The following is a 115,343-nucleotide window of genomic DNA, read 5'->3' as shown; positions in this document are numbered from 1 at the left end:
GGCATACTTCATGGCTACTTTGCCGCCCATCGAGTGACCCATGATAGCAGGCGTTGGGATGTTCAGTTCATCCACCAGGCGCAGGACATCGTCAGCCATGGCGTCGTAGTTGTGCTCCTCGTTATGCGGAGAGCGGCCATGGTTGCGCAGGTCTACTAAGAATACGTTGTAATGCTCTGCCAATCGCTTGGCCAGCGTTGCCCAGTTATCTAATGTGCCGAACAATCCGTGCAGAATCAGCAGCGGCTGGCCATGGCCCATTTCCTTATAGTGTAGTTTCATATTTATCAGGGATCAATTATCAGTTATTTGCTTACGGAAGTATATTAGGTGATGGTTTATGTATAAGCCTTAATGTTCTGTTAAGGCTTACTGCTGTAAGTATTGCCAGTAAAAGAAGAGAAGGCCAGAGCTTAGTTATAGTTGGCAAATATTTTACTGTAGTATCTTTTATGAAGTCAATCAAATTAAATGGTTCGGGATCACCAATGGTAGAAGTTCCGCAAATCAAGTATGGCCCATCATAAGGTGGTCTATAAAACATCCAAATCCCACTCTCAGTAAAACCGGCTACTATTCCATTGTCATAGCTATTGTAATTTAAGACTTCTACTAGAGAAGCATATTTAGCTTTGGAGTCAAAAAGTATATGTAAACCATTTAACGTGTCATTGCTGGCGATATACCCCCTAGTTTTGCTCTTGATGTACTTAGATGTATTGCTATCGTGTGTGCTGTCTCCAGTGAATGCTAGTTCTGTGTATGCACGCTCGGGAATAGGCCAGCCCAATTCTTCCCTTATGGCCTCGTTAGTTACATTAAGGTATAGTACGTTTTTATTGAACCTGTCTAATACCTCTTCGCCAATATAAACCAACAGCAGAGGCAACAGGACCAAACTAATTAGCCCCGGAACATAGTATAGCTTCTTATGTTTGCTTCTGCTCATCTGCTGCAGCTTATATCACTCTTATCAGCTTCTTGTTTCCGTTCTGCTCCTTCAACATACCCAGCGGCTCCAGTTGCAAACCATACTTCTCAAAAATCGCAAGTACTTCCTCGCGGCCAGCGGGGTCTACGGCAACTAGCAGGCCGCCGCTGGTTTGCGGGTCGCAGAGCAGGTGCTTTTGGTCTGGGGTTAGCTCACCGAGTTTGTGGCCGTAGCTGTCGAAGTTGCGGTGCGTGCCGCCCGGGATGGCTTTTTGCGCCAGGTACTCCAGTGCCTCCGGTATAACTGGCACTTTGTCGAAGTATACTTCTGCTGTTAGGTTGCTGCCTTCGCACATCTCCGAAAGGTGGCCCATCAAACCGAAACCAGTAACGTCGGTCATGGCTTTTACCTGCGGCAGTTGGCCCAAATCCGCACCTATTTTGTTTAGCTGCATCATTTGCTGCGGGGCCAGCTGCGCGTGCTCTGGTTTAAGTATGGCTTTTTTCTGAGACGTGGAAAGTATGCCTACGCCCAGCGGTTTGGTTAAGTATAGCTCGCAGCCGGCGGTAGCAGTGTCGTTTTGCTTCAGGTTTTTGATGTCTACCATACCGGTTACGGCCAACCCGAAGATCGGCTCCGGGCTGTCGATGCTGTGGCCACCAGCCAACGGAATACCGGCCTCGTGGCAAATGCTGCGGCTGCCTTCTATCACGCGTTTGGCTACTTCGGGGGCCAATTTGTCTATAGGCCAGCCCAGCACAGCAATCGCCATCATCGGGGTGCCGCCCATGGCATACACATCCGAAATGGCGTTGGCCGAAGCAATTCTGCCGAAATCGTAGGCATCATCCACAATAGGCATAAAAAAATCGGTGGTGCTGATCACGGCGCGGCCCTGGCCGATATCATACACGGCGGCATCGTCGCGGGAGCTGTTACCTACCAGCAGGTTTTTCTCCTCCGGGTAATGCACCTCAGAGTGCAGGATGGCATCGAGCACCTTCGGCGATATTTTGCAGCCGCAGCCGGCGCCGTGGCTGTATTGAGTCAGTTTTATACTTTCGGTGGATATGGTTTCCATGTTAAAGCAGCTTATGTTGTTTGGCAAAATGAACAATCTGCCCGGCATTTTCCTCGGGGTTTATACTTTGGAGGGAGAGGGGCAGCATGCGCTGTTTTTTTGCCAGCTCGTAAGTATAGGCCTTATCGTAATAGGCAAGCGCTATCTCCACCATCTTCTCCATATCGCCATCAGAAATAGCGGCCAGGGCCTCTTTGGTGGCAAGCCCGCCCAGGCGTTTCTTTATTTTAAGGATGGCCGCGGCAAGTATGGCTTCGTTGGTGCGGCAGTACTCCTGGGCCAGCTTTTGTACGCGCAGCTTATGTGGTAGTTCCAGCACGATGGTCGGGGCGGCCTGCATCTGCTCGAAGAACGGTTTGGGCATGTGCACGCGGCCAATGCTTATACTTTCGTCTTCCAGCCAAAGCGGTTGCTGGCTGTTGCTCTCCATAAGGGCGGTGCCCAGCAGGTTCTCGAAATGCTCTGTGCTTGGCTGCGGTGGCAAACCTATACTTCCGAAGGCTGAGCCCTTATGATTGGCAAGGCCTTCCAGATCTATGCTTTGCTGGCCGAGCTGCTGCAAGTATGGCAGAATATCGGTTTTGCCGCTGCCCGTAAGGCCACCAAGTATGATCAGGCTGCGTGGTTTCTCGATCTCGGCGTGCACCCGTTGCCGGTAGGCTTTGTAGCCGCCCTGCAGCAGGTGCACCTTAAAGCCCGCGAAATTCAGGAGCCAAGCCATAGCCCCGCTGCGCATGCCGCCGCGCCAGCAATGCACCAGCAGCTCTTTGTTTTTGGCCAGTTTGCCTGCCTCCTTCACAAAGCGCGACATGCGCGGGCCGAACAGATCCAGGCCGATGAGCACGGCCGGGTCGTGGCCCTGCTGCTTGTAGGCGGTGCCTACTACGGCGCGCTGCTCATCATCAAAGATAGGGAAGGAGTGCGCCGCCGGTATGTGGCCTGTTTCATACTCTTTGGGTGCGCGCACATCCAGCACGGGCAGCTTTTTGGCCTTCTCTAGAAACTCCTGTATGTTAACGCTGTTTACCATCTATTTAAGCTGGCGCAGGTACAGCTGTATGGTGTTCTCCAAGCCAAAGTATAGCGCGTCGCAGATCAGGGCGTGGCCAATGCTCACCTCCATCAGGTTTGGCAGCATGTCGTGCAGGTACTTCAGGTTGTCCAGGTCCAGGTCGTGGCCGGCGTTCAGGCCCAGGTTAAACTCCTGCGCTTTCAGGGCGGCCTGCAAGTATGGCGCAAGGGCCTGCTCGCGGTTTTGGTGGTAGTGGCTGGCGTAGCTTTCGGTGTAAAGCTCTATGCGGTCCGTGCCTACGGCGGCGGCTCCCTCTACCATAGCCTCGTCTGGGTCCACGAAAATGCTGGTGCGGATGCCCCGTTCTTTTAGCTCCCCGATTACATCAACCAAAAAATCTTTATGCTTTATAGTATCCCAGCCGGCGTTGGAGGTAATGGCATCCGGGGCGTCGGGCACGAGCGTGGCCTGCTCCGGGCGCACCTCTTTTACCAACTTCAGGAAGTCGGGCGTTGGGTTGCCTTCTATGTTAAACTCGGTGGTTACCACAGGTTTCAGGTCGTACACGTCCTGGTAGCGGATGTGGCGCTCGTCGGGGCGTGGGTGCACGGTGATGCCCTGGGCTCCGAAGCGCTCGCAGTCTTTGGCTGTTTGCACCACATTTGGCCTGTCGCCGCCGCGGGCGTTCCGAAGCGTGGCTATTTTGTTTATATTTACACTCAGTTTTGTCATGGCTGTATGTTTAGGCCGTTTCCAGGTTATTCTGGCGTTTTTTTGAAATGACTAAATTAGTGGAATTTTGCTTAAGATGATAACCTATAGCTTTGGCCATGGCAGCGTATAAAGGAGCCAGTGCCGCAATATCTGCAGCACATCAACTCAAAAAAGGGAAATAAAACTCAAAAAACTATGACATTAAAACAACGCGTAGACGCCGATATTAAACAGGCAATGTTGGCCAAGGATAAAGCCCGTTTGCAGGCTCTGAGAAGTATAAAATCGCTTATTCTTTTAGCTGAAACCGAGAAAGGGGGCACAGAAGGCGTATCCGAGGATACAGAGATGAAGCTCCTGACCAAAGCCGCGAAGCAGCGCCGCGAGTCTGCGGAACTGTACGCTAAGCAGGGCCGTGCCGACCTGGAGGAGGTAGAGCTGGCAGAGCTGGCCGTGATTGAGCAATACCTGCCAAAGCAGCTGGACGAAGGCGACCTGCGCGCGCGCCTGCTGGAAATTATCCAGCGTGTGGGAGCTACAGGCCCTTCTGACATGGGTAAAGTTATGGGGGTAGCCTCTAAAGAATTGGCTGGCCAAGCCGATGGCCGTGCGGTTTCGCAGGCAGTAGGCGCATTGCTTAACAACACCGATTTTTAAAGTATAAAGTATGGCTTTGGAGCTTCTTGGTTTTAGAGAAGCTCCAAAGCCCCTTTTTAAGATTCAGCAGTAGCACTGGAATTCCATAGTCCGGCGTCTTAAGTCTAGTACCTTACACCTAAAGCAAATGAGTACGTTTGATTTCTTCCTGGCCATACCTATTGCGTACGGAGCCTTTATGGGCTTTCGCAAGGGTTTGCTGTTAGAACTGGTGTCTTTAGTGGCGCTGGTGCTGGCCATACTTGGCGGGCTAAAGTTTCTGGATGCGGCCCTACCAGTAATGGCAGATTTTATCGGCGATGCGCATGGCCTGCTGCCTTACGTTACGTTTCTGGTAGTGTTTGTAGGTATTATCTTACTCATTCATGTGGGTGGCCTGCTCCTGAAAAAGGTAGTCGATTTTACCCCGTTCGGGCTGTTCGATAATGTGCTGGGCGGTATACTTGGTGCCCTGAAATGGTGCGTGGCGCTCAGTCTACTGCTGTATGTATCTGAGATGGCCGGCATTAGCGTTTCCCCCGAAACCGCCGCCGCCTCCGTAGTATACCCTGTCGTGCTCAAAACCACACCCTATGCGCTGGACATCCTGAGCTACGTACTTCCATTCATCAAAGCCCTCATCTCATCACTCCGGCAACACTTTTAGGAGGTAGAGGGTTTAGGAGTTTGAGTGTTTGAGAGGTGATGTTTGGTGATAGGTGGTGTTGGTGAATTTACTGCAATGCACATTAATAGTTTTTGTGTGACAGATGATTTGACACACAGAAGTATCTAACTTTATACCCTCTTAAACCCCATAACACCCAAACTTACCTCATGCTTTTGCTGCTCGATAACTTTGACTCCTTTACGTATAATCTGGTCGACTATTTTGGCCGTTTGGGGGTAGAGGTGCAGGTGGTTCGCAACGATGTGCCGCTGGAGCAGCTAAAGCAGTTACCGGTAACCGGCATTGTCTTGTCGCCGGGGCCGGGCACGCCAAAAGCGGCCGGAAATATGATGGAGGTGATACACTATTACCACACACAGATTCCGATGTTAGGTATTTGCCTGGGGCACCAAGCCTTGGGCGAGTTTTTTGAGGCAAAGTTAGAGAAAGGCATAAAGCCAATGCATGGCAAAATCTCGGAGATCAGCTGTGCGCCTGACCCGCTTTTTGAGAACCTACCAGCCACTATGCCTGTTGTTCGGTATCACTCGCTGGTATTGCACCACCTGCCGGATTGCCTTGTGCCGTTAGCGCACACGCAGGAAGGCGAGCTGATGGCTTTCAGGCACAGAGAGCTGCCGTTGTATGCGTTGCAGTTCCATCCGGAAGCGCAGCTGACGACTTATGGTTTGCACATGCTTCAAAATTGGGTTAGTATTGTTAATATTGCGCACCAGTTCGACCGTTAACGTCAGAAAAACGTTTCTTTCAATAAGTTTTTTCGATTCATGGATTTACAAATCAAACAAGAAGGGAAATTTCAGTTTATAGATGAAGGAGAAGGCGAAGTGCTTTTACTGTTGCACGGGCTGTTTGGCGCCCTGAGTAACTGGAACGGCGTTGTAGACCATTTCTCGAAAAACTACCGTGTTGTTATTCCGCTAATGCCTATTTACGAAATGCCGCTGCACAAAGCGGGCGTGCCAGGGTTAGTGAATTTTGTGGAAGATTTCGTTAACTTGAAGAAACTGAAAGACCTGACCTTGCTGGGTAACTCGCTTGGCGGCCACGTGGGCCTGGTTTATACGCTGGATAACCCAAGTATGGTGAAGCGCCTAGTGCTTACCGGAAGCTCTGGTCTGTTCGAGGATTCCATGGGCGGCTCTTTCCCGAAGCGCGGCAACTACGAGTATGTGGAGGAGCGCGTAGGCTATACGTTCTACGACCCGAAAACGGCAACCAAAGAACTGGTGGATGAGGTTTTCTCGATCACGAACAGCAACTCTAAGTGCCTGCGCATTATCGCTATCGCTAAATCGGCTCAGCGGCATAATATGGCCAAGGATATCACAAACATTGAGGTTCCTACGTTGTTAATATGGGGCCTGAACGATACGATTACGCCGCCTTTGGTAGCCTATGAGTTTAACAGGCTCATGAATAACTCCGAGTTATACTTTATAGACAAGTGCGGGCATGCCCCCATGATGGAACATCCGGAGAAGTTTAACAGTATCTTAGATAGATTTTTAGCAAAAACACCTCTAACAAAAGCATCCGCATGATCGCAGAAGAACTCATCAACCAAATGATACCGCCGCTCAAGCTCTACGACACCGTAGACAAAGCGCTGCGTTGGATGGATGAGTTCCGCGTAAACGAGTTGCCGGTGGTTAGCAACCGTAAATACATGGGCCTCGCCACCGAGCTTGCCCTGATTGAGCTACCTGACCGGGAGCGGCAGCTAAAGGATATAGAACTGGACCATAAGGACGTAAATGTGCAGGCACATCAGCACTTTTATGATGTAATGGAGGCCGCCATTAAAAACAAGATTCAGGTGGTGCCCGTGCTGGATGAGGAGCTGGATTACCTTGGCATCATTACGGTAAACGATACGCTGGCCGCCTTTGGCCAAATGTCTGCGCTGCAGGGCCAGGGAAGTATACTTGTGCTTTCTATGCCTGAGCGCGATTACTCGCTGGCCCAAATCAGCCGCCTGATAGAGGAGGAAAATACGAAAATTCTGAGCGCCTACGTGTCGCCGGATGAGATGGACCCCTACAAAATCAAGCTGACGCTAAAGCTGAACACCAACGACCTGACCCGCATTATTGCCACGCTGGAGCGCTTTGAGTACCGCATTACGGCACAGTTCAACGAAAACACGGAGTATGATGTAGGCCGCGACCGCCTGGATATGCTCTTCAAATACCTTGATATTTAATGCTTGCGGAGTAATGTGGCTGCGGGCTTGCCTTTTTATACTTCTACTCTTACCCGGAGCCGCAGCTTTGGCACAGCCTTGCGCAGCGCCAATGTTGGTTGTCAGTGATATTACAATATCCGGCAACGAGATAACCAAAGAGCAGGTTATGCTGCGCGAACTTACCTTTGCCCAGGGCGATACCGTGGCGACAGAGTTGTTGGAGCCACTACTACAGGAAAACCAGAAGCGGCTGTCTAACCTGCGGCTCTTCCATGAAGTAAGCTATACGTATACTTGTGAAGAGGGCCGGTTACAGGTGGCCTACCAGGTGCAAGAACGCTTTTACCTGTACCCCATACCTATTTTTGATTTTGCCGACCGCAATTTTAACGCCTGGCTCGAAAAGAAGGACTGGAGCCGCATTGATTACGGCGTCAGCCTGCTCTGTAGAAACTTTAGGGGCCGAAACGAGGAAGTACGGTTGCGGGTGCAGCGTGGCTTTAACAAGCGCCTGGAGCTAGGCTACCGCATTCCGTACCTATGGCGCAAGCATAATTTGGGGGCTGATTTTAGCGTGTCAGATTACCGTAGCCGCACCATCAGTTATGCCAACCATAATAATAAACAGCGCTTTTTTGAGCAGGAGGAAGGTATACCGATAAAGCGCACAGCTTTCTCTGCGGCTGTAATCTATAGGCAGGATGTGCAGGAGCAAAACGGGCTCCGGCTAACCTATGCCACCGAGGAAATATCAGACTCTGTTGCATTCTTAAACCCGGAGTATTACAGAAAGGCAGGGCAGGAGCGGCAATACGTGCGCCTGGAGCTTTTCAGGGTGCTTAACCAACGCAATAACTTTATTTATCCCACGGCTGGCAGCTATTTTGAGGCAGGCGTTTCGCAGACCTTCTTTTTGCAACACTCGGGCTCTCCGTTTACCACAGCACGCGCAAAGTATGTACAATATGTGCCCTTAACAGCAAAGCTTTCTTATATGGCCGGTGCCGAAGGGCAGCTGCGGCTGGCAGGCAAGTATGCCTTTGCAGATAATGTGGCCATGGGCTACCGATCTTATGTGCGGGGCTATGAGCTATACGTAGTCGGGGGGCAGCACTTCGGGCTTTTTAAACAAGGCTTAACGCAGCAGTTGCTGGATATTAAAAGTATAAGGCTTAAATTTACAGATAACCCAAAGTTCAATAGCATACCGTTGCAACTGTACCTTAACGGTTTCACTGATGCCGGCTATGTGACCGATAAGGCGTTTGATGCCGGTAACCCGCTTACGAACCGCTTGCTGGTTGGCGGTGGTCTGGGCCTGCACGCAGTTACTTTTTACGATGTCGTCCTGCGCTTGGAGTATACGCTAAACCGCGAAGGCGACAGAGGATTTTATTTTAGCGGTCGGTTTCCGTTTTAACTGGATTAAAATGAAAATAGCAATACTAGGCAAGCCTTTTAACGATACCATTGCCCCCTATATACAAACGCTTTTTGATGAGCTGCAGCGGCGCAAAGCAGAGCTGTGCTTAGTTGAGCACTTTGAGCTTTTCCTTAAAAATACTATTAACCTACCTACAGGCATCGAAACCTTCCGACGTGGCGATAAGTTGAAGGATGTGGATGTGGTGCTAAGTATAGGCGGCGATGGCACCTTGCTGGATACCGTAACTTATGTAGGTGCGCAGCAAATTCCGATACTTGGTATAAACACCGGCCGGTTGGGTTTTTTGGCCACTATCCCCTACGATAGTATAAACATGGCTTTGGATGCACTGTACAAAGGGCATTATACCTTGGATGACCGGGCCCTTATACGGGTGGACTCAGACCAAGAAGTATTTGATGGCATTAACTTTGGCCTGAACGAGTTCAGTATATTAAAGCGCGATACCTCGTCCATGATAGTGGTGCACACGTATATTGATGGTGAATACTTGAACTCTTACTGGGCAGACGGTCTAGTGGTAGCCACTCCAACAGGCTCTACAGGTTATTCGCTGAGCTGCGGTGGTCCGCTGGTTTTGCCTCAAACTAACAATTTTGTGATTTCGCCCGTATGCCCGCATAACCTAAACGTGCGGCCAATGATTGTGTCGGATAAAAGCGTGATCTCCTTCGAGGTGGAAGGGCGCAGCAGTAGCTATTTGGCTGCCCTGGATTCTAGGTCAACGGCAGTAGACATGAACCTGCAACTGGCCGTGAGAAGAGAGGCGTTTGTTGCCAGGTTAGTGCGGCTCAACCATGTAAATTTCCTGTCTACGTTGCGCAGCAAGCTAAATTGGGGCTTCGATAAGCGAAATAGTCAGATAAAGTAATATTAAATATACGGAATATCATTTTTTAGTTTAGCTTTTATGCCTATTTTTGTCTTTATCTAACTTGGGCTTATTGTAAACTAGCTGATACGCCATCTTTAAGATATATTTTCGTTATGAATAAACTGTGTACCCTCTTCTTAGTGCTTGTTTTTGCCGTTTTGTGCATCGCCCCAGATGCCGAAGCACAGCGTTTTACCCAGCGTAAGCGGTATGGATCAGTTGGTGTATCTTTTGGCGCCACGAATTATTTCGGGGATATCGTTCCTTCCCCCGATTTTACCAGCTTTAGATTTAAGTCGACACGCCCAAGTGCAGGCATAAGCTATACCTATCGTTTTGCACCCCGATACTCGTACAGAGTAGGATTTACTTGGGGCCGCATTACTGGCGATGATGCGTTGAGTGCTTCTAATGATGAGCAGGAAAACCTTGGTAGATATCGCAGAAACCTGTCTTTCAGGAATGACATTAAAGAAGTAAGCGCCGTAGCCATCGTAGACCTATTTGAGAACCGTAATACGTTTCAGCGCCGCCCAGACTTTGTTCCATACGCATTTGCAGGGGTAGGTATTATGCACCATAACCCAAAAGCTTACTATGAAAATGGCTCAAGAAACCTGTCTTCTAGCAACGATATTCCAACAGGTTGGTATGAATTGCAACCTTTAGGTACCGAAGGACAGTATGCTGAGGGTGGTAATTATCCAGACCCGTACAAACGTGTTCAGATTGTGCTGCCATTTGGCTTTGGCGTGCGTTACAAAATAGACAGGTACTGGGACCTTAGCCTGGAGGTAGGCTGGAGAAAAACGTTTACCGATTACCTGGATGATGTAAGCACAAGCTATGCTTCTAAGGCAAACCTGCTGGCCGGTGGCGGCGACAACCCTACTGCCTCAGCAATTCTATCGGATAGAAGCGGGGAAACGGACTTTACAAAGCTACCAGACCCAAGCGGCACACCTTACGTTATCGTAAAAGGCTACGGCAGAGATGGGCAGCAACGCGGCGAAAGCTCTGATGATGACTGGTACATTACCACCAACTTTACCCTTAATTATATTTTATCACCGCGCATCAGAAGTCCGAAGTTTAGATAATAGATCGGACAACGCTGCGTTGTTCAACTAAACTTTGCTTACAATACATGACCTTGAATACTTTTAAACAGGCACTCCTTATTTGTTTGATGTTGCAAATAGGGAGTGTTTTTTTTAGCACCGAAGCGTCAGCGCAGATTGTTGCGCCAGTTACTACCTCAGAATTAGGCGTAGGGATCGGGGGAGCCAACTACAAAGGAGAGCTATCGCCTAATTACCGCTTTCTAAACAACCAGCCAGCCATTACGGTATTTTACCGTCGAGACATGTCGAACGCTATTACCCTGCGTGGCGGTATTATGGGCAGCCATAGAATTATTGACGATAATACTTTCAGCGATGAGGCTTATGCAGAAGAACTGCCTTACCATGCTTACCGTGATGCAGAGTTGCGGCTAAGCCTGCTGGAGCTTTCAGCAGTAATGGAGTATAACTTCCTTGATTACTATGACCGCAGCCAGCGGCCCCGTTTCTCGCCATACCTGTTTGCAGGAGTGGCAGGGTTGCTATACAATAAAAAGCTAACCTCAGAAAAGACCCCACAATTAAACGAACCTTACGAAACTGATGTAGCGGTATCGGTGCCTTTCGGGGTAGGGGTAAAGTATGCCATGAGTAAGCACTGGAATCTGGGCCTTGAGTTCGGCGCACGAAAACTATTTACAGACCAGCTGGACTATCTCTCAGAAGATAGAGAAAGCCACCTAGCAAACCCGCACGACAAAGACTGGTACTTCTACAACGGTATCAGCATCTCCTATACTTTTTATCGTAATAATTGCCCTCCTGTCTATAAGAACAAGCCTGGGTTACTAGATTAAGTAGCAATCTTTCACAAGTTTGTGTTGCTTTTTGTAACTTGCAAGGAAATTGTGTTTTAATGAATCTAAAGGAGAAAGTAGACTTAGGCAATTTACCAAGGCATATAGCCGTTATCATGGACGGTAACGGACGTTGGGCTAAGCGAAAGGGCGGGTTGCGTATTTTTGGGCACCAGAATGCCATTAAGGCTGTACGCGAGACCGTTGAGGCCGCTGCAGAACTTGGTGTCGGCTATCTGACGCTGTACGCCTTCTCTACCGAAAACTGGTCCAGGCCTGCAGAGGAAGTATCCGCATTGATGACCTTGTTAGTTTCTACCATTCGAAAAGAAACAGCAACGCTCAACAAAAACAACATACGCCTGCAGACAATTGGTAATACGGCCAGTTTGCCTAAAGCATGCCAGCGCGAGCTCAAAGAGGCAATAGAGATGACGCAGCACAATACCCGCATGACGCTAGTGCTGGCCCTGAGCTATAGTGGCCGCTGGGACCTGACCCAGGCTACGCAGCGCATGGCCGAAGCAATAGCAAAAGGAAGTTTAGCAGCTGCAGATATCAACCAAAACACGTTGGAAGGCTTTTTATCTACAGCAGGCATACCTGATCCGGAACTGCTTATCCGCACCAGTGGCGAAATGCGCATCAGTAATTTCATGCTCTGGCAATTAGCTTATACTGAGTTATACATTACAGAGTTGCTTTGGCCTGATTTTAGAAAAGAGCACCTCTACGAGGCAATTATAGCTTATCAGGGCCGGGAGCGCCGCTTTGGTAAGACAAGTGAACAAATAGTTAAGTGATAAATACACTAATGACAAGATGCATCTGGGTGCTAGTGTTTCTGCTTATGGCAGGCACGGCCTCTTCTCAAGTACTGGACAAATCTCGCCAGTCGTCGCCTATTGATTATCAGCAGCCGCGCCAGTACCGCATTGGCGGGATTAACGTGAGCGGGTATAAGTTTCTGGATCCTATAGCGCTCACTTCGCTTACAGGCCTAAAGGAAGGTGACATGGTTACCGTACCCGGAGAGGATATCAGCCGCGCCATCCAAAACCTTTGGGATCAGGGTATCCTAGGTGATGTGGATGTGACTGCACGCACAGAAGGTGAAGTGATCTACCTGACCTTTAACCTTACGGAGCGCCCACGCTTGTCGAATTTCCGCTTCTCCGGAATCAACAAAACCCAATCGGATGCCCTGAAAGACAAGGTGCCTTTACAGAAAGGCCGCATCGTGACGGATGCTGTGCTAAATAGCACACGTAATGCCGTTCGGGAATATTATATCGATAAAAGTTACCTGAACGCGAAAGTGAATATCACGCAGCGCCCGGACTCTATACTTCCAAACAGTGTGGTGCTGAACATCCATGTAGATAAAGGGAACAAAGTGAAAGTTGGCGACATCGAGATAGTTGGCAACGAGGCTTTCTCCGATAAAAAACTGCAGCGCAAGCTTAAGAGCACGAAAGAAAAACGTTTCTATAAAATCTTTACGTCATCTAAATTCAACCGCACAAAGTTTGAGGAAGATAAAGAAGCCCTGATCACTTTTTACAACAGCCAGGGATACAGAGATGCGATCATCGTATCAGACTCCGTGTACCGCATCAGCGACGACAGGTTAGGCGTTCAGATTACAGTAGACGAAGGCCAGCGTTACTATTACCGAAATATTACCTGGACTGGCAACTACCTGTACGAAGACAACTACCTAGCGCGTGTGCTGGGTATCGAGAAAGGCGATGTGTATGACCAGCAAGAACTGGAAAAACGCCTGACCTACAACCCCGCCGGTGTGGACGTATCCGCTCTTTATCAGAACGATGGTTACTTGTTTTCAAGCATTGAGCCAGTAGAGGTGCGTGTAGAGGGAGACTCGATTGACCTGGAAATGCGCGTTACCGAAGGCCCGCAGGCAACCATCGACAAGATCATCATTACAGGTAATGATAAAACCAGTGACCATGTAATTCTGCGCGAGATCCGTACGTTACCAGGCCAGAAGTATAGCCGCGACGACTTAATCAGAACAAGAAATGAACTGGCAGCTCTGGGATACTTCGATCCGGAAACGATTGGACTAAACCCAATACCAAACCCGGCTGAAGGAACAGTGGATATTGCCTATAGCGTAGTTGAGCGCCCGAACGACCAGATCAGTTTATCAGGTGGTTGGGGTGGCCCAATTGGTGCTGTAGGTACTGTAGGCTTAACGCTGAATAACTTCTCTACGCGCAAGATGCTTGACTTGTCGGAGTGGAGACCAATCCCAACCGGCGATGGCCAGCGCCTGTCGCTCAACATCCAGGCTAACGGTAAATACTATCAGTCATACTCGCTGTCGTTTACCGAGCCATGGTTAGGAGGCCGCAAGGCTAACTCTCTTACCGTAAGCTTGTTTAAAACTGTGTACAGAAGACCACAGGGTGGAGATGATTTTAGCAAACTGGATGTGAATGGTGGAGCAATCAGCCTGGGCCGACGCCTCAACTGGCCGGACAATTACTTCTACATGAATCACTCCATTTCTTATAACCGCTATACGTTGGATGATTATGTGCTTTTCCAGAATGTGGGAGATGGTGAAAACTTTAGCAATGGCATATCTAACAGTATCTCGGTTGTAAATACTATCGGCCGTTCTAGCATCGATAACCCAACATTCCCGAGACGTGGTTCTTCCCTGACTTTAAGTCTGAACCTAACACCGCCATATTCGCTTCTGTCGGATAGAAAAGATGATTTCGAATACATAGAATTCAACAAATGGATGTTTGATGCCTCTTATTTCATAAATGTGGCAGGGAATTTGGTATTCAATACCCGAGCGCATTTTGGTTTCTTGGGCACGTATAGCTCAGAAGCTGAGATTGGCCCATTCGAGAGATTTAAACTTGGTGGAGCCGGCTTAGGTGGCGGTAACGTGTTTGTAGGCACAGAGTACATCGGCCTTCGTGGATATGATGATGAAAGTGTAGTTAACGCAAACGAGACGACGCTATTGAATGCCGGTGGTATTGCTTACAATAAATTCGTGTTCGAGGCTCGCCAACTGATCTCTCCTAACCCAGCCGCTACAATTTATGGTCTGGCGTTTATTGAGGCAGGTAATAACTTTGGTAGCTATAAAAACTATAACCCGTTTAAGCTTTATCGCTCAGTGGGTGTAGGTGCCAGAATCTTTATGTCGGCATTTGGTTTGCTAGGCTTTGACTATGCTTGGAGACTAGATACCTTGCCAGGTGCAGCAGGCATGGATGCAAAACGTGGTATGTTCCACTTCATTATTGGCCAGCAGATACGCTAAACCCGATTTGAATTAGTATGAAAAAGTTTTTGTTCATCTTTTTAGCTGGCTTTTTACTGGCGTCTGTTTCTCAAGCTCAGAAGATTGGCTATATTGACTCCAACTTCATATTGAGCAAGATGCCGGCTTATAACCAGGTACAGCAAGAGATGGACAAGTATGCACAAGCCTGGCAGCGCGAAATAGAACAGTTGCAGCAGCAGGCTGATAAACTGAAACAAGAATACAGGGCAGAAGAGGTGCTGCTTACTGAAGAGATGAAGCAAAAGCGCCAGTCCGAAATCGCTAAGAAAGAAAATGAGCTGCGCGATTACCAGCGCAAGGTTTTCGGTTATGAAGGGATGATGTTTAAGCGCCGCCAGGAGTTGATGCGCCCGATACAGGACGAGGTTTTCGAAGCTGTTGAGAAAGTTTCTAAAGGCAAGGGCGTCCAGATAATGTTTGATAAATCAGGCGACCTGGTAATGATTTATACAAATCCGGTGCATGATTATACCGAGTATGTTCTGGAAGAGTTAGGTTTAGCATCTGACCGGGCAAATATGCCAGGTAACCGCCCTGCAGATGCTATTGTGGATGACCCGAATAACTTACCTGAAGTAGGAGAGGAGCAAAGTGAGGAGCAACCTCAGCAACAGCCTGCCAAAGGGAAAACAACCAAAAAGAAGTCTAACAACTAAACACCTAAATATTATTAATTAACCAACCAATGATGAACAAGATTAAATTATTAGTAGTAGCGTTCTTCCTTATTAGCTTTGCGTCTTTTGCTCAGAGCAATGACCAGCCGCTTAAGATTGGTTATACTAACGTAGAGTATATACTTCTTCAAATGCCAGAGAGCAAGCAAATTGAGTCTCAGCTGAAAGACCACAGCACACAGCTAGAGAACCAGCTTAAAGGCAAGTATGCAGAGTATGAAAGCAAGCTGCAAGCCTATGAGAAAGGTGCTGCCACCATGGATAAAACTATCCGCGAAGACAAGGAGAAAGAGCTTATGAACATGAACAACTCTATTCAGGAGTTTCAGCGTACGGCGCAAATGTCCTTGCAGCAAAAAGAGAAATCTCTGGTAGATCCAGTTATTGCTAAAATCGATAAAGCTATCAAAGATGTTGCAAAAGAAAGCGGCTATACCTACGTTATCAGCAACCAGGCTTTACTTGCAGGCCCAGAGGATGGCGATATCTCTCCGCTAGTGTTAAAGAAGCTTGGTGTCGACCCAGCTAAAGCCCAGCAAACTCCTGAGCCAGCTGCCGCTAAGCCAGCCACTACCACAAAGCCAGCAACAAGCTCTAAGAACACAAAGAAGAAAAACTAAGTAAAGTTTTTTGCCAATAAGTAACGGAAAGCCGATGTATATACTTCGGCTTTCTTTTTTATACCTACAGTAGTTAATAACCGTGGTAGAATACACAGAATCAGAAAACGCGGAAGATTCCGATGAGCTTTATGAGCACCATCGGATTGTAGTGGATAAGGGCCAGGCCTTGCTGCGGGTAGATAAGTTCCTGATGGACCGTCTGCCAAACGTAACCAGAAACAAGCTCCAGAGCGCTATCCGCTCCGAAGCGGTGCAAGTAAATCAGAAACCAGTAAAGGTAAGCTATAAGGTAAAGCCTTTTGATGTAATAACAATTACATTGGCAGAACCGCCCCGGGAAACAGACATTACACCTGAAAATATCCCGCTTACCATTCCCTATGAAGATAATGAGTTGCTTCTGGTTAATAAGCCAGCAGGCATGGTGGTGCACCCAGCTTACAATAACTGGAATGGCACGTTGGTTAACGCGCTCACGTACCACCTTCAGAACCTGCCTACACACCGCAACGGGGAAGGAAGGCCAGGGCTGGTACACCGTATAGACAAAGATACGTCTGGCCTTTTAGTAATTGCCAAGACGGATTATAGTATGGCCTATCTGGCCAAACAGTTTTTTGACCATAGTATAGAGCGTACATATTATGCGCTTGTATGGGGTGTGCCCAAAGAACTATCAGGCACCATTACAGGGCATGTAGGGCGCAGTGCCAAAGACCGGAAGGTAATGACTGTATACCCAGCCGGTGACTACGGGAAGCATGCCGTTACGCATTATAAGGTGCTCAGGAGCTTTAAGTATGTATCTCTTGTGCAATGCAACCTCGAAACCGGTAGAACGCACCAGATACGCGCCCATATGAAGTACTTGGGGCATCCGCTATTTTCAGACGCTACCTATGGAGGCGATAAGATTTTGAATGGCATGCCAAACGGAACGTATAAGGCATTTGTAGAGAATGCATTTAAACTCATGCCTCGGCAAGCGTTACATGCCAAGTCACTAGGTTTTCTGCACCCTGAAACAAAACGGTTCATGCAGTTCGAGTCTGATTTGCCAGAGGACTTCCAAGCGGTACTTAGCAAGTGGGAACTCTACGAGGAAGCCCTTTAAGGCAAAGCTACATACATAAACATGAAAGGCCTGCTCAATGAGCAGGCCTTTCATGTTTATGTATGTAGCTGAAGTTACTTTTTCTTAGCTGGAGTTTTAGAGATCTCCTTAAGAGCGGCTTCAGCTTGAGGGTTGCTAGGGTCAAGGGTTCTTACCGCTGTCCAGTACTTGATAGCATTATCTCTTTCGCCTTTCAGGTAATAGTAGTACCCAAGGTAAGAGTTAGCCTCAATCAGATCCCTTTTATACTTCTCTGGTTCTGCGCCAGCCTTACTGATAAACTGCTCATAGTATGGCTTGGCTAAACCTTTCTCAGTTTCAGGGTCTTGGCTAGCGTTGGCACGTGCTCTCCAAAGATAACCGTACGCATAATCTGGGTTGGCTTCTACTACTTTGGCATACGTGCTGTCAGCCTGAGTAAAGAACTGATTTGCCTTTTGAGGATTTCCTGTTCCCGCATTTTCCTCACCGGCCATCATATAAATGTTACCCATGTAGTAGTAGTCTGCATTGCTTGGCTCTACATTCTTACGCTTACGCTTGTAAACTTCAATAGCTTTGTCGTATTGGTTGTTACGGGCGTACATGTTAGCAAGCTCTGAGTATAACTCAACGTTGGCATCGTTCATCTGCAGCGCTTTCTCCAAGTTTTCAACAGCCTTAGCTGGCTGGTTGTTTTTACCAAGGATGCGGCCATAGTACTCATAATCCTGCGCAATCATTTTGCTAGGATCAGTTTTCTGCATATAAGTCTCGATCGCCTGTAGTGCTTTCTCTGGTTGGTTCAGCTCTAAGTATGAGTATGCTCTCAAACGATTCATAACCGTGTTATTCGGCTCCTTCTGAAGAACGCCTTCAGCAGTTTGCAAGGCCTTATCATAGTTCTTGGTTAAGAACAGGAAAGAAGCATATTTCGCTTTTGTTTCAGGTGTATCCTCGGCCAGGTTTACATACTTCTGGAATGTAGATAACGCTTTGTCGTACTGGCCTGCAAAGTAATATAATTCGCCTAAATCGCGGTAAGCAGGGGCAAAGTTAGGGTCTAAGTTAATAGCAGCCTGAAAAGCCTGCTCTGCTTCCGGATAGTTGCGTGAGCTTGTGTAAAGCTGACCTCTTTTCAGGTAAGCAGTAGCATACTTGTCATCCAATTGGATGGCTCGGTCATAGTTAGTCATTGCCTCACCACCTTTTTTAAGAGACAGATAAGCATCACCAAGAATTACATTAGCTACTGCGTTCTTATTATCACGCTCTAAAGATTGCTTCAGGTATTCAATGCCCTTATTAATCTGAGCTTCAGTTGCATTTGGAGCATTAACATAAGCTTCACCGATCATGGCAAGCACATAAGGGTCTTTTTTGCCTTTGCCGCTTAGTGCTTCGTTAAACTGCTGCTCAGCTCTAGCCTGATCGCCTTTTTGCATGGCAATCTTACCTAACCCAACATAGTTGATATAAGATTTTTTGTTATTGCTGATACCCTGGTTGAAGTAAAAAGCAGCAGAATCCGGCTTATCAGTGCGCAGGTAAATATCGCCTAGTGCAAAGTAAGCGTTATCAGCAGCTTTTTTGTCGTTCAGCTGAGACTTATAGATAGATTTTGCTTCTTCATAACGCTCTAAATCAAGGGCTTTTCTTCCTGCGTCACCTGACTGCGAAAATGCAGCAGTAGCAGGGAAGGCAGCCGCCATTATGGCGATGTACTTCCAGTTATGTGTCATTGTATTATAGTTTAGTTGTTTCTTTTATTTGGATTGCCTGGAGCTATTCGTTGCCTAGTCCTATTACCCTAACTGGCATAGTGGCAGGCACCAAACCAGACTTAAGTATAAGGCGCTGGCCTTTGTCTCCCGCAACATAGGATGCAAATCCTGTGCCAAGACCCGCTCTGCCCTCTGTACTGATAATGTACAAGTAACGGCGAAGTGGGTATACCTGTTGCGCAATGTATGCCTGGTATGGCTGATAATACTTATCTGTAGTGATAGGTGCGAGGTCTTCGCTAATGCCTAAAACCTTGATCCTGTTTAAGAAGCCTACGGCTGTAGAGTCATCGAAATCGCTGATCCAGTTTACACCGATTACGCCAAGTGCATTCTTATTTTCAGTCACATAATCGATCAGCGCTTTATGTGAGTTTGAGGCAAATGTATTGCCTGGCAGTTTACTGCCAGCTATCAATGAGTCGCGCACATAACGGGCTGTGCTTGAGTTATTGTTATCAAAAACAATAGTGATATCACCCAGTCCTGATGCTTCATCTAACTCAGCCCAGCTTTTGATCTGGCCATTAAATATTTTCTTAACCTCTTCCAATGTCAGCAGCGAGTCAGGGTTCTCTCTGTTAGTAATCAGTGCAACGGCATCTATGGCAATCTTGGTAACGCGAGGAATAAGCTTTCGTTTATCAAAGATTGCTTTTTCATCAGCAGTGAGCTCCCGGGAGAGAATAGCTATTTTCGTGCTATCGTTTAAGAGGTCTTTTATCACTTCGCCTTCCGGCTTGTAGGAGGCATCGATGTTTGCATACTTGTATATGCCTTCAAAGGTCTCCACCTCAGAAGCAATTATAGGCTGAAACGACTCATCGACACTGATGTTGATATCTCCAGTTGTAGGGGTGTCTAGTGGTGTGCCAGAGTTCCCACAACCCATAAGTGTGCTTAGAGCTGCAATGGTGGCTATACTTAGTGCTTTATTAATCTTCATATCTATCTTTATTCGATCGGATGCTGTTGTACACTCTTACAAATCTAACAACTCCATACAAGATGAGGATTCCACCAAGCATGTACTTTATGCTATCTGATATATCGAGGCGTAGGCGCTCCCCGGCAAAAATAATAAACAAGCCAAGCCCCACATAAATGAGTGTCATAAGCAAGCCGAAAATGCGCGCAAACTTATTGAAAAGGGTTGGAATTGGTTTTTCGTCTTTTTTCCTTGGTCTAAGCATGCTGCTGTTCTTTGCTTCGTCTTTGTTTAACCCTTAAAAATAACGCTCTTGTATAAAAAAAGAAAGCAGAAGCCAACAAAACTGCTTTGTTGCTTCTGCCTTACTTCGCTAAACTTAAACTTACTTCAGACTAAACTTAATCGGTAATGTGTATCTAACTGGCACTGCTCGTCCGTTTTGCCGGCCAGGTTGCCAATTAGGCATGCTCTGTATTACTCTTGCTGCTTCCTCGTCGGTACCGAATCCGAGGCCTTTCAAAACTTTAACGTCCGATATTTCTCCGGCGGAGTTTACCACAAAAGTTACTACTACTGTTCCTTCTATGCCATTGCTTTGCGCCATGCTTGGGTAACGAAGCTTACGGCTGAGGTAATTCATGAGTGCTTTCGTGCCGCCTTCAAACTCTGGCATTTGCTCCACATGCAAGTACACATCAGGCTTATCAGGTGTTTCTGCAGTGCCAGCCTCAATGCCAGTTGGTGGTGCCTCTGTAAGCACGGTAGTTGGTATCTCTGGCAAATCGCCTTCTATGGTTTGTGTCCCGATATTCACCTTCGAGAGGTCTTCCTGGTTGGCTAAAACCTCTTCCTTAATAATTGCATCATTTGAGACCACCTTAGGTTTAACAAAACGCTCAGTGGCTACTTTTTCGCTTGCTGCCGTAGCAGGGGGCAATGCCTTTTCGGGCTTCGGTGACTCAGGTGGCGGCGGTAAGGTTATAATAATTGGTTCTACAACCTCAAATACTGGTTTAACATACTTTTCAGGCGTGGCAAAAAACATACTTTCTACCAAAGGCCCGACAAGAGCCCCTGAAAAAATAGCTGTGGCGATGAGGTACGCGCGTGTCATGTTTTTGCTGTACGCTTTGCGTAACACATAGGCGCCGTATGCTTGGTTCCGACCTTTGAACACAATGTTGTTGAAGGTCATACTTAAGTAACTGCTCTTTTCCATGGGCTTTGGGGTTATAGGTTAAACGTCATTCAAGATGCATTGCTGTATTCTCATTTTAGTGTTCTAAGCTTTTATTTTGTTCTGATAATATACGCATTTATTAATTTATAGTATGCATGCTGAGTACTTTTTATTTTAGAATGCATATAAAAAAAGCCCAGCCGGTTAGGGCTGGGCTTCAGCAGTTTATGAGGCTGCTTATTTAATCGTGAATCGTACTGGAAGCGTGTAGCGCACAGGTACTGCTCTACCGTTTTGCTTACCTGGAGTCCACTTAGGCATTGTTTTCACAACGCGCATGGCTTCTTCGTCGGTACCGGCACCCAGGTTTTTCACAACCTGGATATCAGAGATTTCTCCTGTTTTGCTTACTACGAACGAAAGAACTACTAGTCCTTCCACTCCGGCACGTTGTGCAGCGGCTGGGTAGCGAATGTTTTTACCCAGATACTTTAGCATTTCAGTTTCACCACCCGGGAAGGATGGCATCTGCTCTACGTAAGTATAAGGCTTCTCCTCAACTACTGCTGCTACTACTTCGCTAGTACCGTCAATCTCACCTAAATCTGGCGGAGCGTTCTTAGAACCCTCTACCGTTTTAACACCTGCGTCGATTTCTGTCAGTACTTCTACATCCGGAATTTCTTCCTCTTCAGTTACTTCATTGTCACGCTTCACAACTGGCGGTGTGTACTTTACAGTAGCACGCACTGGTGGCGGTGGCGGTGGCAAATCTGGTGGCGGCGGCGGCGGTGGCGGCGGTGTTGCCTCATCCAGTGGTGGTGGTGGAGCCAGGTCTACTTCTGTTACAATACGTTCTACCACTTCCTCGTCTGCTTCATCGCCTCCAAGCATTTTCGAAATTAGCGGAATGCTAAGGAAAAGTGCAAAAAGGATGATGGCAACAATAGCAGCAATGGTGATATGCTTATTGTACAGCTTGCGAAGTAGAAAGGCACCGTATGCCCGGTTTCGTCCTTCAAAGACGATATCATCGAGCGATGCTTTTGCTAACTTACTTGCGTCCATATCTTAATTTCCAATTTGATCTGTTACCAATTTCTTGTCGTCGTCAGATATTTCTACGAGGGCAAATTTTTTGGTGTCTGTTATTTTTAATTCATCCAAAATGTCTACCATGTTCTTGTAGCGGGCCTTCTCCATTGCTTTTACAAGTACCGTCATTTTATCGTTGGATTTCACACGAGGTGATACCAACACTTTACGGATACCATCAGCAGCGTAGCTGGATTCTACAAGCTCCGGGTTATCTTCTACTAAACCGAAGTAGTAATACAAATTGTCATCCTCGCCTAGAATGATCGTCATGGCGTTACTGGCTTTCAGTGCAATCTGCTCTGCTGGGTCAACATCCTTTACAGGCATGTTGATTTCCATCGTCTGCGGCTTGTTGAAAGTTGTGGTAAGCATGAAGAACGTGATCAGAAGGGCGGCAAGGTCTACCAGTGGCGTCATGTCGATTTTGGTGGACGAGCGTTTCGCGCGTTTTTTTCCACCTTTACCGGAGTCGCCGCCTTTTTCCTGTATTTCTGCCATTATCTTATCTCCTTTCTAACTATAGGTTCTGTGGCTTATTTTCCATGTCAGTAATCAGGTTAAACCTGTTTACCTTTCTTTCCTGCAGGATATCGATCACTCGTTGGATAGTTTCGTAGTCCACGTCCTGGTCGCCTTTGATGGCAATAACCACCTGAGGGTTTGTAAGACGCGTCTGCAGAACCCAGTCACCCAACTCGTTGTGGGTAGAGTCGATTGGAATACCCGGCTGGTTTACCTCCTTGCGTGCACTTGACTCCATAGCGAGGAAAGACTTAAGCTGGCTTACCGGCACACCGAAGTTGCTCAGCAGAGAGAAAGTTTTCTTCTCCTCTGCGGTAAAGCCTATACCATACTTTCCTGCAATCTTGTCAAGCAATGCTTCCTTTGTTTGCTGCCCGTCTACGCCGAAGAACACGCGGTTGTCTTTGTCAACCGTAATCGTGATTACGTTAGTGTCCGGGATCTTAATTTCGGACACAGACGAAGGTGTATCTACTACAACAGCCTCATCTGGGCGGGCTGTTGCAGTCAGCATAAAGAAAGTAACGAGCAAGAAGAATAAGTCCACCATTGGCGTCATGTCCAATGAAGGGTTTTTCCTTTTTACTTTTACTTTAGGCATTTTGTCTGATTATACGGTTTAACTTAAACAGTTTGCGGTCTAGCAGTTGGAGTCTCGTGCTGAGCAGTGAAAGTAGACACCATGCTGAAGCCAGCCTCATCGATGCTATAAGTAAGCTCGTCGATTTTGCTAGTGAAATAGTTGTAAGCAATAATCGCGATAGTAGAACCTGTAATACCAAGGGCCGTGTTGATAAGGGCCTCAGAGATACCGTTTGCAAGGGCTACTGAGTCAGGAGAACCTGAAGTTGCAAGAGCAGCGAAGGCCTTGATCATACCAAGTACCGTACCGATCAGACCAACCAGTGTAGAGATAGAGGCGATAGTTGAGATAACTACCAGGTTTTTCTCCAGCATTGGCAGCTCCAGGGCAGTAGACTCTTCGATTTCTTTCTGGATAGCGGCTACTTTCTCAGCTTTCAGAAGCTCTGGCTCGTTCTGCATTTCTTTGTACTTAAGCAGACCAGCTTTCACTACGTTACCAACAGAACCTTTCTGAGCATCGCAAGATGTAATAGCACCGTTGATGTCACGCTGGTTAAGTTTGGCAGAAATGCTACGTACGAACTCAGCAACGTTTTTAGAACCTTTCGCTTTACCGATTGTAAGGGCACGCTCGATAGCGAAGATGAATACCATCAGGTTCAGGGACATTAACACTGGTACTACCCAACCACCTTTGTAAACGATACCAAGGTAGTTGCCTGGAAGTGGATGGTTGTTTGCATCTCCACCTTCGAAGTTTGCCGGGTTACCCAGAACGAACATATAGATAAGCACACATGCTATCAAAGCAAGCGGAATAACGATGCTCGCGAACAGAGAGCCAACCGGGCTGCTCTTTTTCTCTACATTAGCATTCTTGCTCACTACTGCAGTCTTTTTTTCCATTTTTTTAAAGTTTAAAGTTTAGCTGTTTGTGTTGTAATTAAAATTGTTTGTGTTAATATAAAATGTAATTGTTTCGCTTTTAGTTCTTTAATCAAATTGCAATTTGAGCTTTTTTTCGAATTTTTCACATGATCAGGCGCTGAAAAATTTAGGTTTAAACGCTCAACAGCTTGTTTAGCACTCTAATTTAAGAGATTATCTTTTAAAATTCCTAATGCTTGGCGTTACAATATTGCAAAATGCAAATTATTTAAGCTTACTCAAAGTATAAACTTTGACTTTCGCCTTAGATCAACTTTTGTATTGTTTTCGTTGAATGCGGCCGGTGTTTATTACATGCAAGTGCATGAGTAACAGGTTTAAAGTACCTTTGGAGTAGCTCTGGCCGCAATTTTAGTTTGTTGTGATGGGTAGCTTTATGGCAGCAATTTTACTCTAAAATTGTCTTTTTCACAATAAATATGAAAAAGTGGGTTAAATATAGCAATTATACTGATAGGTTGTATGCATGCCTACCTTTTTTTTGCTTGCTCCCAATAGTAGTCCATCTCTTGCATGGTCATGTCCTGAAGCGCTTTCCCGTCTTTTGCGGCTTCGGTTTCAATGTACTGGAAGCGGCTGATAAACTTAATGTTGGTTCGCTCTAAAGCCTCTTCGGGGTTAATGCCAACAAACCGGGCAAAATTAATGAACGAGAACATAAGGTCGCCAAACTCTGCGGTGGCCTTCTCGTGGTCTATACTTGCAGTGTCCTCTACGTTAAACTCGCTTTCAAACTCATTAAGTTCCTCCTGTACCTTTTCCCATACTTGCGCTTTCTCATCCCAGTCAAATCCTGCGCCGCGTGCTTTTTCCTGTATCCGCATGGCTTTCACTAAGGCAGGCAACGATTGCGGTACGCCGCCCAGTACAGATTTGTTTCCTTCTTTTAATTTGAGCTTCTCCCAGTTTTGCTTCACTTCCTCCTCGCTGTCGGCCTTGGTGTCGCCGTAAATATGTGGGTGCCGGAAGATGAGTTTCTCGCATTGCGCATGCAGCACATCTGCAATATCGAAGGCGCCTTTCTCAGCGGCAATCTTGGCGTAAAAGACCAGGTGCAGCATAATGTCGCCAATCTCCTTCTTTATCTCCTGCAATTCTCCCTTAAGTATGGCATCCGATAGCTCGTATGTTTCCTCAATAGTGAGGTGGCGCAGGCTTTCCATGGTCTGTTTGCGGTCCCAGGGGCACTTCTCGCGCAAATCGTCCATTACGTCGAGCAGTCGTCCAAAAGCTTCAAGTTGTTGTTGGCGCGATGTATTACCGGATTGTGAAGTATTCATAAAGCAAAGATAATAAATATTAAGGCACATCTGTTTAGGTGTATAAAGGCTTAACATAGCGTTAATACTCTATATGCCAACTGTTCATTGTTGTGAAGGCCCGAGGCATGGCAGTGTCAGATAGGGGTTTGGAGCGAGTAGCTTTGCGTGTGGCGGTGTTATCGCTTGTAATTCTGTAGTTTAAGCACGGCAGGCTGCATTTTAGCCAAGCTAGCGAATAAGTGTAAAGTATAAAGCTGGATAAACTTCTTAAAGTATAAGGTAATTATTACTTTTGTCTGATAATAATATATACGACAAGTGGCTTTAATAAAATCGATTTCAGGAATACGAGGTACGATAGGCGGACAGGCTGGTGAAGGACTTACCCCTGTGGATGTAGTTAAGTTTGCTGCCGCTTTCGGTACTTGGGTGCTGCAAAACACCGATAAGAAAACAATTGTTGTAGGCCGCGATGCGCGCATTTCCGGCGACATGGTAAACAAGCTGGTGTGCGCTACCCTGCAAGGCCTTGGCATTGACGTGGTAGATGTTGGCCTGTCAACCACGCCTACCGTTGAAATGGCCGTACCGGAGAAGAAAGCCGGAGGCGGAATTATACTTACAGCGAGCCATAACCCCAAGCAGTGGAACGCGCTGAAGCTGTTAAACCATAAGGGCGAGTTTATCTCCGACGAAGAAGGTAAGCTGGTGCTTACCATTGCTGAGAAAGAGGATTTCGAGTTTGCCCAGGTAAACAACCTTGGCAAGTACAGGCAAAGCGAGAATGCCCTCAAAAAGCACATCAAAGCTGTATTAGCGTTGCCGTTGGTAGATGTGGAGGCAATAAAGGCTCGTAACTTCAGCGTGGTAGTAGATGCTGTGAACTCAAGCGGCGGTTTTGCCGTGCCGATGCTGCTGGAGGCGCTTGGCGTGAACAAGATTGAAAAACTATTCTGCGAGCCAGACGGAAACTTTGCCCACAACCCCGAGCCACTCCCGGAAAACCTGCGCGAAATATCGAAGGTCATCGAGAAAGGCAAGTATGATTTAGGTATCGTAGTAGACCCGGATGTAGACCGCCTTGCCTTAGTGAATGAGGATGGCAGCATGTTCGGCGAAGAGTATACCCTGGTAGCCGTAGCAGATTACATACTTAAAAACAAAGTTGGCAATACCGTTTCCAATCTTTCCTCTACCCGCGCCCTGCGCGACGTTACCGAGAAAGCCGGAGGTGCGTACTATGCCGCCGCAGTAGGCGAGGTGAACGTGGTAAACATGATGAAGGAGCAGAACGCCATCATCGGCGGAGAGGGCAACGGCGGTATCATTTACCCGGAGCTGCACTACGGCCGCGATGCACTGGTGGGCATTGCTCTGTTCCTGACGCACCTGGCCAAATCAGGTATGAGCATGACGCGCCTGCGCGCCAGCTACCCGAATTACTACATTTCCAAAAACAAAATAGAGCTGACCCCGGATGTAAACGTGGACGAAGTGCTGCGCCAGATGGAGGAGCGTTACGCCAAGCAACCGATCAATACCATTGATGGGGTTAAGATTGAGTTTGACAAGGAGTGGGTGCACCTGCGCAAGTCCAACACAGAGCCTATCATTCGTATTTATGCCGAGAGCGATAGCAATGCCACCGCTGAGCACCTGGCCAACAAAATTATTGCCGACATCAAAGAGATCATCTCTGTTAAAGCATAAAGTATAATGTGTTGTTGCTGCTGTCATAGAAACAATGAGTAACGCACCGTGTTGCGCCACAGGTATGGGAAAGTTCCTGCCTCTGGCGCAACTTTTTTTTATACTTTAGTGGTTGATTTAAGAATAGAACAAGAAAATCAGTTTAAAGAATATGCGTGTTTATTTAGATAATGCTGCCACCACACCTCTGGATAAAGAGGTTTTTGATGCCATGGCTCCGTTTATGCTGGAGCATTTCGGTAACCCTTCCTCCATCCACTCGCATGGGCGCGAGGTGAGGGCAGCCATCGAGAAAGCGCGCAAAACTGTGGCGGGCTTAATAAATACATCTCCTGCCGAAGTATTCTTTACCTCCGGTGGCACCGAGGCTGATAATGCCGCACTAATCTGCACGTGCCGCTCGCTGGGTATTAAGCACGCCATTTCTACCAAGTTGGAGCACCATGCCGTGCTGCATACTATGGAGCTGCTGGAGAAGCAGGAGGGCGTGCAGGTAAGCTACCTGCGCCACGATGAGCGCGGCAACCTGGACCTGGAGCACTTTGAGGAACTGCTGGCAAACCAGCCGCAAACGCTGGTGTCGGTGATGCATGCCAATAACGAAATCGGTAACCTGAACAATATTGAAGCCATCGGGGAGATCTGCCGCAAGTATAACGCGCTGTTCCATTCGGACACCGTACAGACGATGGGCCACTACAAGCACGACGTGCAGCAACTGGGCGCAAACTTTATTGTTGGCTCGGCGCACAAATTCCATGGGCCGAAAGGCGTTGGATTCTTGTATTGCGATGGCGGCACTAAAATTCAGCCACTGATCCAGGGTGGGGCGCAAGAGCGCAACATGCGCGGCGGCACCGAGAACGTGTACGGCATTATTGGGCTGGCTAAGGCGCTGGAAATTGCTTACCGCGATATGGATGAGCACACAAAGCATATCCAAGGGCTTAAAGACCGTATGATCCATAAACTGCGCGAGCAGATGGAGGACGTGGGTTTTAACGGAATGTCGGAGTTTGGGGATAAGAGCCTGTACACGGTGCTGAACGTAAACTTGCCAGCCTCTGACATGAACGAGATGCTGCTCTTTAGCCTAGATATCGCCAAGATATCAGCATCAGGCGGCAGTGCCTGCAGCAGCGGTGCCAATACTGGCTCGCATGTGTTGCGCGCCCTGAACGTAGACCCAACGCGCGGCTCTGTACGTTTCTCTTTCAGCAAGTATAACACGCCCGAAGAGATTGATTACGCAGCAGCCACGCTGGCTAAAATGTATAAAAAGGAACTGGCCTAATCTAAAAGCAATTGGCTTAAAGTATAAATAAGAAGGCTCTGGCAGTTTTGTCGGGGCCTTTTGCAATTACATCATCTTCTAAAACAAAACGAATGAGCATGAAAAGTATAGCAGTGTTCTGCGGAGCAAATACCGGTCATAAAAGTATGTATGCAGAAGCGGCCACGGCCCTCGGGCAGCTTATGGCCGAGCAAGGCATTAAGTTAGTGTTCGGTGGCGGCAAGGTTGGGCTGATGGGCACCATTGCCGATGCCATACTTGCTGCCAGCGGCGAGGCCGTAGGGGTTATCCCGCAGAGCCTCGTGGACCGTGAAGTGGCGCACACCGGGCTTACGAAGCTGCACGTGGTAAAAACCATGCACGAGCGCAAAGCGCTGATGGCTGCGGAGTCAGATGCGTTTATAGCCATGCCCGGCGGCTTTGGAACGCTGGACGAAATCAACGAGATCATTACCTGGAACCAGCTGGGTATCATCCGGAAGCCTGTGGCGTTTTATAATGTAGGAGGTTATTTTGATACCTTTATGCAGCAGGTGGCGCACGGTGTGGCAGAGGGGTTCATCCAACCTGAATATCAAAAGAGCTTGGTTGTAGCAACAGAAGCGAACGTGCTACTCGAAAAGCTGGGCAGGTATGCCGCCGCCTGCGCCAAAGACTGGGTAGATGCTGAGCGGATTTAAGTATTTGCTAGTTTGCCCAAGCTAAGATGCCTGCCGCAAGTTTGCTGTCTATTGCAAGTGTAGGCTAGCGTAGCTCGGGGCAAAGTATGGCGTTGAGTTTGTAGCTCAACTGGGGCAGAGGGCCAAACAAGATATGCGAGCAGAATTTCACAAAGTATATCTAAAAACATACTTTTCCGCTCCACAGAAATCAAGTTGCAAACTAACGTACATGAAACGGCCGCTGCATTTATACTTACAGCGGCCGTTTTTATACTTGGCAGACATATCTTTCTCTATAAATTTCTCAAACTAGTTCTCAAGTATGATTTGCTTCACGGCCTCTACCCAAGTGTCGTTAGAGTTCAGGCTTTCTACCAGCTGCCACTTCTCGCCGCCGGCTTCTAAGAACATCTCCCTAAATTCTTCGCCTACTTCAATAGTAGTTTCCAGGCAGTCGGCTACGAAGGCCGGGCTGAAGGCAAGCACTTTCTTAATGCCTTTCTCCGGGAAGGTTTTCAGCATCTCATCGGTATAAGGTTTCAGCCAAGGGTCTTTGCCCAAACGTGACTGGAACGCAACGGAATACTGGTCTTCGCGCAGGCCAAGTGCCGCCGCTAACTGGCGTGAGGTCTCGAAGCAGGAAGCGCGATAGCAGTACTGGTTGCGTTTGTTATAACTGTTGCAGCAGGAGCCAAGCTTGCAGTAGCCATGGTCGCTGCCCTTCAGGATGTGGCGCTCCGGCAGGCCGTGGTAGCTGAACATCACGTGGTCATAATCATCTTGCTGCATGTGCTTCCGGCCAAGTTCTGCAAACGACTCAATAAAGCCTGGGTCATTACAGAAATTGGAGATAAAGTTGATGCTAGGCACAATCCACCAGTCTTTTACGATCTCCATGATCTTGTCGTGCGCGGAGCCGGTGCTGGCCGAGGCATACTGCGGAAACAGCGGGAATACAATAATGCGGTCCACGCTTTGCTCGCGCAGCTCTTCCAAGGCGCTTTTTATACTTGGCTTCTGGTAGCGCATGCCAAAAGAAACGAAGTAGTCGTCGCCGAGGCTGGCTTGCAGTTTCGCCTTCAGGTCGAGGCCGTGGTAAAGCAGCGGGGAGCCGCGCTCGGTCCAGAGTTGCTTGTACACCACCGCAGACTTAGGCGCACGGAAAGGCGCGATTACCCCATTGATCAGGAAAAAGCGGCCAACCGGGTTTATATCAATCACGCGTTTGTCCAGCAGGAACTCGCGCAGGTACTTTCTAACATCAGGCGTTTCGGGGGTATCGGGGGTGCCAAGGTTTACCAACAGCACACCAATCTTACCGGTGTTCTTCTTGCTCATGTAAAGTATAAGTGCTTATCTGGTGCAAAGATACTAAGTATAATTCTTTCTTGTTGATCAGAATTCTCTATGCCTTATAGAGGCAGCCAAGTATAAAGCGGCAAGTATGAAAAAGGTTTTTTACAAAAGGATATACGCCCTGGCGCAAGCCTCCGCTTGTGGCCTGCTATGGAACTTGCAATGAGAAGCACAAGCGGACGCTTGCGCTATGAGCGATGAGAGGGCCAAGTATAAAGCGACAAGTATGGAAAAGGTTTTGAGCTAAAAGCTTAGAGCTTTTAAAAGTTAGAATGTACAAAGCCCTGGCGCAAGCGTCCGCTTGTGCCTTGCTATGGAACTTGTAATAAGAAGCACAAGCAGACGCTTGCGCTATAAGGGGAGGCAAGTCTTGAAAAGGTTTTTATAGAGGTATAGATGCCATAGGCTTCTTACCGGCAGGAGAAGGTTTATACTTATGCAAATTGGAAGCCTGCCTTATGGTAAGCCACGGAATGAAAATTTGCGGCAGGCTTTGTTGAATAGAACTATCAACCGGCTAGCTGGTGTAAGTATAGCTAGCGTATGTGAGCACGAAAATGCGCGTGCGCTCAGGTCCTCATTCACAATAATTTAGACATTCTGCCGCACTCTCGTAAAAAAGAAGTAATTTTGCACCCTCAAATTTTCAAAGTATGGCTGACACACCGCACAAAGCAGGTTTTGTAAGTATAGTAGGAAAACCAAATGTGGGTAAATCAACGCTGATGAACGCGCTGGTAGGGGAGAAGCTCTCTATCATCACGTCAAAAGCCCAGACCACGCGCCACCGCATCATGGGCATCCTGAACAGCGATGATTTCCAGATTGTGTATTCCGACACACCGGGTATCATTAAACCGCAGTATGCGTTGCACGAGTCGATGATGGGTTTTGTGCGCACCTCGCTGGAGGATGCCGACGTGATTCTATTCGTGACCGACATCTATGAGAAGCATGATGAGGAAGACGTGATCAAGCGCCTGCAGCACGCCAAGGTGCCTGTGCTGTTGCTCATCAACAAAATAGACCAGGCTACCGAGGAAGAGGTAAACGAAAAAGTGGCTTACTGGAAGGAGCACATGCAGCCAACAGAGATCCACCCGATCTCGGCGCTGCACAACTTCGGTTTGGAACAACTGTTTGCGCGTTTGCTGGATTACCTGCCAGAGCATCCGGCCTTTTACCCTAAAGATGAACTGACTGACAAGCCGGAGCGTTTCTTTGTGTCGGAGATGATCCGTGAGAAAATCTTCCTGAACTATAAAAAGGAAATCCCTTACAGCTGCGAGGTAGTGGTAGAAGAGTTTAAGGAGGAAGAGGACATCATCCGGATACGCGCCGAGATTAGCGTGGAGCGCCGCAGCCAAAAAGGCATTGTGATAGGCCACAAGGGCGAGGCACTGAAAAAAGTAGGCACCCAGGCCCGCCTGGATATGGAGAATTTTTTCCAGAAAAAGATATTTCTTGATTTATACGTGCGCGTGAACGAGAACTGGCGAACAGACCAGAAGCTGCTTCGGCGCTTTGGCTACCGCGAAGAGTAGCGCACCATAAAGCTTCGGGGCACGGTGCTCCGGGGGCACTTTAACACTTTTATTTTAGTTCGATGTCATCAAACATCATTGCCATTGTAGGTCGCCCAAATGTAGGCAAGTCTACACTTTTTAACCGCCTGATTGGCCAGCGCAAAGCCATCATGGACAACGTGAGCGGCGTAACCCGCGACCGCAGCTACGGCCACGGCGAGTGGATCGGAAAGTATTACACCGTTATTGACACAGGTGGGTACGTGCACGGCTCCGACGATATTTTTGAATCTGAGATTAACCGACAGGTAGAACTGGCCATGAACGAGGCCGACGTGATCCTGTTTATGGTGGACGTGGATGCCGGCCTGACAGGCCTGGACCAAGAGTTTGCCAACGTGCTGCGCCGCACCGATAAGCCAGTGTACATAGTAGCCAACAAAGCGGATACCAATGCGCGCATGCACCAGATGGGAGAGTTTTACGCATTGGGCGTAGGCGAAGAAATCTTCCCGATTTCCTCGCAGAACGGCTCCGGCACCGGCGAACTGCTGGACGAGGTAGTGAAGCACTTTAAAGACGAAGGCGTTGAAGACCCTGATGCAGGCATTCCGAAGATTGCCGTACTTGGCCGCCCGAACGTAGGTAAGTCATCGTTTGTGAACCTGCTGTTAGGCGAGGAGCGCAATATTGTAACCGATAGAGCCGGCACAACCCGCGATGCCATACATGCCCGCTACAATGCTTTTGGCAAAGAGTTTATCATTGTGGATACTGCAGGTCTGCGCCGAAAAAGCAAAGTAAGCGAAGATATTGAATTCTACTCTGTACTGCGCTCTGTTCGTGCCTTGGAAGATGCCGATGTATGTATCGTAATTCTAGACGCTACGCGTGGTATTGAAGCTCAGGACGTGAACATTATTGCCCTGGCCGAGAAGAACCGTAAAGGCATTGTAGTCTTGGTAAACAAGTGGGATTTAGTGGAGAAAGATACACATACAACTAAGCATTTCGAGGAAGAGATCTTTAGCAAAATTGCGCCGATTAGCTACGTGCCGATCATCTTTACGTCCGTGGTTACCAAGCAGCGTATCCATAAGGCTATTGAGGTGGCGATGGAGGTATACGATAACAAGACTAAGAAAATACCTACTTCCAAGCTGAACGATGCCCTGTTGCCTGATATTGAGCGTTACCCGCCGCCAGCAATCAAAGGCAAGTTCGTGAAGATCAAATATATCACGCAGTTACCAACGCATAACCCTACGTTCGCGTTCTTCTGCAACCTGCCACAGTACGTGAAGGAGTCGTACACGCGCTACCTGGAAAACAGGATGCGTGAGCACTTCGATTTTAAGGGGGTGCCGATAAAACTGGTCTTCAGAAAAAAATAATTTTCGGATGATATTTGGTGATACAGATATAGTGGTATATTTGCGCCTCATATAAAAAACATCAAACATCATGAAAAAAGTATTTGGTTTACTTTTCGTTGCTGGTCTTTTCGCTTTCGCATCTTGCAACAATGCTGAAGAAACAGCTACTGAGGTTGAGACTACAGAAGAAACTGTAGTAGAAGAAGCTCCAGTTATGGAAGATACTACTGCTGTAGAGATGGATACTACTGCTGCTCCAGTTGAGACTGAGGCTGCTGCTCACTAATCAGCAACAAAAAAACCACCTGGCGCATGGCCGGGAATCCGAAAGGCACCTCAAAAGGGTGCCTTTCGGCGTTTATATATTTTATGTAAACTATATTTTAATACTGCCGTATAGTCTGTTGTTATTGGCGGAACACCTGTTGTGCCTCCATATTTAATGACCTTTAACAATCACTAAAACCAAAAGATCATGAAGAAATTAATGTACGCCTTTGCTTTAACAAGCCTTATCGGATTTGCATCCTGCGACTCACCAGCTGAAGAAAGAGCTGAAGACAGAGAAGAGGCCGTAGAAGAAATGGAAGACGAAGCTGAAGAAAGAGCCGACGACATGGAAGACATGGCTGAGGAAATGGAAGACACAACAGCTGTAATTGAGTAATAGGCTTTACAATATCAAGGGCCAGGCAAATGATGCCTGGCCCTTTTCTTTATGGCCACTATCAGAGATTTGTAGAAGAATAGTAGGGCATACATTAGCAAAAAGGCTACAAGTTATGCTATGGAGCCCCTACAAAGCTTTAAGGCGTACAGATCATTAAGCCATAAATGGTGGTAGTCAGCAGGCTAGGATTATTTTCTTATTATCTCAATAATTAACCTAGGGGGGATTAGTAACGTTGAAATAAAGAACTCTTTGTTTGAGTGCATAAACGTACTTGAAGGAGGGTGGAATTGAAAATGTAAAACCAAAACCTAATTAATTATGAAGAAGGTGATCTTTATGTTATTTGCCATGGGCGCGTTTACTTTTGCCACCTCCTGCGATTCTCCCGCTAGCGAGCGCGAAGACGTTATAGAGGAAAGCCAAGATTTGGCTGATGAGCGAGCCGAAGGCGATGCAGACGATATAGCTGAAGAAAGACGTGAACTCGGAGAAGAAGTAGATGAATATCAGGAAGAGCTCCAGGAAGCAGATACTACCACTGTAATTGAGTAGTCTTCTTTCGGCTTATGTCGTAAATTTAGTTCTTTCATGGCAGCCCTCTGTGCCCCATAGAGAAGGTTACACAGAATGGTACGAAAGAAATTTAATATAATATTACTGAATAGGCCTATAATTGGCTAAAACAGAAAAGGCCCTTGACATGGGCCTTTTCTGTTTTAGCCAATTATAGTTTATGGCCCTAGTCGTTTCTTAATCAAGCTATTGACAAGCCCGAAGAGGCGCTTGGGTGTAAATGTGCGCCAGTGTATGTCGTCTAGGTTGCCACCATAGTTCAAATAGTAATCCAGGTTATAGTTCTTCATCTCGCTCAGTACAAAGTCTTGGAAACCCAGTGCGGCAATCCAACCCTCCTCAATATCTTCAAACCACTCTTCGTAGTAGGCATCATCTGATCCATGGAAATTAAAGACGTTCTCCCCGATAAGTATAAAGTGTCTGATGCCTTCCTCTACCAGAGGGTCTATAATGTTGCGCTTCAGATGCATGATGTCGTTGTTTAGGGCGTCATTCCACTCCCCGATCAGTTCAATCACGGTAAAGCCCAAATCATAGTCGGTGTAAAGGATTTTTAGGAACAGCGTTTCAGAATCAATTGTGTCCCATTGTGGGTGTATGTAGTAACCGTAGATGGTGTTAGTATAGTGCGTTAGGCTGTTTTCGGCACCATAAAGCGGCGAGCGTGGGTCTTCAGTGGCGGAGTATTTTTCAATCCAATTGTAGTATGGTTCTATGGTATGCATAAATTTTATTCAGGTATAATGTAGGGCCTTTCGTGCATTTACTGTAATGCCTGCCTTAAAGTTTATATTGCCCTTCGGGTTTGGCTTTTACAAGTGCAAGCGTGGGTTTAACAAAAATATCACATTAAAATTGACCCAACCATATCAAATTTAAGTATAAGTTCTGAAGCAGTGGGCCGAGGCGTGAGCATGCAGTTCAAACATAAATTATAGGCTTGGCCACGGTAACCACCCAGGTTTGCGCTGAAATAAACTTAATCCTTCTACTATGATCTCGATAATCCACTTTGAGGAAGATAATATTGCCGGTTTTCTGCTGCAACGCCATATTGACGACTCTGGCATCCGCGCGTTGGTGCATGAAATGGAGGAAAAGACCAGCCACTCTGATAAAGTATGCCTATACTTTGAGTTTGAAAATTTTGGAGACTGGGACAGTGTGCAGTCTTTCTTTGATACATTAAAGCTAAGGTTTCATAGCTGGGACAAAATAGCCCGTTACGTGATTGTTACAGATAAAGACTGGGTAAAAAAACAATCTAGGCTGGCCAATTTCCTGACGCCGCATTTTGAGGTGAGGGCATTTGGCATGGCCGAGAAAGCGCAGGCGCTAGAATGGCTTAAGAAACCCTTTGCTACACCGGATAACCCTGGCATAGCCGTGCTAGAGGCCATGCCAGCGCATGTAGTAGGGGTGGCCACCATCGGCAAGCTTACTTCCTCTGATTTTCTAGCCATCGATAACCTGCTGAAGGAGCACGTGCAACATAACCAGGAGCTGCGCCTTTACCTGGAAGTGCTGCACCATAATGGCGCTACGCCAACAGCCATGTGGGAAGAGCTGCGCCACGGCGTAAAATACCACGGCAAACTGAGCAAGGTTGCCATAGCCGGCCACCAGGACTGGCTGCAGGAAAGCCGCCCCGGCGAGGCGCATGCCGTGAACATGAAGTTTTTTAAGCTGGATGAACGCGACATGGCTATTGACTGGCTCCGATAGAATTTGCAGTTTTACTGGCTAACACCCTCTGATACTTTTATGCCATTACTGAAATTCCCCAGAAAACTATACTTTATTGTATGGGTCGCCCTGCTTCGGACCGGTGCTTTTGCCCAGGATCAAACTCCACCGGATTATACAGCAGTTTATCATCCGGTGATTAACCAAGCAGAGCTGCGGGTTGTGGAGAAGAAGTACGAGGAGGCGCTGGTTGCCTATAAGCAGGCTTTTGCCTCAGTGCCATCTGCGTTTGCCCGCGACTATTACAATGCCGCCGTAGCCGCTTTACTGCTGCAGGAGCGCAAAGAAACGTTTGACTACCTGGAGAAACTGGTTGCCAAAGGCGTAAGCCTCGATTACCTGGAGCGCCAGCCGGTGTTCGACTCGTTGCAAGCTACCAGGCACTGGCGAAAGTTTGCCCGCAAGTACCCTAAGCGCCGCCGCAAGTATAACGAAGGCTTTAACCAGGAGCTCCGCGCCAATCTAGACGAGCTGTATGCCCGCGACCAATACTTCAGGCAAGCAAAAGGCGGCTGGCGCGTGCACGGCGATACCATTAAAAAAATTGAGGTGGCCAACACAGCTAAGCTTCTAGGCTGGATAGATGCATATGGGTACCCTGGAGAGGATCAGATTGGTGTGGCTGATACCTTAGAACAGCTGCCTCGCTTCAGCATCGTGATTGAGCGGCAAACAAAGGCACGCAAAGGACATGACTTCTCTGATGTGCTAACAAAAGCTGTAAAGCAAGGGCGCATTGCACCACAGCCTGCCGCGTATCTCCTCGATCAGCAGGCTGGCCGCAGCAAGTATGGCTCACGCGCCTTCATCAAAATTGACTGCGATGAATGTGCGGAGAGTGATCAGATTGGCGAGTACCTAACCGGGAATATGGATGAGGAAACACGCCAGCGCATTGATTCTAACAGACAGGAGCTAGGGCTGGAACCCTTGGGTGAGTACCGGCTGAAAATCCTGCACGGTACTACTGATAAACGCTTTAAACTGAGCTATACTTGGTCCGTGGCTAATTTTGTGGTGCCTAGCAAAGAAGCTGCTAAAGTTATTCTGGAGAGCCTGTCGCTGAAAGATTAAAGCATGAAAGTGCTTGTAAACAAGAAGAGCCAAAGTATGTAGCTTTGGCTCTTCTTGTTATAGTGTTGGTACCGTGTGTTATAGTACCTGGTGCTCGTTGCCTGCGCGGTAAGCATCTACGGCGGCACGCACACTGCCATGCCTCTTCAGTAGTGCACCAGCCTCGTCATGGCTGATCTCAAGCTCCTCCATCACCATGCGTGTGCCTCGGTCCACCAGTTTAAGGTTCGAGAGTTGCATATCCACCATCTTGTTGCCTTTCACGCGGCCAAGCCTAACCATGGTAGAGGTGGTAAGCATGTTAAGTGCGAGCTTTTGGCCGGTACCGGCTTTCATGCGGGTGCTGCCTGTTACAAACTCCGGCCCGGTAACCACTTCTACAGGGAACTCGGCGGCGGCAGCCACGGCACTGCCAGCGTTGCAAACAACGCAACCCGTAGCTATGCCACGCTCGCGGCAGGCGTTCAGCCCCCCTATAACGTAAGGCGTACGGCCCGAGGCGGCAATGCCCACCACAATATCCTTTTCGTTGATATTATGTTCCTGAAGGTCTTTCCAGGCTTGCTCCGCATCGTCCTCCGCAAACTCTACGGCCTTCCGGATAGCCTCATCGCCACCAGCCATAATGCCAACTACCATGCCGTGCGGCACACCATACGTAGGCGGGCACTCCGATGCATCCACTATACCCAGGCGGCCGCTGGTGCCAGCCCCAATATAAAACAGTCTGCCGCCTTTCTCTAGGCGCTCCACAGTGGCGTTAACCAAGGCCTCAATCTGAGGAATGGCTTTTTCTACAGCAAGTGGTACAGTTTTATCTTCGCGGTTGATGTTCTCGAGCAGCTCGCGCACGCTCATGTTCTCCAGTCCGTCGTAGTTTGATGCGGTTTCGGTGGTAGACACTTGTTTGGATTATCGGTTAATGGTTTCGAAAAAGGCAAAAGTATAAAGCCTTCCGGAGCAACAGCTGTGGCTGCCCTGGAAGGCTTTAGGAAATTATTTGTTTGGCGTACCAAAGGCCTGTAGCAACTCCTGATGGTATTTTATCAGTCCCTCGCTTGGGCTTTGGATGATGGTTTCCACGTGGAGGCCATACTTCTTGGCAACTTGTTTCAGTATATCTCCGAAGTAGTAGGCAATAGATCCCACAAAGTTTACCGGCAATGCCTGGTGGCCTTCATACTTTACAACATGGCGCTCAAAGAACTCAGAGAAGTTCTCGTAGATCATGCCATGTATTACCGGGTGCTTCTGCTTTTCGTGCATGAACTTGGCAAACGTAGCCATATAGCGGCTCGGGATCGACGAGTTATAGAGCGTGTCCAGAATACCATCCTTGGTAAGGTTATAGGTGTTCTTTAGAGAAAGCGCCAGGTCTTCAGGCAACTCGCGGTACAGGTAAGCTTTTATCAGCAGTTTGCCCATAAAGGCACCGCTACCCTCGTCTCCCAGCAAAAAGCCCAGCGACGGTACGTTGTCCGTGATCGCTGCGCCATCGTAGAGGCAGGTGTTAGAGCCGGTGCCCAGGATACAGGCAATACCTGGTTTGTGGCCGCACAACGCGCGGGCAGCGCTCAGTAAATCGTGGTCTACGTGCAGCTCGCTGGCAGGGAAGACCATACGCAGCGCATCCTCTACGCGTTTGTTACGCTCCGGTGAACTACAGCCTGCACCGTAGTAGTAGATAGCCGTTGGTTGCTGCTCGTTTAGCTGTGGCAAAAGTACATCGTGCAGTTCCTTGTAAATTTCGTCCGCCTCCTGGTACATTGGGTTAAACCCTGCCGTCTGTGCCTGGCCCAGTACACTGTCGGCGGTAATCATGCGCCAGTCAGTTTTAGTTGAGCCGCTATCAGCTATTAATATCATGGTATTATGTTGGTTTGTTTTAAGTTACATTTAGAGGTAGCCCCAATATACGATTTTATTCTGAAGAGATGTTAATCGTGCCCCGGCAGATAAACCGAGCCTTTTACGCGGCCCACAACTTCAAATTTATCAAAAACATTGGCATTGTGTGGCGCATCCCGCAATTCTTCCGTTAGGTCCTGCCCCGCCCAGTGTTCGTAATGCTTGCCATCGCGCCACATCCGGGACTTTCTAACATCGTAAATCACACCGAGATACGCTACCCAAATCTCATCGCGGTCCTGGCCATTGCGCAGCGCGAGTTGTTGCAAAGTATATTCCGGTAAATCAGCCAAAAGGTGCTATGTCTGGTTAAAGTTAAAAGGCAAAAGTAGCCATACTGTTTAAAAGTATAAACCCAGGCCGCTTAATCCTGCTTTAAAGTTTGGGCCCTAGCCAAGCCGGGCCTGCGTCATTATCCAGCGGTGAGGCACTTCGCCTTTGGTTGCCTGCAGGTAATCCTCGTAGCTGCAAGGCACAATGCGGGTGCCTTTTTCTGCGCTGAGCGGCTCCACCTCGAGCCACCATTTCTCGCTGTTCTTGCTCTTATAGAACGTCATGCGGTCCGGGTTATCCTCGGTAAAGGCTATGGCATACTTGGTGAAATGCCTGCTGGTAAAGTTCGTTTCATTCTTCCGGTGATAGAAGCCTTCGATAAAGTACCAGATCATGGTGGCAATCATCATCGCAGTCAGTTCACGGTCGTCAAGCTCGGGGTTATACTCATAAATGCCCAAAGAGGTTAAGTTGTCGTTTAGGCCAGCATACCAGCAGAGCTGACAGGCCTCCTCGCCGGTCAGGCCAAACGGGTTAGCTGGCTCAGAGGCGGGGGCATCCTGGTGGCGTATCGCGGAGATATCAAAGGTAAGCAGGTCAGCCACCCGGATAACAGGTTCCATTTCCTGGATGCTTCGGTGCACTTCGCCAACACGATACGCCTCAAAGTGCATTTTCTCTAGCGTGGCCATTACTTCTGGCTCCGTTAAGTATGATTGGTACCCGATCTGGCCTAGGCTAAACAAATAGTTTGGCTCATGCATCAATATCTGGCGCAGCTGCCTTTTATTTGGCGGTACCGATGGGTCCTCGGTCATGTCTACGCTGCTATCCACAGTAACCATGTTCACCACGCGCTCCAGGTGCTCGTAGCCCATGTACTGCCCATACTCCAGGTCATGGGAGCCGCCAATAATTACCGGGATGGTGTTATGCGAGATAAGTACCTCCACGATCTCCTTCAGGCGCAGGTAGGTATCGTCCAGGCTGATACCGGGGCGCAGGTTGCCTAAGTCCACGATCTGGCAGCGGCCAGCGCCTTTGTTCAGGCTGTAAAGCTTGCGGCGCACCAGGCGGGCAGGTGTTTCGGCGGTGCTGGCATCCTCGGCTTGCTCCTCGTTGCTGCGGCCGCGGGTCTCGTCTACGCCAAGTATGGCAATGTCTGCGGCGCGCCAATCCGGGAATTTGCTTACAAAGTATGAGATATAAGAGCCCAGTGTGCGTGGCTTTTCCAGGTTGGCAAACACATCCTCATTCAGCGGCTCGAAAAATATGGATAAGTTCATAGAGGTAATCAGGGTTATGGCTTGTGCAACCGGCTATTGACTAAGGTGCCGGAAAGCCCGTAAGTATAGAACTATAAATATAAGACATGGGAAATATTTATAAGGCCCGCCGTGGCAGAATTCGAAAAAAATAATTAAAATGCATCAAGATCAGGCGGTATATGCCGCTTTTTGGCCTTTTTCTGAAGGCTGCCTAATCAAAACACCTTGTCTAATACACATAGCATGAATATAACCCGAACATTTGACCTTTTGCCTAACCAGTTGCAGCAGTACCCGCAACCCGACTGCCTGGCGGCTAAAGTAAACGGAACCTGGCAAAAGTACAGCACCCAGCAGGTGCAGGACTATGCAAACCAGGTGAGCCTTGGCCTGCTTAAGCTGGGTATAGGCAAGAATGATAAAGTAGCGATCATCTCATTCAACCGCCCTGAGTGGGTGCTGGCTGACTTTGGTATACAGCAGATTGGGGCCACCAGCGTGCCAATGTACCCCACCATTACGGAAGAGGATTACCGTTACATCTTTAACGATGCAGAGGTAAAAGCTATTTTCGTGTCGGATGCCAGCCTGTACAACAAAGTTGTGGCCGCCACCGAAGGCATGGAAAGCGTTAAAGAAATTTATACGTTTGATGAAGTTCGTGGCGCCAAGCACTGGACGGAAGTACTGGAGTTGGCCAAAGGCGAGGATGTGCAGCAACTGGAGCCCCTAAAGGCCGCTGTTAAGCCAGAAGATATCCTGACATTGATTTATACTTCCGGCACCACCGGTAACCCCAAAGGCGTTATGCTGACCCATAATAACCTGGTAAGCAATTTTGAGGGGGCCATGCCATATGTGCCGGTTGGCCCTGAGCACCGCGCCTTAAGCTTTTTGCCGCTCTGCCATATTTTCGAGCGCATGCTGCTTTATTTATACATGCGCGTGGGCGTTTCTATTTACTATGCCGAAAGTATAGAAAAGGTAGCCGATAACCTGAAAGAGGTGAAACCGCACGTATTTACCACGGTGCCGCGCCTGCTCGAGAAAGTGTACGACAAGATTGTGGCCACCGGCATGGAGCTGACTGGCATTAAGCGCAAGCTGTTTTTCTGGGCACTGGACCTGGGCCTGAAGTATGATACCCAGAAAGATCAGGGCTGGTGGTATAACAAGCAGCTGGAACTGGCCAATAAAATCATCTTCAGCAAATGGCGCGAAGCACTGGGCGGTAACGTGAAAGTGATCGTTTCGGGTGGTGCCGCATTGCAGCCGCGCCTGGCTCGCGTATTCTGGTCGGCGCATATCCGGGTAATGGAGGGCTACGGCCTAACCGAGACCTCGCCGGTAATATCAGTGAACCGCTATGAGCCCGAAAACAACATGATCGGCACGGTAGGTATTGCCATTGATGGTGTGGAGATCAAGATTGCCGAGGATGGAGAAATTCTGACACGCGGCCCGCACGTAATGAAAGGCTACTACAAAAAGCCAGACCTTACCGCCGAAGCTATCGATGCCGAAGGCTGGTTCCATACCGGCGATATCGGGGAGATGATCGACGGCAAGTACCTCAAGATCACGGACCGTAAGAAAGAGATGTTTAAAACCTCGGGCGGTAAGTATGTGGCTCCGCAGCCAATCGAGAATAAGCTGAAGGAATCCGTAGTGATAGAGCAGGTGATGATTGTAGGCGATGGCCGCAAGTATGCCTCCGCGCTGATCGTTCCGTCGTTCCTTGGCCTGCAAGACTGGGCTAGCCACAAAGGGCTGAAGTATACTTCGGATGAAGAAATGATTAAGCACCCGGATGTGATAGAGAAGTTTAAGCGCGAAATTGATAAAGCCAACGAAGGGCTGGCGCAATACGAAACGGTTAAAAAGTTCACCATCATTCCGAACCTTTGGACGGTAGAGACCGGTGAGCTTACCCCAACCCTGAAGGTAAAGCGCAAGGTCATCACGGCTAATTACCATGATGTGATCGAGAGTATGTATTAAGAGGCTGCTTAAGTCTGGCGCTGCACTCTGTTCCTGCGGGTGATTATGACATTCGCGCCTTAAAACAAAAAGGCCCTTTCCCTCACCGGAAAGGGCCTTTTTGTTTTAGAATGCACACTTTCTGCAAAAGTATACATCTCAATTTCCTGATTAAAGTATAAGAATATCGCCAGCCGTTTGAATAATATCTCCAGGTTATCATTTACCGGAGAAGGTAAAATTTTTGTTAAAAAGGTATGCAAGCATAACATTTTTTTCTATATTTGGTATACATCATTATACATGCATGAAGCCTGAAGAAACAGTAGATTATCACTTTAAAGTATGTTGGCACGCTATCTCGCGTATGTATAATGCCGAGGCCGTGCAAAACGACATGACAACATCCATAGGGTTTGTGTTGCTCAACATAGACCAGCAGCAAGGTACACCCGCCACCAAGATCGCGCCTTTGCTGGGCCTGGAGGCGCGCAGCCTCACCCGCATCCTGAAAAGTATGGAAGAGAAGGACTTTATCTATAAAGTATCCGACCCGAACGATAAGCGCCTGGTGCGCATTTTCCTGACAGAAAAAGGATTGCGTAAGAAAGAAGTAGCGCGAAACACCGTAAAGATGTTTAATAAGAAAGTACAGGAAGAGGTGCCACAGCAAGAGCTGGACGTATTCTTTAATGTATGCGGCCGTATACTTGGCATGATCGAAAACAAAGAAATCTTTTAACCCAAAGACAACTATAGCTATTCTATGAAAAGAATAATTAAGAAAGTAGCAGTGCTTGGCTCCGGCGTGATGGGCTCCCGGATTGCCTGCCACTTCGCCAATATTGGCGTGCAGGTGCTGCTGCTCGATATCGTTCCGAAAGAGCTTACCCCCGATGAGGAGAAGAAAGGCCTGACGCTGGAGAGCAAGGCCGTGCGCAACCGCAACGTGAACAGCCACCTGCAGGCCGCTATCAACTCCAACCCGTCGCCGCTTTACCGCAAGTCCGATGCAAGCCTGATCCAGACGGGCAACTTCGACGATAACATGAAGGACATCGCCACCGCCGACTGGACCATTGAGGTAGTGGTGGAGAACCTGAAAATCAAGAAGCTGATCTACGACCAGGTGGAGCAGTTCCGCAAGCCGGGCACGCTGATCACGTCCAACACCTCGGGCATCCCGATTCACCTGATGGCGCAGGATCGTTCCGAAGACTTTAAGAAACACTTCTGCGGCACGCACTTCTTTAACCCGCCGCGCTACCTGAAACTGCTCGAAGTTATACCTACGCCGGACACTGACAAGGAGGTGACGGACTTCCTGATGCATTACGGTGATTTATACCTTGGCAAAACCACGGTACTTGCCAAAGATACGCCAGCCTTTATCGCGAACCGCGTGGGTATTTACGGCATCATGCAGACCCTGAAGGCCATGGAAAAGGTTGGCCTCACGATAGATGAAGTAGATAGGATTACCGGCCCGGTTGTAGGCCGCCCGAAATCGGCTACGTTCCGCACGCTGGATGTGGTTGGCCTGGATACTACGGTAAACGTGGCCAACGGACTGTACCAGGCCGGGGAGAAGGACGAGTCGAGAGACCTGTTCAAGATTCTGGGGTATGTGCAGCAGATGGTCGAGAACAAGTGGCTGGGCGACAAAACCGGCCAGGGCTTCTACAAAAAGACCAAAGACGCCAAAGGCAAAACCGAGATCCTGACGCTGGACCTGAACACCATGGAGTATGGGCCAAAGCAGCGAGTGAAGTTCCAGAGCCTGGAGGCGCTAAAACCAATCGATGACCTGAAGAAGCGCATCAAAGCCTTCTCGGCACAAACCGATAAGGCCGCACAGTTCTTCAACGAGACGCTTTATGGCCTGTTCCAGTACGTTTCCAACCGTATTCCTGAGATTTCTGACGAGCTCTATAGAATAGACGATGCCCTGCGCGCCGGCTTTGGCTGGGAGCTGGGTCCGTTTGAGTACTGGGATGCCATTGGCGCTCGTGAAGGCGTGCAGCGCATGATCGAAGCGGGTTACGAGCCTGCACCGTGGGTAGAGGAAATGCTGAATAATGGCAAAGAGGCTTTCTATATTGTAGAAAACGGCACGCGCCGCTATTACGATATCCAGACGAAAGAATACAAAGCCATACCTGGTGCTGAGAACTTTATCATACTTAATAACCTGCGTGGCAACAAGGTTGTCTGGAAAAACAGCGGCACAACCCTAACCGACATCGGCGATGGCATCCTGAACGTGGAATTCCATACCAAGATGAACACGATTGGTGGTGATGTGGTAGCCGGCCTGAATAAAGGTATAGAACTGGCCGAAAAAGAATTTAGAGGTATGGTTGTCGGAAACGATGCGGCTAACTTCTCGGCGGGTGCCAACGTGGCTCTGATCTATATGTATGCCCTGGAGCAGGAGTATGACGAGATCAACTTCATGATCAAGCAGTTCCAGGATGCCATGATGCGCATGCGTTACTCAGCCATTCCGGTCGTAGGCGCACCGCACGGCCTTACGCTGGGCGGTGGCTGCGAGCTAAACCTGCACTGTGACCACGTACAGGCTGCCGCTGAGACCTATATGGGCTTGGTTGAGTTTGGCGTTGGCCTGATACCAGGGGGTGGCGGTACCAAGGAGATGACAATGCGCGCCGCTGATATGTATGCTGACGGCGACATTGAGTACAACGACCTGAAGAACGTGTTCCTGACCATTGGTATGGCCAAAGTGTCTACCTCGGCCAAGGAAGCGATCGACTTGGGCTACATGCGCAAGTCGGATGGCATAACTATAAACAGCAAGCGCCTGATTGCCGATGCCAAAGCGCAGGCTATACTTCTGGCCGATGCCGGATATACTAAGCCGGTGCAGCGCACCAACATTAAGGTGCAGGGCAAAGGTGCCCTGGGCATGTTCCTGACCGGAGCCAACGCCATGTATAGCGGCCGCTACATTTCGGAGCACGATAAGAAGATCTCGGAGAAGCTGGCCTACGTAATGTGCGGCGGCGACTTATCGGCGCCAACCGAGGTAAGCGAGCAGTACCTGCTGGACCTGGAGCGCGAAGCCTTCCTGTCGCTGACAGGCGAGCGCAAAACGCTGGAGCGCATCCAAAGCATCCTGACCACAGGCAAGCCGTTGAGAAATTAAGGTATAGATAGTGGTTTTGAAGTTGGTACGAGCTACAAGCTCGCACCAGCGATCAACAATCAACCATTTAACAATAAAGCAATCCAAAAATGAACAATGCATATATCGTAGCCGGATTTCGTAGCGCAGTGGGCAAGGCTCCGCGCGGGGTGTTCCGGTTTACCAGACCCGATGACCTGGCTGCTGATGTCATCAAGCATGTGCTGGCTGCTGTGCCGGCTCTGGATCCTAAGCGCGTAGACGACCTGATTGTGGGTAATGCGGTGCCGGAGGCCGAGCAAGGCCTGCAGATTGGCCGTATGATCTCGCTGCTGGCGTTGCCAATGTCTGTTTCAGGCATGACGGTGAACCGCTACTGCGGGTCCGGTGTGGAAACTATTGCCATAGCTGCCAACCGCATCGCCGCAGGTATGGCCGACTGTATTGTTGCAGGCGGTACAGAGTCTATGTCGATGGTGCCGACGGCTGGCTGGAAAACAGTGCCGAACTACAAGATCGCCAAAAACAACCCGGACTGGTACCTGAGCATGGGCTTAACCGCTGAAGCCGTGGCAAACGACTACAAGGTTTCACGTGAAGACCAGGATGAGTTTGCGTTTAAGTCGCACCAAAAAGCGCTGAACGCCATCGAGAAAGGCTACTTTAAAGACCAGATCGTACCGATAACCATAGAGGAAACTTACCTCGACGAGAACGGCAAAAAGAAGACTAAGTCTTATGTGGTTGATACCGACGAAGGCCCGCGTGCCGATACCTCACTGGAGCGACTGGCTAAACTGAAGCCTGTGTTTGCGGCCGGAGGCACGGTAACAGCCGGTAACTCGTCGCAGACTTCTGATGGTGCTGCTTTTGTGATCGTAATGAGCGAGCGCATGGTAAAAGAGCTGAACCTGGAGCCAATTGCACGACTGGTAAGCTACGGCACCGGCGGCGTGGATCCGCGTATTATGGGTATGGGCCCGATTGCAGCAGTTCCAAAAGCGCTAAAGCAAGCCGGTATGACCTTGAACGACATCGACCTGATCGAAATGAACGAGGCCTTTGCCGCACAGTCCATCGCCGTAATGCGCCACCTGGATTTCGACCCGGAGAAACTGAATATCAACGGTGGTGCCATTGCGCTCGGTCACCCGCTTGGTTGCTCTGGCGCCAAGCTTAGCGTGCAACTGTTCAGCGACCTGCGCCGCACCGGCGGCAAGCACGGCATCGTTACCGCCTGCGTCGGCGGCGGCCAGGGTGTAGCAGGGGTGTTTGAATTGTTGAAATAACGACGCACGTAACACGACGCAAGACACACGACTAAGGTATGCATAACTTTAAAGAACTGCGGGTCTGGAAAGAAGCAATTGAGCTAGCTAAGCTGGTTTATAGAGTTACTTCCCTCTTTCCGCAGGAAGAACGTTATGGGCTTAAGTCACAGGTTAATCGTGCTGTAGTTTCTATTCCGTCAAACATTGCAGAAGGGGCGGGCCGAGGATCAGATAAAGAATTTGCACAGTTTCTGAAAATCGCGTTAGGTTCTGCTTTTGAACTTGAAACACAATTGATTTTGGCTGAATCTTTTGGGTTTGTCAACAAACCTCAATATTCAGACCTGACACAAAAAAACGAAGGCGTACAAAAGATGCTGAACGGCTTTATCAACATGCTTGATAAAAAGAGTCGTGTGTCTTGATACGTGATACTTGATACAACTGTAAGAAATTAGAATAGCCATGGAAAACCTAACTAAACCTTCCACCATCCAAGGTGGTGAATTCCTAATAAAAGAAACGAACCCGCAGGACGTATTTATACCTGCCGATTTTAACGAAGAGCAGCGTATGATGTCACAGACCTGTAAGGATTTTGTGCGCGACGAAGTATGGCCGCTCTTAGACCGCCTCGACAACCACGAAGAAGGCCTGATGGAGAACCTGATGAAAAAAGCAGGGGAGCTGGGGCTGTTCGCGGTATCAATTCCGGAGCAATACGGTGGCCTGAACATGGACTTCAACACGGCCTTACTGGTAACAGAATCAGTAGGTGGTGGCCACTCGTTCCCGGTCGCCTTTGCGGCGCACACGGGTATTGGTACGCTGCCAATTTTATACTTCGGTAACGAGGAGCAAAAGAATAAGTATATCCCGAAACTAGTTAGCGGCGAGTGGATGTCGGCTTACTGCTTAACTGAGCCAGACTCTGGTTCTGATGCGCTGGCGGCTAAGACCAAGGCTGTACTGAACGAGGCAGGTACGCATTACATCCTAAACGGCCAAAAAATGTGGATCACGAACGGTGGTTTTGCCGATGTGTTTGTGGTTTTCGCGCAGGTAGACGGCGACAAGTTTACGGGCTTTATTGTGGAGCGCAACTACCCAGGCGTAAGTCTTGGCAACGAGGAGCATAAAATGGGTATCAAAGGCTCATCTACCCGCCAAGTATTTTTCCAGGACTGCGAAGTGCCGAAAGAGAACGTACTTGGCGAGATCGGGAAAGGTCATTTAATCGCATTTAATATCCTGAACATTGGCCGTATAAAATTGGGTGCTGCAACCCTAGGCGCGGCCAAAAACGTAGCCGACCTATCGGTAAAGTATGCTAATGAGCGCCACCAGTTTAAACTGCCAATTTCTAAATTCGGAGCTATTCGTTATAAGCTGGCTGAGCAGGCTATCCGTATTTTTGCCGTAGAATCTGCGCTATATCGTTGTGGTATGGATATTTACCGCAAAGAGCAGGAGCTGATGGCTGGCGGAGCAAACGAGAACGAAGCCCTGTTGGGTGCTGCCCGCGAGTTTGCTGTAGAATGCGCCATGCTGAAAGTAGAAGGCTCTGAAGTACTGGATTACGTAGTGGACGAAGGCGTGCAGATCTACGGTGGCTACGGCTTCTCTGCCGATTACCCAATGGACCGTGCATACCGCGACTCCCGCATTAACCGCATTTTTGAGGGTACCAACGAGATCAACCGCATGCTCACCGTGGACATGATCCTGAAAAAAGCCCTGAAAGGCGAGCTTGACCTGATGGGCCCTGCCCAAGCAGTGCAGCAGGAGCTGATGGCTATTCCGGATTTCGGGGCTGAGGAAGAAGGTCTGTTTGCAGCGGAGCACAAAGCCATCAAGAACCTGAAAAAGGCCATCCTGATGACTGCCGGTACCGCCGTGCAGAAGTTTATGAACTCGCTGGCTAAGGAACAGGAAATTTTGATGAACATTGCCGATATGGCGATCAAAACCTACGTAGCGGAATCAACGCTGCTGCGCGTGGAGAAGCTGGTTGCCACGAAAGGCGAAGAGGCCGTTTCGAATGAGATTGATATCGTGCGCGTAGTAGTAAACGATGCCGTAGATACTTCTTTCAAGTCTGGCAAAGAGGCGATTGCCGCTATGGCCGAAGGCGATGAGCAGCGCCTGCTGTTTATGGGCCTGAAGCGTTTCACGAAGAAGGATCTTTTCAATACCAAAGAGGCACGCCGCCGCATTGCTGCCACTATGATTGAGGCAAACGAATTTGTGTATTAATTTCTGACCATTTATAGTTTAAAAGGCTGTTACCTAAGGTAGCAGCCTTTTTTTATGTTGTAAGCAGCGATGGAATTCTTGGTGTAATTTAAACTCGTCAAAAACCGGACAAATTTGATATTTAGATTGGCATAACCTATCCAGCACATGCCGCAAGTTTTCAACTGGCGTAAGTATAAACTCTTAGGCAGCGCCTTTAAAAACTGGCTGACCTATCCGACCGCTTCGCTCAAACTGGCGGTAGTTATAATTTATACTTCGATCATCTCACAAGCTACTTAATCTGAATCCTGCTTAACTGTAGCCCTGTATCCTTTTTACCGCTACGGATAACGGCGATAATGTCTTTTTCTGTGAGCCAGGTGGTGTAGGCTTTGAGGTAAGCTAGGTTTTTACCTGCCGGGATGCCGAGGTTCAGGCTTTGTGGCGCAGTGGCTTTTCCGGTGGCCGTATCTATCTGGCGGAAGTATAAATCATACTTGCCGCTGAGTGTCTCGAGGGTGAGAAGGCTGAGCGTGTTGCCCTGTAGGTTCGGGCTGTAAGAGATGCCGGAAAAACCCTCCGAAGCAGGGGCTTGCTGTTGCTTCATCAGCACGGAGCTCCAGTCGTGGTTCATGTACCGGTCGTAGGCAAACAGATGCAGCTCTTTGGCAACGTATGGCGCGTTGTCGCCGCCTTCGGTATACTTCTGCTCAGCTACTAAAACAAGGCGTTGCTCGGGCGTTAGGAACAGATCAGTAAGGTAGATGTCGTGGAGTTTGGTGTTGCTGCTCTTGTCGAGGGCGTTCACCTGGCGTACATAATCTGGGGAGAAACGAAACTCCTCTGCAAAAACCATGTCTTCGTTCTCGAAATCATACTTTACGGCCTTCAGGCTATGGTAAGCGCCGCCTTTTTCCTCGGCGGTAAGCACAGCGCCGTATAGCAGGCCATTGTCCATCAGTTTAAAGCGGGTATCCCGGATATATACTTTCTGGCCATCAAACACGCCACCCACCAGCACCGACATAACCTTGGCTTGCTTGCTGCCGGGGCTATACTTGCGCACGGTCAGGCGGTTCATCTCGTCCGAGATCAGGCTAAGGTATTGCTCGCCGGTGTTTGCCAGTTGTATGTCGGCGGTGAGGATGCCGGCCACGTCGCGGAGGTTATACATAACATCCTGCTCTGCCTGCAGGCTACCCGTGTAAAGCGTGCCGCTAATTTGTTGTATCCGGAAGCTGTTATCGGTGAGGTAACGGAAGGCAAGCACCTTGCTGCCGTCTGAAGAGATGGCCACGCCGGCGCGCCTGCCTTTGGCCGGGGCCTGCAGCAACTGCACCGGCTGCTCGTGCTGGCCGGTTTTCAGGTTGATGCGGTAGCCCTGCAATACCTGGTTTTGCCCTTGCAGCTGCCGCGTAACAACCAGCGCATCGGTAAGGTTAGCGGCAAAAGCCTCTACGGTTTCTTCGGGGGCCAACGGTATGCCTGCGCTCCACAGCTGTTTAAGCTCGGTGGTATACTTAGTTAAGGTATACTTGCCGCCGGTGCTGTGGTTAAGTGTAACAAAGGCATCGGGGCCTACAGCTATACTTTTGTGCGGCAGGCGCGGGTTATACTGGTCTTCGTCGGGGTTTGGCTGGTAGGTAAAGTTTACCGCTGCCTTAATTTTAGACTGGGCACGTATAAACTGCGGCAAACAGAGCAGGCACAAAAGCGCCGGAAGTATAAAATGCTTTTTCACGGGAAGTTTAACTGGGTTTTAACGCGTGTACTGTTGTTTTACAACAACGGTTGGCTGCTGCTGTTTATTCTGGGTGCCGAGCTAAGTAATAGGGTGGAGTTGCTAGAGTTTAGGTGTGGTTAGCATTTGTGATTTGCTATTCCTTTTATCTTTCTGAACTTCTTGACAAGGCAAAGTAAATCACATAAAACCAGCTAAAAAGTCCATGAAGTATAGCCCATAGAATGGATGCATTTCTAGACCAAGAAGCTACTACAGCAATAACAGCACCTAAGCCTACGCCATTTTTTATTACAGTTCTTCCAACTTCTTCTGTACTTGAATCTCCTTGTGCAAACAATGGTAGATAACAGATTAAGAAGACGATGATCAAGGTGAAAGTAAGTTTTCTGTTCATTTTTAGATGTGAGTTAGTATGGACACCTCAAATAGGTTTGGATTAATGTTAACGGTTGGTACATATAGCGAGCAAGGCGTAGCCAAGCATTAGGGCTGCACTGAGTTGGCTGAAATAGTTCTTTATTGGTATAGCTGGAAGGCTATCTCACTAATCCTTGCTACAGAATCAGATTCTAAACCGTTATATGTCAATCCGAAGCCTTTGCTTCTATAAATTACCCAGGAGGTATTTTTATAATCCGATTCCCCATTATATTCTGGAGAACCAAACCTTTCTTCAACATCTTTTCTTGTCAAGTCAAAGCTAAGTCCATAAGGCAATTTTCCTTCATAATTCTTATAATCTTCTGATAAATTTGAGTAGAGAAAGATTGCAACAAGTTTATTATCATAGTCGAAGTTAAAGCTAATACCTTTTCGGTGGTACTCTTCGTAGTAGCTATCTGTTGATTTGTACACTTTATCAGGTGCAGCACCGAAAGAATGCATAAATTGCTTTAACTCTTTATCTTTCTTTTTCCTATTCAAAAACCTGCTAATGTTGTCTTCATCTTTTAAAGTAAAGGTGAAGGTGAACCCTAAAAGGGATATGAATCCAAGGATGCTTATTGTTTTCATTTCTTAGTTTTTATTACAACCAACTAGCGGATATCAGTAATTATTACGTTTATCCAACTTACATTAATTGAATAAACGAAATACCCCCTCCGAATATACAACATTTGAATTATTCAAAGTATAAAAGTTGGCTATTGTTTCTCGTGGAACTTCTGGCGGCGCGGGGATATACTTTGGCTTATTCGGGGAGCACGCGCACGGGGTGTTTGTGCTCGTCTACGGCTACGAAGGCGAAGCTGCCGCTCACGGCTTTTATGCGCACATCAGAGTACATTTCCTCCACAAAAATCTCGACCTGCACTTTCAGGCTGGTATTGCCAACACTCACCACCCGGGCCACAAGCTCCACAATAGTGCCCGCTGGTATGGGTTGGGTAAAATCGATACGGTCGGAGGAAACGGTAACGACGCGCTTGCGGCAGAAGCGGGTGGCGGCGATAAAGGCTACCTCGTCCATAAGTTGCATGGCGGTGCCACCGAAAAGTGTGTCGTAGTGGTTGGTGGTGTTCGGGAACACGGCTTTAAAAATGCGGGTTTCGGACTGCGCAATGCGTTCTTCTAAGTTCATAAAGTATAAGGTTTAAATATGGCTGTTGTTGTGGCGCAGGCGCAAAGGCAGCTTTGGCTTTGCGGCAAGCACAAGTATAAAACGCAGGCTGGCGCAGCAGAAGGAGCGGGGAAAAGCAGGGAGAACGGCACGCGTATGCCGCACGATTATACTTTGTCCACAGGCCTTATCCGCGAAAGCATGCGTGTATGTGTCTGTGGCAAGTCTCCTGGCTTGTAACCTCGCTGCGGCCCTTCTCATCCTTCTTCCGGACAATGGACTTGTAATAGCAGCAAGTATAAACGTTACTTACAGTTGCGCGTCAGCCCGTGATTTACACACGGTTCCTTTTTAAACCCCGGTTATACTTAACCAAAGCACCGCAGACGCAGCAAAGGTAAGCTTTATTAGACGCTGGATTAGATGCTAGCCATTAGATTTTAGATACTAGACTTTCGGAGATGATGGGGGGACTTATACTTATACTTGTTCAGTGGTATCGAAGCTCACTTGCGTTTGCGCATTCTATATGCCGTTACAGGCGTAGTATGCAAAGGTAATAATAGAGCGATGTTCATCATATAAAGAACCTGACGAGAAGGAGAGCAAAGCTGATGCTACGAGCTACCAAGATCCTTTCAGGATGCCAAAAAAGAAGGGAGAGTTGCTCCTGTACTGGCCTCATGACCTTCTAACCTTTTAACACTCTAACTCTTTAACTCAACTTAACTGATCCTGCTCCAGTTTACAGAATTAGCGCTGAGCGACTGGATGTGGCGGCGGATGTTCTGGTGCTGCGGCTGCTCCAGTTGCGGGTCTTCGTTCAGGACTTTCTGGGCGGCGGCGCGTGCTTCCTGAAGTATGGGTGCGTCTTTGGAGAGGTCGGCGATGAGCAGGTCAAGTACGCCGCTTTGCTGGGTGCCCATCAGGTCGCCGGGGCCGCGCAGTTTCAGGTCGATGTCGGCAATCTCGAAGCCGTTGTTGGTACGCACCATGGTTTCGAGGCGTGTTTTGCTGTCTTTGCTTAGCTTGTAGCCCGTCATCAGGATGCAGTAGCTTTGCTCGGCCCCACGGCCCACGCGGCCACGCAACTGGTGCAGCTGCGACAGCCCGAAGCGCTCGGCACTCTCAATCACCATCACCGAGGCATTCGGCACGTTCACACCTACTTCAATCACGGTGGTGGCCACCATAATGTGCGTTTCGTGCTTCACGAACTGCTGCATCTCGTAGTCCTTGTCCTGCGGCTTCATTTTGCCGTGCACCATACTTACCTTATACTCCGGGAAAGCGCGCTTCACGCTCTCGTAGCCATCCATCAGGTCTTTGTAGTTCTCCATCTGCTCCGATTCCTCTATCAGCGGATATACAATGTATACCTGGCGGCCAAGTTGTATCTGGTCGCGGATAAACTGGAACACGCGCAGGCGGTGCGAGTCGAAGCGGTGCACGGTTACAATCTCTTTACGGCCGGCAGGCAGCTCATCAATCACCGATACATCCAGGTCGCCGTACAGTGTCATGGCCAGCGTGCGCGGAATAGGCGTGGCCGTCATCACGAGCACATGCGGAATAATACGCGGGTTTTTGCGCCAGAGCTTCGAGCGCTGCTCCACGCCAAAACGGTGCTGCTCATCCACGATGCACAGGCCCAGGTTCTGGAACTGCACCACGTCTTCGAGCAAGGCATGCGTGCCCACAATCATTTTCATGTCGCCGGAGCGGAGTTGCTCGTGCAGCAATCTGCGGTCTTTGGCTTTGGTGGAGCCGGTGAGCTTGCCCAGGTTTATACCTAAGCTGTCGGCAAATTTCTTTAGGCCCACATAGTGCTGGTCGGCCAGGATCTCGGTTGGCGCCATCAGCACCGATTGCGCCCCGTTGTCTGCGGCAATCAGCATGGTGATAAAGGCTACGATGGTTTTGCCCGAGCCCACATCGCCCTGCAGCAGGCGGTTCATTTGCTTACCGGCATTCAGGTCGGCGTAGATCTCCTTTACTACCCGTTTCTGGGCATTGGTCAGGTCGAAGGTCAGGTGGTTTTTGTAGAACTCCGTGAGCGTAGGCACCTGGTTAAAGATCTGCCCTTTTAGGTCGGCTTTGCGCACTACCTTCTGGCGGAACAGGCGCAGCTGTATGTAAAAAAGCTCCTCGAACTTTAGCCTGAATTTAGCTTTGTTATACTTATCTGAGGTTTCAGGAAAATGTATGTTGGCGTAAGCGCTGCGCTTGTCTATCAGGCGGTAATGGTCTATCAGCTCCGGCGACAGCGATTCCTGCACCTGCGGCAAGGCTACCTTCAGGAGGTGTTCCATCATTTTGCTGATAACCTTGCTGTCGATGCGGTGGGCCTTGAGTTTTTCGGTGGTATGGTAAACCGGCTGCAGAAACGAAGTGGTTTGCTTTTCCTCGGCCAGTTCCTCCAACTCGGGGTGCGCCATGTTGAAGCGCCCGTTAAACGAGGTCGGCTTGCCAAAAACTATGTAATCGGTATGGTTCTTCAGCGTTTTCTGCATCCATTTCACACCCTTAAACCATACCAGCTCCAGTTGGTCGCCGTTTTCATCTACCAGCGTAGCGGCCAGGCGCTGCTTGCGCCCTTCCCCGATCAGCTCCTTACCCCGAATGCGGCCACGCACCTGCACGTATGGCATGCTCTCGTCTAGCTCAGAAACTTTGTAGAACTGCGTGCGGTCGAGGTAGCGGAAGGGGTAATGCTGGATCAGGTCGCCGTAGGTATGGATGTTGAGCTCTTTCTGCAACAGCTCTGCCCGCATCGGCCCTACGCCTTTCAGAAATTCTATTTTGGTATTGAAGAAATTGCTCACGTGCTCTGGCTTGCTTAGGGTGAAAGATTGGCAAGTATAGATTACAAAAATACGCAAAAGCCCCGACAGGAGTAAATGCTGCCGGGGCTTTATACTTTATACTTACTAACTGGATCAGGATTTACAGTGAGAATGGATGGGCAGGATTTTTATTTCTACTTAGATCTTGCTAAAGTATGAGCCCTGCTGGTGCGAGCTTGTAGCTCGTTCCTATTTGTTTGAATTTCCTATCAAGATCAATATAAAAACCTTTGAGGTTTACTTTACAAGCTAGGCGATGCTAAAAAAATATTAAGATACGAGCTACAAGCTCGCACCAGCGTGGGGATGAATGGATGGACAGGACTTGAATTACTGCTCAGTCTTTTATCAAGAAAAATTTAACAATCAGCAATCAACCTACTTCCACTTCAGTGTATTGAGCAAGTGCACAATGTCTTTTTTCACAAACTCAATCACCGGGGCCAGCGAATCGTTTTGTGTGGCAGTTCTGAAGTATAAAGCACCGCGCAGGAAGTGCTTGCTGGAGTCAGTGACGTAGAACTGAAACTGGCTCGGCACCTCGCCTTCCAGCTCAAAAACCGCTGCTATATCGCCGGTAGGTACCTTAATCTGAGATTCCTCGATAGCGTAGGCCTTAATTTGGTGCTTTGCAGTAAGCTTGCGGGCATCCTCCACCAGGTTATTCAGCACTTGATCGTTGCTGCCTTGGATGTCTTTATATGTTAGCTGCACATTGGCACCAAGGCTTGGGTAAATAATGTTGATCCAGTGCGGTTGCGCAATGCCGGAAGAATCAGGTCGTATTTTGGCGTGGGTCGAGTACTCAAACGTATAGGGGTGCGCCTCCTGCAGCGGCTGGTAGGTTTGCTGCGGCAGGTCGATGCGGTTGAAGCCTTTCGGTTTTGGCGTGTATTCGGCCCCACAGGAGATAACCCCGGCAGCCAAACCGAACCACAAAAACACCTTTAGCTTAACTGACTTTATGGTATTGCTCTTTTTTGCTTGCGACATTGATTTTAACTCGTTTAACACGCTTGGTATCCGCCGACTCCACCGTAAAATGGAAACGGCCGTACGCGGCATCTTCGCCAACCCTCGGAATGCGCGAAAATAGCGCCAGCATCAGGCCTGCTACTGTTTCGTTCTCTCCTTTAACCTCTTCAAAGGCATCAAAGGGCACCTCTGTTATTTTGCAGAAGTCATGCAGCGAGGTCTTGCCATCAAAGATAAAGGTATTTTCATCGAGTTGAGAGTAAACGATGTCATCATCTTCGTCAAACTCGTCGTTAATCTCGCCTACGATCTCTTCCACAATATCCTCGAGGGTAAGCAAACCCACGGTGCCGCCATATTCATTTATCACGATGGCCATGTGCACATGCTTCTCCTTGAAATCCTGAAAAAGATCTGCAATTCGCTTGTTTTCAGGTACAAAGAACGGCGGGCGCACCAAGTGCTGCCAGTTAAAGTCGTTGCCTTTTCCGAGGTGCGGGAGCAGGTCTTTCACATAAAGTATACCTTCGATATGATCGGTGCTATGGGTATAAACCGGCACACGCGAGTAACCCCATTTTACAATTTCAGGCATTAGTTCCTGTAGCGTCATGGCGTTATTAAAGGCAATAATGTCCATGCGCGGGCGCATAATCTGCTTCACGCTGATGGCGCCAAAGTTTACCACGCCACGCAAAATTCTGCGCTCTTCGGGTGAGGTATCCGCATTGATCAGGGCCACATCCAGGCTATGATGCAGGTCCTCCATGGTGTGCGTATAGCCTCTAGCGATATATTTTTTTTCGATATACTCATTAATGGAAATCAGCAGCCAGGAAAGTGGCTGTATCATTACCTGTAGCTTATCGAACATGCCTGCCATATGCCCCACCAGGCGCAAGCGCCTTTTCTGGACGTATACTTTAGGTAGCACCTCGCCGCAGAACACGATAAAGAACGTCGCGAAAAGCATGCACAGCACCATAACGCTGGCTGGCAATACCATGCTGCCAAACACCTGCCAGGCCACATAGGCAAAGAGGGTGATGATGGCTACATTGATGCCGTTGTTAAAGATAAGTATGGTGGTGAGTAACTTGCGAGGGTTTTGCAGCAGACGGTATACGCGCTGCTCAGCAGGAAGCTTGCTTGTTTTGCACTGGTCAAGTTCCTGCTCCGTGAGGGAGAAAAAGGCTGCCTCGGCACCCGATGTAAGGGCCGAGAGCAGCAATAATACAATGCCGCCAAAAACAGCGACCAGATATTCGACCCTGAGCTGGGTTAAAGAACTTTGTAGAAGTTGAAGTAAAGTATAACTCAGGGGGTCTCCGGGATCTGTACTTTCCAAGATTGTTCAGTTTAGTGGAACATGGGTTAGAACGGCAGATCGTCCGGCTCGTCGTTCTGAAACGAAGATGCTCCGCCGCTATTGCCGCCAGCCGGTGCGCTTGTGCTATAATTGGCACCGCTGTTGCTTCCTGAGGATTCCTGGTAGTTTCCGCCACCGCCATTGCCATTGTCACTGCGGCTACCAAGCATGGTCATCTGGTCAGCTACAATTTCAGTGCTGTAGCGCTGTATGCCATCTTTATCCTGATAGTTATTGGTGCGGAGCCTTCCTTCGATGTAAACCGGATTGCCTTTTTTGAGGTACTTCTCGGCTACTTCGGCCAGGCCTCTCCAAAGCACAATGTTATGCCATTCGGTGCGCTCCTGGCGCTGGCCTTGCTTATCTTTAAAAGTCTCTGAGGTAGCAATAGGGAAACGGGCTACAGCCACGCCGCCTTCCAGGTGACGTACTTCAGGGTCTTTGCCCAGGTTGCCAATCAGGATTACTTTGTTAACACTTGCCATTTAGTAGGTTTTCGTTTTAAGGTTACAAATTTAAGGGTTTGCAGGCAGCATTTATATCACCTGCGAAATTATACTTTAAACCGACCTGTAAAATGCTTTTTGAAGGCCAATGGTTCAGTTATCAATATACTAAAATCTTAGCATTTTTCAAATAGTTGCTAATAAGAACCGGCTTAGGTAAGTCCTCTATCTCTTTAACGTTAAAAAGGGCTAATCTTGTTTCCTGAAGCACTTCCTGTGCCAGTGCCTGCTTTAATTTTATAACGTAAAACCGGGCGTTTATTTTCTGGTGGCTAAGTATGTGCTTATAATCTTTGGAGGGAGGTAAAAGCTGTGCCTCAGAGGTGGGCACACCTGCCTCCTGCAACTCCTGTAGCAGCTGCTCCATGGCCAACTCCTTGTTGTTGTTTTCATGAAGGTAGAAGTCATAAAGGCCTTGCCAGATGTCTCCTTCCAGGCGCTTGCGCATGTAATAGGCTCCATTCAACTCAAATACTACATAATGGAAATGCCGTGGCCGCGCCGCCTTTGCTTTGGATTTTACAGGAAGCTCCTGCACCATGCCGTGGTTAAAAGCGAAGCAACGCTGCTGTAAAGGGCAAAACATGCAGTCGGGCATTAGTGGCGTGCACTGTATCGCCCCGAACTCCATAATCGCCTGGTTATAGGTATCAGGCGCATCGGCTGGCACCAGTTCATCGGCCAGTTCCTGGAAAACCTTGCGCGAGGAAGAGGCGGCAATATCGTCGGAGATGCCAAAAACTCGTGCCAGTACCCTGAAAACATTGCCATCCAGCACCGCCACTTTTTCCTTATAAGCAAAGGCAGCAATGGCAGCGGCTGTGTAGCTGCCTACTCCTTTCAGCTTGATCAAGCCTTCGAAAGTATTCGGGAAATTGCCGTTAAATTCTGTGACTACCTGTTGGGCGGTATGGTGCATGTTGCGCGCCCGGGAGTAGTAGCCAAGGCCTTGCCATAAGCGCAGCACCTCGTCCTGAGGGGCTGCTGCAAGATGCTGCACAGTAGGGTAGGTTTCCGCAAAACGTTGATAGTATGGCAGCCCTTGCGCCACCCGGGTTTGCTGCAAAATCACCTCAGAAAGCCAAATAAAGTATGGATCTGTAGTGTCGCGCCAGGGTAAGGAGCGTTTGTGGTGCTCATACCAGCGGATGAGCGCCTGGGCAAAGTAAGGGTGTGCAGTTTCCGTCATGTGTGAAAATAAGTAACGTTCGGGGGAACAGGCAAAGGTAAGGCTTTGTTTGGAGCGGGGCGATGCCTGGGTTAAATGGATAAACATTGAAATATATAAGTGCTTGCTGCGTTAAGGGGTGGCAGGCATGGCACGGAGGTTGCACAAAGCGGGTAGCAGGCACGAAAAAAGGCGCTGATTATAGACCTAATAATTTAGCGCTAAAGCTTTTACTATTCGAAAAGTAGAACTACCTTTGTGCCCCGAAAATTAGGAAACGAGAGCAAACGCCCTGATTCTCAAACAGTAGAAAGTTAACGTATTATTAATTTTATAAAACTCTAAGAAAGTGACTAAAGCAGAAGTGATATCAGAAATTGCTGATAAGACAGGGATCGATAAGGCAGATGTACAGTCTACAATCGAGGCTTTCTTCAAAGTGGTGAAGGACTCAATGGCTGATGGCAATAACATCTACGTGAGAGGTTTTGGTAGCTTTGTGAATAAGAAGCGTGCGAAGAAAGTTGCTCGTAACATTTCTAAAAACACATCTATCATCATCGACGAGCACTTTATCCCTAGCTTTAAGCCGTCTAAAACCTTCATCCAGAAGATTAAAAACAGCAAAAAGATTCAGGAAGTAGCGCATTCTTAATTTTTTGTATCTTTGCTGATCAGAATTGTTTTAACTTGAAACAGCCGCTTAGGTAAAAAGAATGAAACGGACACAAATATTGATCGTTGTTGTAGCCATCGTGTTGGTGGGCGTTATATTCTTTTTACCTAAAGTTGTTGTTAACGACGAAGACAAAAGCGATCTTGCCAATTCCGAAAATGCGACTGCCGTACCGGAAGGCCACTCAGAAGATGATGGCCATAACCATGGTGCTGAGTCAGGGGCAACAGCAGATGCGCATATGAGCGCTACGCCTGAGCAATTGATGGAGCTGGCAACGGCCCGGGCCAAGTATAATAAAACGTCGGACGAGCAGGCGCGTAACCGTGTGGCTGCCGAACTGGCCGAAGCTTATGCCAACGCTACCAAGTATGATAGCGCTGGATACTATTATGAAATAGCCGCTAAAGCCCGTGGCGGCGAGAGAAGCTATAAGAAAGCGGGCGATGCCTATTACGAAGCCTTCACTTTTGCTGCCACGCAGGAGCGTGCCAGTGAGTTAGGAGCCAAGGCCCGTGGCATGTATGAGCAGGTTCTGAAGAATAACCCGACAGACCTGGATGCCAAGACAAACATTGCAATGACTTACATCGCGACATCAAATCCGATGCAGGGCATTACATTGTTGCGGGAGGTAATTGCCTCAGACCCTAACAACCAAAAAGCACTGTTTAACCTCGGTATTCTGTCTATACAGTCTAACCAGTACGACAAAGCTGTAGAGCGTTTCCAAAAACTGGTGGCCGTTAACCCGGACCACGTGGAAGGAACCTTCTACCTGGCGGTGTCGTTGGCTGAGACGGGACAGAAGCAAGAGGCCAAAGCGTTGTTTACTAAAGTGAAAGGGATGAGCAATGACCCTGCGCTTGCGTCTTCCGTAGACGAGTACCTGGCAAAGCTCAACTAAAGAATTAAAGAAATCATCCATAAAACAAAAACTACAAGATTATGCCTTGCGGAAAGAAAAGAAAAAGACATAAGATCGCTACTCACAAAAGAAAGAAGCGCTTAAGAAAGAACAGACATAAGAAGAAGTAATTTCTTCTGCGTTTACGAGGGCCCACTTTGCATTTGCTAAAGTGGGCTTTGGTCTTATACATCCAACATAACCATTTGAGAGAAATTGAGTAACGAACTGATTATCAATTCTACTCAGGATGGGGATCGCATTGCGCTTTTACAGGACAAACGCTTAGTTGAGTATCACTTCGAGTCGAAAGACACGGACTATATTGTAGGTGATATTTTCCTGGGTACTGTAAAGAAAGTAATGCCTGGACTGAACGCTGCTTTTATTGATATTGGCTACCACAAGGATGCTTTTTTGCATTACCATGACTTGGGCGCTAATATTAAAACGCTTAACAAGTATGTAAAAGCAGCGCAAACACAGAAGAACGCAACACCCAAGCTAAACCAGATAAAGTTTGAGCCTGAAATAGACAAGCTCGGAAAAATAGCGGATGTCCTTAAAAAAGGTCAGCAGCTGTTAGTCCAGATTGTAAAAGAGCCTATTTCAACCAAAGGCCCGCGCCTATCTTGCGAGCTTTCCCTTGCCGGGCGCTACTTAGTACTCGTGCCGTTTTCAAACACGGTAAGCGTATCCAAGAAGATCGTCAGCAAAGAGGAGAGAACCCGCCTGAAGCGTCTGATCACGAGTATAAAGCCGGAAAACTTCGGCGTGATTATCCGGACGGTGGCAGAAGGCCGCGATGTGGCAGAGCTCGACAGAGACCTGCGCAACATGTTAGCAAATTGGGATGAGGGCTTCAAAACTCTCAGGATAGCAAAGCCAAACGATAAAATCATTGGTGAGCTAAATCGTTCTTCCTCCATTTTGAGGGATTTATTAAACGAGAGCTTTGATAACATAGTAGTTGACGATACGCAACTCTATGACGACATCAAGGCATATGTGCAAAGTATAGCGCCAGAACGAATCAAAATTCTGAAGCATTATACTGGCAAAACCAAAACCTTTGAACACTTCCACATCGAGAAACAGCTAAAGGCTGCTTTCGGAAAGACCGTGACAATACCAGGTGGCGGATACCTGGTGATAGAGCACACCGAAGCGCTGCATGTGATTGACGTGAACAGTGGGAACAAATCTAATACCGAAACCGATCAGGAGGCAACCGCACTGCATGTAAACATGATGGCTGCCAAAGAAGTGGCTCGCCAGCTGCGCCTCCGGGATATAGGTGGTATCATTGTAGTTGACTTCATCGACATGAAGTCGCCAGAAAACCGCCAGAAAGTATATGAGGTTGTAAAGGAGGAAATGAAAAAGGACCGTTCTAAGTCCACTATTCTCCCAATCTCAAAATTTGGCCTGATGCAAATTACACGCCAGCGTGTGAGGCCAGAACAAAATATTATAACCGGCGAAGTTTGCCCTACGTGCAACGGCTCTGGTAAAATAACTGCCAGCATACTGGTAACAGACGAAATTGATGCAGCGGTAGACGACCTGCTGACGAGCCACAACCACAAAAGCTTGCAAGTATACTTACACCCGTTTGTGCATGCCTATTATACCAAAGGCCTACTCTCAAAACAGGTGAAGTGGTTCTTCAAGTACTTTAGGTGGGTGAGCCTCATAAAAGATACTTCTCTTGGCATCATGGACTTTAAAGTTATGGACAGCCGTGGAGAGGAAATTGAACTGCGAACCGCCTTTAGCGAACCTGTTGGCGTGCAAAATACAGAAGAAGAGTAAACATTACTGCTCTGAACGAAAAAAGCCGCTGCTAAATTTAGCAGCGGCTTTTTTCGTTTATGGAATTCTTGCTTTATCTAAAACTTAATACCAAAATCTAGTGACACCCCGTTGTTCTTGATAGAGATGTTCTTATCGTTAAGGCGCTCCTCGTAGAAGTCATCAATATCTGTCAGGCCACGGTGATAAGTTAGCCCTGCGAAAAGCTTGGTGCTTTGGCCCATCTGAAACTCAGCGCCACCGCCCAAAATCGCATCCGCTTCAAAAATATTGAAACGCTTGATCACTTTCTCGCTATTGATCACTTTCTTGTCATCCACTTGGGCCGCAACCTTCGTGTTAAGCGAGCCACCAACCTGGAAGTAAAGTATTGTGCCTGGAGCAACCTCGTTGGTAAACAGCTTCAAAGTTAAAGGCAGTTCAATGTACTGGATTGTCAGGTCATCTTTCTCGCGGGTAGGGTTGCCGTTACCGTCAGTTGTAATGTAAGAAATTTCGCTGCCTTTGCCGCGGTAAATAAGTCCCGTGCTGAAAGCGTAGTTCTGTGCGAAAAAGTAGTCGGCGATAACCCCTACACCAAGGCGCAGGTTATTGCTCTCTTTCTCAAAACCATGCCTATCTTCGGCTACAAAGCGGTTGCTGGATATAGTAGGTGATACTTGCAACCCGATTTCAATCTGGGCCATGGAAGTGAACCCGGCACACAGAAACAGCATTAAAAGTGTAAGTTTTTTCATCAACGTAGTTAATTTATACTTTGTGTTACCCTAATACGAAGGAACACCCTATTTTTGTACAAAGATACAAAACAATGTATTACAGATTTTTTATACTTATGTTACTGGTGTTAGCTATTGGCTGCACCGAGAAAGGCTGCGAACTGCCTGAGGAAATTGCTAAAGTGCCTGTTAGTGTGCAGGTTGAGCGACTAGAGCAGCCGTTTTTCGCGGTAAAATCTAAAGCTGAAATGTCTGCTTTTTTAAGAGCGCACCCTGTGTTTGCAGATAAATACCTGCAGCAAAGAAGCTATCCTTCAGACTCAGCCTTTATCTTGCCGCTATATGATATTGCTACCAACCCCTCCCTGGATTCGCTTGCGCAGCAGGCTACTGAGGTTTTTGGAGATATGGCAGCGCAGCAAGAGCAACTGGAGCGCGCTTTTAAAGTGATAAAGTATAACTACCCCGAGTTCCAGGTTCCACGTGTAATGACTTTCGTGACCGGGCTTGGCACACTGGGCAGCGACTTGTTCGTTTCTGATAGCTTGCTGGTTTTCGGCATCGATTACTTTATTGGGCCGAAAGCTATGTACCGCCCGCAGGCCTACGAGTACATTCTGCAGCGCTACGAACCGGAAAAGATGGTGCCAGCGGCCATGCTGTTGCTCTCGAATCGTTTTAATAAGATAAGTGGCTCAGACCGCACCTTACTTGCCGAAATGATAAGTATGGGCAAAGCCTACTACTTCGTAAAAGAAGTACTGCCATGCGTGCCGGATGCGCATATCATTTCTTATACCGAAAAAGAGATTGCTGATGTAAACCATAATGAAGGGCGCATTTGGGCACACTTTGTAGAGAAAGAGCTGTTATTTGAAAAGGCACCTTTTGTTGTTAACAAATACATTGGCGAACGGCCTAACACACCTGAGATAGACGCTACGGCTCCGGGTCGCATTGGTGCTTGGGTAGGTTGGCAGATTGTGCGCAAGTACATGGAGCGCAACCCCAATGTAACGCTACCTGAACTAATGGCTGAAACCGACTACCGCAAAATCTTTAACGAGTCTAAGTATAAACCTGAAAAAAAGCGGTAGCGCCTATTTCGTTAGCGGTAGTGCTGGTGAGGACATCAAGGAGTTATGAAGCTTAACCGACACTGCAGCTAACAAGCACTTACTAAATACCACGCATGCATATTGCCATACTTAACCAGCACCATCACAACCCGGATTGCCCCGCTACCTGCCGCCATTACTCTTTTATGCAAGAGCTGGTGCAACGCCATAAGGTAAGTTTGGTTACCAGTGATGGCTGGCGGCGCACCCGCATTACCCATAAGTATAGCTGGGTGCCTCGTGGCGTGGAGTTGCTGGAGTGCGAGGCACCATACGCCAACAAGATGGGCGTGCGCAAGCGCCTGAAGTCTTTTGCAGGCTTTGCGGGGAGCGCTTTTAAGAAGGCTATGCAAATGCCTAAACCGGATGTGATTTGGGCTGTGTCTACGCCGCTAAGCACGCCCTGGGTAGCAGCACAGGTTGCTAAGCTCCGGGGCATTCCATGGGTGTTTGAAGTACAGGACCTGTGGCCAAGCTTTCCGATTCAGATGGGCGCCGTGCAGAACTCCTGGCTGCAACAAAGGTTGTATAAAATGGAGAAGAGCCTTTACGAGAGCGCCAGCAATATCATAACCCTCTCCCCGGACATGACAGCGTACGTTGCCGGCCTGGGCATACCTCAAGATAAGATCACGACCAACTACAATGGCACCGACCTGGAGGTGATAGATGCTGTAGACCCACAGGATGTAGCAGAGCTGCGCCAGAAGTATAACTTACAGGGAAAACGCGTGGTTTTATATGCCGGAACCTATGGGCGTGCCAACAGCATACCTAGCTTAATGCAAGCCATGGAGCATCTTGCCAATGATGAAAGTATAAAATTCATACTTACGGGTAATGGGTATTACGAACCGCAACTCCTAGAATTGGCTCAACGTTTACCAAATTTGTTATTGTTGCCGTCCCAGCCGCGCGACGAAGTGTTTAAGCTTTTTAAATTAGCAGATGTATCATTGGTGCCTTTTAACAAGATACCTGTGCTAGCCAGTAACTCACCTGCCAAGTTTTACGATAGCGTGGCCTGCGGTACACCTACTATAGTAACAAATCCCGGCTGGACAAAAGCATTTGTAGAAGAACATAATTGCGGCTGGTATGTGCCCGCAGAGCAACCTGAAGCGCTTGTGCAAAAGCTACAGGAAGTGCTTGCAAACCAAACGCAGCTAACGCATTTCAGCCAAAACGGAGAAGCAGTGGCCCGAAAATTATTTGATCGGAAAAGGCTTGTATTGGATGTTGAAAAAGTTCTTCTAAAAGCTGCAGCTAAAAAATAGTAATCTCAACAAACTGCTTTAAGTGTCTTAATATTAGTGGTTTATAATGATGTTTTTCGTGTAAGTTTTACTTACAAAGTATAGGTGTTGCATTTCTGGCACATCATTTGGAATACGGAAAATAACTGAGCAGGAATCCTAGGTCTGTACGCTCAGCGATTCACCCATATTAACCGAAAAGATCATGAAGAAGATAATTGCAGCACTAGCATTAGGAATACTGGTTACAGGAAGCACTTTTGCACAGACATCTCCACAAAAAGAAGGCAAGCACCGCGCAGAACACCGCAGCGAGCGCAAAGATAAAGTGAAGAAAAGCCCGGAAGATCACGCTAAGCTCAAAACCGAGAAGCTAAGCAAGCAGCTGGATCTTAATAGTTCGCAAACAAAGCGCCTGATGGCCCTTAACCTGAAGCAGGCCCAGGAGATGCAGGCTATGCGTGCCCAGCACCAGAAAGGCGATAAGCGCAACCCACAGCACCGCAAACAGATGCAGGCCGCCCACACCCGCTGGAATGCAGAGCTAAAGGACATCCTCACTAAAAAGCAGTATGCGCAGTATGAGGCTACCCGCGAGGAGCAGCGCGCCAAACACCAGCAAGGCCGTGAACACCGTAAAGGCCAGCGCGGCGAAAAGCTGGAGCGCCAAAGCTAAAGACTAGAGAGTACATAATTAAAAAGGGTGAAGCTGTAACGGCTTCACCCTTTTTGCTTCTAGATGTATGCGTGTCTATTCTTTTAGCACCATATCGATGCACATGATGGAGCCAAGTATAAGCGTGCGCAGGTTGTTGTCTTGCGGTACGTGGTCTGTAATGCTGAGCATGTAGTTATCTGCCGTCGTGAACAGCTCTTTGCCCATGCCGGCCCATTGCTTGCTAACCTGTGCAAACTCCAGTGAGTCCTTTACAAACTTAAACTCCCAGCTTGCCCATTCGCCCTGTAGCGCAAATAGGTAATTATCGTGGGCATCAAAAACGTTAAACTTGCCACCTAGCGAGAAGAATTTCTGTTTCAGTTTACCGATTACTTCGTCGTTCTCATCCAGTACCTCTACCGTAGACACAAAAAAGGCAACGCCGCGGCGCACCGTCAGCACTTTTTCGCCGGCTGCGGTTCTAACCTCAATGCGGAAGGGAGTCATGCGTTTGTAATCCGAAAAGCGCAGCAACCGTGTAAGTATGCCCAGGTTTTCCTCGCGGCAGGTAAGCGTTAGTTCCTGCGTGTGCGGGTTATAGATGTCGTAGTTGTTGGAGGCTTTAAAGATGCCGGTGTGCTCTTTTACAAAGTATGCGTTTTGGTTTAAGGCAGGGTGCATAGGGTAAGTTTGTTCTGAGTTTTATGTGATATCCTAAATATAGCGGAAATCAAGTATAAAATGCGTTACAAACTGTTTTCTCTCCTGTATTGCAGCATTTCCTCCCTCGATTTAAAAAACCTGACCCTTAAGTTTGGCTTGTTGATATAAAACCGGCTATTGCGCGCGCTGAAAGCTAGGAACTTACTATTAGATAAGAAAAGTATTCACCAGAAACAGGAAAACGTTCTCATCACTTTCATACATCCGTAGCATCTTATTCCAAGCTTCAGGGCTAAACTCGAGTTTAGTGCCGCTGTTGTCGCTGTAACTCCATTTGTTGAAGACGCTCTTTTTGAGTTGGGCTTGCGCTTTACCGGCTCGGAACTCCAGGTTTCCGGAGAGATCTCTTTTAACAGAGGCTTTTACACCGCTTCTTTTTTCCTCATAAGTGGTATTGCCAAAAATATCTGTGCCGATTTCGACTTTGCCATTCCTGTTATCCTCTATGATAATATTATCAAGTATGTCAACATCAAACTTGGCCTTGTATCCTCTATCTGATATGAACCGGTTAATTACCTGCCTGAAAAAGTCAACTCTAGCTTCTTCATCTGTTTGCAAGTATTTGTAATTCAGATCGAGGTACTTTTTGGCAAAGGTCAGTTCGTTTTTGTTGTTATCCGTGAATATGAGGTTATCAAAAACATCTTTCTTCAAAGAAGCTTCATAGCGCTGCTCTTTAGACTCATAATTCAGGTTTCCGAAAACATCAAGCTTCAAATCCTGAGCCTGTAACTTCAGGCTAGCCACTGTAAGCAACAGTAAGATCAAGTATCTTTTCATAGGGGTTGGTAGATGGTGTATTAATTGGGGGGACGGATATTATCAATAATGTGCAGTAGCTAAACTATTGGTGTTGTTAACGGATTAATTTTAATCAAAAAATGAAAGCCAGATAGCGCCACAAATTAAAGGAACAAAAATAAGTATCAACTGAAGTAACCACTCTAACGTGGTTTGTTCCAATGATTCTTTGTTTGTTGCGTACCTCGTATTAAAATACATATGCCTGTTAAGCTTTCTTTGCACTATCATATCAAATACTTTATACAAAATCACGAATACTAAAGGACTTATATAGAATGGAGCATGGGACTTTTCGAGAGTGGAAAGATTGTGAACATAGTTCGCAGTATATATGCCGAGAATTAAGACTCCTATTACAATGTAACAGGTAAAGACAATCCTATTTCTCAAATATTTATGAATCGGGGGCACAATAAAGGTGGGTGCCCATACCAAGAATAAAGCTATATAAAGCATTTTTGAGTTTCCATATTGATAGCCTAACTAGTGTATAAACAAACGTTTTCCCGCTTATCAGCAGAAATGAGTAGATAAGCCAAATAGCTTCCTCATACAATATAGCATCATTCCGATATTTTTTGCAAATAAAAAGCCTGCCGCAAAAAGTAGTGCAGCAGGCTTTTATACTTTATACTCCTCCGAGTTTATTCTCAGGATCGTCGGGGATGTTAGGGAAGTTCTTCTGGAAGAAGGCGCAGAAGTGGGTGAGGGGGCATTCCTCGCACTTCGGGCGGCGGGCCACGCATATGTAGCGGCCATGCAGTATCAGCCAGTGGTGCGCTTTAGAGACTAGCTCGTTCGGGATGTTGGCTACCAGCTGTTTTTCTACCTCCAGCGGTGTTTTGGCGGTTTTAGTTACCAGGCCCAGGCGCTTGCTTACCCTAAACACGTGCGTGTCTACGGCCATGGCCGGCTGGTTCCAGATAACCGATACTATTACGTTGGCAGTTTTGCGGCCCACGCCCGGTAGCTTCACCAGTTGCTCCACTGTGTCTGGTATCTCGGAGTTAAACTGCTCTACCAGCATTTTGCCCAGCCCGGCCAGGTGCTTGGCCTTGTTGTTTGGGTACGAAATGCTCTTTATCAGCGGGAAAATCTCCTCGGGCGTGGCCGTGGCCAGTGCTTCGGGCGTAGGGTAAGCCTCGAAAAGGGCAGGCGTTACCATGTTCACGCGCTTGTCGGTGCACTGGGCGCTTAGCACTACGGCCAAAATGAGCTCGTAGGGGTTGCTGTATGCCAGTTCGGTTTCGGGCTCCGGAAAGTGTTGGGTAAAGTACTCAATCAGGAGCTTGTAGCGTTGCTTCTTCTGCATAAAAAAGTTTGCAATCGGTTAAGACTGCAAACTTAAGCTTTTTGAGTAATTTAATATGTTCTGGACGGAACGCTTACTCGGGACCTTAGAGGCGCCATCGAGCAGCTGTTGCAGCCTTAGCAGTTCGGAGCAGCCCTCGGCCAGCTCGGTATCTTGCATAAACGCGGATTCCAGCTGCGTGCAGGCGTCTTCGGCCAACTCGTCATATACATACTGGATCAGCTCATTCTGAGTAGAGGTTTTTATCATACGCAATATTACTTTTTAGCATCTTCTTCCTGAGGTTGATAAGCGCATAGCGCATACGGCCCAGGGCTGTGTTGATGCTCACACCGGTGGCGTCGGCTATCTCCTGAAAGCTCATGTCTGCGTAGTGGCGCATCATCAGCACTTCGCGCTGCGACTGTGGCAGCGTTTGGATAAGCTCACGCAGACGGGCATGCGTGTCCTCTTTAATCTGCAGCGACTCAGCCGAGTCCTCAGAAAAAGACATCGTGTTAAACACGTTGCTGCCGTCTTCCAGTGTGATCACCGGGCTTCGTTTCTCTTTACGGAAATGGTCTATTGCCAGGTTATGGGCAATACGGCATATCCACGACGAGAACTTGCCTTCCTCGTTGTAGCGGCCGCCCTTCATGGTATGGATGGCTTTAATAAACGCATCCTGCATAAGGTCCTCCGCTGTGTACGAGTCCTTTACAATTAATAAAATAGTAGTGTAAACTTTGTTCTTGTGCCTGTTTACTAGCTGCTCAAACGCACTCTCATTACCTTGGATGTAGAGCGAGACTAAAGCAGAGTCGCTCATCTGGGTAGTTGTATTCATCGTAAAGCTACATTAGGTTAACGTAGAGCTTTATATCATATTGTTGCGTTTACTAGGTTATAACAGATTTTTTCTGAAGTGTAAATCAAATATATAGAATGCCTTTTAGATGTGCAAGAGCACTCACTGCTATTCCGTGAAAAATTTAGCAGGCCGTATACTTGCTATCTTACTTTTGCGTTGCGCCTGCCAACCTATAAATAAGGTATACGCAGGAATAATTAAAAATATAATAAGATGAGTTAAATTTATTTTTCAACATATAGTTTAGCTATATATTTTCTCTGGTTGCTTCCTTTCGGATTAGACTAAAGCTTAAAAAAATGCTTTAACGTGATCTTAGAAATTAACTTATTGCAACTGACACATCCCTATAGTTTCAAATAGACGTATTTGCGCTCGCGAGGCCGCGTTTTCGCGCTCGGTACTGTGTTTCCTTTTGCGCCAGGGCGTTGCCCTACGGGCATCGGATCTCACAAAAAGAGGTCCCCTGCCCTTAGTGCCTCTTAGAAAAACTGGAAATGTGATGGCTTTGATGTAATAAAATCGAATACAAGTTTACGTTATACTTTAGAAATGGAGAGCCGGGCAGGATTTGCTATGCCTGGTCTAACAAGCTGAACAGGCCCATACGCATTTGGAAAACTCGGGCAATGTTCATGGCTTTCTGCTTTGCTTCTTCTGCCTTGTTACCTTCAAACAAATCATCCACGGTTTTTATAAACAGGTTTAGCCAAGCCGTAAAATGCTCTTGTTTTATGGGCAGGCGCGCATGCTTCGGAAAAGGACGCCCTGCATACGTTACGCTTCCTAAAAGCAAAGAACTCCAGAAACTATACATCACAGGCAGGTGTGAGGCCCAGTCTACTTTAGCAAAATCGTTGAAAACAGGTGCCAGAAGCGGATGCTGGCTTATGCTGGTATAGAAAGTATCTACAAGCAGTTTTATATCCTCCTCCGTTGTAATGTCTCGTTTCATATTCTGCATGGCTTGGCTCGTTTAATAGCTCAGTATTTTATCAGTTTACAAAGCAAGCTAACTTTTAAGCCCGGAAAAATGATTTATATCAGCGAAGGGAAGTTTCATATAAAAGGTAAAAGGCATAAAAATAAAAAATCCTTCGAGAGAGCTGAGGAATCTTCGAAGGATAGTCTTACAATATATTAAGGTGATGCGTAAGCGTTACTTTCTGCTGTAGCCTTTTAAGCGGTTCAGGATAAGTAACAGGCGGCGGTTAATGTCGCGCTCCTCTACAGGGCTGCATTGCGCCGAGATGTTGGATGGCTGCTTTAACTTGGCCTCCACATTCTTCAGGTGTTCCAAATAACACTCCAGCGTAGTACACGAAACATTCTTCATCATGTCTTCCTCAGCCTGATGCTCCTTTTTATACTTAAGGTTTATGGCCTGGGCGATTTCTGAATTTATGAATTTCGTTACTGCGTCGTCAGTAGTTATCTCTTGCTGGCACACCTTTCGTTCAATGTTATCCAACAGGTTTTTGATGTCCAGTGCTTGCATGGATTCCAATTTTAAATGAATATTAATTTTATCAACGTCTTACTGCCTTCAAGATACGCGCCAAAAAAACATGCGTTGGCTCAGAAATTATACTTTTTGATTTAATAAAGCGTGAGCCTCTTTCATAACAAAGAGGTAATAAAATATTTTTGCTGGCATTGTAATATCGGCGCTGCAGCACCTTTGATACGGGTTTGCCTACTGCAAAAAGGTGAGTAGTTTATACCCCTATTTGCGAAGCATAGTTACAAACAACACTTATATTTTTAGCAAGTATTTTGGATGTTATTGTGATAAACGAATAAAATAGCTGGTGGTCTGCACTTTGTCAGGCGAAGATCCCCTGTCGGCATTGCTCCAGCCACGCTAACGCGTTATGCTCGCTTATAAAGTAGCGCGTATGCAAATGGGCACCATAGCTGATGACGTCTGATACAGGCGAGGTGGCAGATACAAGATTCTGGCGCTGTAATGGCGACATAAGGTATGCTACATATATACCCTTATCCGAGAGTTGGCATGCCGGCGGTACCACATGCTTTATAAACCATTCGCGCTCTACTGATGTGGAAACATTACGCATGCGCAGGTCATGAAGCCAAAAACAGGCTTTATGCTGTGTGGCTATTCTTAAGGAGGCAAAATACCCTTCGGTAAACTGAGGCATCTCTACAGCCATGTGCCACCTGCAAAAAAGCACATCAAGGTCTTTGCGGTAAGATACGGCCAAAAATGGAAGTTCCTGTTTATAAATGGCTGTCATAAGGTATGGGTTAAAATGAAGGGCGCGTGCATTATTCGCCCTTTTGTCAGATACTTTTAACGCCACATAGTATCTTTTCTCACGGACCGGATAGAACCCGGATAATGTTATTATAAAGCCTGCTTTCTGCAATATAATAAAAATATATATTATAAAGGAGTGGTTATACGCAAGTTAGGCGTGATAGATATTAAAATAACTATACTTTTACATTGTGTACGGGAAAAATGATCACTAACGGATAAGCCTTTTGGTGTAGCTTTACAGCCTCAATAGATATCCAAAGTACACATGAGCCGCACTCGCCTCCACGACCCATATGCTGTTCTCAGAATCCCCGATTTTCGCCTGTATGTTGTTGCCCGGCTATGCATTACACTTGCCATGCAGATACAGGCTGTTATTGTAGGGTGGCAGATCTATGAAATGACCCAGAACCCGCTCTCGCTTGGCCTTATCGGCTTAGCCGAGGCTATACCGTCCATTGTGGTCTCGCTATATGCCGGGTATATTGCCGATGTGGTGGAGCGCAAGAAAATCATACTTGTGGTTATTACGCTATTAGCCTTCTGCTCGGGGGCATTATTGTTTTTTACGCTGGATACAAACCAAGTGCTGGCAACTTACGGCGCACTGCCGATATATGGCGTTATCTTCGTGAGTGGTATAGCGCGCGGGTTTATGGGGCCTGCCGTGTTCTCGTTTATGCCGCAACTGGTGCCCGGCAAGCAGCTGTATGCCAATGCCATTACCTGGAGCACCACTACCTGGCAGGCGGCATCGGTGGCAGGGCCGGCCATTGGGGGCTTGCTCTATGGCTTTTACGGCATCAAAGCTTCTTACAGTGCCGATGCTATACTTGTGCTGCTGGCTTTAGTATCGTTTAGTATGATCAGCGGAAAACCCTTGCCGGAAAACGCCAATCCGCAGAACCTGAAAGAAAGCCTGCAATCAGGCATCCGGTTTGTATTTGGCAACCAGGTTATACTTAGCGCTATCTCGCTAGACCTTTTTGCTGTACTTTTTGGTGGAGCGGTGGCGCTGCTTCCGATTTTTGCTTCTGATATACTTTTGATTGGCCCGCAAGGTCTCGGTATGCTTCGTGCCGCGCCTGCCATTGGATCGGTGCTGATGGCTATACTTATGGCTTATAACCCGATAACGGTAGAGGCAGGCAGAAAAATGCTTTGGTGCGTGGCAGGGTTTGGAGTGTGCATTGTGCTATTCGGGCTGTCGCGCAGTTTCTGGTTCTCGCTAGGGCTGTTGGCCCTGAGTGGCGCCTTTGATAGCATAAGTATGATTATCCGCTCAACCTTGATCCATACCTTAACCCCGGAATACATGAAAGGAAGGGTTTCCTCGGTAAACAATATCTTTGTGGGCTCTTCTAACGAGATTGGGGCCTTTGAGTCGGGGTTTACGGCCAGGCTGATGGGCACAGTACCGGCTGTGGTCTTCGGCGGCATTATGACGCTGGTTGTAGTAGGCGTTACAGCCTTAAAAGCTGATAAATTGCGTGTGCTGGATTTATCGCCTAAAGATGCCGTATAAGCAACCAAGCCTAAAACAGTCGCGCCCCTAGTAAGTATAAGTTGCTAGAGACGCGACTGTTTACTGTAGAGCTATACTATACCATAGCCCGTATGTGTACAGGCTTTATCTTCTTATTATAATTCTTGTAGGTACGCTTATAACAATATCCGCTGATAACAATCCAAGCTTTCTTGATCTACTTTTTCCATATCGTTCTGTTTTTAAAAGATTAACTTAGGATAGGAGTAGAGATATACTCTTGAAGATATAAATATTGTTTAGCCTACTCAAGTATAATTCGCTGCCGAACTGTTTTCTGGCCAGCTTTGGCCGACAGGAGGTACATGCCGCGCAGTTGTTGCAATTGTTGCTTTGTAAGCCTTAACTCAGAGTTTTGGTCTGTTACGGTTTGCTCGAAAATTACTTTGCCGGATAAGTCTTGTAGCTGCAGCTGTATTTCCTGCTGTTGGTTAGGGTTAAGCAGGCTGATGTCGCAATCACCGTTTTGGCACGGGTTAGGCGCTAGTATAACCTGCAGCTCCTGCGCCATACTTTCGGAGGCATTAACGGCAATAATCTTAGAATACTCAAACTGCCCGTCAAAATCTACTTGTCTCAGGCGGTAATAGTTTGTGCCGGGCTTTGGCCGCTTATCCTGATGGGTATAGTATAGCATCACGGAAGAGTTACCATGGCCCTGCACTAGCCCGATCTGCTCAAAAGCCTTGCCGTCGGGGCTGCGCTCTATCTCGAAGTGGCTGTTATTGTCTTCGCTGGCGGTGCTCCATTCTAGTGTAATGCCATTGGCTGTAGCGGCTCCTGTAAAGCTTGCCAATTCTACAGGCAGCGGTGTAATCGAAACGCAAGGGTCCCCAGAGTCTAAACCGGCTTGCAGGGCTATCGCGTTGCTTAGGAACGGGAAGTTAAATGTAAAAAATGGCGTGCGTATAGTTATAACGGAGACAGTGGAAACCAGGACATTCGGTGTTGCCAGAAACAACTCACTGTCTACAGATAGCTGCACAATAGGGTCGGCTAGCAGGCGGGCCCTGGAATAGGTAATTGCCGATCCGCCAACAGGCGTAAATGTAAAGGTTTGCACATTGCTACATGCAGCCACTGTTGAAGGCGTGGCGCTAACCACAACAATCAGGTCATCTGGGTTCAGAGGGTCTTGGAGCACTGCTTCATATTCTAAACGAAAGCAATCGCCTTCATAAAAGCACCGCGAAGGGCCATAGTATTGCGCCTGTGCCTGAGACGCCCCTAAAAACAAAAACACTAGCAGGAATAGATATTTATGATAAGTAAAGTTTTTCATAGCAGGATGAGTTAACGAGTAAAAAAACAGGTCTGGGTGGCGGAACTGGCACTGGCATAAGGGTATGGGCCAAGCGGCAGCATGGGGATGCATTATGTGCCGGGCGCTGCTAAGGGTGGGGCAGCTCAGCGAGGCATTACAGGCAAAGTAACTGCCGGAGGTTTAGTAGTTCGTTTATAGTACGGCGCTAATGTTCTGGCGTTAGGAGAGTTACATACTATTTGGTGAAGTGTACTATTATTTGGGCAAAGCGTTTTTTAGGGAAGCCCTTTCAGAAACCAGCAGACGTTGCGCCACGCCTGGTGCAGGTAACACGGGCAGCACGGTTTGTAGCAACAGCCGAGCCTCAGAATTTAGTATGCTGCGACAGGCAGTGCAACAAAGCCCTTCAAAAAGAGGTTATCTATTCGTAACTTTACCAATTAATAATCAGCGTAAAAATGGCCTCTGCCGTGGTGGGTTATACTTGCCAGAGAGGCCTTATACTATATGGCTAACACACCTGCAGATAACCTGGACGAGCTTGATGCCCGCCAGAACATAATAATTAAAGGGGCAAGGGTACACAACCTCAAAAACCTGAGCGTGGCGCTGCCCCGGAATAAGTTTATCGTAGTTACCGGTTTATCGGGTTCTGGCAAATCATCGTTGGCGTTTGATACCCTGTATGCCGAGGGCCAGCGCATGTACGTAGAGAGCCTTAGCTCGTATGCGCGCCAGTTTTTGGGCCGCATGGATAAACCGGATGTCGATTATATCAAAGGCATCAGCCCGGCCATCGCCATCGAGCAAAAAGTAAGTATAAAAAACAACCGCTCCACGGTAGGCACCAGTACCGAGATTTACGATTACCTCAAGCTGCTTTACGCCCGCATTGGCAAAACCTACTCGCCGGTGTCCGGGGATGTGGTAAAGAAGGATACGGTAACGGATGTGGTAAACTTTATCTTCTCGCTGGAGGATGAGGCCCGCGTGATGATACTGGCGCCGCTGCAGCAGCACAAGGAGCGCACGCTGGCCAAAGAGCTGGACCTGCTGCTGCAAAAAGGCTATTCACGCATCTACGCCAACGAGCAAGTATACTTTATAGAGGAACTGCTGGAGGAGAAAAAGCCGAAGCTGGGCAAGGAAGTATACATCCTCGTTGACCGCGCAGTTATTTATACTTCGGACGAGGACCTGCAATTCCGGATCGCTGACTCGGTGCAAACGGCCTTCTTTGAGGGCCACGGCGAGTGCCGCCTGTTGTACGGCGATGGCCAGGAGCGCGTGTTCTCGGATAAGTTTGAGCTGGACGGGATTGTGTTCGAAGAGCCATCTGTTAACTTCTTCAGCTTTAACAACCCGTATGGCGCCTGCCAAACCTGCGAGGGCTTCGGCAGCGTGTTGGGCATCGACCCCGACTTGGTTATCCCTGATAAAAGCCTGACAATATACGAAGGAGCCATAGCGCCCTGGCGTTCTGATAAGATGAACGAGTGGTTGCAGCCTTTGCTCAAAAACGGCATCCGCTTCGATTTCCCGATACACAGGCCATACAACGAGCTGACGGAAGCGGAGCAGGAGCTGCTCTGGACGGGTAATAAATTCTTCTCTGGCCTCAACGCCTTTTTTAAGGAGATACAGTCGCAAACGCACAAGATACAGTACCGCGTGATGCTGTCGCGGTACCGTGGCCGCACCACCTGCCCCGATTGCAAAGGCTCGCGCCTGCGCAAAGATGCTAGCTACGTAAAAGTGGGCGGCAAAAGTATAACCGACCTCGTGCTGATGCCAATTACGCAAGTGCTGCCGTTCTTTCAGAATGTAGAGCTAACGGAGCATGAGCAAAATGTGGCCGAGCGCCTGGTAACGGAGGTAAGCAACAGGCTAAGCTATTTGCAGCGCGTAGGCCTGGGTTACCTCACGCTTAACCGCCTTTCAAACACTTTATCCGGGGGCGAGAGCCAGCGCATTAACCTGGCCACCTCGCTGGGTAGCGCATTGGTGGGCTCCATGTATATCCTGGATGAGCCAAGTATAGGCCTTCACCCCAAAGACTCCGAGCAACTGATCGGGGTGCTGCGCACGCTGCAGCAGATCGGCAACACGGTGATTGTGGTGGAGCACGAAGAAGAAATGATGCGTGCCGCTGACCAGCTGATCGATATTGGGCCGGAAGCAGGCTCTGGTGGCGGTAACCTGATGTTCCAGGGCACTTTTGAGGAACTGGCTAACTCCGCCGATACTTACACAGCCAAGTACCTGAGTGGTCGTTTGGAGGTGCCTGTGCCAACCCAGCGGCGCAAGTGGCGCAACGCCATAGAGCTGCACGGTGCCCGCGAGAACAACCTGAAAAACCTGAGCGTGAAGATTCCGCTGGGCGTGATGACGGTGGTAACAGGCGTGAGCGGCTCCGGAAAATCCACCCTGATCAAGAAAATACTGGCTCCGGCCATGCAGAAGCTCCACGGTTCCTCGGCAGAGGCAACCGGTAAGTTCGACAAACTGGCCGGCGACTATAATGCCATTCAGCACGTGGAGTTCGTGGACCAGAACCCGATCGGTAAATCGTCGCGCTCTAACCCGGTAACTTATGTTAAAGCCTACGATGCCATCCGCACGCTGTACGCCGACCAGCCGCTGGCAAAATCGCGCGGATTCAAGCCGTCGCATTTCTCGTTTAACATAGAGGGCGGCCGCTGCGAAGTATGCCAGGGAGAAGGGCAGGTGAAAATTGAGATGCAGTTTATGGCCGATATCTACCTGACCTGTGAGAGCTGCCACGGACAGCGCTTTAAGCAGGACGTGCTGGATGTAAAGTATAAAGACAAGAGCATCTCGGAAGTGCTGGACATGACCATTGCCGACAGCATCGAGTTTTTCGGCGAGCTGCCAAAAATCGTGGAAAAGCTGCGGCCGCTCAACGATGTTGGCCTGGGCTACATCCGCCTGGGGCAGTCAAGCAATACGCTTTCGGGGGGCGAGGCGCAGCGCGTAAAGCTGGCTTCTTTCCTTACCAAGGGCGCGCAGCCGCACCAAAGCGACATCCTGTTTATTTTTGACGAGCCAAGCACCGGCCTGCATTTCCACGACATCAGCAAGCTGCTCACATCCATCAACGCGCTCATCGAGAACGGCAACACCGTGGTCATCATCGAGCACAACATGGATATTGTGAAATGTGCTGACTGGATCATCGACCTGGGCCCTGAAGGCGGCACCAACGGCGGCCACTTGCTGTTTGAGGGCACGCCCGAAGAAATGGCCAAGCTAGAGGATAACCACACGGCAAGGTTCCTGAAGACCAGGCTGTAAGTATAAACCGAAAGAGGTGGATATGATAGGTTTGCAAACTATACCGGAAGATCAATGATTGGCCTTGTTCTAATGTAACGGTTGAAATAGCGTATAAAGCTGATTCAAAACGGTAATATTACATCTTGGGCAATACCTACTTATAACACAGGTAGTTCTTTTTGAGGGTTTGGTTTAAATATATTAAGTGTTTCAGGTAGCAATTTATTGTTTAACTTTAGTGTATTACTCTATACAGGAATGAGCCATGGTGGTAGTTCATATATGCCGGAATATACTGGTGTTGTGAGTAATAACAGGAGCACTTAGGAAAGGCAATTAATTATGGATAACTAAAGGATATGACAACAACTTATTTAAATATCAACTTCGGAAATATTTGGATTTTTTTCGTTTTTATACATGTATGGCTGGTAGCTAGATATTGTTTTGGAGCCATAACCAGTAAGCATCCTTATAATTTAAAGGCTTTATTGATAGTTGGATTTATCCCTTTCATTGGATACTACTATGTAATGAGATGCCCGAAAAGAAGCACAACAGAAGCGTAATAACTAAGCTAATGCAAGAGAGGAGAGCAATCATGCTCTCCTCTCTTGCATTAAGCATATTTTGCATCAATAACACTTACTATCTTTTATTAGTAATTGCTAACTTGCCGTAACGCTGTACAACAGCCAAAGCAAGTATAACCATCAACAACAAAGTATAAAACATGAGAAAGAAGATTGTTGCAGGCAACTGGAAAATGAATAAAACCTATGAGGAAGCGCTTTCTCTGGTTTCGGAAATAGATAACATGGTGAAGGACGAGGTGAACGGTGATGTTTCCGTGATCGTGGCTCCTCCGTTTCCTTTCTTGCAGAGCGTGGGCAAGCTAACACAGGGTAACGAAAAAATGCATTTGGCAGCCCAGAACGTAAGCGAGCACGAAAGCGGCGCGTTTACCGGCGAGGTATCGGCAAGTATGCTGAAGTCTGTGGGCGTGGAGTACGTGATTATTGGCCATAGCGAGCGCCGCATGTACCACCACGAGGATGCCGAGATGCTGTACAAAAAAATGAAAACTACCATTGCCCATGGCATGAAGCCAATCTTCTGCTGCGGTGAGCCCCTGGAGGAGCGCGACGCCGACCGCCACTTCGAGTACGTGGGTAAGCAGCTGCACGACAGCCTTTCATACCTCAGCAACGAGGAGTTTGACCAGATTGTAATCGCCTACGAGCCGATCTGGGCCATTGGCACCGGGCGCACCGCCAGCAGCGAGCAGGCGCAGGAAATGCACGAATACATCCGGGAGCAACTGGCTAAAATGTTCGATGCCGAGGCTGCTTACAAAGCCGTGATTCTGTACGGAGGTAGCTGCAACCCGGCTAATGCCAAAGAGCTATTCTCGCAAGCTGATGTGGATGGCGGCCTGATCGGAGGCGCCTCACTTAAGTCTAGAGACTTTACAGATGTGATTAAATCTTTTTAAAGTACAATATTGTTCTGTAAAAAAGGTTGCTAAACTAATAAGTTAGCAACCTTTTTTTTGTATCTTGCCCTGAATTTTAACAAATTTCAGAATGCAGATACTGTTCATACTTTGGATGGCGCTGCTGCCACACCTTACACCCACACCCGTTAAGCCTGCCGTAACGCGCAACCATTGCCAGATTTTTGGGTCTGTGTACCTGGAGCGCAACCCGATTTACAAAAACACGGCGTCGCATGTGGTGTACCTGGGAGAGGAGGAGGCTTTTGCCAACATGGTGGTGTACCGCGAGAACAACAAGCTCTTTGCCGACGGCACCGCTATCTGGTTCATCACCCCGAACAAGGCCTTTGCCGACCACATACTTTACGTAACGGAGCAGCGCTACCAGGCCGATTTTACGGTGCACTTTACCGATGTGCGCTCTTTTGCCACTTGCCGCGATTAACAACTACCATGGATTTTATAGAAGTAACCCTAAAAGTAAACCAGGATTTCGCTGATATCCTGACAGCCGAGCTGGGAGAGCTGGGCTTTGATGCCTTTGTAGAGAACGAAGAAGGATTCAGCGCCTACATCGAAGAAGACAAGTATAGCCAGCAGGAGCTGGAAGACACCCTTGGCCGCTACGCCGACTTTGTGCAGGTGGAGTATACGGTGCAGAAGATCGAGCGCCAGAACTGGAACGAGGAGTGGGAACGAAACTTTGAGCCCCTGTTTATTGGTGGCGAGGTATCGGTGCGCGCATCGTTTCACGAGAAACCCGCCGAAGCAAAGTATGATATCGTGATCAACCCGAAAATGTCGTTCGGCACGGGCCACCACGAAACCACCACCCTCATGATCGAGAACCAGCTGACCCTCAACCACCAGGGCAAGCGCGTGCTGGATATGGGCTGCGGCACCGGCATTCTGGCCATTATGGCTGGCGAGCTGGGCGCTTCAGAGATCGTTGCCGTGGAGATTGAGGACTGGACCGTGGAGAACGCCCGCGAGAATGCCGAGCTAAACAACTACGCAAGTATTGATGTGCGCCTGGGCGGGGCCGAAACCATTTCCGGCGAGGCACCTTTCGATATCATACTTGCCAACATCAACCGCAATGTGTTGCTGGAGGATATGCCCGCTTACACGGCTGTGCTAAAGCCCGAAGGATGGTTGCTGCTGAGCGGCTTCTACACCGAAGACCTGCCCATGCTGCAGGAACGCGCCCAGGAACTGGGGCTAACCTATGTATCGCACCGCGTGAAAAATAACTGGGTATCGGCCCTATTTAAAAACTAATTACCAAAGCGATTACCCGCGCAAATATTCAACTTTTACCGTATGAAACGACTTTTACCCTTACTCTTCTTCCTGACGATTCTGACGGCGCAGGCCCAGACCAAACTATCGGATAAACCTGATGATTTTGTAAGTGACGTAAAGGCCATGTTGCTTGCCGGTAAAGTGGAAAATGCCGAGAAGCTTTCCGCTGACCTTGACGAAGTCTGGAACAGCGGAAAGCTTACTTCCGGCCAAAAAAAGGATGTGATGGATATTGCACAGCACATGTACCGCAAGCGCATGCGCAGCAACCCGCACTTCGCCAATTATTTCTCCATGCTAACAGCGGCTGTTCAGAAACAGAACCTTCCGGCAAGCCAGCTAAACAGCCTGTTGCAGGTAACCAACAAGGCGGTGCAGCAAGAAGAAACCAAGCAGCTGGAGCAATTTCTGAGCACCGCCAGCCTTTACCTCAACCAAAACCGCCTGTTCCAGAACTCATACTATACGCTGCAGGCCACTGGCGGCAACTTTAGCTTTGCCTACGAAGGTACCAGCAAAGCTGCAGACAATAAAGCCGAAACCGCAGACGGCTGGGGCACCACTTCCTGGGATGATGAGGTGAACAGCAACGGCGAATTGATAGAAGACGACGGCTGGGGAACCATTGCGCCAGTACCTACCAAAGAAGACAAACAGAAAACAGCAAAGAAACGCGTTGAAAACCTAAAGCGCCAGTTCGTTCCAGCCCAGCCGAAGGTATCGGGCCCAGTGCTGAAACTGGAGAACGTAAGCCTGACATTCATCACACCCTGGGATTCGGCAAGTATAAACCATACTTCGGGGCAGCTCATGATGGCCAGCAACATGTTTGTGGGCGAGGGCGGCACCTTTGCCTGGGAGGTAAAGAGCAAGCCGGCCTCCGCAGAGCTTAGCAAGTATAACTTTAATACCAGCTTTGCAGGGTTTAAGGCACCGGATGTAAAAGTAAGTTACCCTGAAGTGCTTGCCGCACCTGTAGAGGGTGGGCTAGAGTGGCTCAGCAGCAAGCGCAAAAACGGTAATTACCCTTACCCTAAGTTTACGTCGTTCACCAGCGATGCCAAACTGAAAAACCTGGGCCCTAGCATTGCCTATACCGGTGGTTTCTCCCTGACCGGGAACATCATTGGCAGCCGCCCGATGGATGGCAGCCTTTCTAAGCTGGAGGTACTGAACCAAGGGCAACGCAAGTTCCGGACCATGGCTCGCAATTATACTTTTGAGGATTCTCTGGTGCTTGCCAACCGGGCGTCGGTGGCCATTTATCAGGGCCAGGATTCCATCACGCACCCGGCCATGCAGCTGCGTTACGCTGAGCGCGAAAACTCGCTGACGCTTACCAAAGACAAAGGCCCATATGCCCGCACGCCATTTTTTGATACCTACCACAAGCTGGAAATAACGGCAGAGCGTGTGTTTTGGAACCTAAACCAGCCTGAAATTGAATTTTCTATCCTGAACACTAAAACCCTGATTCCAGTACAGCTGGAGTCTACGGAATATTACTCTAACAACCGTTACCAGCAGTTGGTAGGTATAGCACCGTTTCACCCGCTGCAGATATTGGTAGGCTACGGAGCAAAGGCAAAGACAAGCACGTTTTACGCTACCGATGTGGCCAAATCTACCCGCCTGAACGAGACTGCTGTGCGCGAGGCCGCCGCCGCTATGTCGCAGCAGAGCTTCCTGGACTATGACCCGGCCTCCGGCTACATCCAACTCAAGCCAAAAGCATGGCATTACGTGGGTGCCTCCCGCGACCTCAAGGACTATGATCACTTGGTTATAAAATCCGTGGTGCCATCGGGCCGAAACGCCACCCTCAACCTGGAAGACAATAAACTGACCGTGCGCGGCGTAAACAAAGTGGCCTTCAACAATGATACCGCCAGCGTTTACATCCTGCCGCGCCGCGAAGAGATTCACATCCTGAAAAACCGCGACATTGAGTTTGATGGACAGGTTTTTGCCAGCAGCCTAGCTTTTAAAGGCAGCGAGTTCAGGTTTAACTACGATGAGTTTGCCATTGACCTGACCAAGCTCGACACAGTAGCCCTGATCTCTAATAAGCGCCGCTCGCGCAAAGATGAAGTATCAGACCAGGTACTTACCGGTAACAGCGGCAAACTTTCGGGCAAGCTGTATATCAACAAGCCAAACAATAAGTCCGGGGAAAAACACTTCGCCGAATACCCAAAGTTTGATGCCGTAGCCGGTGCCCAGGTAGCCTTTGCGCGCCCTGATGTGGCAGGCGGTTCTTACGACAGCACTGTATACTTCGACATGCCTCCTTTTAAGCTGGATAGCTTAAGCTCAGGCAAAGGCGTAGTGGCTTTCGACGGTACATTTAACTCCGGAGGCATTTTCCCGCCAATAAAGACCAAAATGCAGATGATGCCCGACGAGACACTTGGGTTTTACTACCAGCCTTCGGCTAAAGGCCTGCCGGCCTATGGGGGTAAAGGGATGGTATATGATACTATCATGATGAGCTCAGCGGGTATACAAAGCAGGGGCACGCTGAAATACTTAGGCGCTACCTTAAAAGCGAAAGAGTATACATACTATAAAAACGGAGCCACAGTAAAGGGCGGCACTGAGGTGAGTATAACCGAAAGCAACAGCGGCGGAGCAGCCTTCCCGGTGGCTAAGCTCACTAACTTTAACATGAACTGGCAACCGCAGGCCGATACCATGTACCTGCAAACCACCCAAGACCCGATGAAACTCTATAAAGAGGAGTATACTTTCACGGGTGTTGCCAAGCTCTCGCCGGGTGGCCTGTACGGCAGCGGCGTGCTCGATAACCCGACTGCCAACGTTACCTCACCCAACCTGCAGTTTAAGCAACGCGGCTTTAGCGGCAACCATGCCCAGATGCTCGTGAAATCGGATGTGGTTGGCCGCCCAGGTATTAAAGCCCAGGATGTAGCCTTTACCTATGATATGACCAAGGGTTTCGTGGACTTCGAGAGTGAGCAGAAAGGCGCGGCCAGCCTGGAGTTTCCGAAGGCACAGTATAAAACAAGTATGAGTAGTGCCCGCTGGGATATGAACCAACAAAAGGTCAGCCTGAAAGCTGATGAGAACGGCGGAAAAAACTGGTTCTTCTCACAGCACCCACAGCAGGAAGGCCTCAAGTTTATGGCAGCCAGCGGCGAGTATAACCTAAAGGATAACACGCTTCGCGCAGGCGGTGTGCCATATATTGCCGTAGCCGATGTGTATATAGTGCCGGATAGCGGCAAGGTAGCCGTTGCCGCCGATGCAACCATACGCACCTTGCGCAATGCTAAAATTCTGGCCGACTCGGTGCAGCAATACCATAAGCTGTATGCCGGTAACATCGATGTGCTCTCGCGAATGGCTTTTAAAGGCGATGCCCTGCATGACTATTACAATGCCGCCGGAGACTCGATTAAATTGCAATTCTCAGACTTTGTGTATGGTAATCCGCAGCAGAAAAAGAAACCCGTTTATACATATGCTACCTCAAGTATAGAAGAAGGTAAAACGTTCTACATTTTTCCGAAGATTCTTTATCGGGGCAATATCCTGATGAGTGCGCCAAACGAGCACCTGAACTTCGACGGCGACCTGAAGCTGAACTTTACCGGTAACCCGGCAGACTCGGATTGGTTCTCTTACAAGAAAGACACTCTGGACCCAAGCAACGTACGTATCCCGATCATCAAGCCAAAAGCAGCCGATGGTACGCTATTGCATACAGGTCTGCACGTATCGGCACAAGGTGGCACGCTTTATAATACATTTGTGTCTAAAAAGCAGGCTGAGGAAGATCTGGACTTGTTTACAGTAGACGGCTTGCTGTCTTATAACAATGAAAAAACTGAGTTTAAGATTGGCCGCAAGGAGCGTGCCTACGAAGGCGCTTATGAAGGGAATATGCTGCTTTACAATGAAGCTACCAACACGGTGCGTTTCGAGGGTAAGCTGAACCTGCTGAAACCGATGAAGAACTTTAAGCTGGAAGCCTCGGGCAGCGGCGATGCCAACGTAGATAGCAGCCGCTATAACCTGGATACTTTCCTGGCCTTTGACCTGGATATGCCAACTCAGGCGCTGGAGGCTATGGCCGGTAACCTGCGCGGCAACGCTGCCGGAGCCGTGAGTGCCATCGACAATGCTGATGAAGCCATACTTTACAAACTAGGCGAGTTTATCGGTGATAGGGAGGTGCGAAAGTATAAAGAGCAGGCAGCGGTTACTTACGTGGAGCTACCTAAGTTATCCAAAAAACTGCAGCGCAGCCTCATCCTTAGCGACGTGGACCTGCGCTGGTCTACCAAGCAAAATGCCTGGTACAGCGTAGGCGGCATTAGTATGGCAAGCAGCCTGAAAGATGACATAAACGCCCGCATGGATGGCTACCTCGAGCTGAAGCAGGACATGTATGGCGACCCGGTCGTGAATTTATACTTGCAGGCCGATCCATACACCTGGTACTATTTTAGCTACTTCGAGAATGGCTTGACTCTGGGCTCCTCAGACGATAAATTTAACAAAGCCGTTCGCTCAAAGGCTAAAGGCAGCCGTGGCTCCACAAGCAGCTACGGAATTTATGAAGGCATGCCGATCGAGAAAAACGAGTTCCTGAATTACTTCCAGGCAACTTACCTTGGTGGGCAGGAAGGATTTAAGGCCGCTACGCAGCAGGTAGTTAACGAACCAACGGGCAACTTTGAGGAGATAACGGAAGAGGACTCAGGCAAAGGAAAAAAGAAGAAGAACAAGAAAGCAAAGCAGGACCCATTTGAGGTAGAGGAAACAGGCAACAACCAGTAAGTATAAATATAGCGTATAGAGTTAAAGAGATACTTAATTTTGGACAGTGAATTAAGATTTAACTATATTTGGGCTTGTTTTTCGCTATAAAAACGCAGGTTTTGCTAAGAAAGGCTGTGGCCTGAAACATACCCAGATTTAACGAATACGACTTATGAATTTACTCTTGATGGCTGTTTTTGCAATAGCTGCTTACCTGATCGGCTCTATCTGTTCTGCCGTTTGGATTGGCAAGGCATATTACGGCATCGATGTGCGCCAACACGGCAGCGGTAACTCCGGAGCCACGAACACGTTTCGGGTGCTGGGCAAAAAGCCAGGCGCTGTTGTTATGCTGCTCGATATCTTTAAAGGCTGGACGGCTACCTCACTGGCAGGTTTCTTAGTTATTTTCGAAGCGATTGAGGCCGATCAACTCATTATATTTCAGTTGATTTTCGGTGCCTTAGGCGTATTGGGGCATATTTTCCCGGTATACGAGCGCTTTAAGGGCGGCAAAGGCGTGGCAACACTGCTAGGTATGATGCTGGCCATCGAGCCGATAGTTGCCCTGATGTGTATTGCCATCTTCATTATTGTGCTTTTTGCCTCTAAGTATGTATCGCTGGGCTCAATTATTGCGGCCTTGTCGTTTCCGTTGCTGCTTTTGCTGGTACCGCGCTTCCACCCCGAAAACCCGATACTTATTATCTTCGGATTTATACTTTTTGCCGTGGTAGTACTCACGCACCGCAAAAACATTAACCGCCTGATAGCCGGCGAAGAGAGCAAGGCCAATATTAAGCTAGGTCGAAAAAATTGACTCTCCTTACAAGTATAAAAATATTTTCGAAAGCCATCCTGCCACGCAAGGGTGGCTTTTTTTTGTAACTTTAAGTCAAAACTCAGTTACTACGCTATGATAAACCAATATATCAACGACAACAAAGACCGCTTTGTAAACGAGCTGCTCGACATGCTCCGAATCCCATCTGTTAGTGCCGATGCTAAATTTAAAGCCGATGTGCTGCGCAACGCAGAGTTTCTGAAAGAACGCCTGCTGGAAGCTGGGGCCGATAACGTGGAGTTGGTAGAAACAGCCGGCAACCCAGTAGTATACGGCGAGAAGATGGTAGACCCAAGCCTGCCAACCGTGCTGGTATATGGCCACTACGATGTGCAGCCCGCCGACCCGTACGAGCTTTGGACCTCGCCGCCATTTGAGCCAGTTATCAAAGATGGAAAAATATACGCCCGCGGCGCCTGCGACGATAAAGGGCAGATGTACATGCACGTAAAAGCCTTCGAAACGATGGTGAAGACGGGTACACTGGCCTGCAACGTGAAGTTTATGATCGAGGGCGAAGAGGAAGTTGGCTCGGTAAACCTGGCCACCTTTGTGCGCGAAAATAAAGAACGCCTGCAGGGCGATGTAATTCTGATTTCAGATACAGGCATGCTAGGCAACGATACGCCATCCATTACCACTGGCCTGCGCGGCCTAAGCTACCACGAGGTAGAGGTTACCGGCCCTAACCGCGACCTGCACTCCGGCCTTTACGGCGGCGCTGTGGCAAACCCAATCAACATACTCTGCAAGATGATCGCCTCGCTGCACGACGAGAATAACCACATCACCATACCTGGCTTCTACGACAACGTGGACGATCTGAGCGCAGAAGAGCGCGCCGAGATGGCCCGCGCCCCGTTTAACCTGGAGAAGTATAAAAAAGCCTTGGACCTAAGCGATGTGCACGGCGAGGGAGGCTATGTAACCATGGAGCGCAACTCCATTAGGCCAACATTGGATGTAAACGGCATCTGGGGAGGGTATACCGGTGAGGGAGCCAAAACCGTGATCCCGTCTAAGGCTTATGCAAAAATCTCGATGCGCCTGGTACCGCACCAAACATCAGAAGAAATAACAGTTAAGTTTAAGGAGCATTTTGAAAGTATAGCGCCCGCCGGCGTTAAGGTAGTGGTTAAACCGCACCACGGCGGCGAGCCGGTAGTTACGCCAACAGACTCTATAGCTTATCAGGCTGCCTCCAAAGCCTACGAAGACACGTTTGGCGTGAAGCCGATTCCGGTGCGCAGCGGTGGTTCTATCCCTATTGTAGCTATGTTTAAGTCTGAGCTTGGCCTGGATTCTGTGCTGATGGGCTTTGGCCTTGATTCTGATGCCATCCACTCACCGAACGAAAATTTCGGGCTGTTTAACTACATGAAAGGCATCGAAACGATTCCGTTGTTCTATAAGTATTTTGCGGAAATGAAGTAAGATCATACTTTAAAGTATTGCCAAAAATGCCCGGTTGCCCACGCAGCCGGGCATTTTTTATTTAGCGGCCCATCATGTCTTCGGCGGAAGGTGCCGGAATCAGGTAGCCGACGCTTAGCTTGAATCCGAAGTTTTTCTGGTCGAGGTCTTTTGAGAATGACTTGAAGCCGCCTGAATTATGGAAGCTCATGGAGAAGCCGTTGTCCATCTCTATGCCAATGCCAACGGTGTAGCCATAGTCCCAGCGCTCAAAATCGTTGATGCGGAGCGGGTAGTCGCCAAGTATAACGGGGTTGCCGCTGCCAGAGCCGTTGCGCTCGATGCGCTGCACCTGGGTTTCTTCGGCAAGCAGGTAGCCCGCATAGGGGCCAGCCTCAGCAAAAAGGCCGCCTTTCTGAATTTTCAGCATAACGGGCAGGGTAAGGTAATGCAAGCGCAGGTTATCAACCAGCGCTTCGGTGGTGCTTATCGGGTATTCATCATACTCAAAGCCTTTCTGCTCGTAAAGCAACTCCGCCTGCACAGCTAGCCGCGATACAAACTCATAGCTCAGCATAACGCCCCCATGAAAACCGGGTAAGTGATCTAATGTGCTGCTGGAGGCATCGTCGCCTTGCGCAGTGGTGAGGCCACCGCCAACCTTAGCGCCAAACCGTGCATACTGTGCCTGCACAGAAAGCGTGGCAACAAGTATAAACCCAAGAATCAAGTATAGCTTTTTCATAGTTTCGAAAGTATAAATCAGGTACTTAAGTTTACTATGGCAATAGCTAATAAGTTGGGCGGCATAAAAAAAGCCAGCCCCACCACAAGGGCGGGACTGGCTTTATAAAACAGGAAAAGAAATACTATCTGCCTGACGGGAATCTTAAACCAAGGGTAACCATAAACACAGAGTGTCTGGCGTTGGTTAAGTCTCCTTCAAAGTTTACGTCTTCCTCTACAAAGTCAGAAAAGCTGCCGTTGTAACGCACGCCCAGGCTAATGCCGTTTTTAGATGCAAAGCCGATACCTGCGGCATAACCAAGCTCAAACTCATCCAGTCCATCTTTGCTTTTCTCATCGCGTGTGCTGGAGATTTTATTGTTGTTGCCGTCGTAAAGTGTAGTCTCATTGTTTACGCTAAGCAGGTATGAAGCCTGTGGACCAGCTTCAAAGTAAATGGGTCCGGCATTAATGTGCGCTAACACAGGTAAATCTAGATAATTGTAATTTACCTTGCCTTCGCGTCTTCTTTCTTGAAGAAGTAAGTTCGTAAACTCCTCGTCATTGCTTTTAAAACCTTTCTTAGAGTACAAAAGCTCTGGCTGAATAGAAAAAAAGTTCTCTACCACCGGAAAATTTAAAATTATACCTGCATGGAAATCAACCTTATTCTCAAAACGGTCTTCATCACGCAGATCACCGGAGAGGTTAGATATGTTAGCACCGCCACGAACACCAAAAGTCGCCTGGGCTTGTGCTGTTGCAAAAGAAACTAGTGCAATTGCTAAAGTGAAAATTACCTTCTTCATAATCGTGTTTGGTTAGTTAATGTGCTCTTAACGCACAACATACGTGTTAAAAGATAAAAAAGTATTTAATTTGCTCCTGTATTATGCTCAAAAAGAGTGCAAGGTGCTGATGCAGACAGTATACTAAAATAGAGTGCTGGTTTCAGCGGCTTTCCTCTTCTGTGCTGCTGGATGTGTTAGCAACAAGTGGGCCAAAAATATAGCACTTATCTATATAGAGGGGAAAAATATTTTTTGGTGCTGAAAGGCGCAACGAGGGAGACATATAAAAAGTCCGGCAATATACCGGACTTCTGTTTTCCATAGTTTTAATCGTACTTTGGTAGTGTTACCTGCCCGGGAACATATAGGCCAGCGTTAACATAAAAACGCTGTTTCTATACTCAGGAGCATTATCATCATCATTGAGCTGTGAAAAATCGCCATTGTAGCGTACGCCAATATTGAGACCGAGTGATGTAGCCGCAAAGCCTACGCCTGCCGCATAGCCAAAGCTGGTGCTCTTGAATTGGTCAAGGTCATCGTCTACGTTCGTGCCGCCAACCTCAATGTCGCCTCCCACACGGAAAGATACCTGCGGGCCAGCCTCAAAATAAATAGGTCCAGCATTAATATGGCCTAGCACGGGTACATCCAGGTAACTAATTTTTGTCTTTACGTTGTCATCCTTGGATTCGCCGCCTTTCTGCGAGAAAAGCAACTCGGGCTGTATGGCGAAAAACTGATCCTCTGTCAGAAAAAACTTGGAGGTAATACCCGCATGGAAGCGAAAGAGTCTATCGGTTTGCGGCGCTTCGTCTCCAGTTAAGCCAGAATAATTAGCGCCAGCGCGCACGCCTAGGTGCAGCTGAGCTTGTGCAGCAAACACGGTTGCCAGCATAAATGCAAAAAGTAAGAGAGTCTTCTTCATAGTTTTAGGCTTTAAATGATAAATAGGTTGTACAGAAAGTGCTTCAAAGCATCTTATTGCCTAATGTATGCCTAATACGAACAGTACAAATAAAAGTATAGCATGAAAACTCTATTTTGGCGACAGCAGAGTACAACTTAGGAAAGCCGTAACTGCCTTTAGCAAATAAAAAAGCGCCAGCTTGTTTAAACCGGCGCTCGTGTTAAGTGTATGTTAATTAGTTATTTATATGTTTCGGGTTATTAGCCAGCCCAGCCTTCGCGGTCCAGGCTGCGGTACTGGATTGCCTCTGCTAAATGTTCAATTTTTATGTCTTCGCTATCGGCCAAATCGGCAATGGTGCGGCTCACTTTCAGGATGCGGTCATAGGCGCGTGCAGACAGGCCAAGGCGCTCCATAGCCGTTTTCAACAGCGTTCTGCCAGCATCGTTTATCTGGCAAATTTCCTTCACCATTTGAGATGGCATCATGGCGTTAGAGTGTATCTGAGGCATTTCCTTAAAGCGCTCTGACTGCAGCTCTCGGGCTTTCACTACACGTTCCCGCACAGAAGTACTGTCTTCGGCCTTGCGCAGCGCTGTCATCTCATCGAAGGTTACGGGCGTAACCTCCACGTGCAGGTCGATGCGGTCTAGTAACGGGCCGCTTACCTTGTTCAGGTAGCGCTGCACTACACCCGGGCCACACACGCATTCTTTCTCCGGGTGGTTGTAATAGCCGCAGGGGCAGGGGTTCATACTTGCCACCAGCATAAAGTTAGCCGGGAAATCGATAGTGGTGCGAGCACGGGAAATAGTAACGCGGCGTTCTTCCAGGGGTTGTCGCATAACTTCCAGCACCGTGCGCTTAAACTCGGGCAGCTCATCCAGAAACAAAACACCATTATGCGAAAGCGAAATCTCTCCGGGCTGCGGAATGCCGCCACCGCCAACCAGAGCCACATCCGATATAGTATGGTGCGGAGAGCGGTACGGCCGCGTGGTGAGCAACGATGCAGCCTCGCCCAGCTTACCAGCTACTGAGTGTATCTTGGTTGTTTCAAGGGCCTCGTGCATAGACAGGGGCGGAAGTATGGATGGCAGGCGCTTGGCCAGCATGGTTTTACCTGCACCCGGCGGGCCGATCATGATGACATTATGGCCTCCTGCCGCGGCAATCTCCAGGGCGCGCTTAATGTTTTCCTGGCCCTGAACATCGGCAAAGTCGGCGGCGTATTGGTCTACGGCTTCAGTAAACAAGTCGCGGGTATTTATAACGAGCGGCTCAATGTTGCGGGCACCATCCAGAAACTCGATGGCATCCAGTATGTTTTCCACACCGATAACATCCAAGTTGTTGACAATGGCTGCTTCCTGAGCGTTTTGTACCGGAAGTATAATTCCCTTAAAGCCCTCTTTGCGCGCCTGTATGGCAATGGGTAGCACTCCTTTAATGGGGCGCAACGATCCGTCTAAGGAGAGCTCACCCATAATCATATACTGCGCTACTTTGTCGGCTGCGATCTGGCCGGAGGCAGCCAGAATGCCCATTGCGATGGTTAGGTCATAAGAAGAACCTTCCTTCCGAATGTCGGCGGGGGCCATGTTGATGACAACTTTCTGCCTGGGCAGTTTATAAGCGTGGTGCTTTAGGGCTGATTCTATGCGCTGCTGACTTTCCTTAACGGCATTGTCGGGTAGGCCAACCAGGAAGTACTTTGTGCCAGCACTTACGCTAACCTCAACTGTTATAGTGTAGGCATTTACGCCCTGCACGGCGCTGCCAAATGTTTTGATAAGCATTATACGCCAATTAATTTTATATTTAGTGAGATTTTAGAAGCCAACGCGGAATAAAAAAACAAAGTTCTATAATTGTACAAAATTTATGCGCTCTAAATCTAATTTCATTCAAAATCATTAGTAACAAAGCCATTGGTAAATCGTAAGCAAACTATTTTGCACAAAAATTGCTTAGATGTTTTTAGACTAACCATCCCATGCACATGCATACTAACACAGGTGAGAATTCAGTCTCGTCGCCTCTGAGACAAAATGTTCTGGCAATATTTAATGAGGCTCAGAACAAGGTGCGGGAACAACTGATGCAGGGGTTACCGTTAAAACAGGTACTGGATGCACTAATTGAAACTATTCAGGCAGTCCGCTGCGGAATGAAGGGGTCTGTACTTCTGCTCAATTACGAAACAAACAAATTATACTCTGTATCAGCCCCCAGTATCTCTCAGGTGTATTCCTCTAAATTAGGTGACCTACCTTTAGGGCCTAATGCTGGCTCCTGTGGAACTGCGGCTTATTTAAAAGAGCGCGTCATTGTAACTGATATTGCCAACGATAAGCGCTGGAAAAAGTACTTGGTTGCAATAGACTATGGGTTAGAGGCTTGCTGGTCTGAGCCTATCTTATCTTCTGACAGATCGAGGGTGCTGGGCACCTTTGCCATGTATTACAGCTCTGTGTTAGAGCCAACAACTGAAGAAATAGAACTGATGGAGCTTACGGCAGGGCTGGCAGGTACGGCTATTGAGTGGCACCAGGTAATTAATGAGCGTAAGGCACTTGAGGAACATTTGCGCAAGGCAAATGAGGAACTCACAGTGCTTAACAAGGAACTTGATGAGCGTGTAAAGAGCCGTACTGCTGAGCTAGAGTACCAAAGCCGAATAAATAGGACTATTACCGACAATGCCACGGCCGCGCTTTTTATGATGGATGAGAAAGGTTATTGTACTTTCATGAACCCAGCTGCCATCAAGATGATCGGTTTTACGATGGAGGAGGTAAAGGCAAAGCCGCTGCATGACCTGATCCATCATACGCACCCGGATGGTACGCACTACCCTATGGATGAGTGCCCCATAGACCGAGCATTGCCTCAGGATAACTCTGTAAGGGCTCATGAGGATATTTTTATTCGTAAGGACGGCTCTTTTTTCCCGGTGCAATGTGCTGCGAGCCCAATTAAGGAAAATGGCGTGCCGGTTGGTACTGTCATAGAAGTTCGTGATGTAACCCATGAAAAAAAGGCTCAACAGGAAATAATAGATAGCGCTGAGCGATTTAAAATGCTATTGGAGGCGCTGCCTCAACTTTCCTGGACAGCAGATGCTCAGGGTAACCTGGACTATATTAATGATCGTTGGGTAAAGGTTTACAGTAGCGAAGACCCGGCAATTTATGGCCTCGGCACTTCTTGGATAAATTCTGTTTATGAGGATGACAAAGAGCAAGCTAATGAAGCCTGGCTAAACGCAGTGACCACTGGAACGAACTATGAAACTTTATTCCGCATCAAAACTAAGAATGGCGGCCCGCGATGGCACCTGGTACGGGCACTGCCCCTACGTGATCGTGATGGGCGTGTAGTAAAGTGGTTTGGAACTAGCACCGATATACATGAGCAACGCCTAACCCTGGAAAACCTGGCGCAGGCACAGGCGCAGCTAGAGAAAGCCAATGAGGAATTAAGCAATAAAAATGTGGAGCTTACCCGTACAAATTCCGATTTAGATAACTTTATCTACACAGCCTCGCATGACTTAAGAGCACCTGTTACGAACCTTGAGGGTTTGTTGCAGGCATTGGAAGAAGAGATGGGTGAGCCAAGTGAAAGCGTGAAGCCGCTCCTGGGTATGATGGACAAAGCGATTGTGCGCTTTAAAAGAACCATTGAGGACTTAACCGATATCTCGAAAACGCAACGTAGCATCGATGATGTAACCGAGAAGATTAATTTGGGAGAACTGCTGGAGGAGGTCAAGGAAAGCATTAGCGAGCTTATCAAAAAGAATAACGCTTGTATTGAAAGCGACTTTTCGGCTGTGCCTATCATTAACTTCCCTCATAAGAACCTGCGCAGCATTGTGTATAATCTGGTTAGTAACGCTATAAAGTACAGCTCCCCAGACAGGCAGGCAATTGTGCAGGTAAGTACAGAACAAGTGGATGGGCAAGTGCGCCTACGTGTTCAAGATAATGGTTTAGGGGTGGATATGAAACAGTTAGATCAACTGTTCGCTATGTTTAAGCGCTTACATGATCATGTGGAAGGGTCCGGGATAGGCTTATACATTGTGAAGCGCATTGTAGAGAATGCAAACGGACACATTGATGTACAAAGTGAACTCGGGAAAGGAACCACAATAGATGTATACCTGCCCTTATAAAAGGTAATATAGTATAAAGAGGAGCGGCTGAGGAAATATTTCCTCAGCCGCCCCTCTTTATACTATGCCAGTTTCTGCTCCAGCAAAAGTATAAAAATGTGGATCACTTTGATATGGATTTCCTGCACACGGTCAGCGTAACCGAAATGCGGCACGCGTACCTCTACATCGCAGAGCGGGGCCAGTTTGCCGCCGTCTTTACCAGTCAGGCCAATTACCTTCATGCCTTTGGCTTTGGCGGCTTCAGCGGCCTTTATCACGTTGCCAGAGTTGCCGCTGGTACTGATGGCCAGCAAAGCATCGCCGGCGTTGCCCAGTGCCTCCACGTAGCGCGAGAACACATAGTCGTAGCCGTAATCGTTGCCTACGCAGCTCATGTGGCTGGCATCGGAAATGGAAATGGCGGGTAGGGCTTTGCGGTTATCGCGGTAGCGGCCTGTCAGCTCCTCGGCAAAGTGCATGGCATCGCACATGGAGCCTCCGTTGCCGCAGCTCAGTATTTTGCCCCCGTTTTGTACGGCCTTCGCCATTTCGTTAGCAGCCAGCTCTATGGATGCGATGTTCTTCGCATCAGACAGAAACGCCGTGAGCACTTCCTGTGCCTGTGTTAGTTCCGTCAGAATGGTAGTAGATGTCATGTATGTTTTAGTTCAGTACCTCAACCTCTTCTTCGGTTAGGGCTTTTTTATAACTGTTGCTCCTGAAAGCCTGGCGCTTCTCGTAAAGGTTGGCCTTCAGTTCGTTTATCTTAAGCTGCGCGCGGTATTTCTCATGCTTCATATCGGCAATGTACACGCTGCTCATCAGCAACCGGGCCAGCAACATAACGCCGCCAACGGCTACCAGTATTTTGTAAAGCGTAAGCGCCTGTTCCTCAGCGGTTGTGTTCAGGATGGCGTTTTCGTTAATGGCTCCGGCCAGGAGCAGTACTGTGAAAATGACATAGCCAATAACCAGTACATCAAGTAGTGCCTTTAAAGCTTTCATGCTTGTTCGCGGGGTTTAAGTGCAACAACTGTTTCGTTTAAAATTAATAATAAAATATGATTTTAACGAACCAGCTGCACATAAGCCGCGCACCAGCACCACGTTACAAAGCAGGAAGTACAACTTTACCGTTATGTGGTTAGCTGCATCTGCGTGAGTTTGGCGTACAGGCCGGAGTGTTCCAGCAACTCATCGTGGGTGCCGCGCTCCACAATGCGCCCATGCTGCAGCACCAGAATCTCGTCGGCGTGCTGTATGGTGCTCAGGCGGTGCGCAATCACCACGGACGTGCGGTTACGCATCAGGTTGTTCAGCGCCTCCTGCACCAGCTTCTCCGATTCCGTGTCAAGGGCCGAGGTGGCCTCGTCGAGGATAAGTATGGGCGGGTTTTGAAGTATGGCGCGGGCAATGCTCAGGCGCTGACGCTGGCCTCCGGATAGCTTGCCGCCCCTGTCGCCGATCACGGTTTGGTAGCCATTCTCGCTTTGCACGATAAACTCATGGGCATTGGCTATTTTGGCCGCCGCTATCACTTCTTCCTCTGTGGCATTGGTTTTATTAAAGGCGATGTTGTTGAAGATCGTATCGTTGAAAAGTATAGACTCTTGCGTTACCACGCCCATCTGCGCCCGCACAGAGCGGATAGTATAATCCCGGATGTCGTGCCCATCGATAAGTATGGCTCCTGCTGTTGGGTCGTAGAAGCGCGGCAACAGGTCAGCTAGCGTAGATTTGCCGCCACCCGACGGGCCGACTAAGGCCACTGTTTTGCCTTTCTGGATGTTAAAGTTGATATCCTGCAGCACCGGTTTATCGCCGTAGGCAAAGCCCACATTTTTAAACTTGATGCGTTCGGTAAATGCCGGAAGCACCTTCGCGTTTGGCTTATCCACGATCAGTGGTTTGGTATCGATTACCTGCAGCACACGATCACCGGACACCAGGCCGCGCTGTATGTTACTGAATGCCGCCGACATGGCCTTAGCCGGCACAAGTACTTGCGAAAAAAGTATGATGTAGGTAATAAACTCGCTCGGGGAGAGGTTAGACTCTTGGTTTAGCACCAGCGTGCCACCGTAAAGCAGCAGTCCTGCCACCACCGACACGCCCAGAAACTCCGAAAGCGGGGAAGCCAGGTCGCGCTTGTTAGCAATGGAGCGCTGTATGCGGGCGTAACGGTTGTTCTGATCGTGGAATTTGCTAAGTATAAACGGCTCCGCGTTAAAAGCCTTCACCACGCGCATGCCGCTCAGTGTCTCATCAATAATAGTAAGTATAAAACTGAGTGAGTTCTGCCCCTCTTGTGCCTTGCGCTTTAGGCGTTTGGAAATGCCTGCTATAATACCGCCCGACAAAGGCAGAAGTATAAGCGAGAACAGCGTGAGCTCCCAAGACATGTTAAATAGAAGTATGAAAAAGGCGATGATAGAGATTGGCTCGCGTACAACCACGGTCAGGGTGCTTACTACGGAGTTCTCCACCTCTTGTATGTCCACGGTCAGGCGCGTCATCAGGTCGCCTTTGCGCTCGTTGCTGAAATAGCCCAGGTGCAGCTGCGTCACGCGCTCGTACACTGTCTGGCGCATGTTCCTGACTACGTGTGCCCGCAACTCACCCACAATCCGGAAGGCAAGGTAGCGGAACAGGTTGGCCAGAAACACCGAGATCACTACCATGATGCAGACAAACAGCAACGCGCCCTCGCGGCCCTGCTGCAAAATGATTTGCCCGAAGTAGTAATTGAAAAAGTCCTTGAAGAACTCGATGTTCAGGGCAAACTCCGGCTTGCTCATAGCCATAGCAGCGGCCTCGTCCTGGCCCACTTCACCAAACAGCACATTAAGCAGCGGGATAATGAGCGTGAAGTTGAAAAGGCCAAAAATGATGCCCAGGAAAGTATAAATGGAGTAAAGCGGCACAAACCGACTGTATGGTTTGGCAAACTGAAGTATGCGAAGGTAGGTCTTCATGGTACGTTTGGGGTTGCCTGCCGCAGGGTTTGCTAGTGAAACGGCTGTTGCCGGCAACAAGTATGGCTGCCATTGCAGCCGCTACTCAAAAAGGTTTAAAGTGTTTATAGTATGGCCTTTGGGCACGCGCCAGCCAGGCTGCTGCAAAGATACTTATTTTGAATTTAGAATTGCTAAGCCGCCACGGACGTAAGGGCATCAGAAAACCATCCTCTTTAAACTAAAAACGAGAGGCCCCTGGTTCAGTGCCTCTCGTTTTTATATGCTAAATGGCTTAAACCATCATTGCGCTAAAACTCGTGCCGCCTGCGTGGGATGTTCCAGCGGAATGCAACCGAGGTATAGTATGAATTAAAGTCCGGGGCGTCGCCTTCCGTGGTGGTGCGGCGCACGGTCTGGTTCAGGTCCAGGAACATGTTGTGGCGCAGCTGAAAAGAAGCAGTCAGGTCCAGGTACAGTTGGTTTGTCTCGATACCCTGCCCAATTTTGTTGCCGTAAGTCGATACACGGTCGCGGTAGGATAGGAGCACATTGTTGCCATAGTTCAGCGTATCAGTAGCCGACACAATATCCTGGCCATAGCGGGTAGCCACGGCCTTGCCGGTAAGCATCAAGCGCGGAATGGGCTGGTAATATACAATGCCCACCAGCTCCAGCAGGTTAGACCCGATCGGGTGAGCCAGCGACTGGCGGTAGTGCTGGTAGTTTGTAAACTGGTCTTCGTGCTGGTAAGTATACGGCCGAATGATGTTCATCTCGCCCTGTAGGTCGAGGTTGCTGAGGCCAAAGGCATCGATATACTTGGCCCCGATCTGCCCGGCCTGTTTGTTAGCCCACCAGCCGTTACCGCTTTTCACTTCATCCAGTACAAACTCATCCAGCAACAACTGCCCGTAAAGCTGCACGCGGTTTTGTATGTTCCAGCGGAAATCGGCGCCTAGCATGGCGTTGTCGGAGCTACCCAGGCCTTGCTCAATGCTTCTGTAAAAGATTGCAGGGTTGAGGTACTGCAGCTCAAACTTGCCCTTGCCCCGCGCAAAGATCACCTGCTCAAATAACCCGAAGTTGAAGTTGTCGGTTACGTTTATTCCCAGGCGATGCAACGCCATGTACTTTTTGGGCAGCAGTTCGTCTTTGCGGTTGGCCGTGGCGATAAGCTCCTGAAACAGGTTCATGTAGTGCAGTTTCCATACTTTGGTGTTGAGCTTGAGGAAGAACGCCGGCGGTGCGTAATCGGAGTAGATCAGCGAGCGGTAGCCGTCGCCGATGAAGTGGCGGTCGTGGCCCATCTGTATTTCCACGTGCTTGCTAAGAGCGTAGTTCAGGTAGCCGCGCGCCGTAATAAAATCGTATCCGCCTTCCTTAAAGTCTTTCCAGAGCGTTTCGTGCGGCACCACGGCATCGCGCTTGATGCGGCGGTTTACATACTCCGGGAACCGTGCCTGGTTCTCGCCCACGAACGCGTAAAAGCCAAAGCGTTTGTCGATGCTGCCTTCCAGCTGCACGCCGCGCGTGTTTATGTAGCGCACCCCGTCCGACTCACTGTCCAGGCCTAACTCAAAATGTATAACCGGGTTCACACGCAGCGTAAAGTCCTCCGACTCGACATGGTACAGATCGGTCTTGTTGCGGTAAAAGTAGTTGAAGATCGGTTTGCGGCTGTCGTTTTGCTCGCGGTTGGTATAGTTCCAGTTATCGTTGAGAAGGTAAGCGGCATTGAAGGCATCGGAAGCCGTGCGGGCGTTTTGGGCGCTTATCTCGGCCAGTGCGGCTACATCCTGGCGGCCATAGGGGCGCACTGCGGTATGCATCTCCGGCACTTGGTCGCCATACTTAATCTGGTTGCGGTCTATCAGGTGATATGTATCCGGGTTGTACGGCATGTATACATCCTGCGCCTGCGTTGCCAGGGCTGCAAGCGTAAGACCAAAGGCACCAAGTATGCGTTTCATGGGCGTTGTGTTAAAGCAATGTATGGTATTATTTGGTGCGAATGTACTGTTTTTGGCGCTTAAAGTTCCGGGAAACGTGTGTAATTTATACTTTAGCAGGACCATGAGCCACACGAAAAAGCCGGAGCTGCGCTTTGTAACGCACCAGCAGGTAAACGAAGAAAACTGGAATGCCTGTATAGCCGCATCGCGGGAACGGCTGGTGTATGGCTATAACTGGTACCTCAGCAGCGTATGCCGTACTTGGTGCGCCGTGGTAGAGGAGCAGGACGGGGAGTATGTATCAGTGTTTCCGTTGCCGCTTGGCCACCGGTTGGGGCAGGAGCAAATACGGCAGCCATACTTTACGCAGCAGCTCGGGCTATTTACCACCGCCGCCAGCAAGTATAAAGATGTGGCCGACTATGTAGCGCTGATTCCGGCAAAGTATAAAAGCGTATACCTGCAGCTAAACACGCAGAACAATCTAACCACAAGTATAACCGGTTACGAAACAAGCGCACGTCTTACTTATCACCTAAACCTGCAGCCTGCTTACCCAGCATTGGTGCGCGGCTACAGCACCAACCAGAAACGCAACCTGAAACGGGCCCAGCAATCCGGCCTTTGCCTGGATCCTCTGCAAAGTATAGCCCCACTGATTCAGCTTTTCAAAGGGACCAAAGGCAAAGAACTTGCAGAAATGAAACCCAAGCACTACAAATTGCTGGAGCAATTGCACCATGAACTGGAGAAGCAGGGCGTAGCCGAGCTGCTGCAGGCGCGGACAGCGGAAGGCGAGATGCAGGCGGCAGCGCTGCTGGTACATCAGCCTGATAAAATTATTTTTCTTTTCGGGGCTTCCTCGGCAAGCGGCCGGCAAACCGGGGCCATGGCCCTGCTGCTCGACAGCGTGATACAGCGGTATGCCGGCACTGCCCGCGCGCTGGATTTTGAGGGAAGCATGGTGCCATCGGTCGCGAAATTTTACGCCAATTTTGGTGCAAGCCCCATAAGCTATGTATCTTTAAGGCATCAACACACGCCCTGGTACCTCGCATGGAAAAGAAAAACGTACATATCCTAACAGAAACTCCCTCTCTTGCCAACCATTATATAGCCGAGCTGCGCGATGTGCAGGTGCACGGCGATAGCCTGCGCTTCCGCCGGAACCTGGAGCGGCTGGGTGAGTTGCTGGCCTACGAAATCTCTAAAACGCTGCCTTATCAGGAAGTAAGTATAACAACACCGCTGGCCGAGACCAAAACGCAGTTGCTAGCCGAGCAGCCGGTGCTGGCCACCATACTTCGTGCCGGCCTTCCGTTGTACAACGGCATGCTCAATTACTTCGATAAGGCCTACAGTACGTTTGTGGGCGCTTACCGCGTAGAGGAGGAAAACACGCAGCTGCAGATAAACATGGAGTACCTGGCCTCTACCAACCTCCACGATAAGATACTGATACTGGCTGACCCGATGCTGGCCACCGGGCGCTCGCTGGTGAAATCCTATGAAGGCATGCTGCGCCACGGCAAGCCAAAGCAGGTACATATTGCCGCCGCCATCGCCGCCCCCGAAGGCCTTGCCTATGTGCGGGAGCAGGTGCCAGAAGCTCACATCTGGCTGGGCGCCATAGACGATTACCTCAACGAGAAATCATACATTGTACCGGGCCTCGGCGATGCCGGCGACCTGGCTTTCGGTCCAAAAGTATAACCTGAACCAATGTGCTAAACGGGCTGTTACACCTCTGCCCTCCCAAAGCGTTGTTATTTAGCTTATTAGCTAAATAGATTGTTGATATATTCATACGTTTAATTTATTTGAAGCGCGTATAATATATTATTGCAACCTTTGTTTTTGTTAGAGTACAATTTTATCTGGAATAGCTGTGTTAGTAGAAATAGTAAAATACCTGTCGGTATACCTGGTGAGTATGGTGAAGTTTTTTGGTGGGCCGGTTACAGGAGTGTCGCTAGGATTGTCCTATGTCGAGACGGTGCTGCTAACGGTGGCGGGCATGATGACCAGCGTTGTGATTTTTTCCATGATCGGGAGGGCGGTATCGAAGTGGATATCGGCGCGCCGCCGGGCAAAGCGCAAGCCTATGTTCAGTAAGAAGAACCGCCGCATTGTGCAGATATGGAAGCGCTTCGGCATAAGTGGCGTTGCTTTTCTAACGCCTATTCTCTTTACTCCAATCTTCGGAACGATGGTAGCGGCCCTGTTTGGCGCACCCCGCAAGCATATTTTTATACACATGCTTTGGAGCGCTATTTTCTGGAGCGCCATACTTAACTTTCTGGTATTTAAATTTGGGCAAATGGCCGAGGGCCTGCTCTTAAGTATACGATTCTAACCAACAAAAAAGCCAGGCCGTTAAAGCCTGGCTTTTTTGTTCCTAGTTGGCCACAAAATAAAAGCAGCAACCGTTTCTGGCTGCTGCTTCCTGCTTATTTCTTCCGGCTTCCTTTTTTCTTGGTCTTCTGCCAGAATGAGTTCTTCGGGTCGCCTTTCTTCTTGCCTTTGTCGAAGTTAGATTTGTGGCGGCCTTTCTTCTCATGGAAGGCGCCTTTAAAGTCAGGGTCGTCGCGGCGCTTCTGGCGGTCTATCTCACGGGCCATTTCCTGCTGCTCCTCAAAAGGCGTTTTAAACACTTTCACCGTCTCGGGCATCGGCTCCTGCGGAATCTTCATACGGATGATCTTTTCGACCTTCTGCACATGGTACATCTCGGCCTCAGTGGCGAAAGTGATGGCTGCCCCGGCTTGTTCGGCGCGGCCCGTGCGGCCAATGCGGTGCACGTAATCCTCGTAAATCAAGGGCACGTCAAAGTTAATTACATGGCTTACCATGGTTACGTCGATGCCACGCGCAGCCACGTCGGTTGCCACCAGAAAACGGATCTCGCCGCCCTTAAAGGCCTCCATGGAGTTGATGCGGGTGTTTTGGCCTTTGTTGCCATGTATGGCGCGCACCTCGCCATAGTTGCGGTGCTCCAGAAACTTAGATACGCTCTCGGCGTTCTTCTTGCTGCGCGTAAAGATGATCACCCGGTTAAGCGTATCAGCATCCTGAATAAGGTGCTCCAACAACTCAATCTTGGTGCGCAGGTTTGGCACCTGGTATAGCACCTGGCTAACGGTTTCTACGGGCGTGGCTTGTGGCGTAATCTCTACTCTGGTTGGGAACTCAAGGAATTCCTCCGAAAGCTCGACCACTTTATCCGGCATGGTGGCCGAAAACAGCAGGTTCTGGCGCTTGCGCGGAATCACCTCCAGCAACCTCCGGATCTGCGGCATAAAGCCCATGTCCATCATCTTATCTGCCTCATCCAGGATCAGCGTTTTCAGGTCTTTTAGGATCAGGTCGCCTTTCAGGTAAAGCTCCATCAGGCGCTTAGGCGTGGCTACCAGTATATCAATACCTTTGTTAACGGCTTCGATCTGAGTTTTTGGGCCGAGCCCGCCGTAAATGGCCAGGTGGCGGATATCGGTATACTTAGCCAGTAGCGTAATATTCTCCTCAATCTGCATCACCAACTCGCGGGTTGGCGCAATAATAATGGCGCGCGGATTATCGCCTTGCGCATACTTTACCTTCATGAGCAGCGGCAGCAGGAAAGCAGCGGTTTTACCCGTGCCCGTCTGGGCGATGCCCAATATATCGTGGCCTGCCGAAATCAGCGGGATAGCCTGTAACTGTATCGGCGTGGGTTTTTCGTAGCCGGCCTCGGCAATGGCGTTCAGGAGCTGCTTGTTCAGCTTAAAATCCTCAAAGGTGCTTATCTCTTTCTCTGCTTCTTCGGCCATGGTGTTCAAATTTATACTTCGTGTTGATATGCAAAAGTACGGCTTTTTTGTGGGAGAGCGGTAAAGACTGTGGCGGATAGACAGCAAAAGACGTGTAGATGACGTATCTTAGCCGATATAATGGTTACCAGAGAGCAGATCTATAGATGAAATCCATCCTCATAAAAAACGCACAACTCGTAAACGAAGGAAGTATAACCACCGCCGATGTACTGGTCCAGAATGGCCGCATTGCGCAGATTGGCGAAAGTATAACAGCTGACACCGATGAGACCATCGATGCCACCGGGCTGCATTTGCTGCCGGGCGTGATCGACGACCAGGTGCACTTCCGGGAGCCGGGACTAACCCAGAAAGCCAACATCGAAACGGAGGCAAGAGCGGCTGTGGCCGGCGGAACCACCTCCTTTATGGAGATGCCCAACACGGTGCCTAACGCCACCACGCAGGAGTTGCTGGAAGACAAGTATAACATCGCGGCTGAAACCTCGCTGGCAAACTACTCCTTTTACATGGGCGCCACCAACGATAACCTGGCCGAGGTAATGCTTACCAACCCGAATACGGTTTGCGGCATCAAGATCTTCATGGGTTCTTCCACGGGAAACATGCTGGTGGATAATGAGCAGACGCTGGAAGAGATTTTCTCCAAAGCCAAACTGCCAATTGCCGTGCATTGCGAGGACGAGCAAACCATCCGCGACAACATGGCGCTGTATGAGCAGAAGTATGGCGAGGACATCCCGATTCAGTGCCACCCGGAAATCCGCAACGAGGCCGCCTGTTTTAAATCCTCGTACCTGGCCGTGAAGCTGGCCGAGAAGCACAACACGCGCCTGCACATTCTGCATATCTCCACGGAAGAAGAACTGAAACTGTTCCGTAACGACATTCCGTTGGAGCAAAAGCGCATTACCGCCGAAATCTGTGTGCACCACCTGTGGTTTGATAAGGAGGATTACGATACGTTTGGCACACAGATTAAATGCAACCCGGCCATAAAAGAGCATCGCCACAAAGAGGGCTTGCTGAAAGGTTTGCTGGAAGATAAGCTGGATGTAATTGCCACGGACCACGCCCCGCATACCTGGGACGAGAAGCAGAACAAGTATAAAAAAGCACCATCCGGGGTGCCGCTAGTGCAGCACTCTTTGCAAATGATGCTGGAGTTTGTGAAGCAGGGCAAGCTGACGCTGGAGAAAATGGTGGAGAAAATGGCCCATGCCCCGGCTATACTCTTCAACGTGCGCGAGCGCGGCTACATCCGCGAGGGCTACTGGGCTGATTTGGTTTTGGTGGACCTGAACAAGCCGTTTACTGTTACCAAAGAGAACACATACTATAAGTGCGGCTGGTCGCCGTTTGAGGGCCATACCTTCAGCACAAGCATCATGCATACCATTGTGTCGGGCCACCATGCCTTTGCCAACGGCACATTTGATGAAAGTAAAAAAGGCGAGCGCCTGCTGTTCGACAGGTAAGCATGGAACTGGAGAAATTTAAAGAACTGCATGCCCGCTTTTTCGGGAAAGAGCTGCCTGAGGAAGTGATGGCTTCGGAAGAGTATGAGGCTTACATCGATGCCATACATGAGGATGAAGCTTGTTATGATTGGGCCACCACCGAGAAGTTAAAGGCGCAGGGCTTCGATTACGAGAGCTACTGCTGTCTGATGCTGGCCGATAAGGTATTTCAAAGTATAGACGAGGAGGGCGAAACCACGTATGATGACCCGGAGGTAATCATCAATAAATGGGACGAAGGCCTGTATGGCATACCCGTGCATGATGGCAGCGCATCGATGGTAGTGATTAACTATTGCCCCTGGTGCGGCACCAAGTTAGCACAATAAGCAAATCAGGGAAGTATTTTTTTAAAAAATATACTTCTGATTCATAGTTTGTTATAGATTTAAGTCGATTTTTGAGCTAAAAAATGAGCCGTAGGTATTGCATTATGTGAAATGCTGCTTATATTTGCACTCTCAATTGAGACACGGTGGTTGTAGCTCAGTAGGTTAGAGCACCAGATTGTGATTCTGGGGGTCGTGGGTTCGAGCCCCATCTTCCACCCCAAGCCCTTGAAGCGAACCTTCAAGGGCTTTTTTTATTTACATTGTATTGCTAAGTGGCTGGATAGTTAAATTGCTTTAAGGTTTAAGTATTCACTCATTCAAAAATCAGTCATTTAAAATTTAAAAATATGAGCTTAACAGTAGTTGGTTCGATGGCGTTTGACGCGCTGGAGACACCCTTCGGAAAAACAGATAAGATCGTAGGTGGCGCAGCGACCTATATTTCGTTGTCGGCCTCTTATTTTGTGAAGCCGGTAAACGTGGTATCGGTTGTGGGCGGTGATTTCGATCAGGACCACATTAGCCTGATGCACGCGCGCAACATCAGCACCGAAGGCGTGCAAGTGAAGGAGAACGAGAAGTCTTTCTTCTGGTCTGGCCGCTATTTTAACGACATGAACAGCCGCGAAACGCTGGCCACAGAGCTTAACGTGCTCGGCGACTTCGACCCGATCATCCCGGAGAGCTACCAGGGCTGCGAGTTCCTGATGCTGGGCAACCTGGCCCCGCAGGTGCAGCGCACGGTAATTGAGCGCCTGAGCAACCGCCCTAAGCTAGTGGTAATGGATACCATGAACTTCTGGATGGACATTGCCCTGGAAGACCTGATGCAAACGCTGAAACTGGTGGATGTGCTGTCGATTAACGATGAGGAGGCGCGCCAGCTGAGCGGCGAGTACTCGCTGGTAAAGGCTGCCAAAAAGATCATGGCGATGGGCCCGAAATTCCTGATCATCAAAAAAGGAGAGCATGGTGCCCTGCTGTTTGGCGAGGATAAAGTATTCTTTGCGCCAGCTTTGCCATTGGAAGAGGTGTTTGACCCAACCGGCGCTGGCGATACTTTTGCCGGTGGCTTTATCGGTTACCTGGCCAGCTGCGATAATATTAGCTTCGATAGTATGAAGCGCGCCGTGATCCACGGTTCTGCCATGGCATCGTTCTGCGTAGAAAAATTCGGTACCGAGCGCTTGAAAAACCTGACGCAGGAAGAGATTGACGCCCGCGTGCAGGAATTCGTGAACCTGGTCGCCTTTGACACTGTGCTGCAATAGCAACAGCAAGTATAAAGTAAAGTATAAAAAGGGAGGCTTCGGCTTCCCTTTTTTGTTGCCGGATATAGTACTATAAAAGTGTTTGTGAGGAGCCGCTTTGTTGGTATATTGGTATGAGGCGCAGCAACTAAGTGCAACAAAATGTGGCAAAACGGGGTAAAACTAAGTATAGACTAAAAAGGAGAACAAGCTATGAGCATCAAGAATAAAGACAACAAGAATATTGACGAGTTGAAGAAAAACAACCCGAATGAGGCGGACCCGAACAAGCCTATGGGCCGAATCGATGATAACCCGCCTCGCAATGCGCTGAACGATAGCGAGACAAAGGTGCAAAACCCTAACCGCAATCTAGCGAAAGGCGGCAATAACACGCCAACACGCAAATAACAGCGCCCACACAGAATAAAGCTATGAAAATGATATAAGGGGAGGTCCTACAGGAGGGCCTCCCTTTTTGTTTGCCCGCTCTGGTGCGCTTGGCTGCTTCTGCTTATCTTTAGGCAAGCACTACACTGTATTTATGCTTCAGACCGATATTTGCATACTTGGAGCCGGCCCCGCCGGAGCTACTGCCGCCCTGCACCTGGCTAACAAAGGCATTCCTTCTTTACTGCTAGATAAAGCTACTTTCCCGCGGGATAAGATTTGTGGCGACGCCCTGAGCGGCAAAGTGGTAAATGAACTGCGGCGCATCTCGCCGGAGTTGCCCGACTTGCTGGGTCAGCAGCAGGAAGCGCTGCCATCGTGGGGCATCCACTTTATATCGCCGGGTGGGCATAAGCTAAGCGTGCCGTTTGTGCAGCAGTATAACCCGGAGCAAGACGTACCGGCAGGCTATATCTCCAAGCGTGTAGACTTTGATGATTTCCTGGTGCGGCAAGTGCGGCAACGGCCCGAAATCGATTTTAGGGAAAGTATGGAGATCAGCAAGTATGAGCGGGTGCCTGAGGGCGGGTTTATACTTAGTGGCAAGCAGGGCGAGCCGCTAGTGCAGGCAAAGCTGCTGCTGGTAGCCAATGGGGCGCAATCGGGGTTTACGCGGCATGTGGCCAGGCTGGAGCAGGAGCCGGCGCATTACTGTGCCGGCCTGCGCGCATACTATAAAAACGTGCAGGGTATGGATGCGGAGAACTTCATCGAGCTGCACTTTTTTATAGACTTCCTGCCGGGCTACCTGTGGGTTTTTCCGTTGCCTAACGGCGAGGCCAATGTAGGGGTAGGCATGCTGAGCAGTGCGGTGAGCAGCAAAAAAGTGAACCTGAAAAAGGAAATGCAGCGGATGCTGGCAGAGCACCCCAGTCTGCGCGAGCGCTTTGCCAGTGCCGAGGTGGTGGATAGTATAAAAGGCTTTGGCTTGCCGCTAGGTTCTAAAAAACGGAGCATCTCTGGGGATAACTACATGCTGTTAGGCGATGCCGGCGCTTTAATAGACCCCTTTACCGGCGAAGGCATTAGCAATGCCATGATCAGTGGGCGTTGGGCCGCTGAGCATGCTGCTAAAAGTATAGCCTCCCAGGATTTCTCGGCGGCCACACTGCAAGGCTACGACAAAGCCGTGTACAACCGCCTCTGGAAAGAGCTGCGCCTAAGCCGCCACCTGCAAAAAATGCTGCGCTACCCTTGGCTGTTTGATGCCATTGCCGCAAGAGCCTCTAAAAACCCAACCCTTGCCGAGACCATCTCCTGCATGCTCAACGACGTTGATCTGCGCGAGCGTTTCCGGCAGCCATCGTTTTACGCCAAACTTCTATTTGGTAGCTAGGTGTTAGACACAAGACACAAGTATCAAGACACAAGACTTTTCGGGGTTAGCGTAAAACGCTAGCAACTAACACCAAAGCAGCACAAGCAGCCTACAGTTTGTGGAGTTTGAGACTTGCTGTATGATCTGTCTACTCACATTAACAGAAAGTCTTGTGTCGTGTGTCTTAATACTTGAGTCTAAAACTAAAACTTCTGATTCAGCCATAGCCTGAAGTTCTCCTGTTCTGCAGCGGTGGCGTCTTCGCGCTTCTGCACGGTATACTTGCTGTAGTAAGTTTGGCCGTTGGGCTCTAAGCGTATAACGCGTAGCTGCTTCTCCCGGAAAAAGGCCAGTTCGGTTTGCTCGGGATTCAGGGCCAGCAACTGCGGCAGGTTGTTGTTCTCCAGTTTGCGCCCGTTCAGGGCAATTAGCTCATCATCTATACTTAGTAACTCACTGGCCGGAGAGTCTGGCGCGATCGCTGTTACTTTCATAGTTCCATCCGTGGCAAGCTTAAAGCCGAAGCGGGCTTCGTGTAGCACTGGGTTTTGCTTCTCTTGCAATGTGCAACCCACGTAGCGTAAGGCTGCATCAAGCGCAGGTTCTATAGTTTCGGTGCTATTAATATACCTGTCAAAGTATGCTTGAAAAGGCTGGCCGGCCACCTCTTCTACAACTTCTGCGTAATCGGCTTCTGTGTAGCCAATGTTTACTTTCCCGAAACGCTCCCAAAGTATGCGCATTACGCTGTCTAGGCTTGCTGCGTTGGCAGTGGCCTGGCGCAGTTGCAGGTCCAGGAGCAGGGCGGTTAAAGCACCTTTTATATAGATCGATACCTTGCGGTCCGGGATGCCGGGCTTATAACCGTCCAGCCACAGGTCGAAGGAGGAGTCTGCCACAGAGAGGTTGTAACGGCTGTAATCGGCAAAATAGCGTTGCAGGGTGGTGTTGAGCTCGGCAAAGTATGCTTCAGCCGTGAAAAAGCCGCTGCGTGCAAGTATAAAATCGCCGTAATAGGTTGTGATGCCCTCAGCTACATAACCAGTCCGGAAATAGTTCTCCTGTGCAAAATCATAAGGCAGCATCTCCCTCGGGCGAATCTTTTTAATGTTCCAGGTATGGAAAAGCTCATGGGAGCTTACGCCCACAAATTCTTTATACATACCCCAGTCCATAAGCTGCTCGCCGGGGCCCAAGGTGATTACGGTAGAGTGCCTGTGCTCCACGCCGTGATAAAAGCGGTAAGGTAAAATGAGGTTGAGGTAATGATACTCCGGCACCGGGAAATCGCCGAACACGGCCAGCTGCTCGCGGGTATACGCCGCCAAATCAGAAGTAATGCGTGGCCAATTAGGTTGGCAGTCGCCTTGCAGCCATACATGAAAGGTATAGCCATCCATCTCAAAACTCTCCCGTTGCAGGCTGCCGCTGGCTATAAAAGGGCTGTCGGCCAGCTCGTCAAAATCAGCGGCAAGCAGGGTGTGTTTTTCGTGCTCGGGCAGTCCGCAGGCCAGTTGCCAGTGTTCCGGCAGTTGCAGGCTAACCTGGTGCTGCTCTGCTTCGCGGCCTTCCACTGCCATCAGGCAATTTACAGGGTTAAGGTATAACATTTCCTCATCCAGCCAGGAGCCGCCGGCATCCATTTGGCGGGCAAAGAAACTGTAGCTAATCTCCACAACCTGAGCATTTTTTGCCTCTACCAGCCAACGATCTTTTGTGATTTTTTGGATAGGTATACTTTGCCCGTTTGCGGTAGCTGTCACAGCATACAGTTTCTGGGCAAAGTGCTGTAGCTCGTAGCGGCCGGGGCGCCAGGCAGGCAGCTGCAAGCATAAATTCTGCTGCTGATTACCTGTTATTGTAATGCTGATGTCTACAACATGCGTGAGTGGGTTCCGGAAAGAGAGGTGGTAATGGATCATAGTTTTTTGTACGGATGAATCAGATTATACTTTAGTAGCGCGAAGGCAGTTTTATACTTCGAATGTAAGCATTTTGCCATTGTGGTTTAACCTGTGAGTAGTGGCAGAAGCGGGCGCTCCAGGTGTAAGTTTGAGAATGAAGTATAAATTGAGCGTCTTAGAAATCGGTAGTATAAATATCTGGAAAGCGCTATTTCTGCTTGATTAGCCTTTAAATCCATACTTCTGTACGAAACGCAAAAGCCGCTAAGCCGCAATTATGGGCGCTTTGCTAATCTTTCTGCAAAATTTCTGAGGCAGACTTTGTTATTTTACAATGCTTTGCTAATTTTGCAGGCCATAATAAAACCATTGGCAGACGATGAAAAGAACATTCCAGCCTTCTCAGAGAAAAAGAAGAAATAAGCACGGTTTCAGATCTAGAATGGAAACCGCTAACGGTAGAAGAGTATTGGCCAGCAGAAGAGCCAAAGGCAGAAAGAGACTTACGGTTTCTAGCGAGAAAAGACATAAGGCAGCTTAATTCCTTTTAAAGGAATAGGCTTTGCGTTTTATAGCAGCTAATGGATTCAGGAGCAGCTAACGAGCAGCAAGCCAGCCAGCCTAATAGTTATACATTTTCGAAAGAAGAACACTTGTGCAGTAAGCGGCTTATTTCGCTGCTTTTCTCCAAGAGTTCTTCTTTTAATTTGTATCCGCTGCGGTTTGTTTATTACACGCCGCAAGACCTGCCACCTGGCCAAACCCAGGTGCTCATTTCCGTTTCTAAGCGCTACTTTAAACGGGCCGTAGACCGGAACCGCCTGAAAAGGCAAATGCGTGAGGCTTACCGCCTTCACAAACATATCCTGTACCAGCATCCCGAGCAGGCGCCACGGCTGCTGGGCATCCTGTATATTGGCAAGGAAAAAAAATCCTTCCAATCTATCCAAAAAAAACTAATTTCAGGTTTGGAGCGTTGTCTAACTAAATAGACTTACCTGCTTCTCTTAAGCCTGAAATTATGTATAAGAAATCCATAGCTGGCGTTTTTGTCGGCATTTTTGCGCTTGGCCTTTTCTCCTTTAAGGCCGATTCTGAGCGCTACTTCGAAATAGCCAAGAACCTTGATGTTTTTGCCACGCTGTTTAAAGAGGTAAATACTTATTACGTAGACGATGTGCCACCCGCACAGATGATGCGCACTGGCATCGACGCAATGCTCAAGTCGCTGGACCCCTACACCAATTACATTCCCGAAGACGATATTGAAGATTTCCGCACCATGACCACAGGCCAGTATGGCGGTATTGGTGCTATTATTGGCAACCGCGACGGAAAAGTGGTGGTGCAAATGCCTTACGAGAACTCTCCGGCGCACAAAGCAGGGCTTGCCATCGGCGATGAGATTCTGAAGGTGAACGGCGTAAACGTGCAGGGTAAATCCACCGAGGAAGTGAGCAAGCTGCTGAAAGGCCAGGCAAACACAGCCATTAAACTAGAGGTGCGCAGCTACGGCCAAACCAAATCCCGTAACATAGAGCTTGTGCGCAAAAACATTATGGTAGATAATGTGCCATACTATGGCATGCTGGATAATGAGATCGGCTACTTCCAGCTTTCGGGCTTTACCATGGATGCAGGTAAGGAAGTAAGGTCAGCGGTGCAGAAGTTAAAGGAGATGGGCGCCAAGAAGATCGTTTTCGACCTGCGCGATAACCCCGGAGGTTTGCTGCACGAGGCTGTTAACATCTCGAACGTATTCGTGGATAAGGGTAAAGACATTGTAAGCACCAAAGGCAAGGTAGAGGAGTGGAACAAAACCTACAAAGCCCTGGACGAGCCACTGGACAAAGACATGCCACTGGTTATACTTACCAGCTCGCGCAGCGCCTCTGCCTCCGAGATTGTGGCCGGCGTGATGCAGGATTACGACCGGGCCGTGCTGGTTGGGGAGCGCACATTTGGTAAAGGCCTGGTGCAGGTTACCCGCCCGCTTTCTTATAACTCCCAGCTAAAAGTTACCACAGCTAAGTACTACATTCCGAGTGGCCGCTGCATACAAGCCATCGACTATGCGCACCGCAACGAGGATGGCAGTGTAGGTAAAATTCCGGATTCGCTGCGAGTTGCCTATAAAACTGCGCTGGGCAGAATTGTATACGATGGCGGTGGCGTAAGCCCGGATGTTGAGGTAAAGCAGCCGGAGTTCTCCGAGATTACCAGAACGATTGCCGGCAGAGGCTACTTCTTTGATTATGCAAACAAGTATAAAGTCAGTCACCCAAGCATTCCGGCGGCTAAAGAGTTTAAGCTAACCGACGATGAGTATAAGAAGTTTATCGCGTACCTGTCTGATAAAGACCTTTCTTATACTACAGGTATAGAAAACGAACTGAAAGATGTCGCCGAAACCGCGAAGGAAGGCAAGCATTACGAAGATATTAAAGCCGAGTTGGAAGCCATCAAAAAGAAAGTATCCCATAACAAAGCCAACGACCTGACCCGTTTCCGGGCAGAGATACAGGAAATACTGGAGGCTGAGATTGCCTCGCGCTACTATTTGCAGAAAGGCTACATCGAGTCGTCGTTTGATGATGATCCGGACATCCTGATGGCAAAACAAGTGCTGAACGATCAGGCAAAGTATAAATCATACTTAAAAGCCAACTAAAGTATAAAGTAATAAACAGGAGAGGGAGGCGCAGCAGTGCCTTCCTCTTTTGCTTTACAGTTAGCTATACTTTTGGTGCCTTCGTTGGCTTGCTTTAATTTTGCGGATATCTATAACGTATAAACCATACTTGCACATGCCTTTGCTGCTCGCACTCGAAACCTCCACTACCGTCTGCTCTATCGCGCTTTATAAAGATCAGCAGCTGCTGGGTGCTTCTGAGTTGCAAATAGAGAAATCACATTCCTCGCATATTACCGTTATGGTAGCCCAACTGCTCGAGAACTGCGGCGCCACTTTGCAGGAGCTAAGCGCTGTTGCCGTGTCTGGCGGACCAGGCTCGTATACCGGTTTGCGCATCGGCACTTCAACCGCTAAAGGTTTATGTTATTCGCTGGATATTCCTTTACTGGAAGTATCGACATTATATGGGCTGGCTGCGCAGGTTATTGCCGCTACCCCAAACCCGGAGCGCTACCTTTTCTGCCCGATGCTAGATGCCCGCCGCCTGGAGGTTTATACTTGCCTGCTCACACACAACCTGGAAGAGGTAGAGCCTATAGCGCCCATAGTGCTGGACGAACAAACTTTTAGAGAGAAACTGGAAACCCAGCCTATCGTCTTCTTCGGCAGCGGAGCTGCAAAGTATAAGGAGATGGTAAACACTGAGGCCAATGCACTGTTTATAGAAGGTGTGCTGCCAAACGCCAAAACAATAGGGGAGCTGGCATTGCCAAAGTATGAGCAAAAGCAATTTGAGGATGTAGCCTATTATGAACCCTTCTACCTGAAGGATGTTTATATAACAAGTGCCAAGAAAGCTGCTAACTAACAAGGAGAGAATAACCATGTCAGAAGAGATAGTAAACAGAGTAGCGCAAAGTGCGCTGGTAACGCTAAACCTGGAATTGCTGCTGCACCCAGGCGAGCGCGTGGTATATGATATAAAGGAAAACCTGTTTCAAGGCCTGATCCTGCGTGAAAAGGATTTCAGGGCATTCGTGAAAGAGCATGATTGGTCTCAGTACGAGGGAAAGAATGTAGCTATTATCTGTTCCGAAGATGCTATCGTGCCAACCTGGGCTTATATGCTGCTTGCTACAAAGTTGCAGAACTTCGCAAACCACTTCGTGTTTGGCGATCTGGAAGCTTTAGAGCAGTCGCTGATGCAACAAGCTATAGCCGGAATTGATATGGAGGAGTATAGAGATGCGAAAGTAGTGGTTAAGGGCTGCGGAAGTGTTCCGGTACCAACTTTTGCCTACGTAGAAGTAATGCGAAAGCTTTTACCAGTAGCTGCAAGTATAATGTATGGAGAGCCATGCAGTACAGTGCCACTATATAAGAAGCCAAAAAACGCTTAATAAAGCCGTTAAAGTAGATAAAGGGGGAGCAGGAAGTATAAATTCTGCTCCCCTTTTTCATTAAAAGTATAGATGATTAAGGAAGGGATGAAATTAGATGTAAAATATTCTGATTGAAAATCAGGTTCTTAAGCCTTTCGGCGAAGTTTTTTGTGGTGTGGGTGTTGCGCGGGCGGGAATTTTGCCTACTTTTGCATCCCGGTTCAGCAGGGACGGGGGAGAAGGGAGGCCGGTAACACGGGCCGCCCGCGGAAAAAAAACTTCTTTCCAGTGTTGCGGAGTTCGGGTTTAATTCCCTACCTTTGCAGCCGCTTCCGGCGGGGACAGCCCGGCGGGATTCGAAAAAAAAGAG

General features: G+C 48.6%; 107 protein-coding genes, 1 tRNA gene and 1 riboswitch (1 of these 109 running past the window's edge). Of the genes, 60 read left to right on the top strand and 48 right to left on the bottom strand.

Features of this window, described 5'->3' with window-relative positions:
- The 5 genes in view from D1627_RS09235 to D1627_RS09215 are tightly spaced (at most 31 nt apart) and all read right to left on the bottom strand, a layout consistent with a single transcriptional unit that may run on beyond the window.
- On the bottom strand, positions 1 to 282 hold the 5' end (the start) of the coding sequence (locus tag D1627_RS09235) for an alpha/beta fold hydrolase (RefSeq protein ID WP_119431971.1). Its footprint begins 489 nt before the window's first position; 282 of the gene's 771 nt are visible here — the first part of the coding sequence; it begins with the start codon at positions 280 to 282; its stop codon lies beyond the left edge, outside the window.
- Between the two features lie 31 nt (positions 283 to 313).
- A complete protein-coding gene (locus tag D1627_RS09230; RefSeq protein WP_119431970.1) occupies positions 314 to 949 on the bottom strand; it encodes a hypothetical protein in 636 nt (211 codons plus the stop codon).
- A gap of 10 nt (positions 950 to 959) precedes the next feature.
- Positions 960 to 2,012 (bottom strand): selenide, water dikinase SelD, encoded by a 1,053-nt coding sequence (gene selD, locus D1627_RS09225; protein ID WP_119431969.1) that lies wholly within the window; start codon positions 2,010 to 2,012, stop codon positions 960 to 962.
- A 1-nt stretch (position 2,013) separates the two neighbouring features.
- Positions 2,014 to 3,042, bottom strand: a complete 1,029-nt coding sequence (mnmH, locus tag D1627_RS09220; RefSeq protein WP_119431968.1) for a tRNA 2-selenouridine(34) synthase MnmH — start codon at positions 3,040 to 3,042, stop codon at positions 2,014 to 2,016.
- Positions 3,043 to 3,756, bottom strand: a complete 714-nt coding sequence (locus D1627_RS09215) for a pyridoxine 5'-phosphate synthase (protein WP_119431967.1) — start codon at positions 3,754 to 3,756, stop codon at positions 3,043 to 3,045.
- A 177-nt stretch (positions 3,757 to 3,933) separates the two neighbouring features.
- On the opposite strand from D1627_RS09215, the gene D1627_RS09210 reads away from it, so the two are divergent.
- From D1627_RS09210 to D1627_RS09145, 14 genes are all read left to right on the top strand, one after another.
- Positions 3,934 to 4,395 carry a GatB/YqeY domain-containing protein gene (locus D1627_RS09210; RefSeq protein WP_119432511.1) on the top strand — a complete coding sequence of 154 codons (462 nt, stop codon included), beginning with the start codon at positions 3,934 to 3,936 and terminating at the stop codon, positions 4,393 to 4,395.
- 127 nt (positions 4,396 to 4,522) lie between these two features.
- A complete protein-coding gene (locus D1627_RS09205; protein ID WP_119431966.1) occupies positions 4,523 to 5,041 on the top strand; it encodes a CvpA family protein in 519 nt (172 codons plus the stop codon).
- A 170-nt stretch (positions 5,042 to 5,211) separates the two neighbouring features.
- Complete coding sequence (locus D1627_RS09200; RefSeq protein WP_119431965.1) at positions 5,212 to 5,793, top strand: anthranilate synthase component II; 582 nt, start codon at positions 5,212 to 5,214, stop codon at positions 5,791 to 5,793.
- Positions 5,794 to 5,832: 39 nt separating this feature from the next.
- A complete protein-coding gene (locus tag D1627_RS09195; RefSeq protein ID WP_119431964.1) occupies positions 5,833 to 6,609 on the top strand; it encodes an alpha/beta fold hydrolase in 777 nt (258 codons plus the stop codon).
- Positions 6,606 to 7,271 (top strand): CBS domain-containing protein, encoded by a 666-nt coding sequence (locus D1627_RS09190; RefSeq protein WP_119431963.1) that lies wholly within the window; start codon positions 6,606 to 6,608, stop codon positions 7,269 to 7,271. The genes D1627_RS09195 and D1627_RS09190 overlap by 4 nt, the downstream gene beginning before the upstream one ends.
- A gap of 91 nt (positions 7,272 to 7,362) precedes the next feature.
- The gene (locus D1627_RS09185; protein WP_119431962.1) at positions 7,363 to 8,673 is read left to right on the top strand and encodes a BamA/TamA family outer membrane protein; all 1,311 of its coding nucleotides are present in this window, start codon (positions 7,363 to 7,365) and stop codon (positions 8,671 to 8,673) included.
- A 10-nt stretch (positions 8,674 to 8,683) separates the two neighbouring features.
- Positions 8,684 to 9,571, top strand: a complete 888-nt coding sequence (locus D1627_RS09180) for an NAD kinase (protein WP_119431961.1) — start codon at positions 8,684 to 8,686, stop codon at positions 9,569 to 9,571.
- Positions 9,572 to 9,687: 116 nt separating this feature from the next.
- A complete protein-coding gene (locus D1627_RS09175) occupies positions 9,688 to 10,674 on the top strand; it encodes a DUF6089 family protein (RefSeq protein ID WP_119431960.1) in 987 nt (328 codons plus the stop codon).
- Positions 10,675 to 10,721: 47 nt separating this feature from the next.
- Positions 10,722 to 11,495, top strand: coding sequence for a type IX secretion system protein PorG (gene porG / locus D1627_RS09170; protein WP_119431959.1), 774 nt, complete (start codon positions 10,722 to 10,724; stop codon positions 11,493 to 11,495).
- 59 nt (positions 11,496 to 11,554) lie between these two features.
- Entirely contained in the window at positions 11,555 to 12,298 is a 744-nt protein-coding gene (locus D1627_RS09165; protein ID WP_119431958.1) for an isoprenyl transferase, read from the top strand.
- 11 nt (positions 12,299 to 12,309) lie between these two features.
- Positions 12,310 to 14,811, top strand: coding sequence for an outer membrane protein assembly factor BamA (bamA, locus tag D1627_RS09160; RefSeq protein ID WP_119431957.1), 2,502 nt, complete (start codon positions 12,310 to 12,312; stop codon positions 14,809 to 14,811).
- Positions 14,812 to 14,828: 17 nt separating this feature from the next.
- Positions 14,829 to 15,491 (top strand): OmpH family outer membrane protein, encoded by a 663-nt coding sequence (locus tag D1627_RS09155; protein ID WP_119431956.1) that lies wholly within the window; start codon positions 14,829 to 14,831, stop codon positions 15,489 to 15,491.
- Positions 15,492 to 15,520: 29 nt separating this feature from the next.
- Entirely contained in the window at positions 15,521 to 16,132 is a 612-nt protein-coding gene (locus tag D1627_RS09150) for an OmpH family outer membrane protein (RefSeq protein WP_233555575.1), read from the top strand.
- Positions 16,133 to 16,214: 82 nt separating this feature from the next.
- Positions 16,215 to 17,249 (top strand): RluA family pseudouridine synthase, encoded by a 1,035-nt coding sequence (locus D1627_RS09145; RefSeq protein ID WP_119431955.1) that lies wholly within the window; start codon positions 16,215 to 16,217, stop codon positions 17,247 to 17,249.
- A gap of 74 nt (positions 17,250 to 17,323) precedes the next feature.
- Here D1627_RS09145 and D1627_RS09140 read toward each other — a convergent pair whose 3' ends face one another.
- The 8 genes from D1627_RS09140 to mazG form a co-directional block, all read right to left on the bottom strand.
- Positions 17,324 to 18,970 carry a tetratricopeptide repeat protein gene (locus D1627_RS09140; protein ID WP_119431954.1) on the bottom strand — a complete coding sequence of 549 codons (1,647 nt, stop codon included), beginning with the start codon at positions 18,968 to 18,970 and terminating at the stop codon, positions 17,324 to 17,326.
- 43 nt (positions 18,971 to 19,013) lie between these two features.
- On the bottom strand, positions 19,014 to 19,958 hold the full coding sequence (locus D1627_RS09135) for a PstS family phosphate ABC transporter substrate-binding protein (protein ID WP_233555574.1): 945 nt from the start codon (positions 19,956 to 19,958) through the stop codon (positions 19,014 to 19,016).
- A gap of 367 nt (positions 19,959 to 20,325) precedes the next feature.
- Positions 20,326 to 21,162 (bottom strand): energy transducer TonB, encoded by an 837-nt coding sequence (locus D1627_RS09125; protein WP_119431952.1) that lies wholly within the window; start codon positions 21,160 to 21,162, stop codon positions 20,326 to 20,328.
- Between the two features lie 198 nt (positions 21,163 to 21,360).
- Entirely contained in the window at positions 21,361 to 22,191 is an 831-nt protein-coding gene (locus D1627_RS09120; protein ID WP_119431951.1) for an energy transducer TonB, read from the bottom strand.
- Positions 22,192 to 22,194: 3 nt separating this feature from the next.
- Positions 22,195 to 22,719 carry an ExbD/TolR family protein gene (locus tag D1627_RS09115; RefSeq protein WP_119431950.1) on the bottom strand — a complete coding sequence of 175 codons (525 nt, stop codon included), beginning with the start codon at positions 22,717 to 22,719 and terminating at the stop codon, positions 22,195 to 22,197.
- A 19-nt stretch (positions 22,720 to 22,738) separates the two neighbouring features.
- Positions 22,739 to 23,344: an ExbD/TolR family protein gene (locus D1627_RS09110; RefSeq protein ID WP_119431949.1), complete on the bottom strand. Its 606-nt coding sequence runs from the start codon at positions 23,342 to 23,344 to the stop codon at positions 22,739 to 22,741.
- A gap of 23 nt (positions 23,345 to 23,367) precedes the next feature.
- Entirely contained in the window at positions 23,368 to 24,234 is an 867-nt protein-coding gene (locus tag D1627_RS09105; protein WP_119431948.1) for a MotA/TolQ/ExbB proton channel family protein, read from the bottom strand.
- Positions 24,235 to 24,746: 512 nt separating this feature from the next.
- Positions 24,747 to 25,556, bottom strand: a complete 810-nt coding sequence (gene mazG, locus D1627_RS09100) for a nucleoside triphosphate pyrophosphohydrolase (protein ID WP_119431947.1) — start codon at positions 25,554 to 25,556, stop codon at positions 24,747 to 24,749.
- 300 nt (positions 25,557 to 25,856) lie between these two features.
- Here mazG and glmM point away from each other — a divergent pair, with 300 nt between their 5' ends.
- The 3 genes from glmM to D1627_RS09085 all read left to right on the top strand — a co-directional run bounded on the left by glmM (position 25,857) and on the right by D1627_RS09085 (position 29,222).
- Complete coding sequence (gene glmM / locus D1627_RS09095; RefSeq protein ID WP_119431946.1) at positions 25,857 to 27,248, top strand: phosphoglucosamine mutase; 1,392 nt, start codon at positions 25,857 to 25,859, stop codon at positions 27,246 to 27,248.
- Positions 27,249 to 27,399: 151 nt separating this feature from the next.
- Positions 27,400 to 28,542, top strand: coding sequence for a cysteine desulfurase family protein (locus D1627_RS09090; RefSeq protein ID WP_119431945.1), 1,143 nt, complete (start codon positions 27,400 to 27,402; stop codon positions 28,540 to 28,542).
- A 98-nt stretch (positions 28,543 to 28,640) separates the two neighbouring features.
- On the top strand, positions 28,641 to 29,222 hold the full coding sequence (locus D1627_RS09085; RefSeq protein WP_119431944.1) for an LOG family protein: 582 nt from the start codon (positions 28,641 to 28,643) through the stop codon (positions 29,220 to 29,222).
- 291 nt (positions 29,223 to 29,513) lie between these two features.
- On the opposite strand, the gene hemH is transcribed toward D1627_RS09085, so the two are convergent.
- Positions 29,514 to 30,542, bottom strand: a complete 1,029-nt coding sequence (gene hemH, locus D1627_RS09080) for a ferrochelatase (protein ID WP_119431943.1) — start codon at positions 30,540 to 30,542, stop codon at positions 29,514 to 29,516.
- 671 nt (positions 30,543 to 31,213) lie between these two features.
- On the opposite strand from hemH, the gene era reads away from it, so the two are divergent.
- The 5 genes from era to D1627_RS09055 all read left to right on the top strand — a co-directional run bounded on the left by era (position 31,214) and on the right by D1627_RS09055 (position 34,687).
- Positions 31,214 to 32,104: a GTPase Era gene (gene era, locus D1627_RS09075; RefSeq protein WP_119431942.1), complete on the top strand. Its 891-nt coding sequence runs from the start codon at positions 31,214 to 31,216 to the stop codon at positions 32,102 to 32,104.
- 62 nt (positions 32,105 to 32,166) lie between these two features.
- Positions 32,167 to 33,480, top strand: a complete 1,314-nt coding sequence (gene der, locus D1627_RS09070) for a ribosome biogenesis GTPase Der (protein WP_119431941.1) — start codon at positions 32,167 to 32,169, stop codon at positions 33,478 to 33,480.
- A 70-nt stretch (positions 33,481 to 33,550) separates the two neighbouring features.
- Positions 33,551 to 33,748: a hypothetical protein gene (locus D1627_RS09065; RefSeq protein WP_119431940.1), complete on the top strand. Its 198-nt coding sequence runs from the start codon at positions 33,551 to 33,553 to the stop codon at positions 33,746 to 33,748.
- A gap of 189 nt (positions 33,749 to 33,937) precedes the next feature.
- Entirely contained in the window at positions 33,938 to 34,129 is a 192-nt protein-coding gene (locus D1627_RS09060; protein ID WP_119431939.1) for a hypothetical protein, read from the top strand.
- A 324-nt stretch (positions 34,130 to 34,453) separates the two neighbouring features.
- On the top strand, positions 34,454 to 34,687 hold the full coding sequence (locus tag D1627_RS09055; RefSeq protein ID WP_119431938.1) for a hypothetical protein: 234 nt from the start codon (positions 34,454 to 34,456) through the stop codon (positions 34,685 to 34,687).
- 179 nt (positions 34,688 to 34,866) lie between these two features.
- Here the strand turns inward: D1627_RS09055 and D1627_RS09050 are convergent, their stop codons facing one another.
- Complete coding sequence (locus tag D1627_RS09050; protein WP_119431937.1) at positions 34,867 to 35,436, bottom strand: hypothetical protein; 570 nt, start codon at positions 35,434 to 35,436, stop codon at positions 34,867 to 34,869.
- 268 nt (positions 35,437 to 35,704) lie between these two features.
- Between D1627_RS09050 and D1627_RS09045 the strand changes: the two genes are divergently transcribed.
- Together D1627_RS09045 and D1627_RS09040 are read left to right on the top strand one after the other, a co-directional pair.
- A complete protein-coding gene (locus tag D1627_RS09045) occupies positions 35,705 to 36,436 on the top strand; it encodes a SpoIIAA family protein (protein ID WP_119431936.1) in 732 nt (243 codons plus the stop codon).
- 39 nt (positions 36,437 to 36,475) lie between these two features.
- Positions 36,476 to 37,531 carry a hypothetical protein gene (locus tag D1627_RS09040; protein ID WP_119431935.1) on the top strand — a complete coding sequence of 352 codons (1,056 nt, stop codon included), beginning with the start codon at positions 36,476 to 36,478 and terminating at the stop codon, positions 37,529 to 37,531.
- A 78-nt stretch (positions 37,532 to 37,609) separates the two neighbouring features.
- Here the strand turns inward: D1627_RS09040 and murQ are convergent, their stop codons facing one another.
- The 4 genes from murQ to D1627_RS09020 form a co-directional block, all read right to left on the bottom strand.
- Entirely contained in the window at positions 37,610 to 38,434 is an 825-nt protein-coding gene (murQ, locus tag D1627_RS09035; protein ID WP_119431934.1) for an N-acetylmuramic acid 6-phosphate etherase, read from the bottom strand.
- Between the two features lie 93 nt (positions 38,435 to 38,527).
- Positions 38,528 to 39,397 (bottom strand): hypothetical protein, encoded by an 870-nt coding sequence (locus D1627_RS09030; RefSeq protein ID WP_119431933.1) that lies wholly within the window; start codon positions 39,395 to 39,397, stop codon positions 38,528 to 38,530.
- Positions 39,398 to 39,468: 71 nt separating this feature from the next.
- Entirely contained in the window at positions 39,469 to 39,732 is a 264-nt protein-coding gene (locus tag D1627_RS09025; protein ID WP_119431932.1) for a cytochrome b5 domain-containing protein, read from the bottom strand.
- A 96-nt stretch (positions 39,733 to 39,828) separates the two neighbouring features.
- Positions 39,829 to 40,998 carry a formimidoylglutamase gene (locus D1627_RS09020; protein ID WP_119431931.1) on the bottom strand — a complete coding sequence of 390 codons (1,170 nt, stop codon included), beginning with the start codon at positions 40,996 to 40,998 and terminating at the stop codon, positions 39,829 to 39,831.
- 225 nt (positions 40,999 to 41,223) lie between these two features.
- On the opposite strand from D1627_RS09020, the gene D1627_RS09015 reads away from it, so the two are divergent.
- The 6 genes from D1627_RS09015 to D1627_RS08990 all read left to right on the top strand — a co-directional run bounded on the left by D1627_RS09015 (position 41,224) and on the right by D1627_RS08990 (position 49,635).
- Positions 41,224 to 42,981, top strand: coding sequence for an AMP-dependent synthetase/ligase (locus D1627_RS09015; RefSeq protein ID WP_119431930.1), 1,758 nt, complete (start codon positions 41,224 to 41,226; stop codon positions 42,979 to 42,981).
- 286 nt (positions 42,982 to 43,267) lie between these two features.
- A complete protein-coding gene (locus D1627_RS09010; RefSeq protein WP_119431929.1) occupies positions 43,268 to 43,702 on the top strand; it encodes a MarR family winged helix-turn-helix transcriptional regulator in 435 nt (144 codons plus the stop codon).
- A gap of 24 nt (positions 43,703 to 43,726) precedes the next feature.
- Positions 43,727 to 46,129 (top strand): 3-hydroxyacyl-CoA dehydrogenase/enoyl-CoA hydratase family protein, encoded by a 2,403-nt coding sequence (locus D1627_RS09005; RefSeq protein WP_119431928.1) that lies wholly within the window; start codon positions 43,727 to 43,729, stop codon positions 46,127 to 46,129.
- An 89-nt stretch (positions 46,130 to 46,218) separates the two neighbouring features.
- Positions 46,219 to 47,397 (top strand): acetyl-CoA C-acyltransferase, encoded by a 1,179-nt coding sequence (locus D1627_RS09000; RefSeq protein ID WP_119431927.1) that lies wholly within the window; start codon positions 46,219 to 46,221, stop codon positions 47,395 to 47,397.
- A 38-nt stretch (positions 47,398 to 47,435) separates the two neighbouring features.
- Positions 47,436 to 47,804, top strand: coding sequence for a four helix bundle protein (locus D1627_RS08995; RefSeq protein WP_119431926.1), 369 nt, complete (start codon positions 47,436 to 47,438; stop codon positions 47,802 to 47,804).
- A gap of 40 nt (positions 47,805 to 47,844) precedes the next feature.
- Complete coding sequence (locus tag D1627_RS08990; RefSeq protein ID WP_119431925.1) at positions 47,845 to 49,635, top strand: acyl-CoA dehydrogenase family protein; 1,791 nt, start codon at positions 47,845 to 47,847, stop codon at positions 49,633 to 49,635.
- 274 nt (positions 49,636 to 49,909) lie between these two features.
- Here D1627_RS08990 and D1627_RS08985 read toward each other — a convergent pair whose 3' ends face one another.
- The 4 genes from D1627_RS08985 to D1627_RS08970 form a co-directional block, all read right to left on the bottom strand.
- Complete coding sequence (locus tag D1627_RS08985; protein WP_147383257.1) at positions 49,910 to 51,358, bottom strand: hypothetical protein; 1,449 nt, start codon at positions 51,356 to 51,358, stop codon at positions 49,910 to 49,912.
- A 145-nt stretch (positions 51,359 to 51,503) separates the two neighbouring features.
- Positions 51,504 to 51,755: a hypothetical protein gene (locus D1627_RS08980; RefSeq protein ID WP_199688410.1), complete on the bottom strand. Its 252-nt coding sequence runs from the start codon at positions 51,753 to 51,755 to the stop codon at positions 51,504 to 51,506.
- 122 nt (positions 51,756 to 51,877) lie between these two features.
- The gene (locus D1627_RS08975; RefSeq protein ID WP_119431923.1) at positions 51,878 to 52,375 is read right to left on the bottom strand and encodes a hypothetical protein; all 498 of its coding nucleotides are present in this window, start codon (positions 52,373 to 52,375) and stop codon (positions 51,878 to 51,880) included.
- Positions 52,376 to 52,553: 178 nt separating this feature from the next.
- The gene (locus D1627_RS08970; RefSeq protein ID WP_119431922.1) at positions 52,554 to 52,943 is read right to left on the bottom strand and encodes an acyl-CoA thioesterase; all 390 of its coding nucleotides are present in this window, start codon (positions 52,941 to 52,943) and stop codon (positions 52,554 to 52,556) included.
- A gap of 18 nt (positions 52,944 to 52,961) precedes the next feature.
- Here D1627_RS08970 and D1627_RS18330 point away from each other — a divergent pair, with 18 nt between their 5' ends.
- Entirely contained in the window at positions 52,962 to 53,162 is a 201-nt protein-coding gene (locus D1627_RS18330; protein WP_158607164.1) for a hypothetical protein, read from the top strand.
- A riboswitch (cobalamin riboswitch) is annotated at positions 53,125 to 53,322 on the bottom strand. Its footprint overlaps the gene before it by 38 nt.
- A gap of 325 nt (positions 53,323 to 53,647) precedes the next feature.
- Here the strand turns inward: D1627_RS18330 and recG are convergent.
- The 5 genes from recG to mutY all read right to left on the bottom strand — a co-directional run bounded on the left by recG (position 53,648) and on the right by mutY (position 59,807).
- Positions 53,648 to 55,747 (bottom strand): ATP-dependent DNA helicase RecG, encoded by a 2,100-nt coding sequence (gene recG / locus D1627_RS08965; protein ID WP_119432507.1) that lies wholly within the window; start codon positions 55,745 to 55,747, stop codon positions 53,648 to 53,650.
- Positions 55,748 to 56,146: 399 nt separating this feature from the next.
- Positions 56,147 to 56,761: a gliding motility lipoprotein GldD gene (gene gldD / locus D1627_RS08960; RefSeq protein ID WP_199688409.1), complete on the bottom strand. Its 615-nt coding sequence runs from the start codon at positions 56,759 to 56,761 to the stop codon at positions 56,147 to 56,149.
- Positions 56,721 to 58,091, bottom strand: a complete 1,371-nt coding sequence (gldE, locus tag D1627_RS08955) for a gliding motility-associated protein GldE (RefSeq protein ID WP_233555573.1) — start codon at positions 58,089 to 58,091, stop codon at positions 56,721 to 56,723. The genes gldD and gldE overlap by 41 nt, the downstream gene beginning before the upstream one ends.
- Before the next feature lie 26 nt (positions 58,092 to 58,117).
- Positions 58,118 to 58,597: a single-stranded DNA-binding protein gene (locus D1627_RS08950; protein WP_119431920.1), complete on the bottom strand. Its 480-nt coding sequence runs from the start codon at positions 58,595 to 58,597 to the stop codon at positions 58,118 to 58,120.
- 121 nt (positions 58,598 to 58,718) lie between these two features.
- The gene (gene mutY / locus D1627_RS08945) at positions 58,719 to 59,807 is read right to left on the bottom strand and encodes an A/G-specific adenine glycosylase (protein ID WP_119431919.1); all 1,089 of its coding nucleotides are present in this window, start codon (positions 59,805 to 59,807) and stop codon (positions 58,719 to 58,721) included.
- Positions 59,808 to 60,135: 328 nt separating this feature from the next.
- Between mutY and D1627_RS08940 the strand changes: the two genes are divergently transcribed.
- From D1627_RS08940 to D1627_RS08930, 3 genes are all read left to right on the top strand, one after another.
- Positions 60,136 to 60,441, top strand: coding sequence for an HU family DNA-binding protein (locus tag D1627_RS08940; RefSeq protein ID WP_025608210.1), 306 nt, complete (start codon positions 60,136 to 60,138; stop codon positions 60,439 to 60,441).
- A gap of 61 nt (positions 60,442 to 60,502) precedes the next feature.
- Complete coding sequence (locus tag D1627_RS08935; protein ID WP_119431918.1) at positions 60,503 to 61,369, top strand: tetratricopeptide repeat protein; 867 nt, start codon at positions 60,503 to 60,505, stop codon at positions 61,367 to 61,369.
- A gap of 216 nt (positions 61,370 to 61,585) precedes the next feature.
- Positions 61,586 to 63,184: an Rne/Rng family ribonuclease gene (locus tag D1627_RS08930; protein ID WP_119431917.1), complete on the top strand. Its 1,599-nt coding sequence runs from the start codon at positions 61,586 to 61,588 to the stop codon at positions 63,182 to 63,184.
- Between the two features lie 77 nt (positions 63,185 to 63,261).
- On the opposite strand, the gene D1627_RS08925 is transcribed toward D1627_RS08930, so the two are convergent.
- Positions 63,262 to 63,921, bottom strand: a complete 660-nt coding sequence (locus D1627_RS08925; protein ID WP_119431916.1) for a porin family protein — start codon at positions 63,919 to 63,921, stop codon at positions 63,262 to 63,264.
- Between the two features lie 74 nt (positions 63,922 to 63,995).
- On the opposite strand from D1627_RS08925, the gene gldB reads away from it, so the two are divergent.
- The 3 genes from gldB to D1627_RS08910 all read left to right on the top strand — a co-directional run bounded on the left by gldB (position 63,996) and on the right by D1627_RS08910 (position 66,953).
- Positions 63,996 to 65,000 (top strand): gliding motility lipoprotein GldB, encoded by a 1,005-nt coding sequence (gldB, locus tag D1627_RS08920; protein WP_233555572.1) that lies wholly within the window; start codon positions 63,996 to 63,998, stop codon positions 64,998 to 65,000.
- Positions 65,001 to 65,095: 95 nt separating this feature from the next.
- Positions 65,096 to 66,298 carry a glycosyltransferase family 4 protein gene (locus tag D1627_RS08915; protein WP_119431914.1) on the top strand — a complete coding sequence of 401 codons (1,203 nt, stop codon included), beginning with the start codon at positions 65,096 to 65,098 and terminating at the stop codon, positions 66,296 to 66,298.
- 184 nt (positions 66,299 to 66,482) lie between these two features.
- Positions 66,483 to 66,953: a DUF4890 domain-containing protein gene (locus D1627_RS08910; protein WP_119431913.1), complete on the top strand. Its 471-nt coding sequence runs from the start codon at positions 66,483 to 66,485 to the stop codon at positions 66,951 to 66,953.
- Positions 66,954 to 67,028: 75 nt separating this feature from the next.
- Here the strand turns inward: D1627_RS08910 and D1627_RS08905 are convergent, their stop codons facing one another.
- The 8 genes from D1627_RS08905 to D1627_RS08865 form a co-directional block, all read right to left on the bottom strand.
- Entirely contained in the window at positions 67,029 to 67,616 is a 588-nt protein-coding gene (locus D1627_RS08905; RefSeq protein WP_119431912.1) for a phospholipid scramblase-related protein, read from the bottom strand.
- A gap of 189 nt (positions 67,617 to 67,805) precedes the next feature.
- Positions 67,806 to 68,441 carry a hypothetical protein gene (locus D1627_RS08900; protein WP_119431911.1) on the bottom strand — a complete coding sequence of 212 codons (636 nt, stop codon included), beginning with the start codon at positions 68,439 to 68,441 and terminating at the stop codon, positions 67,806 to 67,808.
- Positions 68,442 to 69,093: 652 nt separating this feature from the next.
- Complete coding sequence (gene nth / locus D1627_RS08890; RefSeq protein ID WP_119431909.1) at positions 69,094 to 69,777, bottom strand: endonuclease III; 684 nt, start codon at positions 69,775 to 69,777, stop codon at positions 69,094 to 69,096.
- Positions 69,778 to 69,795: 18 nt separating this feature from the next.
- Positions 69,796 to 70,026 carry a hypothetical protein gene (locus D1627_RS08885; protein ID WP_119431908.1) on the bottom strand — a complete coding sequence of 77 codons (231 nt, stop codon included), beginning with the start codon at positions 70,024 to 70,026 and terminating at the stop codon, positions 69,796 to 69,798.
- Positions 70,001 to 70,603 (bottom strand): RNA polymerase sigma factor, encoded by a 603-nt coding sequence (locus D1627_RS08880; protein WP_119431907.1) that lies wholly within the window; start codon positions 70,601 to 70,603, stop codon positions 70,001 to 70,003. The genes D1627_RS08885 and D1627_RS08880 overlap by 26 nt, the downstream gene beginning before the upstream one ends.
- 598 nt (positions 70,604 to 71,201) lie before the next feature.
- Positions 71,202 to 71,582, bottom strand: coding sequence for a group III truncated hemoglobin (locus tag D1627_RS08875; RefSeq protein ID WP_119432505.1), 381 nt, complete (start codon positions 71,580 to 71,582; stop codon positions 71,202 to 71,204).
- Between the two features lie 204 nt (positions 71,583 to 71,786).
- Positions 71,787 to 72,125, bottom strand: a complete 339-nt coding sequence (locus D1627_RS08870) for a hypothetical protein (RefSeq protein ID WP_119431906.1) — start codon at positions 72,123 to 72,125, stop codon at positions 71,787 to 71,789.
- 328 nt (positions 72,126 to 72,453) lie between these two features.
- Positions 72,454 to 72,888, bottom strand: coding sequence for a hypothetical protein (locus tag D1627_RS08865; RefSeq protein ID WP_119431905.1), 435 nt, complete (start codon positions 72,886 to 72,888; stop codon positions 72,454 to 72,456).
- A 291-nt stretch (positions 72,889 to 73,179) separates the two neighbouring features.
- Between D1627_RS08865 and D1627_RS08860 the strand changes: the two genes are divergently transcribed.
- On the top strand, positions 73,180 to 74,439 hold the full coding sequence (locus D1627_RS08860; protein ID WP_119431904.1) for an MFS transporter: 1,260 nt from the start codon (positions 73,180 to 73,182) through the stop codon (positions 74,437 to 74,439).
- A 265-nt stretch (positions 74,440 to 74,704) separates the two neighbouring features.
- Here the strand turns inward: D1627_RS08860 and D1627_RS08855 are convergent, their stop codons facing one another.
- Complete coding sequence (locus D1627_RS08855) at positions 74,705 to 75,742, bottom strand: T9SS type A sorting domain-containing protein (protein WP_158607163.1); 1,038 nt, start codon at positions 75,740 to 75,742, stop codon at positions 74,705 to 74,707.
- Positions 75,743 to 76,231: 489 nt separating this feature from the next.
- Between D1627_RS08855 and uvrA the strand changes: the two genes are divergently transcribed.
- From uvrA to D1627_RS08820, 7 genes are all read left to right on the top strand, one after another.
- Positions 76,232 to 79,039: an excinuclease ABC subunit UvrA gene (gene uvrA, locus D1627_RS08850; RefSeq protein WP_119431902.1), complete on the top strand. Its 2,808-nt coding sequence runs from the start codon at positions 76,232 to 76,234 to the stop codon at positions 79,037 to 79,039.
- 715 nt (positions 79,040 to 79,754) lie between these two features.
- Positions 79,755 to 80,516, top strand: coding sequence for a triose-phosphate isomerase (tpiA, locus tag D1627_RS08845; protein ID WP_119431901.1), 762 nt, complete (start codon positions 79,755 to 79,757; stop codon positions 80,514 to 80,516).
- Between the two features lie 91 nt (positions 80,517 to 80,607).
- Entirely contained in the window at positions 80,608 to 80,964 is a 357-nt protein-coding gene (locus D1627_RS08840) for a DUF6150 family protein (protein ID WP_233555571.1), read from the top strand.
- A gap of 8 nt (positions 80,965 to 80,972) precedes the next feature.
- Positions 80,973 to 81,800, top strand: coding sequence for a 50S ribosomal protein L11 methyltransferase (gene prmA, locus D1627_RS08835; RefSeq protein WP_119431900.1), 828 nt, complete (start codon positions 80,973 to 80,975; stop codon positions 81,798 to 81,800).
- A 42-nt stretch (positions 81,801 to 81,842) separates the two neighbouring features.
- Positions 81,843 to 86,630: a hypothetical protein gene (locus D1627_RS08830; protein ID WP_119431899.1), complete on the top strand. Its 4,788-nt coding sequence runs from the start codon at positions 81,843 to 81,845 to the stop codon at positions 86,628 to 86,630.
- Positions 86,631 to 86,784: 154 nt separating this feature from the next.
- Positions 86,785 to 87,432 carry a glycerol-3-phosphate 1-O-acyltransferase PlsY gene (gene plsY, locus D1627_RS08825; protein WP_119431898.1) on the top strand — a complete coding sequence of 216 codons (648 nt, stop codon included), beginning with the start codon at positions 86,785 to 86,787 and terminating at the stop codon, positions 87,430 to 87,432.
- Between the two features lie 96 nt (positions 87,433 to 87,528).
- A complete protein-coding gene (locus tag D1627_RS08820; RefSeq protein WP_119431897.1) occupies positions 87,529 to 88,890 on the top strand; it encodes a dipeptidase in 1,362 nt (453 codons plus the stop codon).
- Positions 88,891 to 88,951: 61 nt separating this feature from the next.
- Here D1627_RS08820 and D1627_RS08815 read toward each other — a convergent pair whose 3' ends face one another.
- The 4 genes from D1627_RS08815 to D1627_RS08800 form a co-directional block, all read right to left on the bottom strand.
- Positions 88,952 to 89,614 carry a porin family protein gene (locus tag D1627_RS08815; RefSeq protein WP_119431896.1) on the bottom strand — a complete coding sequence of 221 codons (663 nt, stop codon included), beginning with the start codon at positions 89,612 to 89,614 and terminating at the stop codon, positions 88,952 to 88,954.
- 124 nt (positions 89,615 to 89,738) lie between these two features.
- Complete coding sequence (locus D1627_RS08810; protein WP_119431895.1) at positions 89,739 to 90,404, bottom strand: porin family protein; 666 nt, start codon at positions 90,402 to 90,404, stop codon at positions 89,739 to 89,741.
- 328 nt (positions 90,405 to 90,732) lie between these two features.
- Entirely contained in the window at positions 90,733 to 91,314 is a 582-nt protein-coding gene (locus D1627_RS08805; RefSeq protein WP_119431894.1) for a porin family protein, read from the bottom strand.
- 242 nt (positions 91,315 to 91,556) lie between these two features.
- A complete protein-coding gene (locus D1627_RS08800) occupies positions 91,557 to 93,095 on the bottom strand; it encodes a YifB family Mg chelatase-like AAA ATPase (RefSeq protein WP_119431893.1) in 1,539 nt (512 codons plus the stop codon).
- Between the two features lie 203 nt (positions 93,096 to 93,298).
- Between D1627_RS08800 and D1627_RS08795 the strand changes: the two genes are divergently transcribed.
- Positions 93,299 to 95,479 carry a PAS domain S-box protein gene (locus D1627_RS08795; RefSeq protein WP_158607162.1) on the top strand — a complete coding sequence of 727 codons (2,181 nt, stop codon included), beginning with the start codon at positions 93,299 to 93,301 and terminating at the stop codon, positions 95,477 to 95,479.
- Between the two features lie 62 nt (positions 95,480 to 95,541).
- Here D1627_RS08795 and lpcA read toward each other — a convergent pair whose 3' ends face one another.
- The 4 genes from lpcA to D1627_RS08770 form a co-directional block, all read right to left on the bottom strand.
- On the bottom strand, positions 95,542 to 96,117 hold the full coding sequence (gene lpcA, locus D1627_RS08790) for a D-sedoheptulose 7-phosphate isomerase (protein ID WP_119431891.1): 576 nt from the start codon (positions 96,115 to 96,117) through the stop codon (positions 95,542 to 95,544).
- Positions 96,118 to 96,124: 7 nt separating this feature from the next.
- The gene (locus D1627_RS08785; protein WP_119431890.1) at positions 96,125 to 96,466 is read right to left on the bottom strand and encodes a hypothetical protein; all 342 of its coding nucleotides are present in this window, start codon (positions 96,464 to 96,466) and stop codon (positions 96,125 to 96,127) included.
- A gap of 131 nt (positions 96,467 to 96,597) precedes the next feature.
- Positions 96,598 to 98,436 carry an ABC transporter ATP-binding protein gene (locus D1627_RS08780; RefSeq protein WP_119431889.1) on the bottom strand — a complete coding sequence of 613 codons (1,839 nt, stop codon included), beginning with the start codon at positions 98,434 to 98,436 and terminating at the stop codon, positions 96,598 to 96,600.
- 290 nt (positions 98,437 to 98,726) lie between these two features.
- Positions 98,727 to 100,388 carry a hypothetical protein gene (locus D1627_RS08770; RefSeq protein ID WP_119431887.1) on the bottom strand — a complete coding sequence of 554 codons (1,662 nt, stop codon included), beginning with the start codon at positions 100,386 to 100,388 and terminating at the stop codon, positions 98,727 to 98,729.
- Between the two features lie 103 nt (positions 100,389 to 100,491).
- Between D1627_RS08770 and D1627_RS08765 the strand changes: the two genes are divergently transcribed.
- The 3 genes from D1627_RS08765 to D1627_RS08755 all read left to right on the top strand — a co-directional run bounded on the left by D1627_RS08765 (position 100,492) and on the right by D1627_RS08755 (position 102,726).
- Positions 100,492 to 101,454 carry a GNAT family N-acetyltransferase gene (locus D1627_RS08765; protein ID WP_158607161.1) on the top strand — a complete coding sequence of 321 codons (963 nt, stop codon included), beginning with the start codon at positions 100,492 to 100,494 and terminating at the stop codon, positions 101,452 to 101,454.
- Positions 101,427 to 102,083 (top strand): uracil phosphoribosyltransferase, encoded by a 657-nt coding sequence (gene upp / locus D1627_RS08760; RefSeq protein WP_119431885.1) that lies wholly within the window; start codon positions 101,427 to 101,429, stop codon positions 102,081 to 102,083. The genes D1627_RS08765 and upp overlap by 28 nt, the downstream gene beginning before the upstream one ends.
- A 175-nt stretch (positions 102,084 to 102,258) precedes the next feature.
- A complete protein-coding gene (locus tag D1627_RS08755) occupies positions 102,259 to 102,726 on the top strand; it encodes a hypothetical protein (RefSeq protein ID WP_233555570.1) in 468 nt (155 codons plus the stop codon).
- A 94-nt stretch (positions 102,727 to 102,820) separates the two neighbouring features.
- On the opposite strand, the gene D1627_RS08750 is transcribed toward D1627_RS08755, so the two are convergent.
- Entirely contained in the window at positions 102,821 to 104,179 is a 1,359-nt protein-coding gene (locus D1627_RS08750; protein ID WP_119431884.1) for a DEAD/DEAH box helicase, read from the bottom strand.
- Between the two features lie 146 nt (positions 104,180 to 104,325).
- Between D1627_RS08750 and D1627_RS08745 the strand changes: the two genes are divergently transcribed.
- From D1627_RS08745 to D1627_RS08720, 6 genes are all read left to right on the top strand, one after another.
- Positions 104,326 to 105,660: a dihydroorotase gene (locus tag D1627_RS08745; RefSeq protein WP_119431883.1), complete on the top strand. Its 1,335-nt coding sequence runs from the start codon at positions 104,326 to 104,328 to the stop codon at positions 105,658 to 105,660.
- A gap of 2 nt (positions 105,661 to 105,662) precedes the next feature.
- On the top strand, positions 105,663 to 106,031 hold the full coding sequence (locus tag D1627_RS08740; RefSeq protein ID WP_119431882.1) for a DUF6980 family protein: 369 nt from the start codon (positions 105,663 to 105,665) through the stop codon (positions 106,029 to 106,031).
- Positions 106,032 to 106,177: 146 nt separating this feature from the next.
- Positions 106,178 to 106,254 (top strand) — tRNA-His (locus D1627_RS08735).
- Positions 106,255 to 106,381: 127 nt separating this feature from the next.
- A complete protein-coding gene (locus D1627_RS08730; RefSeq protein WP_119431881.1) occupies positions 106,382 to 107,305 on the top strand; it encodes a PfkB family carbohydrate kinase in 924 nt (307 codons plus the stop codon).
- Between the two features lie 192 nt (positions 107,306 to 107,497).
- The gene (locus D1627_RS08725; RefSeq protein WP_119431880.1) at positions 107,498 to 107,695 is read left to right on the top strand and encodes a hypothetical protein; all 198 of its coding nucleotides are present in this window, start codon (positions 107,498 to 107,500) and stop codon (positions 107,693 to 107,695) included.
- 133 nt (positions 107,696 to 107,828) lie between these two features.
- Positions 107,829 to 109,070, top strand: coding sequence for an NAD(P)/FAD-dependent oxidoreductase (locus tag D1627_RS08720; protein ID WP_119432502.1), 1,242 nt, complete (start codon positions 107,829 to 107,831; stop codon positions 109,068 to 109,070).
- A 185-nt stretch (positions 109,071 to 109,255) separates the two neighbouring features.
- Here the strand turns inward: D1627_RS08720 and D1627_RS08715 are convergent, their stop codons facing one another.
- Complete coding sequence (locus D1627_RS08715; protein ID WP_119431879.1) at positions 109,256 to 110,974, bottom strand: M61 family metallopeptidase; 1,719 nt, start codon at positions 110,972 to 110,974, stop codon at positions 109,256 to 109,258.
- A gap of 361 nt (positions 110,975 to 111,335) precedes the next feature.
- On the opposite strand from D1627_RS08715, the gene rpmH reads away from it, so the two are divergent.
- The 5 genes from rpmH (at position 111,336) to D1627_RS08690 (ending at position 114,991) form a co-directional block, all read left to right on the top strand.
- Entirely contained in the window at positions 111,336 to 111,497 is a 162-nt protein-coding gene (rpmH, locus tag D1627_RS08710) for a 50S ribosomal protein L34 (protein WP_071784616.1), read from the top strand.
- Positions 111,498 to 111,537: 40 nt separating this feature from the next.
- Positions 111,538 to 111,948 carry a ribonuclease P protein component gene (locus D1627_RS08705; protein WP_119431878.1) on the top strand — a complete coding sequence of 137 codons (411 nt, stop codon included), beginning with the start codon at positions 111,538 to 111,540 and terminating at the stop codon, positions 111,946 to 111,948.
- A 29-nt stretch (positions 111,949 to 111,977) separates the two neighbouring features.
- Positions 111,978 to 113,627, top strand: a complete 1,650-nt coding sequence (locus D1627_RS08700; RefSeq protein WP_119431877.1) for a S41 family peptidase — start codon at positions 111,978 to 111,980, stop codon at positions 113,625 to 113,627.
- A gap of 136 nt (positions 113,628 to 113,763) precedes the next feature.
- Positions 113,764 to 114,459, top strand: coding sequence for a tRNA (adenosine(37)-N6)-threonylcarbamoyltransferase complex dimerization subunit type 1 TsaB (gene tsaB / locus D1627_RS08695; protein WP_119431876.1), 696 nt, complete (start codon positions 113,764 to 113,766; stop codon positions 114,457 to 114,459).
- A gap of 16 nt (positions 114,460 to 114,475) precedes the next feature.
- Positions 114,476 to 114,991 (top strand): DUF2480 family protein, encoded by a 516-nt coding sequence (locus tag D1627_RS08690; RefSeq protein ID WP_119431875.1) that lies wholly within the window; start codon positions 114,476 to 114,478, stop codon positions 114,989 to 114,991.
- The last annotated feature ends 352 nt before the right edge of the window (positions 114,992 to 115,343 follow it).

This window comes from Pontibacter oryzae (assembly GCF_003576375.1).
GTDB lineage: Bacteria > Bacteroidota > Bacteroidia > Cytophagales > Hymenobacteraceae > Pontibacter > Pontibacter oryzae.
Note: the sequence above shows the minus strand (reverse complement) of the source record. Positions and strands in the feature narration are given on the sequence as shown.

Bases quoted from the DNA above. Each gene is read 5' to 3' on its own strand.
- D1627_RS09055 (WP_119431938.1), top strand. From the start codon at position 34,454: ATGAAGAAGGTGATCTTTATGTTATTTGCCATGGGCGCGTTTACTTTT.
- D1627_RS09090 (WP_119431945.1), top strand. From the start codon at position 27,400: ATGCGTGTTTATTTAGATAATGCTGCCACCACACCTCTGGATAAAGAG.
- D1627_RS09045 (WP_119431936.1), top strand. From the start codon at position 35,705: ATGATCTCGATAATCCACTTTGAGGAAGATAATATTGCCGGTTTTCTG.
- D1627_RS08830 (WP_119431899.1), top strand. From the start codon at position 81,843: ATGAAACGACTTTTACCCTTACTCTTCTTCCTGACGATTCTGACGGCG.
- D1627_RS08880 (WP_119431907.1), bottom strand. From the start codon at position 70,603: ATGAATACAACTACCCAGATGAGCGACTCTGCTTTAGTCTCGCTCTAC.
- D1627_RS09060 (WP_119431939.1), top strand. From the start codon at position 33,938: ATGAAGAAATTAATGTACGCCTTTGCTTTAACAAGCCTTATCGGATTT.
- tsaB (WP_119431876.1), top strand. From the start codon at position 113,764: ATGCCTTTGCTGCTCGCACTCGAAACCTCCACTACCGTCTGCTCTATC.
- D1627_RS09165 (WP_119431958.1), top strand. From the start codon at position 11,555: ATGAATCTAAAGGAGAAAGTAGACTTAGGCAATTTACCAAGGCATATA.
- D1627_RS08855 (WP_158607163.1), bottom strand. From the start codon at position 75,742: ATGAAAAACTTTACTTATCATAAATATCTATTCCTGCTAGTGTTTTTG.
- D1627_RS08885 (WP_119431908.1), bottom strand. From the start codon at position 70,026: ATGATAAAAACCTCTACTCAGAATGAGCTGATCCAGTATGTATATGAC.
- D1627_RS08875 (WP_119432505.1), bottom strand. From the start codon at position 71,582: ATGAAACGAGACATTACAACGGAGGAGGATATAAAACTGCTTGTAGAT.
- D1627_RS18330 (WP_158607164.1), top strand. From the start codon at position 52,962: ATGGCTGTTGTTGTGGCGCAGGCGCAAAGGCAGCTTTGGCTTTGCGGC.
- D1627_RS08900 (WP_119431911.1), bottom strand. From the start codon at position 68,441: ATGAAAAGATACTTGATCTTACTGTTGCTTACAGTGGCTAGCCTGAAG.
- D1627_RS08725 (WP_119431880.1), top strand. From the start codon at position 107,498: ATGAGCATCAAGAATAAAGACAACAAGAATATTGACGAGTTGAAGAAA.
- D1627_RS09115 (WP_119431950.1), bottom strand. From the start codon at position 22,719: ATGGCAGAAATACAGGAAAAAGGCGGCGACTCCGGTAAAGGTGGAAAA.
- D1627_RS09140 (WP_119431954.1), bottom strand. From the start codon at position 18,970: ATGACACATAACTGGAAGTACATCGCCATAATGGCGGCTGCCTTCCCT.
- lpcA (WP_119431891.1), bottom strand. From the start codon at position 96,117: ATGACATCTACTACCATTCTGACGGAACTAACACAGGCACAGGAAGTG.
- D1627_RS08840 (WP_233555571.1), top strand. From the start codon at position 80,608: ATGCAGATACTGTTCATACTTTGGATGGCGCTGCTGCCACACCTTACA.
- D1627_RS08995 (WP_119431926.1), top strand. From the start codon at position 47,436: ATGCATAACTTTAAAGAACTGCGGGTCTGGAAAGAAGCAATTGAGCTA.
- tpiA (WP_119431901.1), top strand. From the start codon at position 79,755: ATGAGAAAGAAGATTGTTGCAGGCAACTGGAAAATGAATAAAACCTAT.
- D1627_RS08770 (WP_119431887.1), bottom strand. From the start codon at position 100,388: ATGAAACGCATACTTGGTGCCTTTGGTCTTACGCTTGCAGCCCTGGCA.
- prmA (WP_119431900.1), top strand. From the start codon at position 80,973: ATGGATTTTATAGAAGTAACCCTAAAAGTAAACCAGGATTTCGCTGAT.
- selD (WP_119431969.1), bottom strand. From the start codon at position 2,012: ATGGAAACCATATCCACCGAAAGTATAAAACTGACTCAATACAGCCAC.
- D1627_RS08795 (WP_158607162.1), top strand. From the start codon at position 93,299: ATGCATACTAACACAGGTGAGAATTCAGTCTCGTCGCCTCTGAGACAA.
- D1627_RS09230 (WP_119431970.1), bottom strand. From the start codon at position 949: ATGAGCAGAAGCAAACATAAGAAGCTATACTATGTTCCGGGGCTAATT.
- mutY (WP_119431919.1), bottom strand. From the start codon at position 59,807: ATGACGGAAACTGCACACCCTTACTTTGCCCAGGCGCTCATCCGCTGG.
- D1627_RS08740 (WP_119431882.1), top strand. From the start codon at position 105,663: ATGGAACTGGAGAAATTTAAAGAACTGCATGCCCGCTTTTTCGGGAAA.
- D1627_RS09050 (WP_119431937.1), bottom strand. From the start codon at position 35,436: ATGCATACCATAGAACCATACTACAATTGGATTGAAAAATACTCCGCC.
- D1627_RS08970 (WP_119431922.1), bottom strand. From the start codon at position 52,943: ATGAACTTAGAAGAACGCATTGCGCAGTCCGAAACCCGCATTTTTAAA.
- D1627_RS08925 (WP_119431916.1), bottom strand. From the start codon at position 63,921: ATGAAAAAACTTACACTTTTAATGCTGTTTCTGTGTGCCGGGTTCACT.
- D1627_RS08700 (WP_119431877.1), top strand. From the start codon at position 111,978: ATGTATAAGAAATCCATAGCTGGCGTTTTTGTCGGCATTTTTGCGCTT.
- gldD (WP_199688409.1), bottom strand. From the start codon at position 56,761: ATGTCGCAAGCAAAAAAGAGCAATACCATAAAGTCAGTTAAGCTAAAG.
- D1627_RS08730 (WP_119431881.1), top strand. From the start codon at position 106,382: ATGAGCTTAACAGTAGTTGGTTCGATGGCGTTTGACGCGCTGGAGACA.
- D1627_RS09185 (WP_119431962.1), top strand. From the start codon at position 7,363: ATGTTGGTTGTCAGTGATATTACAATATCCGGCAACGAGATAACCAAA.
- D1627_RS08690 (WP_119431875.1), top strand. From the start codon at position 114,476: ATGTCAGAAGAGATAGTAAACAGAGTAGCGCAAAGTGCGCTGGTAACG.
- era (WP_119431942.1), top strand. From the start codon at position 31,214: ATGGCTGACACACCGCACAAAGCAGGTTTTGTAAGTATAGTAGGAAAA.
- D1627_RS08800 (WP_119431893.1), bottom strand. From the start codon at position 93,095: ATGCTTATCAAAACATTTGGCAGCGCCGTGCAGGGCGTAAATGCCTAC.
- D1627_RS09120 (WP_119431951.1), bottom strand. From the start codon at position 22,191: ATGGACGCAAGTAAGTTAGCAAAAGCATCGCTCGATGATATCGTCTTT.
- D1627_RS09215 (WP_119431967.1), bottom strand. From the start codon at position 3,756: ATGACAAAACTGAGTGTAAATATAAACAAAATAGCCACGCTTCGGAAC.
- D1627_RS09180 (WP_119431961.1), top strand. From the start codon at position 8,684: ATGAAAATAGCAATACTAGGCAAGCCTTTTAACGATACCATTGCCCCC.
- D1627_RS09200 (WP_119431965.1), top strand. From the start codon at position 5,212: ATGCTTTTGCTGCTCGATAACTTTGACTCCTTTACGTATAATCTGGTC.
- gldB (WP_233555572.1), top strand. From the start codon at position 63,996: ATGTATTACAGATTTTTTATACTTATGTTACTGGTGTTAGCTATTGGC.
- D1627_RS08870 (WP_119431906.1), bottom strand. From the start codon at position 72,125: ATGCAAGCACTGGACATCAAAAACCTGTTGGATAACATTGAACGAAAG.
- D1627_RS08805 (WP_119431894.1), bottom strand. From the start codon at position 91,314: ATGAAGAAGACTCTCTTACTTTTTGCATTTATGCTGGCAACCGTGTTT.
- D1627_RS08815 (WP_119431896.1), bottom strand. From the start codon at position 89,614: ATGAAAAAGCTATACTTGATTCTTGGGTTTATACTTGTTGCCACGCTT.
- D1627_RS08990 (WP_119431925.1), top strand. From the start codon at position 47,845: ATGGAAAACCTAACTAAACCTTCCACCATCCAAGGTGGTGAATTCCTA.
- bamA (WP_119431957.1), top strand. From the start codon at position 12,310: ATGACAAGATGCATCTGGGTGCTAGTGTTTCTGCTTATGGCAGGCACG.
- D1627_RS09000 (WP_119431927.1), top strand. From the start codon at position 46,219: ATGAACAATGCATATATCGTAGCCGGATTTCGTAGCGCAGTGGGCAAG.
- D1627_RS08780 (WP_119431889.1), bottom strand. From the start codon at position 98,436: ATGAAGACCTACCTTCGCATACTTCAGTTTGCCAAACCATACAGTCGG.
- D1627_RS09030 (WP_119431933.1), bottom strand. From the start codon at position 39,397: ATGATATTAATAGCTGATAGCGGCTCAACTAAAACTGACTGGCGCATG.
- D1627_RS08860 (WP_119431904.1), top strand. From the start codon at position 73,180: ATGAGCCGCACTCGCCTCCACGACCCATATGCTGTTCTCAGAATCCCC.
- nth (WP_119431909.1), bottom strand. From the start codon at position 69,777: ATGCAGAAGAAGCAACGCTACAAGCTCCTGATTGAGTACTTTACCCAA.
- D1627_RS08720 (WP_119432502.1), top strand. From the start codon at position 107,829: ATGCTTCAGACCGATATTTGCATACTTGGAGCCGGCCCCGCCGGAGCT.
- D1627_RS08810 (WP_119431895.1), bottom strand. From the start codon at position 90,404: ATGAAGAAGGTAATTTTCACTTTAGCAATTGCACTAGTTTCTTTTGCA.
- D1627_RS08865 (WP_119431905.1), bottom strand. From the start codon at position 72,888: ATGACAGCCATTTATAAACAGGAACTTCCATTTTTGGCCGTATCTTAC.
- D1627_RS08715 (WP_119431879.1), bottom strand. From the start codon at position 110,974: ATGATCCATTACCACCTCTCTTTCCGGAACCCACTCACGCATGTTGTA.
- D1627_RS09015 (WP_119431930.1), top strand. From the start codon at position 41,224: ATGAATATAACCCGAACATTTGACCTTTTGCCTAACCAGTTGCAGCAG.
- D1627_RS08950 (WP_119431920.1), bottom strand. From the start codon at position 58,597: ATGGCAAGTGTTAACAAAGTAATCCTGATTGGCAACCTGGGCAAAGAC.
- D1627_RS09010 (WP_119431929.1), top strand. From the start codon at position 43,268: ATGAAGCCTGAAGAAACAGTAGATTATCACTTTAAAGTATGTTGGCAC.
- upp (WP_119431885.1), top strand. From the start codon at position 101,427: ATGGAAAAGAAAAACGTACATATCCTAACAGAAACTCCCTCTCTTGCC.
- D1627_RS08705 (WP_119431878.1), top strand. From the start codon at position 111,538: ATGGATTCAGGAGCAGCTAACGAGCAGCAAGCCAGCCAGCCTAATAGT.
- mazG (WP_119431947.1), bottom strand. From the start codon at position 25,556: ATGAATACTTCACAATCCGGTAATACATCGCGCCAACAACAACTTGAA.
- porG (WP_119431959.1), top strand. From the start codon at position 10,722: ATGACCTTGAATACTTTTAAACAGGCACTCCTTATTTGTTTGATGTTG.
- D1627_RS09150 (WP_233555575.1), top strand. From the start codon at position 15,521: ATGATGAACAAGATTAAATTATTAGTAGTAGCGTTCTTCCTTATTAGC.
- D1627_RS09105 (WP_119431948.1), bottom strand. From the start codon at position 24,234: ATGGAAAAAAAGACTGCAGTAGTGAGCAAGAATGCTAATGTAGAGAAA.
- D1627_RS09125 (WP_119431952.1), bottom strand. From the start codon at position 21,162: ATGGAAAAGAGCAGTTACTTAAGTATGACCTTCAACAACATTGTGTTC.
- D1627_RS08820 (WP_119431897.1), top strand. From the start codon at position 87,529: ATGATAAACCAATATATCAACGACAACAAAGACCGCTTTGTAAACGAG.
- D1627_RS08785 (WP_119431890.1), bottom strand. From the start codon at position 96,466: ATGAAAGCTTTAAAGGCACTACTTGATGTACTGGTTATTGGCTATGTC.
- D1627_RS08915 (WP_119431914.1), top strand. From the start codon at position 65,096: ATGCATATTGCCATACTTAACCAGCACCATCACAACCCGGATTGCCCC.
- D1627_RS09020 (WP_119431931.1), bottom strand. From the start codon at position 40,998: ATGAACTTATCCATATTTTTCGAGCCGCTGAATGAGGATGTGTTTGCC.
- D1627_RS09085 (WP_119431944.1), top strand. From the start codon at position 28,641: ATGAAAAGTATAGCAGTGTTCTGCGGAGCAAATACCGGTCATAAAAGT.
- D1627_RS09005 (WP_119431928.1), top strand. From the start codon at position 43,727: ATGAAAAGAATAATTAAGAAAGTAGCAGTGCTTGGCTCCGGCGTGATG.
- D1627_RS08905 (WP_119431912.1), bottom strand. From the start codon at position 67,616: ATGCACCCTGCCTTAAACCAAAACGCATACTTTGTAAAAGAGCACACC.
- D1627_RS08980 (WP_199688410.1), bottom strand. From the start codon at position 51,755: ATGAACAGAAAACTTACTTTCACCTTGATCATCGTCTTCTTAATCTGT.
- D1627_RS09065 (WP_119431940.1), top strand. From the start codon at position 33,551: ATGAAAAAAGTATTTGGTTTACTTTTCGTTGCTGGTCTTTTCGCTTTC.
- D1627_RS09040 (WP_119431935.1), top strand. From the start codon at position 36,476: ATGCCATTACTGAAATTCCCCAGAAAACTATACTTTATTGTATGGGTC.
- rpmH (WP_071784616.1), top strand. From the start codon at position 111,336: ATGAAAAGAACATTCCAGCCTTCTCAGAGAAAAAGAAGAAATAAGCAC.
- D1627_RS09205 (WP_119431966.1), top strand. From the start codon at position 4,523: ATGAGTACGTTTGATTTCTTCCTGGCCATACCTATTGCGTACGGAGCC.
- der (WP_119431941.1), top strand. From the start codon at position 32,167: ATGTCATCAAACATCATTGCCATTGTAGGTCGCCCAAATGTAGGCAAG.
- D1627_RS09190 (WP_119431963.1), top strand. From the start codon at position 6,606: ATGATCGCAGAAGAACTCATCAACCAAATGATACCGCCGCTCAAGCTC.
- D1627_RS08975 (WP_119431923.1), bottom strand. From the start codon at position 52,375: ATGAAAACAATAAGCATCCTTGGATTCATATCCCTTTTAGGGTTCACC.
- D1627_RS08750 (WP_119431884.1), bottom strand. From the start codon at position 104,179: ATGGCCGAAGAAGCAGAGAAAGAGATAAGCACCTTTGAGGATTTTAAG.
- hemH (WP_119431943.1), bottom strand. From the start codon at position 30,542: ATGAGCAAGAAGAACACCGGTAAGATTGGTGTGCTGTTGGTAAACCTT.
- plsY (WP_119431898.1), top strand. From the start codon at position 86,785: ATGAATTTACTCTTGATGGCTGTTTTTGCAATAGCTGCTTACCTGATC.
- D1627_RS09210 (WP_119432511.1), top strand. From the start codon at position 3,934: ATGACATTAAAACAACGCGTAGACGCCGATATTAAACAGGCAATGTTG.
- D1627_RS09175 (WP_119431960.1), top strand. From the start codon at position 9,688: ATGAATAAACTGTGTACCCTCTTCTTAGTGCTTGTTTTTGCCGTTTTG.
- mnmH (WP_119431968.1), bottom strand. From the start codon at position 3,042: ATGGTAAACAGCGTTAACATACAGGAGTTTCTAGAGAAGGCCAAAAAG.
- D1627_RS08935 (WP_119431918.1), top strand. From the start codon at position 60,503: ATGAAACGGACACAAATATTGATCGTTGTTGTAGCCATCGTGTTGGTG.
- D1627_RS09110 (WP_119431949.1), bottom strand. From the start codon at position 23,344: ATGCCTAAAGTAAAAGTAAAAAGGAAAAACCCTTCATTGGACATGACG.
- D1627_RS08765 (WP_158607161.1), top strand. From the start codon at position 100,492: ATGAGCCACACGAAAAAGCCGGAGCTGCGCTTTGTAACGCACCAGCAG.
- D1627_RS09195 (WP_119431964.1), top strand. From the start codon at position 5,833: ATGGATTTACAAATCAAACAAGAAGGGAAATTTCAGTTTATAGATGAA.
- uvrA (WP_119431902.1), top strand. From the start codon at position 76,232: ATGGCTAACACACCTGCAGATAACCTGGACGAGCTTGATGCCCGCCAG.
- D1627_RS08910 (WP_119431913.1), top strand. From the start codon at position 66,483: ATGAAGAAGATAATTGCAGCACTAGCATTAGGAATACTGGTTACAGGA.
- D1627_RS09155 (WP_119431956.1), top strand. From the start codon at position 14,829: ATGAAAAAGTTTTTGTTCATCTTTTTAGCTGGCTTTTTACTGGCGTCT.
- D1627_RS08745 (WP_119431883.1), top strand. From the start codon at position 104,326: ATGAAATCCATCCTCATAAAAAACGCACAACTCGTAAACGAAGGAAGT.
- D1627_RS09135 (WP_233555574.1), bottom strand. From the start codon at position 19,958: ATGAAGATTAATAAAGCACTAAGTATAGCCACCATTGCAGCTCTAAGC.